This window comes from Castellaniella sp. UC4447_H14 (genome assembly GCF_052978285.1).
Genome location: NZ_CM129666.1, coordinates 2,710,830 through 2,822,041, shown reverse-complemented (window position 1 = coordinate 2,822,041; position 111,212 = coordinate 2,710,830). Strand labels below are relative to the sequence as shown.

General features: G+C 65.0%; 111 protein-coding genes and 1 riboswitch (2 of these 112 cut by a window edge). Of the genes, 64 read left to right on the top strand and 47 right to left on the bottom strand.

The annotated features are described in order from the left end of the window. Positions 1 to 220 carry the final stretch of an ABC transporter ATP-binding protein gene (locus ACVCMJ_RS13610; RefSeq protein ID WP_447081935.1) on the top strand. It extends 569 nt beyond the left edge of the window, so the window shows 220 of its 789 coding nt (coding positions 570–789); the start codon falls outside the window, past its left edge; its stop codon occupies positions 218 to 220. A gap of 43 nt (positions 221 to 263) precedes the next feature. Here the strand turns inward: ACVCMJ_RS13610 and ACVCMJ_RS13605 are convergent, their stop codons facing one another. Further along, entirely contained in the window at positions 264 to 950 is a 687-nt protein-coding gene (locus ACVCMJ_RS13605; protein WP_447082595.1) for a Fe2+-dependent dioxygenase, read from the bottom strand. 304 nt (positions 951 to 1,254) lie between these two features. On the opposite strand from ACVCMJ_RS13605, the gene ACVCMJ_RS13600 reads away from it, so the two are divergent. Beyond that, positions 1,255 to 1,701, top strand: a complete 447-nt coding sequence (locus tag ACVCMJ_RS13600; RefSeq protein ID WP_447081934.1) for an ACP-like domain-containing protein — start codon at positions 1,255 to 1,257, stop codon at positions 1,699 to 1,701. Positions 1,702 to 1,755: 54 nt separating this feature from the next. Here ACVCMJ_RS13600 and ACVCMJ_RS13595 read toward each other — a convergent pair whose 3' ends face one another. From ACVCMJ_RS13595 to panB, 4 genes are all read right to left on the bottom strand, one after another. Beyond that, positions 1,756 to 2,208, bottom strand: a complete 453-nt coding sequence (locus ACVCMJ_RS13595; RefSeq protein WP_447081933.1) for a hypothetical protein — start codon at positions 2,206 to 2,208, stop codon at positions 1,756 to 1,758. Between the two features lie 120 nt (positions 2,209 to 2,328). Beyond that, entirely contained in the window at positions 2,329 to 3,696 is a 1,368-nt protein-coding gene (locus ACVCMJ_RS13590; RefSeq protein WP_447081932.1) for a DNA recombination protein RmuC, read from the bottom strand. A gap of 17 nt (positions 3,697 to 3,713) precedes the next feature. Further along, the gene (locus tag ACVCMJ_RS13585; RefSeq protein ID WP_447081931.1) at positions 3,714 to 4,685 is read right to left on the bottom strand and encodes a LysR family transcriptional regulator; all 972 of its coding nucleotides are present in this window, start codon (positions 4,683 to 4,685) and stop codon (positions 3,714 to 3,716) included. A gap of 105 nt (positions 4,686 to 4,790) precedes the next feature. Further along, the gene (gene panB / locus ACVCMJ_RS13580; RefSeq protein WP_447081930.1) at positions 4,791 to 5,618 is read right to left on the bottom strand and encodes a 3-methyl-2-oxobutanoate hydroxymethyltransferase; all 828 of its coding nucleotides are present in this window, start codon (positions 5,616 to 5,618) and stop codon (positions 4,791 to 4,793) included. A 38-nt stretch (positions 5,619 to 5,656) separates the two neighbouring features. Between panB and ACVCMJ_RS13575 the strand changes: the two genes are divergently transcribed. Beyond that, positions 5,657 to 6,499: an aldo/keto reductase gene (locus ACVCMJ_RS13575; protein ID WP_447081929.1), complete on the top strand. Its 843-nt coding sequence runs from the start codon at positions 5,657 to 5,659 to the stop codon at positions 6,497 to 6,499. A 69-nt stretch (positions 6,500 to 6,568) separates the two neighbouring features. Here ACVCMJ_RS13575 and acnA read toward each other — a convergent pair whose 3' ends face one another. After that, complete coding sequence (acnA, locus tag ACVCMJ_RS13570) at positions 6,569 to 9,244, bottom strand: aconitate hydratase AcnA (protein ID WP_447081928.1); 2,676 nt, start codon at positions 9,242 to 9,244, stop codon at positions 6,569 to 6,571. Between the two features lie 311 nt (positions 9,245 to 9,555). On the opposite strand from acnA, the gene ACVCMJ_RS13565 reads away from it, so the two are divergent. Further along, positions 9,556 to 10,176 carry an FmdE family protein gene (locus tag ACVCMJ_RS13565; protein WP_447081927.1) on the top strand — a complete coding sequence of 207 codons (621 nt, stop codon included), beginning with the start codon at positions 9,556 to 9,558 and terminating at the stop codon, positions 10,174 to 10,176. A gap of 64 nt (positions 10,177 to 10,240) precedes the next feature. Here ACVCMJ_RS13565 and ACVCMJ_RS13560 read toward each other — a convergent pair whose 3' ends face one another. Beyond that, positions 10,241 to 11,773: a diguanylate cyclase domain-containing protein gene (locus tag ACVCMJ_RS13560; RefSeq protein WP_447081926.1), complete on the bottom strand. Its 1,533-nt coding sequence runs from the start codon at positions 11,771 to 11,773 to the stop codon at positions 10,241 to 10,243. Between the two features lie 137 nt (positions 11,774 to 11,910). On the opposite strand from ACVCMJ_RS13560, the gene ACVCMJ_RS13555 reads away from it, so the two are divergent. Then, positions 11,911 to 12,504, top strand: coding sequence for a phosphatase PAP2 family protein (locus tag ACVCMJ_RS13555; protein WP_447081925.1), 594 nt, complete (start codon positions 11,911 to 11,913; stop codon positions 12,502 to 12,504). Here the strand turns inward: ACVCMJ_RS13555 and ACVCMJ_RS13550 are convergent. Next, positions 12,460 to 13,239, bottom strand: coding sequence for an IclR family transcriptional regulator (locus ACVCMJ_RS13550; RefSeq protein ID WP_447081924.1), 780 nt, complete (start codon positions 13,237 to 13,239; stop codon positions 12,460 to 12,462). The two genes, ACVCMJ_RS13555 and ACVCMJ_RS13550, sit on opposite strands and share 45 nt — an antisense overlap. A gap of 96 nt (positions 13,240 to 13,335) precedes the next feature. Between ACVCMJ_RS13550 and hmgA the strand changes: the two genes are divergently transcribed. Next, positions 13,336 to 14,640 carry a homogentisate 1,2-dioxygenase gene (gene hmgA / locus ACVCMJ_RS13545; protein ID WP_447081923.1) on the top strand — a complete coding sequence of 435 codons (1,305 nt, stop codon included), beginning with the start codon at positions 13,336 to 13,338 and terminating at the stop codon, positions 14,638 to 14,640. 119 nt (positions 14,641 to 14,759) lie between these two features. Here hmgA and ACVCMJ_RS13540 read toward each other — a convergent pair whose 3' ends face one another. Next, on the bottom strand, positions 14,760 to 15,509 hold the full coding sequence (locus ACVCMJ_RS13540) for a GntR family transcriptional regulator (protein ID WP_447081922.1): 750 nt from the start codon (positions 15,507 to 15,509) through the stop codon (positions 14,760 to 14,762). 193 nt (positions 15,510 to 15,702) lie between these two features. Between ACVCMJ_RS13540 and ACVCMJ_RS13535 the strand changes: the two genes are divergently transcribed. The 13 genes from ACVCMJ_RS13535 (at position 15,703) to ACVCMJ_RS13475 (ending at position 28,389) form a co-directional block, all read left to right on the top strand. Next, positions 15,703 to 16,482, top strand: coding sequence for an SDR family NAD(P)-dependent oxidoreductase (locus tag ACVCMJ_RS13535; protein ID WP_447081921.1), 780 nt, complete (start codon positions 15,703 to 15,705; stop codon positions 16,480 to 16,482). Between the two features lie 46 nt (positions 16,483 to 16,528). After that, positions 16,529 to 17,749 (top strand): ABC transporter substrate-binding protein, encoded by a 1,221-nt coding sequence (locus tag ACVCMJ_RS13530; protein ID WP_447081920.1) that lies wholly within the window; start codon positions 16,529 to 16,531, stop codon positions 17,747 to 17,749. A 62-nt stretch (positions 17,750 to 17,811) separates the two neighbouring features. After that, positions 17,812 to 18,714, top strand: a complete 903-nt coding sequence (locus ACVCMJ_RS13525; RefSeq protein ID WP_447081919.1) for a branched-chain amino acid ABC transporter permease — start codon at positions 17,812 to 17,814, stop codon at positions 18,712 to 18,714. After that, the gene (locus ACVCMJ_RS13520) at positions 18,711 to 19,688 is read left to right on the top strand and encodes a branched-chain amino acid ABC transporter permease (RefSeq protein ID WP_447081918.1); all 978 of its coding nucleotides are present in this window, start codon (positions 18,711 to 18,713) and stop codon (positions 19,686 to 19,688) included. Before ACVCMJ_RS13525 ends, ACVCMJ_RS13520 begins: the two co-directional genes overlap by 4 nt. After that, entirely contained in the window at positions 19,685 to 20,446 is a 762-nt protein-coding gene (locus ACVCMJ_RS13515; protein WP_447081917.1) for an ABC transporter ATP-binding protein, read from the top strand. The genes ACVCMJ_RS13520 and ACVCMJ_RS13515 overlap by 4 nt, the downstream gene beginning before the upstream one ends. Beyond that, entirely contained in the window at positions 20,439 to 21,158 is a 720-nt protein-coding gene (locus tag ACVCMJ_RS13510; protein ID WP_447081916.1) for an ABC transporter ATP-binding protein, read from the top strand. The genes ACVCMJ_RS13515 and ACVCMJ_RS13510 overlap by 8 nt, the downstream gene beginning before the upstream one ends. Positions 21,159 to 21,175: 17 nt before the next feature. After that, on the top strand, positions 21,176 to 21,928 hold the full coding sequence (locus ACVCMJ_RS13505; RefSeq protein WP_447081915.1) for an SDR family NAD(P)-dependent oxidoreductase: 753 nt from the start codon (positions 21,176 to 21,178) through the stop codon (positions 21,926 to 21,928). Positions 21,929 to 21,942: 14 nt separating this feature from the next. Further along, positions 21,943 to 22,668, top strand: coding sequence for an SDR family NAD(P)-dependent oxidoreductase (locus ACVCMJ_RS13500; RefSeq protein ID WP_447081914.1), 726 nt, complete (start codon positions 21,943 to 21,945; stop codon positions 22,666 to 22,668). Positions 22,669 to 22,673: 5 nt separating this feature from the next. Beyond that, entirely contained in the window at positions 22,674 to 24,383 is a 1,710-nt protein-coding gene (locus ACVCMJ_RS13495; protein WP_447081913.1) for an FAD-dependent oxidoreductase, read from the top strand. A gap of 15 nt (positions 24,384 to 24,398) precedes the next feature. Further along, positions 24,399 to 25,004, top strand: coding sequence for a glutathione S-transferase (locus ACVCMJ_RS13490; RefSeq protein ID WP_447081912.1), 606 nt, complete (start codon positions 24,399 to 24,401; stop codon positions 25,002 to 25,004). A gap of 45 nt (positions 25,005 to 25,049) precedes the next feature. Then, positions 25,050 to 26,069: a fumarylacetoacetate hydrolase family protein gene (locus ACVCMJ_RS13485; protein ID WP_447081911.1), complete on the top strand. Its 1,020-nt coding sequence runs from the start codon at positions 25,050 to 25,052 to the stop codon at positions 26,067 to 26,069. Between the two features lie 5 nt (positions 26,070 to 26,074). Beyond that, positions 26,075 to 26,719, top strand: a complete 645-nt coding sequence (gene maiA, locus ACVCMJ_RS13480; protein WP_447081910.1) for a maleylacetoacetate isomerase — start codon at positions 26,075 to 26,077, stop codon at positions 26,717 to 26,719. A 227-nt stretch (positions 26,720 to 26,946) separates the two neighbouring features. Continuing rightward, positions 26,947 to 28,389 (top strand): DEAD/DEAH box helicase, encoded by a 1,443-nt coding sequence (locus ACVCMJ_RS13475; RefSeq protein WP_447081909.1) that lies wholly within the window; start codon positions 26,947 to 26,949, stop codon positions 28,387 to 28,389. A gap of 60 nt (positions 28,390 to 28,449) precedes the next feature. Here ACVCMJ_RS13475 and argE read toward each other — a convergent pair whose 3' ends face one another. The 4 genes from argE to ACVCMJ_RS13455 all read right to left on the bottom strand — a co-directional run bounded on the left by argE (position 28,450) and on the right by ACVCMJ_RS13455 (position 33,443). After that, positions 28,450 to 29,601 (bottom strand): acetylornithine deacetylase, encoded by a 1,152-nt coding sequence (gene argE, locus ACVCMJ_RS13470; protein WP_447081908.1) that lies wholly within the window; start codon positions 29,599 to 29,601, stop codon positions 28,450 to 28,452. 66 nt (positions 29,602 to 29,667) lie between these two features. Continuing rightward, the gene (locus ACVCMJ_RS13465; protein ID WP_447081907.1) at positions 29,668 to 31,047 is read right to left on the bottom strand and encodes an MFS transporter; all 1,380 of its coding nucleotides are present in this window, start codon (positions 31,045 to 31,047) and stop codon (positions 29,668 to 29,670) included. Between the two features lie 102 nt (positions 31,048 to 31,149). Continuing rightward, positions 31,150 to 31,656 (bottom strand): chemotaxis protein CheW, encoded by a 507-nt coding sequence (locus tag ACVCMJ_RS13460; RefSeq protein WP_447081906.1) that lies wholly within the window; start codon positions 31,654 to 31,656, stop codon positions 31,150 to 31,152. A gap of 71 nt (positions 31,657 to 31,727) precedes the next feature. Beyond that, on the bottom strand, positions 31,728 to 33,443 hold the full coding sequence (locus ACVCMJ_RS13455; protein ID WP_447081905.1) for a SulP family inorganic anion transporter: 1,716 nt from the start codon (positions 33,441 to 33,443) through the stop codon (positions 31,728 to 31,730). A gap of 213 nt (positions 33,444 to 33,656) precedes the next feature. Here ACVCMJ_RS13455 and ACVCMJ_RS13450 point away from each other — a divergent pair, with 213 nt between their 5' ends. Together ACVCMJ_RS13450 and ACVCMJ_RS13445 are read left to right on the top strand one after the other, a co-directional pair. Further along, positions 33,657 to 34,100 carry a CHRD domain-containing protein gene (locus ACVCMJ_RS13450; protein ID WP_447081904.1) on the top strand — a complete coding sequence of 148 codons (444 nt, stop codon included), beginning with the start codon at positions 33,657 to 33,659 and terminating at the stop codon, positions 34,098 to 34,100. Between the two features lie 223 nt (positions 34,101 to 34,323). Beyond that, complete coding sequence (locus ACVCMJ_RS13445; protein ID WP_447081903.1) at positions 34,324 to 35,190, top strand: D-amino acid aminotransferase; 867 nt, start codon at positions 34,324 to 34,326, stop codon at positions 35,188 to 35,190. A gap of 42 nt (positions 35,191 to 35,232) precedes the next feature. On the opposite strand, the gene ACVCMJ_RS13440 is transcribed toward ACVCMJ_RS13445, so the two are convergent. The 8 genes from ACVCMJ_RS13440 to ACVCMJ_RS13405 all read right to left on the bottom strand — a co-directional run bounded on the left by ACVCMJ_RS13440 (position 35,233) and on the right by ACVCMJ_RS13405 (position 43,830). After that, on the bottom strand, positions 35,233 to 36,108 hold the full coding sequence (locus ACVCMJ_RS13440; protein WP_447081902.1) for a MurR/RpiR family transcriptional regulator: 876 nt from the start codon (positions 36,106 to 36,108) through the stop codon (positions 35,233 to 35,235). A gap of 3 nt (positions 36,109 to 36,111) precedes the next feature. Then, positions 36,112 to 38,268, bottom strand: a complete 2,157-nt coding sequence (locus ACVCMJ_RS13435; protein WP_447081901.1) for an acetate--CoA ligase family protein — start codon at positions 38,266 to 38,268, stop codon at positions 36,112 to 36,114. Then, a complete protein-coding gene (locus tag ACVCMJ_RS13430; RefSeq protein WP_447081900.1) occupies positions 38,269 to 39,051 on the bottom strand; it encodes an enoyl-CoA hydratase/isomerase family protein in 783 nt (260 codons plus the stop codon). It lies immediately after the preceding gene. Between the two features lie 69 nt (positions 39,052 to 39,120). Further along, positions 39,121 to 39,909 carry a branched-chain amino acid ABC transporter ATP-binding protein gene (locus ACVCMJ_RS13425; RefSeq protein WP_447081899.1) on the bottom strand — a complete coding sequence of 263 codons (789 nt, stop codon included), beginning with the start codon at positions 39,907 to 39,909 and terminating at the stop codon, positions 39,121 to 39,123. Further along, positions 39,906 to 40,664 (bottom strand): ABC transporter ATP-binding protein, encoded by a 759-nt coding sequence (locus ACVCMJ_RS13420; protein ID WP_447081898.1) that lies wholly within the window; start codon positions 40,662 to 40,664, stop codon positions 39,906 to 39,908. Before ACVCMJ_RS13420 ends, ACVCMJ_RS13425 begins: the two co-directional genes overlap by 4 nt. Next, positions 40,654 to 41,652 carry a branched-chain amino acid ABC transporter permease gene (locus ACVCMJ_RS13415; protein WP_447081897.1) on the bottom strand — a complete coding sequence of 333 codons (999 nt, stop codon included), beginning with the start codon at positions 41,650 to 41,652 and terminating at the stop codon, positions 40,654 to 40,656. The genes ACVCMJ_RS13420 and ACVCMJ_RS13415 overlap by 11 nt, the downstream gene beginning before the upstream one ends. Further along, entirely contained in the window at positions 41,652 to 42,551 is a 900-nt protein-coding gene (locus ACVCMJ_RS13410) for a branched-chain amino acid ABC transporter permease (protein ID WP_447081896.1), read from the bottom strand. The genes ACVCMJ_RS13415 and ACVCMJ_RS13410 overlap by 1 nt, the downstream gene beginning before the upstream one ends. A 64-nt stretch (positions 42,552 to 42,615) precedes the next feature. After that, complete coding sequence (locus ACVCMJ_RS13405) at positions 42,616 to 43,830, bottom strand: ABC transporter substrate-binding protein (RefSeq protein ID WP_447081895.1); 1,215 nt, start codon at positions 43,828 to 43,830, stop codon at positions 42,616 to 42,618. A gap of 314 nt (positions 43,831 to 44,144) precedes the next feature. Between ACVCMJ_RS13405 and ACVCMJ_RS13400 the strand changes: the two genes are divergently transcribed. Continuing rightward, positions 44,145 to 45,185 (top strand): C45 family autoproteolytic acyltransferase/hydolase, encoded by a 1,041-nt coding sequence (locus ACVCMJ_RS13400; protein WP_447081894.1) that lies wholly within the window; start codon positions 44,145 to 44,147, stop codon positions 45,183 to 45,185. 10 nt (positions 45,186 to 45,195) lie between these two features. Here ACVCMJ_RS13400 and ACVCMJ_RS13395 read toward each other — a convergent pair whose 3' ends face one another. Further along, a complete protein-coding gene (locus tag ACVCMJ_RS13395; protein ID WP_447081893.1) occupies positions 45,196 to 46,149 on the bottom strand; it encodes an ornithine cyclodeaminase family protein in 954 nt (317 codons plus the stop codon). A 105-nt stretch (positions 46,150 to 46,254) separates the two neighbouring features. Next, a complete protein-coding gene (yczR, locus tag ACVCMJ_RS13390) occupies positions 46,255 to 47,694 on the bottom strand; it encodes a MocR-like transcription factor YczR (RefSeq protein WP_447081892.1) in 1,440 nt (479 codons plus the stop codon). 62 nt (positions 47,695 to 47,756) lie between these two features. Here yczR and yczE point away from each other — a divergent pair, with 62 nt between their 5' ends. Beyond that, positions 47,757 to 48,410 carry a membrane protein YczE gene (gene yczE, locus ACVCMJ_RS13385; protein ID WP_447081891.1) on the top strand — a complete coding sequence of 218 codons (654 nt, stop codon included), beginning with the start codon at positions 47,757 to 47,759 and terminating at the stop codon, positions 48,408 to 48,410. An 18-nt stretch (positions 48,411 to 48,428) separates the two neighbouring features. Here yczE and glmS read toward each other — a convergent pair whose 3' ends face one another. After that, positions 48,429 to 50,261 carry a glutamine--fructose-6-phosphate transaminase (isomerizing) gene (gene glmS, locus ACVCMJ_RS13380; RefSeq protein ID WP_447081890.1) on the bottom strand — a complete coding sequence of 611 codons (1,833 nt, stop codon included), beginning with the start codon at positions 50,259 to 50,261 and terminating at the stop codon, positions 48,429 to 48,431. Between the two features lie 198 nt (positions 50,262 to 50,459). Between glmS and ACVCMJ_RS13375 the strand changes: the two genes are divergently transcribed. Then, positions 50,460 to 50,963 (top strand): Lrp/AsnC family transcriptional regulator, encoded by a 504-nt coding sequence (locus ACVCMJ_RS13375; protein WP_447081889.1) that lies wholly within the window; start codon positions 50,460 to 50,462, stop codon positions 50,961 to 50,963. Positions 50,964 to 50,978: 15 nt separating this feature from the next. On the opposite strand, the gene ACVCMJ_RS13370 is transcribed toward ACVCMJ_RS13375, so the two are convergent. Then, a complete protein-coding gene (locus ACVCMJ_RS13370) occupies positions 50,979 to 52,016 on the bottom strand; it encodes an HD domain-containing phosphohydrolase (RefSeq protein ID WP_447081888.1) in 1,038 nt (345 codons plus the stop codon). Beyond that, on the bottom strand, positions 52,013 to 55,009 hold the full coding sequence (locus ACVCMJ_RS13365) for an MHYT domain-containing protein (RefSeq protein ID WP_447081887.1): 2,997 nt from the start codon (positions 55,007 to 55,009) through the stop codon (positions 52,013 to 52,015). The genes ACVCMJ_RS13370 and ACVCMJ_RS13365 overlap by 4 nt, the downstream gene beginning before the upstream one ends. A gap of 93 nt (positions 55,010 to 55,102) precedes the next feature. Here ACVCMJ_RS13365 and ACVCMJ_RS13360 point away from each other — a divergent pair, with 93 nt between their 5' ends. After that, positions 55,103 to 56,284 (top strand): class I SAM-dependent methyltransferase, encoded by a 1,182-nt coding sequence (locus ACVCMJ_RS13360; protein ID WP_447081886.1) that lies wholly within the window; start codon positions 55,103 to 55,105, stop codon positions 56,282 to 56,284. On the opposite strand, the gene murI is transcribed toward ACVCMJ_RS13360, so the two are convergent. Genes murI through ACVCMJ_RS13345 form a run of 3 tightly spaced genes read right to left on the bottom strand, consistent with a single transcriptional unit; the run spans position 56,281 to position 60,472 of the window. Continuing rightward, positions 56,281 to 57,159: a glutamate racemase gene (gene murI, locus ACVCMJ_RS13355; RefSeq protein WP_447081885.1), complete on the bottom strand. Its 879-nt coding sequence runs from the start codon at positions 57,157 to 57,159 to the stop codon at positions 56,281 to 56,283. The genes ACVCMJ_RS13360 and murI overlap by 4 nt on opposite strands. A 2-nt stretch (positions 57,160 to 57,161) precedes the next feature. Continuing rightward, entirely contained in the window at positions 57,162 to 58,286 is a 1,125-nt protein-coding gene (locus ACVCMJ_RS13350) for a hypothetical protein (RefSeq protein WP_447081884.1), read from the bottom strand. Next, complete coding sequence (locus ACVCMJ_RS13345; protein WP_447081883.1) at positions 58,283 to 60,472, bottom strand: transglycosylase SLT domain-containing protein; 2,190 nt, start codon at positions 60,470 to 60,472, stop codon at positions 58,283 to 58,285. The genes ACVCMJ_RS13350 and ACVCMJ_RS13345 overlap by 4 nt, the downstream gene beginning before the upstream one ends. Positions 60,473 to 60,496: 24 nt before the next feature. Between ACVCMJ_RS13345 and ACVCMJ_RS13340 the strand changes: the two genes are divergently transcribed. After that, positions 60,497 to 61,126, top strand: coding sequence for a 5-formyltetrahydrofolate cyclo-ligase (locus tag ACVCMJ_RS13340; RefSeq protein WP_447081882.1), 630 nt, complete (start codon positions 60,497 to 60,499; stop codon positions 61,124 to 61,126). Positions 61,127 to 61,180: 54 nt separating this feature from the next. Here the strand turns inward: ACVCMJ_RS13340 and metF are convergent, their stop codons facing one another. The 4 genes from metF to metK all read right to left on the bottom strand — a co-directional run bounded on the left by metF (position 61,181) and on the right by metK (position 65,194). Further along, complete coding sequence (gene metF / locus ACVCMJ_RS13335) at positions 61,181 to 62,017, bottom strand: methylenetetrahydrofolate reductase [NAD(P)H] (protein WP_447081881.1); 837 nt, start codon at positions 62,015 to 62,017, stop codon at positions 61,181 to 61,183. Next, positions 62,014 to 62,352, bottom strand: coding sequence for a phage holin family protein (locus ACVCMJ_RS13330; protein ID WP_447081880.1), 339 nt, complete (start codon positions 62,350 to 62,352; stop codon positions 62,014 to 62,016). The genes metF and ACVCMJ_RS13330 overlap by 4 nt, the downstream gene beginning before the upstream one ends. A gap of 39 nt (positions 62,353 to 62,391) precedes the next feature. After that, positions 62,392 to 63,798, bottom strand: coding sequence for an adenosylhomocysteinase (gene ahcY / locus ACVCMJ_RS13325; protein WP_447081879.1), 1,407 nt, complete (start codon positions 63,796 to 63,798; stop codon positions 62,392 to 62,394). A gap of 59 nt (positions 63,799 to 63,857) precedes the next feature. After that, positions 63,858 to 63,957, bottom strand: a riboswitch (S-adenosyl-L-homocysteine riboswitch). A gap of 73 nt (positions 63,958 to 64,030) precedes the next feature. Beyond that, positions 64,031 to 65,194 carry a methionine adenosyltransferase gene (gene metK, locus ACVCMJ_RS13320; RefSeq protein WP_447081878.1) on the bottom strand — a complete coding sequence of 388 codons (1,164 nt, stop codon included), beginning with the start codon at positions 65,192 to 65,194 and terminating at the stop codon, positions 64,031 to 64,033. A 224-nt stretch (positions 65,195 to 65,418) separates the two neighbouring features. Here metK and ACVCMJ_RS13315 point away from each other — a divergent pair, with 224 nt between their 5' ends. Genes ACVCMJ_RS13315 through dapF form a run of 3 tightly spaced genes read left to right on the top strand, consistent with a single transcriptional unit; the run spans position 65,419 to position 68,065 of the window. Next, the gene (locus ACVCMJ_RS13315) at positions 65,419 to 66,273 is read left to right on the top strand and encodes a lysophospholipid acyltransferase family protein (protein WP_447081877.1); all 855 of its coding nucleotides are present in this window, start codon (positions 65,419 to 65,421) and stop codon (positions 66,271 to 66,273) included. Between the two features lie 10 nt (positions 66,274 to 66,283). Next, positions 66,284 to 67,174: a lysophospholipid acyltransferase family protein gene (locus ACVCMJ_RS13310; protein WP_447081876.1), complete on the top strand. Its 891-nt coding sequence runs from the start codon at positions 66,284 to 66,286 to the stop codon at positions 67,172 to 67,174. A gap of 12 nt (positions 67,175 to 67,186) precedes the next feature. Further along, positions 67,187 to 68,065 (top strand): diaminopimelate epimerase, encoded by an 879-nt coding sequence (dapF, locus tag ACVCMJ_RS13305; RefSeq protein WP_447081875.1) that lies wholly within the window; start codon positions 67,187 to 67,189, stop codon positions 68,063 to 68,065. A gap of 54 nt (positions 68,066 to 68,119) precedes the next feature. Here dapF and bktB read toward each other — a convergent pair whose 3' ends face one another. Then, positions 68,120 to 69,301, bottom strand: a complete 1,182-nt coding sequence (bktB, locus tag ACVCMJ_RS13300) for a beta-ketothiolase BktB (RefSeq protein WP_447081874.1) — start codon at positions 69,299 to 69,301, stop codon at positions 68,120 to 68,122. A gap of 130 nt (positions 69,302 to 69,431) precedes the next feature. Between bktB and ACVCMJ_RS13295 the strand changes: the two genes are divergently transcribed. The 19 genes from ACVCMJ_RS13295 (at position 69,432) to hslU (ending at position 87,322) form a co-directional block, all read left to right on the top strand. After that, positions 69,432 to 70,199, top strand: coding sequence for an SDR family NAD(P)-dependent oxidoreductase (locus ACVCMJ_RS13295; protein ID WP_447081873.1), 768 nt, complete (start codon positions 69,432 to 69,434; stop codon positions 70,197 to 70,199). Positions 70,200 to 70,211: 12 nt separating this feature from the next. Beyond that, positions 70,212 to 71,423: an acyl-CoA dehydrogenase family protein gene (locus ACVCMJ_RS13290; RefSeq protein WP_447081872.1), complete on the top strand. Its 1,212-nt coding sequence runs from the start codon at positions 70,212 to 70,214 to the stop codon at positions 71,421 to 71,423. Further along, the gene (locus ACVCMJ_RS13285; protein ID WP_447081871.1) at positions 71,377 to 72,459 is read left to right on the top strand and encodes a phosphotransferase family protein; all 1,083 of its coding nucleotides are present in this window, start codon (positions 71,377 to 71,379) and stop codon (positions 72,457 to 72,459) included. Before ACVCMJ_RS13290 ends, ACVCMJ_RS13285 begins: the two co-directional genes overlap by 47 nt. After that, positions 72,456 to 72,815 carry a DUF6285 domain-containing protein gene (locus ACVCMJ_RS13280; RefSeq protein WP_447081870.1) on the top strand — a complete coding sequence of 120 codons (360 nt, stop codon included), beginning with the start codon at positions 72,456 to 72,458 and terminating at the stop codon, positions 72,813 to 72,815. The genes ACVCMJ_RS13285 and ACVCMJ_RS13280 overlap by 4 nt, the downstream gene beginning before the upstream one ends. A 23-nt stretch (positions 72,816 to 72,838) precedes the next feature. Beyond that, on the top strand, positions 72,839 to 74,494 hold the full coding sequence (locus ACVCMJ_RS13275) for an AMP-binding protein (RefSeq protein WP_447081869.1): 1,656 nt from the start codon (positions 72,839 to 72,841) through the stop codon (positions 74,492 to 74,494). Position 74,495: 1 nt separating this feature from the next. After that, a complete protein-coding gene (locus tag ACVCMJ_RS13270; RefSeq protein WP_447081868.1) occupies positions 74,496 to 75,188 on the top strand; it encodes a TetR/AcrR family transcriptional regulator in 693 nt (230 codons plus the stop codon). 127 nt (positions 75,189 to 75,315) lie between these two features. After that, positions 75,316 to 76,536, top strand: coding sequence for an ABC transporter substrate-binding protein (locus ACVCMJ_RS13265; protein ID WP_447081867.1), 1,221 nt, complete (start codon positions 75,316 to 75,318; stop codon positions 76,534 to 76,536). 1 nt (position 76,537) lies between these two features. Then, entirely contained in the window at positions 76,538 to 77,410 is an 873-nt protein-coding gene (locus ACVCMJ_RS13260) for a branched-chain amino acid ABC transporter permease (RefSeq protein ID WP_447081866.1), read from the top strand. Then, positions 77,407 to 78,366, top strand: a complete 960-nt coding sequence (locus tag ACVCMJ_RS13255) for a branched-chain amino acid ABC transporter permease (protein WP_447081865.1) — start codon at positions 77,407 to 77,409, stop codon at positions 78,364 to 78,366. Before ACVCMJ_RS13260 ends, ACVCMJ_RS13255 begins: the two co-directional genes overlap by 4 nt. After that, entirely contained in the window at positions 78,363 to 79,142 is a 780-nt protein-coding gene (locus tag ACVCMJ_RS13250) for an ABC transporter ATP-binding protein (protein ID WP_447081864.1), read from the top strand. Before ACVCMJ_RS13255 ends, ACVCMJ_RS13250 begins: the two co-directional genes overlap by 4 nt. Further along, positions 79,139 to 79,840, top strand: a complete 702-nt coding sequence (locus ACVCMJ_RS13245) for an ABC transporter ATP-binding protein (RefSeq protein ID WP_447081863.1) — start codon at positions 79,139 to 79,141, stop codon at positions 79,838 to 79,840. The genes ACVCMJ_RS13250 and ACVCMJ_RS13245 overlap by 4 nt, the downstream gene beginning before the upstream one ends. A gap of 143 nt (positions 79,841 to 79,983) precedes the next feature. Beyond that, on the top strand, positions 79,984 to 80,664 hold the full coding sequence (locus ACVCMJ_RS13240; RefSeq protein WP_447081862.1) for a DUF484 family protein: 681 nt from the start codon (positions 79,984 to 79,986) through the stop codon (positions 80,662 to 80,664). Beyond that, a complete protein-coding gene (gene xerC / locus ACVCMJ_RS13235; RefSeq protein WP_447081861.1) occupies positions 80,664 to 81,704 on the top strand; it encodes a tyrosine recombinase XerC in 1,041 nt (346 codons plus the stop codon). Before ACVCMJ_RS13240 ends, xerC begins: the two co-directional genes overlap by 1 nt. 112 nt (positions 81,705 to 81,816) lie before the next feature. Next, a complete protein-coding gene (locus ACVCMJ_RS13230; protein ID WP_447081860.1) occupies positions 81,817 to 82,521 on the top strand; it encodes a c-type cytochrome in 705 nt (234 codons plus the stop codon). Further along, on the top strand, positions 82,521 to 83,459 hold the full coding sequence (locus tag ACVCMJ_RS13225) for a c-type cytochrome (protein WP_447081859.1): 939 nt from the start codon (positions 82,521 to 82,523) through the stop codon (positions 83,457 to 83,459). The genes ACVCMJ_RS13230 and ACVCMJ_RS13225 overlap by 1 nt, the downstream gene beginning before the upstream one ends. A gap of 263 nt (positions 83,460 to 83,722) precedes the next feature. Further along, a complete protein-coding gene (locus tag ACVCMJ_RS13220; RefSeq protein ID WP_447081858.1) occupies positions 83,723 to 84,820 on the top strand; it encodes a CobW family GTP-binding protein in 1,098 nt (365 codons plus the stop codon). 30 nt (positions 84,821 to 84,850) lie between these two features. Then, entirely contained in the window at positions 84,851 to 85,291 is a 441-nt protein-coding gene (dksA, locus tag ACVCMJ_RS13215) for an RNA polymerase-binding protein DksA (RefSeq protein ID WP_447081857.1), read from the top strand. Between the two features lie 155 nt (positions 85,292 to 85,446). Further along, positions 85,447 to 85,980 (top strand): ATP-dependent protease subunit HslV, encoded by a 534-nt coding sequence (gene hslV, locus ACVCMJ_RS13210; RefSeq protein ID WP_447081856.1) that lies wholly within the window; start codon positions 85,447 to 85,449, stop codon positions 85,978 to 85,980. Positions 85,981 to 85,990: 10 nt separating this feature from the next. Beyond that, positions 85,991 to 87,322 (top strand): ATP-dependent protease ATPase subunit HslU, encoded by a 1,332-nt coding sequence (gene hslU / locus ACVCMJ_RS13205; RefSeq protein ID WP_447081855.1) that lies wholly within the window; start codon positions 85,991 to 85,993, stop codon positions 87,320 to 87,322. A 55-nt stretch (positions 87,323 to 87,377) separates the two neighbouring features. On the opposite strand, the gene ACVCMJ_RS13200 is transcribed toward hslU, so the two are convergent. After that, positions 87,378 to 87,671, bottom strand: a complete 294-nt coding sequence (locus tag ACVCMJ_RS13200; protein WP_447081854.1) for a copper-binding protein — start codon at positions 87,669 to 87,671, stop codon at positions 87,378 to 87,380. 102 nt (positions 87,672 to 87,773) lie between these two features. Between ACVCMJ_RS13200 and ACVCMJ_RS13195 the strand changes: the two genes are divergently transcribed. After that, positions 87,774 to 88,322 carry a cob(I)yrinic acid a,c-diamide adenosyltransferase gene (locus ACVCMJ_RS13195; protein WP_447081853.1) on the top strand — a complete coding sequence of 183 codons (549 nt, stop codon included), beginning with the start codon at positions 87,774 to 87,776 and terminating at the stop codon, positions 88,320 to 88,322. A gap of 4 nt (positions 88,323 to 88,326) precedes the next feature. On the opposite strand, the gene lipB is transcribed toward ACVCMJ_RS13195, so the two are convergent. The 4 genes from lipB to ACVCMJ_RS13175 form a co-directional block, all read right to left on the bottom strand. After that, positions 88,327 to 88,974, bottom strand: coding sequence for a lipoyl(octanoyl) transferase LipB (gene lipB, locus ACVCMJ_RS13190; RefSeq protein WP_447081852.1), 648 nt, complete (start codon positions 88,972 to 88,974; stop codon positions 88,327 to 88,329). Between the two features lie 194 nt (positions 88,975 to 89,168). Continuing rightward, complete coding sequence (locus tag ACVCMJ_RS13185; protein WP_447081851.1) at positions 89,169 to 89,438, bottom strand: HP0495 family protein; 270 nt, start codon at positions 89,436 to 89,438, stop codon at positions 89,169 to 89,171. A gap of 62 nt (positions 89,439 to 89,500) precedes the next feature. After that, positions 89,501 to 90,769 (bottom strand): D-alanyl-D-alanine carboxypeptidase family protein, encoded by a 1,269-nt coding sequence (locus tag ACVCMJ_RS13180; protein WP_447081850.1) that lies wholly within the window; start codon positions 90,767 to 90,769, stop codon positions 89,501 to 89,503. 196 nt (positions 90,770 to 90,965) lie between these two features. Next, on the bottom strand, positions 90,966 to 91,619 hold the full coding sequence (locus ACVCMJ_RS13175; protein ID WP_447081849.1) for an alpha/beta hydrolase: 654 nt from the start codon (positions 91,617 to 91,619) through the stop codon (positions 90,966 to 90,968). 45 nt (positions 91,620 to 91,664) lie between these two features. Between ACVCMJ_RS13175 and ACVCMJ_RS13170 the strand changes: the two genes are divergently transcribed. Genes ACVCMJ_RS13170 through galU form a run of 4 tightly spaced genes read left to right on the top strand, consistent with a single transcriptional unit; the run spans position 91,665 to position 94,412 of the window. Then, positions 91,665 to 92,537 (top strand): biotin--[acetyl-CoA-carboxylase] ligase, encoded by an 873-nt coding sequence (locus tag ACVCMJ_RS13170; protein WP_447081848.1) that lies wholly within the window; start codon positions 91,665 to 91,667, stop codon positions 92,535 to 92,537. Then, positions 92,534 to 93,361 carry a type III pantothenate kinase gene (locus ACVCMJ_RS13165; protein ID WP_447081847.1) on the top strand — a complete coding sequence of 276 codons (828 nt, stop codon included), beginning with the start codon at positions 92,534 to 92,536 and terminating at the stop codon, positions 93,359 to 93,361. Before ACVCMJ_RS13170 ends, ACVCMJ_RS13165 begins: the two co-directional genes overlap by 4 nt. 35 nt (positions 93,362 to 93,396) lie before the next feature. Further along, positions 93,397 to 93,576 carry a hypothetical protein gene (locus ACVCMJ_RS13160; RefSeq protein ID WP_447081846.1) on the top strand — a complete coding sequence of 60 codons (180 nt, stop codon included), beginning with the start codon at positions 93,397 to 93,399 and terminating at the stop codon, positions 93,574 to 93,576. Next, entirely contained in the window at positions 93,573 to 94,412 is an 840-nt protein-coding gene (galU, locus tag ACVCMJ_RS13155; protein ID WP_447081845.1) for a UTP--glucose-1-phosphate uridylyltransferase GalU, read from the top strand. Before ACVCMJ_RS13160 ends, galU begins: the two co-directional genes overlap by 4 nt. Here galU and ACVCMJ_RS13150 read toward each other — a convergent pair. Both ACVCMJ_RS13150 and waaC read right to left on the bottom strand, forming a co-directional pair. After that, positions 94,399 to 95,796 (bottom strand): 3-deoxy-D-manno-octulosonic acid transferase, encoded by a 1,398-nt coding sequence (locus ACVCMJ_RS13150; protein ID WP_447081844.1) that lies wholly within the window; start codon positions 95,794 to 95,796, stop codon positions 94,399 to 94,401. The two genes, galU and ACVCMJ_RS13150, sit on opposite strands and share 14 nt — an antisense overlap. Next, positions 95,756 to 96,742, bottom strand: coding sequence for a lipopolysaccharide heptosyltransferase I (gene waaC, locus ACVCMJ_RS13145; RefSeq protein ID WP_447081843.1), 987 nt, complete (start codon positions 96,740 to 96,742; stop codon positions 95,756 to 95,758). The genes ACVCMJ_RS13150 and waaC overlap by 41 nt, the downstream gene beginning before the upstream one ends. Before the next feature lie 73 nt (positions 96,743 to 96,815). Here waaC and ACVCMJ_RS13140 point away from each other — a divergent pair, with 73 nt between their 5' ends. Further along, a complete protein-coding gene (locus tag ACVCMJ_RS13140) occupies positions 96,816 to 97,337 on the top strand; it encodes a gamma carbonic anhydrase family protein (RefSeq protein WP_447081842.1) in 522 nt (173 codons plus the stop codon). An 84-nt stretch (positions 97,338 to 97,421) separates the two neighbouring features. Here ACVCMJ_RS13140 and ACVCMJ_RS13135 read toward each other — a convergent pair whose 3' ends face one another. The 4 genes from ACVCMJ_RS13135 to ACVCMJ_RS13120 all read right to left on the bottom strand — a co-directional run bounded on the left by ACVCMJ_RS13135 (position 97,422) and on the right by ACVCMJ_RS13120 (position 101,445). After that, the gene (locus ACVCMJ_RS13135) at positions 97,422 to 98,483 is read right to left on the bottom strand and encodes a glycosyltransferase (protein WP_447081841.1); all 1,062 of its coding nucleotides are present in this window, start codon (positions 98,481 to 98,483) and stop codon (positions 97,422 to 97,424) included. Between the two features lie 15 nt (positions 98,484 to 98,498). Continuing rightward, entirely contained in the window at positions 98,499 to 99,869 is a 1,371-nt protein-coding gene (gene glmU / locus ACVCMJ_RS13130) for a bifunctional UDP-N-acetylglucosamine diphosphorylase/glucosamine-1-phosphate N-acetyltransferase GlmU (RefSeq protein WP_447081840.1), read from the bottom strand. A 99-nt stretch (positions 99,870 to 99,968) separates the two neighbouring features. Beyond that, the gene (locus ACVCMJ_RS13125; RefSeq protein WP_447081839.1) at positions 99,969 to 100,562 is read right to left on the bottom strand and encodes a PhaM family polyhydroxyalkanoate granule multifunctional regulatory protein; all 594 of its coding nucleotides are present in this window, start codon (positions 100,560 to 100,562) and stop codon (positions 99,969 to 99,971) included. Positions 100,563 to 100,602: 40 nt separating this feature from the next. Next, positions 100,603 to 101,445, bottom strand: coding sequence for an NUDIX hydrolase (locus ACVCMJ_RS13120; RefSeq protein ID WP_447081838.1), 843 nt, complete (start codon positions 101,443 to 101,445; stop codon positions 100,603 to 100,605). A 258-nt stretch (positions 101,446 to 101,703) separates the two neighbouring features. Here ACVCMJ_RS13120 and coxB point away from each other — a divergent pair, with 258 nt between their 5' ends. The 5 genes from coxB to ACVCMJ_RS13095 all read left to right on the top strand — a co-directional run bounded on the left by coxB (position 101,704) and on the right by ACVCMJ_RS13095 (position 105,797). Next, positions 101,704 to 102,873 (top strand): cytochrome c oxidase subunit II, encoded by a 1,170-nt coding sequence (gene coxB / locus ACVCMJ_RS13115; RefSeq protein ID WP_447081837.1) that lies wholly within the window; start codon positions 101,704 to 101,706, stop codon positions 102,871 to 102,873. Positions 102,874 to 102,947: 74 nt separating this feature from the next. Continuing rightward, a complete protein-coding gene (gene ctaD / locus ACVCMJ_RS13110) occupies positions 102,948 to 104,579 on the top strand; it encodes a cytochrome c oxidase subunit I (RefSeq protein WP_447081836.1) in 1,632 nt (543 codons plus the stop codon). Beyond that, a complete protein-coding gene (locus ACVCMJ_RS13105; RefSeq protein WP_447081835.1) occupies positions 104,579 to 104,707 on the top strand; it encodes a cytochrome oxidase small assembly protein in 129 nt (42 codons plus the stop codon). Before ctaD ends, ACVCMJ_RS13105 begins: the two co-directional genes overlap by 1 nt. After that, a complete protein-coding gene (locus ACVCMJ_RS13100; protein WP_447081834.1) occupies positions 104,704 to 104,895 on the top strand; it encodes a DUF2970 domain-containing protein in 192 nt (63 codons plus the stop codon). Before ACVCMJ_RS13105 ends, ACVCMJ_RS13100 begins: the two co-directional genes overlap by 4 nt. A 26-nt stretch (positions 104,896 to 104,921) precedes the next feature. Next, positions 104,922 to 105,797, top strand: a complete 876-nt coding sequence (locus ACVCMJ_RS13095) for a cytochrome c oxidase subunit 3 (protein ID WP_447081833.1) — start codon at positions 104,922 to 104,924, stop codon at positions 105,795 to 105,797. A gap of 142 nt (positions 105,798 to 105,939) precedes the next feature. On the opposite strand, the gene ACVCMJ_RS13090 is transcribed toward ACVCMJ_RS13095, so the two are convergent. Continuing rightward, complete coding sequence (locus ACVCMJ_RS13090; protein WP_447081832.1) at positions 105,940 to 106,146, bottom strand: twin transmembrane helix small protein; 207 nt, start codon at positions 106,144 to 106,146, stop codon at positions 105,940 to 105,942. Between the two features lie 33 nt (positions 106,147 to 106,179). Here ACVCMJ_RS13090 and ACVCMJ_RS13085 point away from each other — a divergent pair, with 33 nt between their 5' ends. The 5 genes from ACVCMJ_RS13085 to ACVCMJ_RS13065 are packed head-to-tail and all read left to right on the top strand — an operon-like array spanning position 106,180 to position 110,179. Then, entirely contained in the window at positions 106,180 to 106,983 is an 804-nt protein-coding gene (locus tag ACVCMJ_RS13085; RefSeq protein WP_447081831.1) for an SURF1 family protein, read from the top strand. Then, on the top strand, positions 106,980 to 107,591 hold the full coding sequence (locus ACVCMJ_RS13080; protein ID WP_447081830.1) for an SCO family protein: 612 nt from the start codon (positions 106,980 to 106,982) through the stop codon (positions 107,589 to 107,591). Before ACVCMJ_RS13085 ends, ACVCMJ_RS13080 begins: the two co-directional genes overlap by 4 nt. Positions 107,592 to 107,613: 22 nt before the next feature. Next, positions 107,614 to 108,627, top strand: coding sequence for a COX15/CtaA family protein (locus tag ACVCMJ_RS13075; RefSeq protein WP_447082594.1), 1,014 nt, complete (start codon positions 107,614 to 107,616; stop codon positions 108,625 to 108,627). After that, complete coding sequence (gene cyoE, locus ACVCMJ_RS13070; RefSeq protein WP_447081829.1) at positions 108,624 to 109,550, top strand: heme o synthase; 927 nt, start codon at positions 108,624 to 108,626, stop codon at positions 109,548 to 109,550. The genes ACVCMJ_RS13075 and cyoE overlap by 4 nt, the downstream gene beginning before the upstream one ends. Then, positions 109,547 to 110,179, top strand: coding sequence for an SCO family protein (locus ACVCMJ_RS13065; RefSeq protein WP_447081828.1), 633 nt, complete (start codon positions 109,547 to 109,549; stop codon positions 110,177 to 110,179). Before cyoE ends, ACVCMJ_RS13065 begins: the two co-directional genes overlap by 4 nt. Here ACVCMJ_RS13065 and ACVCMJ_RS13060 read toward each other — a convergent pair. Further along, on the bottom strand, positions 110,164 to 111,212 hold the final stretch of the coding sequence (locus ACVCMJ_RS13060) for a cation:proton antiporter (RefSeq protein WP_447081827.1). The gene runs 1,507 nt beyond the window's last position; only the last 1,049 of its 2,556 coding nucleotides appear in the window; its start codon lies beyond the right edge, outside the window — the gene reads right to left on this strand; its stop codon occupies positions 110,164 to 110,166. The genes ACVCMJ_RS13065 and ACVCMJ_RS13060 overlap by 16 nt on opposite strands.

The window sequence follows — 111,212 nt, the reverse complement described above, 5'->3', positions numbered from 1 at the left end:
CGTCGTCCTGCACGATCTGAATATGGCACTGCAACGCAGTGACGAAGTGCTGCTGATCCACGAGGGAAACCTGGTGGCCCATGGCGCGCCCGCAGTCGTGATCACCCCCGGGGTGCTGGCTGACGTCTACCAGATAAAGGCGCGGGTGGAGACTGGTTCGCAGGGATTTCCGCATATCCTCATCGACAGCCTCCTCCCCCGGGAAACAACGGGGAAATGACCCGGGCGCATGCACCGGCGTCAGAGTCCGACCCCGACGAGGCCTACGTCTCGGCCCACACGCGCAGCAAATTGTGATAGCAGCCGACCAGGCTGCGGGTAGCTGCGGTGTCCGCCCCCGTGGCGCCCAGCCGTTGGATCGCTCCGTCCATCTCGAACAGCAGCCGCCGCTGTTCGTCGGAGCGGACCATGCTCTGCACCCACAGGAAACTGGCCAGGCGAGCGCCCCGTGTGACAGGACGCACATGGTGGAGGCTGGTCGCGGGATAGACCACGGCATGGCCGGCCGGCAACTTCACGGGATGGACGCCATAGGTGTCCTCAACCACGAGCTCCCCGCCTTCGTAGTCGTCCGGCGGCGTCAGAAACAGCGTCACCGAGATATCGGTCCGGATGCGCTGGCGGCTCCCCGCCACCAACCGCACAGCCCCATCGATATGGCTGCCGAAATGCTGCCCATCCCCATAGCGATTGAACAGAGGTGGATACGCGTGCAGTGGAAGGGCGGCACTGATGAACAAAGGGTTGCGCTCCAGCGCCTGGAGCACGACATCGCCCAATTCCCGGGCGACAGTGGAGCGCTCGGCAATCTGCTGATTGTGCTTGACCGGCGCCCCGCTGTAGCCCGCCGTCGCGCGGCCGTCGACCCACGCCTCGCCCGCCCGCTCCAGGCGCGCGCATGTCCGGGCCAGCGCCTGAGGGTCCAATACGTCAGGAATGCATACGATCACGCGCCCGTCCTCCGAGCCGCGGCCCCCCGCGGAAACGCCGCGATGGGCAGCCACGTCTCTTTTATGTAAATGATAATCATTATTATATACGGACAAGGCATTCATGGATGGTTACGGCATCCGGCACGGGCGGCGCGGGACGAGCCGCGTGACAACCGCATTCCCCCTCTGGACATGGCCAAACAGCACGCGTCAGCAGCGCGTCGATTGTGAACCTTTGACACACCCGTTCACAGAATTTTCAAACGCCGGTGCTATAAGCTGAAGGCGCGGCTCCTAATTTTTTCCGGGGCCGAGGAGTCCAATGACCATGATCAAACACTATCTGACAGGCGCTGCGGGCGTGGCTCTCTGCGCCACACTGGCAGCATGCTCCACGACTGATAGTCATCCGAATGCCGCGAATCAGCTCGCGCAGAAGACCGTACGCTACGAATGCAGTGCGCAGGGCCAGCGCGGAATAAACCTGGAGGTGCAGTACACGTTCCAGGGTACCGATCCAGTGACGGCGCAGGTAGTCTATGACAATCAGGCCATCGCCATGACCCGCGATACCAACAGCAAGGCCAACCTGGTCGGAGCCACCTTCACGGGCGAAGGCTACACCTGGACGACAGGCCCGTTCACGGTCGACAATGCCGAAAAAGTGAACGGCAACATGCTGACGCGCTCGGACGCAGCGGCCAACGCCGGCGGCCAACACATCAACACGATTCTGGCGCGCAATTGCGCCGTGCGGGGGCAAGGCTAGGCAGTTCCGCAGCCCGTCCGGCTCAACCACCGGACGGGCTGTTCAAAACAGCAGTCACCAATGGAAATTGAGGTCGGTGCTCTTGCGCCCGACACGCACTGAACGGGACAGGCTCTTCCCACCATGGGTGGCCACGACACGGTACTCGCCCGGCGAGAGCTTGACGTACGTGAGGGGCCCCGCTCCGCCGAGCGTAAAGACGGTCTTGCCGCCCTTGCCCGTGATTTTCACTTCGGCATCAGCCACGTAGGCGCCCGCGTCCCCTTCGGAAAAAGTCATGCGCAACGGCCACTTGCGGGCATCACCCCGCATCTGGACCTGCTCGTCATCGCCAATCCCGCCGTTCAGGTAGGACACGCCCGACTGGGACTGAACGGTCAGCACGTCCTGGCTGTCGGCCGAAGAAGCGGCCAGCGCCGGCGAGGCGACAAATGCGCCGCCCAGGATCAGGGCGGAAATCAGGGCAGCGGCGCGCCATGGCGCGAAACGGGGACTGTGTGAATGCATGAGTGGCTCCTCGTTCGGAGCCACGCGGACCGGCGTTCGCCCCGAAGAAACAGGAATGAAAGACCGCAAATTGTGACCCGCGGGCGGCGAAAGAGTTCCGGAGGCGTCACCGGCCGGCCATCACTGCGTATCCGATTCGCCGTCTTTCACGGGGACCACATCGCTCAGTCTATGCACCTCCAGATCCACATGCAACGGGGCCAGGGCGGGCATGGCTTTGTTGGCTTTGGCGGACAGCTCCGAAAACCGCGACACCTTGCCGCTCAGTCCCTGCTGCCCCGCCACCGCGGTCACCACGCTGTTGTATTGCGTGCTGACCGTCTGCAGCGTGCCGCCCAGTTTCTGCAATCGCTCGGCAACCATCGCCACCTGGTTGTACAGATGGCCCGCCATGTCGCTCAACGCACGGGCCTGTTCATTCCCGCGTGCCACCATCCAGAGATTGGCCACGGTGCGCAGGATCGGCATCAGCGTCGTATGGGAGACCAGGATGATATTGTGCTGGCAGCCATGATCGAAAAGCCCCGGGTCGTCGCGCATTGCCTCGATGTAGGCGGGTTCGATCGGCATGAACATCAGGACGAAGCTGGGGCTCTTGATACCCGGCAGGCTGCTGTAGTCCTTGCGCGACAATTCGTCCATATGCCGGCGCACCGCCTGCACATGGGAGGCCAGTGCCGCCTCGCGTTCCGCCGGCGTCGCCGCATCCACCGAACGGGCGTAGTCCACCAGCGAGACCTTGCTGTCGATCACGAGGTGCTTGTCATCAGGCAGATTCACGATGAAGTCCGGCAAACGGCGGTTGCCGGATTCGTCCCGGAAGCTGGCCTGGGCCTGATAGTGGGCGCCTTCGACCAGGCCCGCGAGCTGCAGGCTGCGCTCGAGCTGAACCTCGCCCCAGATTCCGGTCGTCTTCTTGTCGCCTTTAAGAGCGGTGGCCAGATTGTCGGCCTGCGCGCCCATCTTCAGCCCCACATCCAGCACTTGGCGAATCTCGGCTCCCAGGCGGGCCTGGCCGTGCACGGACGCATCGTGGACCTCGTTGACCCGCCTGCGGAAGCTCTCGATCTGGTCACGAAACGGCTGCAGCAGCGTATCCAGCGAGGTCTGGCTGGACTGCGAAAAAACCCGGCTTTTCTCCTCGAGAACCTGGCTGGCGAGACTCTGGAATTCGGTTCTCATGGCCGCCCGCGATTGCTCGAACGTCTGTTGCAACGCCTGGATCGAGGCCAGTTTTTCCTCGTGCGTGATCCGCAGGCGGACGAGTTCCTGATCGAGGGCATCGCGCTGCGCACGCAGCCGTTCGGCGCGCCGGAAAGCCGGCCACCCCCCCAGGCAGACGCCAACGATCACGCACAGGATCGCAAGCATCCACGATTCAGGAGTCATCAGGGACACGATCGACGCCGCAAGGGTTGAAAGCCGTATCTTCGCACAGGCCGTGAGCTCGCGGGCGAGCTCGCCCACCCGCCGAGCCGAAGACGGCATGCGCCCCCAAAAGACGGTCACACGACGCGCACGGTTCCGGGACGCCGAATCTCGCCCAGGGGCAGACCGTTGAAATCGGTATCCACATAGCCGGGAATGGTGTCCAGGACATGGCGATGCACCCCCAGGATGAGGCGATGGGCGTCCTCGGTCAATTCCCGCGACGTCTGGGAGACCACGCCGATCCGGTAGGGAATGTTCGCCACCACCGGGCGCAGGACCACGCCGTCGAGCGGTACGCCCCGCATGGAAAACGGATCCATCAAGGCAACTCCGAGGCCGGCCCGCACCATCGAGAAGGCCGAACGCTGGCTGCCGACTTCGATGTGGCGCCGCGTCTGGCCGGCGGTCGCCCGGGCCAGGCTGTGCGTCAGGTGATAGCGCATCCGGTAGCGGCCCAGCAACGTTATCACGTCGGTATCGCGGACATCATCGAGCTTGATCACCTCCTGGGCGGCCAGCGGATGAAAATTGGGCAGCGCGAGCTGGCAGGGAGCCTGGCCGCACCAATGCACGTGCAGCGCGTCGCCAGCAATCGGCAGGCTGACGAAGGCAAAGTCCGCCCGGCTTTCCAGGACCTCGGCGGCGGTCGTTTCGTGGACGACCTCGTCCACGATCAGACGCTGGCGGAAGACGGGGCCGAAGCGGTTCATGCGCGCCAGCGCCTCCGGCAGGAGGCCGCGCGCCAGATCAGTGGAGGCCAGAATCTGCAAAGGGCGCACATGGCCGCTGCGCATGTCGCGCGCCCGGACTTCCAGTTGTTGCAGGTCCACCAGCACGCTGCGCGCTTCCTGGTAGAACTCGGCCCCATGGGCGGTCAGGGTGATCGTCGGCCGCGTGCGTTCGAATAGCACGAACCCGAGCTCCGCCTCCAGATCGCTGATCTGTCGGCTGACGACCGGTTGAGATCGACCCAGCATACGGCCGGCTGCCGTAACGTTACCGCTGGTCACCACCGCATTGAACGCCTCGAGCTGGCGAATTTCCATACATAACCTGACGCGGCGGCGTCTGCGCGGCGCAGCGCGGAAAATCTGCCCGGCAGCGTCGCGGCAAGGATATCGACGCACACAGAATAAATCAGTGATGAAATATTACTGCGGCCGCTTGACGCCAAAGCACTGATCTAACGTGGGAAACGTCTCTTCCCGCACGGATTGCGCGTAGGCGCGCGCCGCTTCGCGGATGACGGCGGCGGCGTCCCCGAAGCACCTGGCAAACTTTGGTATCCGGTCCCCACTCAGGCCCAGAATGTCCTCGGTGACCAGGATCTGACCGTCACAACGGGGGGACGCCCCGATCCCGATAGTCGGAATCGCGAGCGCCTCGGTGATCCGGCAGGCCAGAGGCTCGCTGATGCCCTCCAGCACTACGCCAAATGCCCCTGCGTCGGCGTGGGCACGCGCATCCTCGAAGATGCGGTCGGCGGCCGCCGGAGTCATGCCCTGCGCCTTGAAGCCTCCCATGACGTTCATGTACTGCGGCATCAGGCCTACATGGGCCAGCACTGGAATGCCTCGGTCCACCAGGAACCGGGTCGTCTCGGCGAGGGCAGCCCCGCCCTCCAGCTTCACGCCGGAGACGCCACTGCCGGCCAGCATGGCGGCCGCATTGGCAAAGGCCTGGGACGGTGACTGCTGATAGCTGCCGAAAGGCATGTCCACGACGACGCAGGCATGATGCGTGACCCGTACCACGGCGGCGGCATGGGCTGTCATCGTGGGGACCGAAATGGACAGCGTATCGGGCAGCGCATAGGCCACCATGGCGGTGGAATCACCCACCAGCACCATGTCCAAAGCGTCATCGAGCAGTCGCGCAATGGGCGCGCTGTAAGCGGTCAATGCCGCGATCTTTTGTGAGTCTTTGCAAGCCATTAGCTGCGGTACGGTGACGCGCTGAGTCCGACTATGTACACTCATTCGATCTACTCCAGAATAACGATGACCACGGGGGCCCCATGTCCACCAACCAACCCTACCTCACCTTCCATGATGGCAACCGTGCGCCACAGTTGGGCTTTGGCACTTGGCAACTCCAGACCACCGAGGCCGTCCCTGCGGTCCTGGCCGCCGTCGAAGCCGGCTACCGGTCGATCGACACGGCCTACATCTACCACAACGAAGCCGAAGTCGGTCAGGGCATCGCGCAATGCGGTGTGCCGCGCGCCGAACTGTTCGTGGCCACCAAAGTCTGGAATGATCGCCACGGGCACGATAGTACGAAGTCCGCCTTCGTGGAAAGCCTGGACCGCATGCATCTGGACTACGTGGATCTGTACCTGATCCACTGGCCGGTCCCCAAACAGAAGCGGTACCTGCAAGCCTGGGAGGCACTCATCCAGCTACGTGATGACGGCCGTGCCAAATCCATCGGGGTCTGCAACTTCCAGATCAGCCATCTGCAGCAGTTGCTGGACGGCACCGGCGTGCTGCCAGTCGTCAATCAAATCGAACTGCATCCCCATTTCCAGCAGCCCGAGCTGCGGGCCTACCACACCGCCCACAACATCCGCACCGAAGCCTGGAGTCCCCTGGGACGCGGCCAGGTCCTGCGGGATCCGGTCATTCTGGAGTTGGCCCATGCCCATCAGGTTACGCCCGCCCAGATCACCCTGCGCTGGCATATTCAGATGGGCCACATGGTGATTCCGAAATCCGCCCACACGGACCGCATCCGGGAAAACTTCCACCTTTGGAATCTGTACCTGACCGATGCCGAGATGGAGCGGATTGCAGGACTCGACGACCCGGACGGGCGCATCGGCCCCGACCCTGAAACCTTCAGCCTGATGGGCGGCTGAGCCTGCGGGGCGCGGCAGCAAAAAGCGGGCCGAAGCCCGCCCGTTGCGGCTGCCGGTAACGCACGCCCCTCAGTTCAGCAGGTTGCGGATCGCATACTGCAGAATCCCGCCATGGCGGAAGTATTCCGCCTCGGTCGGTGTGTCGATGCGCACCAGCGCGTCAAACTCCACATCGCCGGCCTTCACATGAACCGTTTCGGGCATCCGGCCGTCATTGAAGGCTGTCACGCCGGTGATCTCGAAGGTCTCCTCGCCGCGGATGCCCAGGGTCGAGGCATTCTGGTCGTCGGGGAACTGCAACGGCAAAACCCCCATGCCGATCAGATTCGAGCGGTGGATACGTTCATAGGACTCGGCAATAACCGCATGGACGCCCAGCAGGATGGTGCCCTTGGCGGCCCAGTCACGGGACGAACCGGAGCCGTATTCCTTGCCCGCCAGAATGACCAGCGGTGTCCCGGTCTTCAGGTAGTGTTCCGACGCCTCGAAGATGGTGGCGACCGGCGCCCCATCCTGGGTAAAGTCGCGCGTCCAGCCGCCCTCAGTGCCCGGGGCGATCTGGTTGCGCAGGCGGACGTTGGCGAAGGTGCCACGGATCATGATCTCGTGGTTGCCCCGCCGCGAGCCGTAGGAATTGAAGTCCTGAGGCTCTATGCCTTTGTCCTTCAGATACGCAGCGGCCGGCGAATTCTTGGCGATCGTGCCGGCGGGGCTGATGTGGTCCGTGGTGACCGAGTCGCCCAGCAACGCCAGCACGCGCGCCCCCTTGATGTCGGCCACGGGATCCGGGTTGCGGCCCATCCCCGAGAAATAGGGCGGATTGCGGATGTAGGTCGAGGCCGGATCCCAACTGTACAGATTGCCCTCGGGCATGGGCAGCTCTTTCCAGTTGTCGCCCCCGTCGAACACGTTGGAATAACCGCGCTTGAACATGTCCGCCGTGATGGAAGACTGAATGACGTTCTGGATTTCGGCCGAAGTGGGCCAGATGTCGCGCAGATACACGTCCTTGCCGTCGGAACCTATGCCCAACGGGTCCTTGGCCAGGTCCAGATTCATGGATCCCGCCAGGGCGTAGGCAACCACCAGCGGCGGCGACATCAGGTAATTCATCTTCACTTCGGAGTGGATACGGCCCTCGAAGTTCCGATTTCCCGACAGGACCGAGCACACCGCAAGATCATTGGCCCGCACACCGTCCGATACCGCCGGAATCAGCGGCCCCGAATTGCCGATGCACGTCGTGCAGCCGTAGCCCACCAGATTGAAGCCCAACTTGTCCATGTAGGGATTCAGGCCGGCTTTCTCGTAATAGTCGGTGACCACGCGGGATCCGGGCGCCAGGCTGGTCTTGACCCACGGTTTGGTGCGCAGTCCTTTCTCCACGGCGCGCTTGGCCAGCAAGCCGGCGGCGATCATGACGGCTGGATTGGAGGTGTTGGTGCAGGACGTGATGGCTGCGATCACCACGGCACCGTGGTCGATCGAAAAATCCATCCCCGGGTCCATGTGAACCACCTTGGGGTTCGAAGTCGGCGAGCCCGGCAAGGCGGCCAAGGCCTTGGCGAACGCCGGTTTGGCGTCCGCCAGCGCAATCCGGTCCTGCGGGCGTTTGGGCCCGGCGATGGACGGCTGCACCGTCCCCAGGTCCAGTTCCAGCGTGTCCGAATATTCCGGCTCATGGTCCGGATCGTGCCACAGGCCCTGAGCCTTGGCGTAGGCTTCGACCAGATCGACCTGCTCTTCGGGCCGGCCGGTGAAGCGCAGGTAGCCCAGCGTCTCATCGTCGATCGGGAAGATGGAGATCGTCGAACCATATTCGGGACTCATGTTGCCGATCGTGGCGCGGTTGGCCAGCGGCACCGCCGCCACGCCCGGTCCGTAGAACTCCACGAATTTGCCCACCACACCGTGCTTGCGCAGCATCTCCGTGATGGTCAGCACAAGGTCGGTGGCAGTCGTGCCCTCGGGCAGCGATCCATGCAGCTTGAACCCCACCACGCGCGGAATCAGCATGGAAATCGGTTGCCCCAGCATGGCGGCTTCGGCTTCGATGCCGCCCACCCCCCACGCCACGACGCCCAACCCATTGACCATGGGGGTGTGCGAATCGGTCCCCACACAGGTATCCGGGTAGGCTTCGGTCACGCCATCGACCTGGCGCGTGAACACGCCGCGGGCCAGGTGCTCCAGATTCACTTGGTGCACGATACCGGTATCGGGAGGCACGACGCGGAAGTTGTCGAACGCGGTCTGCCCCCAGCGCAGGAACTTGTAGCGTTCGAGGTTGCGCCGGTATTCGATTTCCTGGTTGCGCTTGAAGGAGGCGTTCTGTCCGAAATCCTCGACGATGACCGAGTGGTCGATGACCAGTTCCACAGGGGCCAGCGGATTGATGCGCTCCGGGTCGCCGCCCAACGCCTTCATGGCATCGCGCATGGCGGCGAGGTCGACCACCGCCGGTACGCCCGTGAAGTCCTGAAGGATGACCCGCGCCGGTGTAAAGGCGATCTCGCGGCTGGGCTGGGCCTTGGGATCCCATGAAGCCAACGCCCGGATGTCGTCGGCCGTCACCGACCCGCTGCCCTCGGTCCTGAGCAGGTTTTCCAGCAGCACTTTCAAACCGTAAGGCAGGCGATCCGGGTTCAACCCCTGCCGCTTCAACGCGTCCAGCCGGTAGATGCGGTAGGACTTGCCTCCCACATCCAGGGTTGCGCGCGCCCCAAAACTATTCGCGTGATCCATTGCAAATTCTCCTGGAAGATTCCGGTACTCCGCCAGGTCAATGGTCGCATGCAGCGGCCCGACTGGCTGCTCACCCCGGCGTCGCGAGACGCCGTGCAACTCATCTTACACGCAATGGCACCCGCTGCTCCATCAGTCTTATAGAAGACTGGCGACTCTCCGAACAAGGTCCGCCTCACAGCCGCCGGACCTCACCGCGGCCCGCGCCCCGGGGACGTGACGAACGACCGGACGCCGCCCATGGTTAAGGCTGCAACGGCGCCTCCATGGGCTCTACACTGGGCCATCGCTAGTCTTTCGGAGTCCATGACATGGCATTCCCCGCATTTTTCACCCAAGCCCCCCGCATCGTGCTGCACGACGGCCTGGCGGAGCTGCTGGGCGCCTCTGACGATGGTCTGATGGAATACGGCTACGAAGACGCCGTACGCCTGGCCGGGCACTCCTGCCCCACCGTCGCCGGCGCCTGGCTGATGACGGTCTCCGCCCTCAAGGCGCTGTACCCGGACAGCCACCCGGAACGGGGCGACATCGAGGTGGAATTCGGCGAGGCGGCTGACAGCGGCGTGACCGGCGTCATGGCCAACGTGACCAGCCTGGTGACCGGGGCCACCACCGACAACGGTTTTCATGGACTGGCCGGGCAACACGACCGGCGCAACCTGCTGCACTTCAATGCCGACATCGCCGGAGAAGTCGCCTTCACGCGCAAGGACACCGGCGCCAGCGTCGCGGTCTCCTACAGCGCGCGCGGGGTACCGCCCGCACCCAACACCATGCCGCTGCTGCAAAGGATCCTCGCAGGTCAGGCCAGTGCCGATCAGAAACAGGAATTCACGGCGGCCTGGCAGGACAGGGTTCACCGCATCCTCCAGTCGGCCGACCTGCCGGGCCTGATCAGCCTGAAATGGCAGACCGCCCCGGCCCACTAAAAAGCCGCAAAAGCCTGGCGGGCCGGGCTGAACATATCGCAGCGAGCCATTCGGAGAGCCGCTCCTACTCGGGATGATCTGCGTTGGGCTCGCCCGTGCGGCGGCCGTGCTGCTCGTAATAGCGGCGCTTGTCGTCATACATGGCACGGTCGGCCACCCGCATGGCTTTTTCCAGCGCCTTGGGATCACGGCACACGGCGGTACCGGCCGAGACACTGAGCGGCAGGCCGCTGTAATACTGGTTATTCAGCTCCACCAGAGAATGGATGTTGGCCAGCACGACGTCGATGCCCGCCTCGTCCATGCCGGGAAGCACCACCATGAATTCGTCGCCGCCAATACGCGCCGCAGTCGCGGGGCGATCCACTGCCTTGTTCAGGACCTCGCCAAAACGTCGCAGGAGATCGTCGCCGGCCGCATGGCCGTTGACGTCATTGGCCAGTTTCAGGTTGTTCAGGTCCAACGCGATGAAACCCACCAGCGGCACGCGCTTGTGCATCAGGCGTCCCAACTCGTCCACGAAGAACGACCGGTTTTTCAACTGCGTCAGGACGTCGTGCTGCCCCAGATACTCCAGATAGGCCTCGGCCTTCTTGCGGGCTGTGATGTCGGTCAGCGCCAGCAGCACCATGCTCCAATCGTCCTCGTGACCGTCAAAGACCGACAACTGCAGATGAATGTGCAAAACGTCGCCCTGCAGGGTCCGGTTGCTGACTTCTTTCAGGTGAAACAGCCGGCCTTCCCACAGCTCGATCAGCTGCTCCGCGAAAGTACCGCGCATGTCGTCATGGAAGACTTCCGCGAGCCGCGAGAGGAGTTCGGCCCGCGAATTCGCCTTGTACATCTTCAGGGTGTAGCTGTTCACATCGATGACGCGGATTTCCTCCATGCACCGCTCCACGAATTCCCCATGGACGTTCAGGAACGTGCGGAAATCCACGATACCTTGCAGGCGCAGTTCGTCGAACAGGCGCTTGATCTGGCTGAAGTCCTCCACCCAGAGGGAAACCGGAGCCTGCTCGAAGAACTCGCGCGCGAGCGCCGCGCTGTCCTGTGCCTGGCGGCGCGTATCCTGCAACTCCGTCGTGTCTTCCATCGCCACCAGGATACGGTCCCAGGGGCGGCTGGCATCGGCCAGTATGACGCCCTTCAGGGAAAGATCCAGGCGATTGCCGGACAACGTGTAGTTGAAGGTATTCCCATGGAAGGTGCGCCGGCCCTCCCACATCTGGACCAGCTCTTCGGCAAAGCCTTCCAGCATCTCGTCGCGCAATACGCTCGGCAGCCGCGCCATCAGGTCTTCCTGGGTGGCGGCCTCGTAGAGGTCCAGCGTGCGGCGGTTGACCCGCAGGACTTTCATTAGGTGCGCGCAGTGCTGCACGCGCGCTCGGTCTTCGTGCAGCCAGAGGCGCAGGTCACGGACGCCCTCCGACCGCCATTGCTCGAACTGCGTATACAGTTCGCTATAGTCTTCCAGCCACAACGCCATGGGCATGACCTCGAAAAAATCGAGCATGCCAAACCCTTCACCGGCCACTTCGTGTTGCTGTTCCATGCTGGCGCAGAGCCTCTTCTTGAACACATTTGCTTCCGGCATTATGCCCGCTCCGCATTCATTCAACGAGACGGCGCAGCCGATCGGCCGGTCGACCGACCCGTTCCGATCGCCCCGGTCTGCCTCGCCGGGCGGGGCAAATGCTATGCTGCATACCTCTTTGCCTCCCGTACTGCATCATGGAACATCTGAACCAAGTGTTGTTTCTATGGATCAACGCGACTGACCCTTCCTCGACCAGTCTGCTCATCGGGCGGCTGCTGGCCAACGGCCTGGTCTATCTGTTTCCGCTGTACCTGGTGCTGGGCTGGTTGCGCGCCGACGCAGCGGGGCGCGAGGCGCTCATCCAGGGCGCCCTGTCCGCCGTCATCGCCCTTTTCCTCGCCTGGGCCATCGCAAAGGTCTGGTATGTTCCCCGGCCCTTCGTCGTCGGGCTGGGCCACCAGTATCTGCCGCACGCACCGACTGCGTCCTTTCCCAGCAACCATCTGAGCTTCATCTGGGGACTGTGCGCGGGCTTGTTCCTGCATCCGGCGCGACGTCGCTCAGCCTGGGTCCTGGCGCTCATCGGCCTGCTGGTGGCGTGGGCGCGGATCTACATGGGGATCCACTCGCCGCTTGATATGGCGGGGGCGTTCGTGACCGCAATCGCGGCTGCCACGATCTCAGCTCCGCTGCGTCGGCATGCGATCCCGCACATGCGCCGCAGGATCGAGCCGCTCTACCATCTAGCGTTCGCGTGGGCCATCCGGCGCGGTTGGGTCCGGTCTTGACGACGCAGGCGTAGCCTCCTGCGGCCGACCCATGGAAAGCCGGACACAGGCCGCCACCAGGGCTCGGGCTTGCGGGCCGGCGGCCGAAGTATCCATTGAAGATGAGGGCCCCACCAGCGTCAGGGCCAGCACCAGCCGCCCCTGAGCATCGAAGACAGGGGCGGAAATTGCATTGATTCCCCGGACATGATCGCCTTCGACGGCCGCGAAACCGTCTGCGCGCATGCGTACCCGAATCGGGGCGGGAATGGAGCTCGGGTGGTCTCTCTGCCACACGGAAAAAACCCGGCCGGTGGCCGACGATTCCGCATCCAGAACGGCCCCTTCGGCAATCGAGATGGCCACGACACGAGATGGCTGGAACACCCGGGCAACCGTTGCCCCGCCCGCCCCCCATATCGCCACGAAGCACGTCTCCCCCTGGGCTTCACAGAGTCTGCGCGCCTCGCTCATCGCAAGATTGAGCTCATTCTGGCGAGCCAGCCATTGCAGCGATAAATCACGCACGGCGGGCCCAAGGTCGTACAGGCCGCTTGCAGCGTCCTGCCTGACCCAGCCGAGCCGCTGCAGGCTGACCAGATAACGGTATGCCTTGGCCCTGTGCATGCCGACCCGGCGAGCCAGATCGGACAGGCCGCACGGCCCGCCTTGGCGAGCCAGGCACTCGAACACCATCAGACCGGTCTCCACCGACTGCACGCCTTGAGCCGTTTCCAATTTCGTGATGCTTTCCATGATGAAGGGCCGGATGGCTTGACGCCTTCCCACCGCCACTCTATGCTGTTATGTAAATAATAACATCGTTACGTTTAGGATAACAACGGAGCCACGATGTCTTCGCATTCTCTCAGCCAATCACAGTACATGAGCGGTTTCGGCAACGAATTCGCCACTGAAGCGTTGCCGGGCGCGTTGCCCGTCGGCCGCAACAACCCCCAGAAAGCGCCCTACGGGCTTTACGCCGAGCAGCTTTCGGGTACCGCGTTCACATTGCCCCGGCACCTGAACCGCCGCTCGTGGCTCTATCGGATCCGTCCTGCGGCGATGCATCACCCGTTCGTGGCCAGCCCGGCCGGCGCACGCTGGCTGAACCGCTTCGACGAGATTCCGACGCCACCCAACCAGCTTCGCTGGGACCCGCTACCGCTGCCAGACACCCGGGCATCGGTGGACTTCATCGAGGGGATGACGACCATGGGCGGCAATGCGGGCTGCGGCATCCACCTCTATGCCGCCAACCGTTCCATGCGGGACCGCTACTTCTACAACGCGGACGGAGAACTGTTGATCGTCCCGCAGCAAGGAAGGCTGATCCTCGCCACGGAGCTTGGCGTGCTGGAAGTCGGGCCCCAGCAAATCGCCGTCATTCCCCGCGGGATACGGTTTCAGGTCCGATTGCCGGACGGCGAGGCACGCGGCTATGTCTGCGAGAACTTCGGCGAGTCCTTCAAACTGCCCGATTTGGGCGTCATAGGTTCAAACGGTCTCGCGAACCCCCGAGACTTTCTGACTCCCGTCGCGGCCTACGAAGACAAGGAAGGCGACTTCGAACTGATCGCCAAATTCCAGGGGCGCTTCTGGGCGGCGCGTATCGACCATTCACCGCTGGACGTCGTAGCCTGGCACGGCACCCACGCACCCTACCAATACGACTTACGCCGCTTTTGCGCGATCGGGTCAGTCGGCCATGACCATCCCGACCCATCGATCTTCCTGGTGCTCCACGCGCCCAGCGCCATCCCCGGCTTGGACACCATCGACTTCGCGATCTTCGCCCCGCGCGTGCTCGCCATGCAAGACACCTTCCGCCCGCCTTGGTTCCACCGCAACATCGCGAGCGAATTCATGGGCCTGGTGCACGGGACCTACGACGCCAAGGCCGAAGGCTTCCGGCCGGGCGGCGCTTCACTGCACAACTGCATGATCGGCCACGGGCCGGACGCCGAAACCTTTGAGAAAGCCAGCAACGCCGATACGACGAAGCCCGACTACATCACCGACACCATGGCTATCATGTTCGAGACGCCAGCCGTGATCCACCCCACCCGCTTCGCGCTGGAATCCAGTCTGCTGCAGGACGACTACTATCGCTGCTGGCAGGGGCTGCGGAAACACTTCGATCCGAAGCGTCCCTGAAGCGGTCGGCGTGGTTCAGGCGGCGGGCGCGGCGCGCCTGCGCCGGAACCGCCGCCTGAAAGACGATAGGAACCGGCCCCCGCGCCGCCCGGCTTTGTCGCCCGGGTGGCGCTCACTGCCTACCGCGGGCCGGCAATCGGCGCCTTTTCGGACGCGTTGGTCAGCTCGGGAAGATACGGACCATCAACGTCGGACGGTGCGCCCTTTTTGCTGAGCCGCTCATAATTTTCCTTCAGCAGGATGCCGGCAAAGTAGATGTGTTCGCGCATCAACTGCTCTGCTCGGGCGGCATCGCGCGAGATGACTGCATCGACGATGCGGTGGTGATCGTTGTGCGACCGGTCGATCACGCGATGCTCGTCCCACAGCATGATTCGATCCGAAGCAAAGGGGGCCGCCTGGGCCTGCGTCGTAAATCGGCTCACCCAGGAATTTTCCGCCGCGGACAGCAGCGTCTCGTGCAGTGTGATGTTCATCCGCTGATACGGGTGATGGTCCTCCGGAAGCAGGCGGCCCTTGGCGAGGATCGCATCACCCTGTGCAAGGCAGGCCTTCAACTGGCTGATCACCAGATTCGAAAGGCCCTTCTGGGCTGCCCTTCTGCACGCCAGCCCCTCCAGTACGGCGCGCACCTCGTAGGCCCCGATGATGTCCTCGTACTGGTACACACGCACGGTGTAGCCGCGTTTGGGCTGATGCTCCAGCAATCCCTCGTTGCCGAGATTCGCCAGGGCGGCCCGGATAGGAGTGCGCGATACGCCCAGTTTTTGCGCCAAAGGAATTTCTTCCAGGCGCTCGCCCGGGGCGAGCATTCCCTGCAGTACCCAGCCCCGTAGCGTCTGAGTGATATGGTCGGCCAGCGTATTCATGGCTCAATTGTATACATGAGAACGGACTGTTGGACCATCGCCTTCACTTTTCTCCGTGGCATATCAGGGGAAATCCTAATGAACAGGCACAATCCATGTATGCATAATAGTCCACTCAAACCTGCGTTTCACACCTTTTCGGGCGAAACAGGCTCCAGCAATCACCTCATGTATACAGACGGGACTCCAGAACATGCAGCAACCTTCCTTCGGACTTCCACGATTGGCCCTGGTCACAGGTGCTGGCGGAGGTATGGGCACCCAGATCTGTCAACGCCTGGCCCGCGACGGCTACCGCGTGATTTCATGCGACATTTCGGCCGACCGCGCGCAGGCTGCCGTACAGGGACTCGGCGATGCGCACGACTGGCGCGCTTTCGACGTCAGCAATGAAGTCGAAGTCGACCAGACCTTCGGTGCCATCGAGAACGACCTCGGCCCCATTGCCACCGTGGTGTGCGCGGCAGGACTGTTGCTGTTCCAGCCAGACGGGGAACGCCCGCTCATCAAGACCACCTCGCTGGAATTGTGGGAGCGCAGCATGAACGTGAACGCGCGCGGGGTCTTTCTCTGTGCCCGGGCCTACATCCGCCACCGCGAAGAGCGTCCCGTCGAAAACGGCCGCTTCATCACCTTCAGCTCAGTGGCCGCACAACTCGGAGGCTACCGGTCCAGCGCCTCCTACATCGCCTCAAAGTCCGCCGTTCTAGGCCTGACCAAGGCCATGGCCCGCGAGGTCTCTCACATGGATATCACGGTCAACAACATCGCGCCGGGGCTGATCGACACGGAGATGCTGCGCAGCACCGTCACCAGCAGCGGCGCGCTGCAGGCGGCCGCCCAGGCCATTCCGCTGGGGCGTATCGGCACATCTGACGACGTCGCCGCCGCCGTCGGGTTTTTGGCCTCGCCCGAGGCCGGCTACATCACGGGCAGTGTCATCGATGTCAACGGTGGCTACCGCATGCAATAGGCCTCGCCGAGGCCTCATGCGGAGTTCGAGTCAACGAGGAGCCAACATGAAATTCAGCATCATCCGGAAAGCCGCCCTGGGTGTGGCCGTTGCCACCCTGGGCCTGACCCAGGCCGCGCACGCCGCCGAACCGGGAATCACCGACACCTCCATCAAGATCGGCCTCTTCTCGCCGCTGTCCGGCGCGGGCATGGCCTATGGCTACGACGTCGTCAACGCAGCAAAAATGTACTACGACAAGGTCAACAAGGAAGGCGGGATCAACGGCCGGAAGATCGAACTGGTGGTCGAAGACACCCGCTGCAACGCCAACGACCTGGTCGCCGCCGTGAAAAAGCTGGTCGAGCAGGACCACGTGTTCCTGCTGAACGGGGGCTCCTGTTCCGCCGCCGTGGTGGCCTCCAAGGAGTTCGTCGAGCGCGCGAAGGTGCCCTTCATCATGCTCAATGCCTCGGGAGACGGAGCCCTGTATCCGCCCTCGAAGTACATCTACGGCGCCTTCTCGATCTCTCAGCACGCCGTGGGCGGGTCCATGGTGGAATTCGCCGTGGATCGCCTGAAGGCAAAGAAAATCGGCTACATCAACCACGACGACGCCTACGGCACCTGGAACCTGACCGCCGCCGAATTCCAGGCCAAGCAACACTCCGGCACCACGCTCAGCGTGCAATCCATCAGCCCGAACATCAACGACGTGACCGCGCCCATGCTGAAGGTCCGCGCGGCCAACCCGGACGTCCTGCTGCTGACCACGTATGCCCGGCCGGCCGCGCTGATCATCAAGAAGGCGCACGAACTCGGCTGGACCAAGCCTATCGTGCTCGCCGTCAACGGCACGGCGGACCTGAAGCAGCTCGTGGAAAATGTGGGCGGACCCTCGGCACTGAAGAATTTTTATATCCAGGACGTCGTGGCCGGCCTGCCGGACGACCCCAAGCTGAAGTGGGTCTACGACATGTACAAGCAGTACTACCCCGAACTCGCGGCCAAGCCCGGCTACCCGCAAAGCTACATGCCCTACGGCATTCCGTCTGCCATGACCGTGGTCCAGGCATTGAAGGATGCCGGCCCTCAGCCCACCCGTGAAAAAGTGCTGGCCGCGCTGGAACACCTGAAACTGGACACCGGCATCATGGCGGGACCGATCGAATTCACCCCCACCGATCACGCGGCGCAGAAGGCGGCCATCTACATGAAGTTCGATGGCACGAACAAGGACCTCATCCCCGGTGCCTTCAAGAGCGACTGGACCTACACCGGTAAATAAATGCCTGATGGCATCGACGGGTGCCGCCCCCGGGGACGGCGGCGGCACCCACGGAGCATTTCATGAGTTTTGCCGACATCTGGCTATTCCTGCAGCAGGGAGTCCTCTCCGGGTTGGTCACCGGCAGCATCTACGCGCTGCTGGCGGTTGCAGTCGTCATCGTGTTCAAGGCCACCGACGTGCCCAACTTCGCCCAGGGAGAAATCTTCATGGTGGGCGGCTATGTGGCGCTGTTCCTGATCCTGGTGCTGAACTGGCACTACGCCCTCGTGATCCCGGCGACCCTGCTGATGGTGGCGGTGATCTGCGCCTTCTTCCAGCGCGTCGTCATGGAACGGGTCATCCGCGCCAAGGGGGTGGAAGTCCAGCTCGTCATCGCGACGCTGGGTCTGTCCTATGTCCTGAAGGGCGCCGTCCGTCAGACGGGCCTGGGTGACGCGCCACGGTCCCTGCCCTCGCTGATCCAGCCGGACACTGTCATCATCGGCCAGGCCGTGCTCACGCGCCTGGACCTGATGATCCTGTTCACGGCACTGGCGGTGATGGCAGGGCTGTACTTCCTGTTCAACCACACGCGCATCGGCAAGGCCATGCGCGCGGTGGGCATGAACCCCAAGGCCGCGCAGATCGTGGGGGTGAGCCTGGTGCGCATCCGCATGGCGGTCTGGGCGCTGGCCGGGTTGATTTCCGCGATATCCGCCATCCTGATCACGCCGAAGATCCTCATCACGCCGGACATCGGCCATATTGCCATCCTGGCATTCGCGGCCGCCATCGTGGGCGGGATCACCAGCATTCCGGGGGCCATCGTGGGCGGCTTCATCATCGGCATCGCGGAAAACCTCGTGGGACTTTTCGTATCGACCAACGCGATCGTGGTGGCACCGTTCCTGGCCATCCTGATCGTACTCATCGTGCGCCCCCAGGGCATTCTGGGCGGGAAAGTGCAGGTTAAAAAAGTATGAAGACGAATTTCGACCTCTGGGCCCTGGTGCTCGCGGCGGTGGCGCTGATCGCCCTGCCCTTCCTCGCGAGCGGCTACGTCATCTACATCGTCAACCTGCTGATGATCTATATCGTGCTGGCCCTGGGCCTGCACATCGTCATCGGCGAAACCGGCCAGTTCGCGCTGGCGCATGCCGCCTTCTACGGCATCGGCATCTACGTCGCGGGCATTCTGAACAATACGCTGCATCTGAACTTCGTGATTTCGATCATCGTGGCCGGCATCGTCACCGCCGCCATCGGCTATATCCTCGGGGCGCTGGCCATCCGGATGCGGGACATCTACCTGGCGCTGTCCACCTTCGCCTTCGGCGAAGCCATGCAATGGGTGTTCCTCAACTGGACGGACGTCACCAACGGGTCCAATGGCTACCAGATCTCACCGGCACAATTCTTCGGCTTCCAACTGACGTCCGACCTGCGCGCCTACCCGTTCGTGGTCATCTGCGCGGCGCTGCTGCTGGCGCTTGCGGTATGGCTGTCGCGCTCACAACTGGGTTCCGCATTCCGCGCGGTGCGCGAAAGCGATGTGGCCGCGCAGGCCATGGGCGTCAACGCCAACGTCATCAAGCGGGTTGCCTTCATGCTTTCGGCCGCGTATGCCGGCATGGCGGGAGGCCTGTACACCACGTTCTCATCCTTCATCCACCCCGAGAGCCTGGGTTTCTGGACCACCATCCTCATCCTCATCATGATCGTCGTAGGCGGCATAGGGTCCGTGCGCGGCGCGGTGGTGGGGGCGCTGATCTTCGGCCTGATCTCGGAACTGCTGCGCCAGGTGCTCTCGTTTCAGGAAATCATCTACGGCCTGATCCTGATCGGCTTCATGATGTTCGCGCCACGTGGTCTGTTCAGCGGCCAGCGCCGGCGCCCAAATCCGCCACGCCGGGACGCGCCAGCCTCCGGCCGGACGACTGCAAAGGAGCAGCCATGACCACGCCGCTCCTGAACATCGCGGGCCTGACCGTGCGTTTCGGCGGCCTGACCGCCGTCGACGACCTGTCGTTCCAGGTGCAGTCGGGCCAGATCCACGCCCTGATCGGTCCCAATGGCGCGGGCAAGTCCACCACCTTCAATTGCATCTCGCGCTATTACGACCCGACGGGCGGCTCGATCGCCTTCGCCGGCGAAGACATCACCCACCGGGATGCATCCGAAATGGCTCGCCTGGGCGTGGCCCGCACCTTCCAGAATCTCGAACTCTTCAATGAACTGAACGTGGAAGAGAACGCACTGCTGGGCACCTACTCCTACGGCGCACGCCGGCTGGGCCAACTGCTGCGCCGCCCATCCGCCGAGCACCGGGAACATGCCCACCACCTGCTGGAACGTGTCGGGCTGATCGACTTCCTGGATCACAAGGCGAGCAGCCTGGACTTCGGACGCCAGAAAATGCTGGAACTCGCCCGGGCGCTGGCCATCAAGCCGCGCCTGCTGCTTCTCGACGAGCCGGCGGCCGGACTGCGCAACCGCGAGATCGACAAGCTGGACAAGATCCTGACGGAACTCTCGTCCAAAGAGGGAATGACGGTATTGCTGGTCGAGCACGTCATGCAGCTCGTCATGTCGATTTCGCAATGCATCACCGTCATGTCCTTCGGGCACAAGATCGCCGAAGGCACGCCCGCCGAAATCCGCGCGGACGAGCGCGTCATCGAGGCCTATCTGGGCAAAGGAACCCGCCATGAGTGAACCGTTCCTGTCCGTGGAATCGATCTCCGCATCGTACGGAAACATCGCCGCCTTGCATGAAGTCTCGCTCAGCGTCCCCAAGGGGGAAATCGTGGCGCTGCTGGGCGCCAATGGCGCGGGCAAGTCCACCACCCTGAATGTGATCTCGGGGCTGGTGCGCGCGACGCACGGCGCGGTGCGCCTGGAAGGCAAGCCCATCCACCGAATGGCCGCCGACCACATCGTCCGGCAAGGCATCATCCAGGTCCCCGAAGGACGTGAGATCTTCCGCGACATGAGCGTGCGCGAGAACCTGGAAATGGGCGCCTACACCCGCAAGGACCGCGCTGCCGTCGCGCGCGACCTGGATGCCATGTGCGACATCTTCCCGCGCCTGCGCGAGCGCATTGCGCAGAAGGCGGCGACGCTGTCGGGCGGGGAGCAGCAGATGCTGGCCACGGCCCGCGCCATGATGGCCCGGCCCCGGATGATTCTGATGGACGAACCGTCGATGGGGTTGGCGCCGCTGGTTGTGGAACAGATCTTCGACACCGTCCGCACGCTGAACCGGGAGCAAGGCATCACCATCCTGCTCGTCGAACAGAACGCCAAGCTGGCGCTGTCCGTGTCCAGCCACGCCTACATCCTGGAGAACGGCGAACTGGCGCTGCAAGGTCCCTCGGCCCAGCTCATCAGCGACGAAGCCGTGCAGCGCGCCTACCTGGGCGCATGAGTCCGCAGGAGACAACCATGAAATTGCTGGAAAACAAGCTGGCGCTGGTCACCGGCGCCTCGGGCGGACTCGGCTCCGCCATCGCGCTGGGTTTTGCTCGCCACGGCGCGCGCGTCGTCGCCGCGGATCTCGATCACGCGGGCGCCGAGACCATCGCCCGGGAGATCCGCGACCAGGGCGGCGAGGCCTGGGCCGAAACCATCAACGTCACCGAACGGGCCGCCGTGCGGTCATGGGCGGACGACCTCCACAATCGCATCGGCCCCATCGACATCCTGGTCAACAACGCCGGGATCTCGGGCCGGGCGCGCTTCGACGATCCGCAGTCGGCCGAGGTCTGGGATCGCATCCTTTCGGTCAACCTGGAAGGCGTCTTCAATGTCACCCACGCCTTCGTCGAACAGCTCAAGGCGACGCGCGGCAGCATCATCAGCCTGTCCTCCATCGTCGCCTTCGTCAGCGGACCCTCGACCGCCGCATACATCGCCTCCAAGGGGGCCGTGCGGTCTCTGACGCAGGCGCTGGCCCGAGACCTGGCTCCTCATGGGGTCCGGGTGAACGCCGTAGCGCCGGGATTCATGCTGACCGACATGGTCAAGCCTCAGCTCGCTACCCCGGGTGGAACCGACTGGTTCATGAAACGCGCCCCTATGGGACGAGGCGGTGAACCGGACGAAATCGTGGGCCCCATCGTCTTCCTGGCGTCCGAGCTGGCCACTTATGTGACGGGTGTGGTGCTGCCAGTGGACGGCGGCTTTCTGTCAGCCTGACAAAGGAAATACACATGAATGCAGTGGCATTGGTCACCGGCGCCGCCGGCGGCATGGGACGCGTCATCGTCCGGCGCCTCGCCCAGGACGGATTTTCCGTCGTGGCTGCGGACCGGGCCGACGACCCGCTGACCAAACTGGAACAACAGCTCAAAAAGGAAGGCCTGGACATCCAGACCCGCGTGGTGGACCTGGCCCAGGAAGCCGCCATCGCGGCGCTGCTCGATGGACTGCCCGCGCTATCGGCGCTGGTCAATAGCGCCGGCCTGTTCGACGAACGCGACTTCTTCAAATTGACGCAAGAAGACTTTCGCCGCATGTACGAACTGAACCTGATTGCCGCCGCCACGCTGACCCAGGGTGCCGCCGCGAGAATGAGTGCGGGCGGCAAGATCGTCAACATCGCCTCGCGCGCCTACCTGGGCGCGCGCCACCACGCCCACTACGTCGCCTCCAAGGCAGCCCTGGTCGGATACACGCGCGCCAGCGCCATGGAGCTGGCCCCCAGGGGCATCCTGGTCAACGCCATCGCGCCGGGGCTCATCGACACCCCGATGCTGCGCGCCCTCACTCCGGAACGACTGGCGGCACAGCTCGCCTTGCAGCCCACAGGCAAGGCCGGCACCCCGGAGGACATCGCCAATGCGGTGTCCTTCCTGGCCGCCCCCGGCATGTCCTTCATTACCGGCCAGGTGCTGTTCGTGGACGGGGGCAAATCGCTGGGCGGATCGGGAGCGTGACCATCATGGAAAACATCGAATGGAACCAGACAGTCGACGTGGTCGTGGCAGGTTCGGGCGCGGGCGGAATGTCGGCGGCGCTCACCGGCCATTTGGAAGGGCTGGATGTCCTGCTGGTCGAGAAGACCGACCGTATCGGCGGTTCGACGGCCGTCTCGGGAGGCGCCATCTGGATCCCGTTGAATCCGGGGGCGACCGCCGCCGGGCATGGTGACGATAGCTATGAAAAGGTCTGGGAGTACCTGCAGCAGATCGTGGGCCGCGCATCCCCGGATGATCTGAAGGAAGCCTATCTCCGGAACGGCCCCGAAATGCTGGACTACATGAGGGCGCACCAAGTCCTGGACGTGGCGACGCGCACCTATTCCCCGGACTACTATCCCGACAGTCCGGGCGCCGCGCTCGGGGGCCGGGTGGTGGATCCGACCCCGTTCGATGGCAAACGGCTGGGCGCCCACTTCAAGGAGCTGCGCGATCCCCTGAAAGAATTCGTGGTCCTGGGTGGCATGATGGTGACCGTCACCGACGTCTACCAACTGCTTGCCGCCACACGGTCCCCGAAGTCCTTCTGGTATTCGGGCAAGCTGGTGCTGGCATTCTGGCTGGACCGCCTGCGCGGTTACCACCGCGGCACCCGGCTGCTGCTGGGCAATGCACTGGCGGGGCAGCTTTTCCTCGCCGTCCTGAAGCACAAGATCCCCTATCGGCTCGGCACCGCGGCACGCCGGCTGCATCGCGACGAAAGCGGACGAGTCATCGGCATCACCGTCGATCACAATGGCACGGAACATCATATCCGGACGCGCAAGGGCGTTGTCGTCGCCACCGGGGGCTTCCCGTGGAACGCCCAGCTTCGCGCCGAATACTTTCCCAAGCCCACCGGGCCCTGGTCCATGTCGCCCGAGGGCGACAGCGGCGACGGCATTGTCATGATGCGGGACGCTGGCGCGGTCATGGGGACCGGTCACGTGGCTCCCGCGTCCTGGGCACCCGTCTCGCTATGGAAAAAGCCGGACGGCACCATGACCCGATATCCGCACCTGGTGTGGGAACGGGCCAAGCCCGGCCTGATCGCCGTCAACCAGAACGGCGAGCGTTTCGTCAACGAATCCACGTCGTATCACGAATTCGTGAAGGCCATGTACGCGTCCGGAGAGAAGCCCGACATTCCGGCGTGGCTGATCTGCGACCGGCAATTCATCGATACCTGGGGGCTGGGGCTGGCGCTGCCCGGGGGTCGGCCACGCCAGCACCTGATCCGGGACAGGTACCTGATCGAAGCGCCCTCGCTGGCGGCACTGGCCGGGAAGATCGGCGTGGACGCACAGCGCCTGCAGGCCACCGTCGCACGCTACAACCAGTTTGCCGCCAAGGCCGAAGACCCGGACTTCGGCAAGGGTTCCACCGCATACAACCGCAATCTGGGCGATCCCTCGCACAAGCCCAACCCCTGCCTGCGGACGATTGGCGATGGTCCCTACTATGCGGTACAAGTGGTGGCGGGCGACATCGGGACGTCCTGCGGCATCCACACCGATCCGGGAGCGCGCGCGCTCGACGCCGAAGGGCAGGCCATCCCGGGACTTTTCGTCGCCGGCAACGACATGCAATCCGTCTTTGGCGGCACCTACCCGGGCTCGGGCATCACCCTGGGCCCGGCACTGACCTTCGGCTGGATGGCGGGCCGCGCATTGGCCGCGATGAACAACGGATAACTGAAAGGAAAATCGATGAAGCTGTACTACTCCACCACATCTCCTTACGTTCGCAAATGCCTGATCGCCGCGCGCGAGCTCGGTCTCATGGACCGTATCCAGATTGCCCCGGTCGTGACCATGCCCACTCAGCACAACGCAGAGCTCATGCAGCGGAATCCCCTCTGCAAGCTGCCGACCCTGGTTCTGGAAAACGGGTCGGTGCTCTACGACAGCCGCGTGATCTGCGAATACCTGAATACGCTGGCAAGCGGTTCCCTGATCCCCGAAGGAGACGCACGCTGGGACACGCTGGTGCGCCAGTCGCTTGCCGACGGGCTGCTGGATGCGGCGCTGCTGATGCGCTACGAAGCAGTCCTGCGCCCGAAGGAATTCCAATGGTCGGACTGGCAACAGACCCAGGAAGACAAAGTACGCAGCGCACTGCGCGAACTGGAGTCGACCGCCGCGACCTGGGTCGATCGCCTGGACCTGGGCACGATCGCGGCCGCAAGCGCCCTGAGCTACCTGGATCTGCGATTCCCCGAACTGGACTGGCGGGCCGCTGCGCCAACGCTCAAATCGTGGTTTGCCGCCTTCAGCGAGCGTCCCTCCATGCGTGGGACCGCGTTCAAGGCCTGACCATGGCCGCAGCGCGCCGAACTTGAATCTCTACCCGGATTCCTCATGAAACTAGCCACCCTCAAATCCGGCGCCCGCGACGGCCGGCTCGTCGTTGTCGCCCGCGATCTGGCGCGCTGCGTCGCCGTGCCGCAGATCGCCGCGACGCTGCAGGCCGCGCTTGATGACTGGTCGAGTTGCGAGCCCCGGCTTCGCGCCGTCTACGATCAGTTGAACGCCGGACAGGCCGCGCACGCACAACCCTTCGACGCCGCCGCCTGCCATTCACCGCTGCCGCGGGCCTACCAGTGGGCGGATGGCTCGGCCTACCTGAATCACGTGGAACTGGTCCGCCGCGCCCGCAACAGCCAGGTCCCGGAATCCTTTTTCACCGACCCGCTGATGTACCAGGGAGGCTCGGACTCTTTCATCGGACCGCGCGATCCCATCGTCGCCGACAGCGAAGACTGGGGCATCGACATGGAGGCCGAGGTCGCGGTGGTGACGGACGATGTTCCCATGGGCACATCGCCTGACGACGCCATCACAAAGATCCGCCTGGTGATGCTGGTCAACGACGTGTCGCTGCGCGGCCTGATTCCCGGCGAGCTCGCCAAGGGATTCGGCTTCTTCCAGTCCAAGCCCGCCAGCGCATTTTCACCCGTCGCCGTGACGCCCGACGAACTGGGGGACGCCTGGGCCGGCGGGAAGGCCCACCTGCCCATTCGGGTGGACTTGAACGGCGAGCCGTTCGGGTGCCCCGACGCCGGCCAGGACATGACGTTCCATTTCGGACAGCTCATCGCCCACGCCTCGCGCACGCGAGAGCTGGAAGCCGGGAGCATCATCGGCTCCGGGACCATTTCCAACAAGCAGGGCGGGCTCAACGGCTCCAGCATCCGCAACGGCGGCGTGGGCTACTGCTGCATCGCCGAAGTCCGCATGTACGAGACCATCGAAACCGGCCAGCCGGCAACGCCGTTCATGCGTTTCGGCGACCGGGTGCGCATCCACATGGAAGACGCGCAGGGCCGGAATATCTTCGGCACCATCGATCAAGTCATCACTCGCCGCGCGGAGGCGTGAAAGTCATGTACGAGCTGTATTCCTACTTCCGCAGTTCAGCGGCGTACCGGGTCCGCATTGCGCTGGGTCTCAAGGGCCTGGACTTCAAACTGACCCCGGTGCATCTGCTCAAGCACGGCGGGGAACAGCACTCCGCCGAATATCGGCGCATCAACCCCGAAGGCCTGGTGCCGACGCTGGTAGACGGCGAGACGGTGCTGACGCAGTCCCTGGCCATCATCGAATACCTGGACGAAATGCATGGTCCGCGCACGCTGCTGCCCGACGATCCATTGTCCCGCGCCCGCGTGCGCGCCCTCGCCTTGCAGGTCGCCTGCGATATCCACCCGCTGAACAACCTGCGGGTACTGCGTTGGCTGGCCCATGAGATGCAGGTGGAAAAGGACATGCGCGATACCTGGTACCGGCACTGGATCGCGGTGGGCTTCGATGCGCTGGAGGCCAGCTTGCAGTCGCTGCAGACCGGCCTGTGCTGCCACGGTGATGCGCCCGGCCTGGCCGATTGCTGCCTGATCCCCCAGGTCTACAACGCCAGCCGCTACGAGATGGAGCTGTCGGCGTGGCCCACGATTGCCCGCATCGCCGAGCACTGCAATTCGCTGCCGGCATTCCGGGCGGCCAAGCCGGAGGCACAGCCGGACGCTGAATAGATTGAGCTCTGACGGAACGGCCGATTGACATAGGGTTTTCACTCATGCCATAATCGCTGATTGCCTGTTTTCTGACCTTCTGACCTTGGCGCTTCCTGCGTGCCATCCAGGTTGATTCGGTCGACGCACGCGACTGACCGCTGCAGCAGACTTCTGCGGCGCCAACCTGGCGGGATTCCAATTCCTTCCCGCAGCACACCGCCCACCCATACGGGCACAGGGAACTCATGTCTTTCGAAACACTGGGGTTGTGCCCCGAACTCGTCTCTGCCTTGCACGAACAAGGCATCACCACCCCCACCACCGTCCAATCGACGGCCATCCCGGAGGCACTGGCTGGACACGACCTCATCGTATCGTCGCAGACCGGCAGCGGAAAGACCGCCGCCTTCATGCTGCCGGCGCTGGAGCGGCTGAGCCGCCACAGCGGCACGGGCGGGCGCGGCGTTCAGGTCCTGGTGCTGGCTCCGACGCGCGAACTCGCCATGCAAGTGGCCGACGCCACGCGCGACTACAGCAAGCACCTCAAGCAGCTGCGCATCGCCACCGTCGTGGGCGGCATGCCCTACGGTGCCCAGATCAAATCGCTGGCGCGGCGCGTGGACGTGCTGGTGGCGACCCCAGGCCGACTGATCGACCATCTTCAGGCGCGGCGCGTGAATCTGTCGACCGTTCAGGCCCTGGTGCTGGACGAGGCCGACCGCATGCTGGACATGGGCTTCATCGAGGACATAGAGGCCATCGTCAGCCGCACCCCCGATGCCCGTCAGACGCTGCTGTTTTCCGCCACGCTGGACGGCAAGGTGGGCCAGCTCGCGGCGAACCTGCTGCATGACCCGCAGCGCATCGAGATCTCTCCCGAGCGAAAGGACCACTCGAACATCCAGCAACACCTGCTGTACGCCGATGACGGATCACACAAGCGATCATTGCTCGACCACTTGCTGCGCGATACCGACGTGGACCAGGCGATCGTCTTTACGGCGACCAAGCACGGTGCCGATGAGTTGGCGGACCATTTGTCCGACCAGGGATTTCCCGTGGCCGCGCTGCACGGCGACATGAACCAGCGCCAGCGCACCCGCACACTGGGGCTCGTGCAGAGCGGTCGCGTACGGGTGCTGGTGGCCACGGACGTCGCCGCCCGCGGCATCGACGTACAGGCAATCAGCCACGTGGTGAACTTCGATCTGCCGATGCAGGCCGAAGACTACGTCCACCGGATTGGCCGTACCGGCCGCGCCGGGCGGTCCGGGCAGGCATTCACGCTGGCCGTACCGGCCGAGCGGCACAAGATCCGCCGGATCGAACACTTCATCGGTCACGCCATCCCCGCCGAAACCATTCCGGGACTGGAGCCCAAGCGCGCGGTACGGCCCACCTACAAGGATCATCCTCGAAAGGCGCGGCCTCAGGGTGGCAAGCCGGGCAGCAAGACTTCCTGGCATAAGGATGGAAATACAGCGGGAAGCAAGTCGCCCTGGCACAGGGACGCCGCAGCCCCCGCCGCCAAGTCCCCGTGGCACAAGGATGCCGGCCCGGCTGGCGCCAAAAAGCGCCCCGCTTCCGCCTCCCGGCCCGGAAAGCCAAACGCCAAGCGTGGCCCCGCCCCCCAGCCGCGCGGCGACCGCCGCAGCTCGAACCGCCAAGCGCGGACAGCGACCTATTGAGGGGAGGCCGGTGATCCTGCGTTCGACAACGCGGAGATCGCCGCACCAAAACTGCCCCGGTCAGCGCGCGAGGTCCGCCATCATGCGGTCCAGGAACGACTCGCAGGCTTGGACCTGGGACACCTCGATGTATTCGTTGGGCTGGTGCGCCTGATCGATGGATCCAGGGCCGCAAACCACGACGGAAAATCCGCGCCCCTGAAACTGGCCGCCCTCGGTGGCATAAGGCACCACGCCGCAGCGCGCGTGGCCCGATAGCCGCATGGCGATCCGCTGCGCGGCATCGTCCCCGTCACCGGCCAGTGGTGGCGCGTCTGCACGAATCTCGGTCGTGATGGACGCCGCGGGGGCAATCGCCCGCATCGCCGGCAACAGTTCGTCGCAATAGCTTCGAAAGCGGCTCACGATGCGCTCCACGCTGTCCCCCGGCAAAGGACGCACGTCCCAGGTAAAGGAACATTCGCGAGAAATGATGTTGACCGCGGTACCGCCCTTGACCACGCCGACGTGGATGGTGGAATACGGCGGCACGAAAGCACACGCCGGATCGGCATTGGCCTTGTTCTCGGCCATCAGGTCACCCAGGAAGGCAATGAGCCGGCCCGCCGTCATGACGGCGCTGACGCCGCGCTGCATCTGGCTGGAATGCGCCTCATGCCCGATGATGGTCGTATGGGCCAGCGCCAGTCCCTTGTGAGCCATGATGGGAGCCATGTCGCTGGGTTCTCCCACGATCACGGCGCTGGGCTTCGGGATCTCGCGCACCAGGCGGTCGATCAAGGCGGGAGCCCCCGCACAGCCGACCTCCTCGTCATAACTGAGCGCAAAGTGCACGGGCCGCTTCAGCCCCGCCTGCAACATCCGCGGCACACGGGCCAGCCCCACCGCAATGAAGCCCTTCATGTCGCACGTGCCGCGGCCATACAGGCGGCCGGAGTGCTCAGTCACGACGAACGGATCAGTGTCCCAGGGCTGGCCGTCCACAGGCACCACGTCGGTATGCCCCGACAGCACGATGCCGCCTTCCGTGGCCGGCCCTACTGTGGCAAAAAGACTGGCCTTGCGCCCGTCCGGACTTCGCACCAGGTGACTGTCCACGCCCAATCCCGACAGGTAATCGCGGACATAGTCGATGAGTGCCAGGTTGGAGTTGCGCGAAACAGTATCAAAGCCGACCAGCTTTGTAATCATGTCCAGCGATTGCCGATCCATGGAAATTCCTCCGAGCCATGACTGATTTCATTCAAAAGCCGGACCGAAACATTCCGGCGCCCTTCTCTACCACGCCCCCCGCTGCTCGGGAACATATTTCACGAGCATGATCGCCAGCAGCCGGATGAGCGCCACAGCCACGTAAACCCACGCCAGAATAGCGCCCGGATTGCTTTGGTAGGCCAGAAAGGCTGCCACCACCGAGATCGTGGCGATCGACCCGGTCTGCAGGGACAGCGTCCGCAACGCCGCCAGCATGGAAGAGGACTCCGGCGCGAGCTGCAAGCCGGCATTGCGCATGGCCGGGTTGATGGCGCCATTGCCGGCGCCCACCAGGAAAGCGGAAAACGCCAGCCAGACGTAGGGCGAGCCCGCCAGCGGCGGCAAGGCCAACCCCACCAGGCCCACAATGCTGACGGCGCTGCCCACATAAAGCGGCAGATGGTAGCCCGTGCGGCGCAGCAGCACCACAGCGGTCAGCGAGCAGATCATGGCCGCCGCGCCTTGCGCGGTGAGCAGCGTCCCGGAACCCACGGCGTCGATGCCATATCGGCTCGTGGCATACAGCGGGACCAACGCCATGGCGCCCACCACGAAGCCGCTGAAAATCATGTTCACCAGGTTCACGGCGCCAAAGTTGTGTCCATAGATCAGCCGGGGCGCAATGAACGGCGAATCCGTGCGGCGGATATGGCGAAAGAACAGGGCCAGGGATGCGATCGCCACCAGCAGGAACCCGAGGAATCCGGCCACGCTTACGCCACCCTGACGTTCGCCCAGGAGGGTCGCCGCGAGCATGCCCGACAGCAGGCTGACACCCAACAGAACGATCCCCAGGACGTCCATCTTTCGACCCCCGCGGCCCTCCACGACGGGATCGTGCGGGATGAAGCGCAGGGCCAGCAGGAAAATGACCAGACCGATCGGCACATTGACGTAGAACACGTCCCGCCAGGACGAATAGGCGACGAAATAACCGCCGAAGATGGGGCCTATCATCGCCCCCACCGGAAAAATGCTGCCAAAGAGACTGACGTACCGGTCTCGCGTCTTCCCGAAATGGTCGACGATGATGCCGGTGGCCGTGGGCGTAAATCCGGCCCCGCCCGCCGCTTGCACGGCGCGCAGCACGATCAGTACATAGATGTTGTCGGCCATCCCGCAGCCAAACGACGCAAGCGTGAATGCCAGCGTCGAGCCGATGAAGACTTTGCGGCGGCCGAAGCGCTCGGCCAGCTTGCCGCTGACCGGCAGCATGAGCACGAACCCGAAGGAATAGGCCGTGATGGTCCAGCTCGTCAGGTTGATGGATGTGTTCAACCCCTGCTGGATCGAATGGAGTGCCGTCGCGACGATGGTCGAATCGATCGACATCATGAGCAGCGCCATGGCGATGATGGCAAAGACCGTCTTGCGGCGCACCGGCGCCGTGGAGGCATGGGTCATACTGGACGTATCCGAATCGTAGGGTCAGGGATGAACCGACACAGGCCATCGTCAGCCTCTATCCGGCAAATCCGGGCTTTCGACAGCATACGCCAGACGGATTCAGATCACCGAAGCGCGAGCCCTCGTCGCCGCCATTTCCTCACCGGTGAAGAGCTTCGCCACGTCCACCAGCACGATCGGATCGGCTCCCACCTGCCCCAGGCCCAGGAGCGCCGACGCCGGCACGATGGGGTCGGAGGTCGGCGCCTCACCGATGCGATCCGACTGCTGAATCGTGACGCCACGAATGCTGTCGACCACCAGCCCGACCGGCTCGCCGCGAATCGTTGCAAACACGATCCCCGACAGAGCCGTCGGCTGCATGGGCGCGGCACCGAGCTTGGCGCCCAGATCGATCAGCGGGACCTGCACGCCCGAAAGGTAGCCGCTGCCCTTGACGAAGGCGGGGGCACCTTCGACGCCGTCCACGGCTCCAGGGTCGAAGTGACGGAGTTCCGCCACCAGCGAATAATCCATTCCATAGGGGTATCCCCCGAGGCTGAACACGAGGAAGTCCTCGCCGAGAATCTCCAACGGTTCACCGTTCCTGTCGTATACCGGCTTCATGATGATTTCCCACGCTACGGTCACACGCTTAGTATTGAACGAATGGCGTCGCGTGGATTACAGCCGGTGGTTTACTGTTGACTCACATCAATGTCAGTGCCGATCGAATCCTGCTTCCGGGCTGTGGGGCAACGGTGCCCGCGCCCGTCTCTTTGCTGGCGATCGATGTAGCGCAGCGCCTGCCCCAGGCTGGAGGGTATTGCCTCTTCGCCCGCTGCCTCGACGAAACCCGCCCGATGCAGTTTGCGGCTCACGCGCTCATTCGCGCCACAGAGCAGCAGCTGCACGCCTTGACTGCGCAGCCCTTTGGTCAGCCGGTTCAAGGCATGCAGCGCCGTGATGTCCGCGAAGGGCACCCAACTGAGTCTGAGAACCAGAAACCGGATACGGCTGTCGACCGGCAGCCTCTCCAGATGATCGGCCATGGCGAAGAAAAGCGGGCCGTGCACCTCGCAGACCTGCACGCCCGAGGGGCTGCCGGCGAGACCGGCATCCCGCCATTCGGCGTCCAGATGCGGTCCGTCGAGGGCAATGACCTCGACGGAGTGCGCCATGCGGCGCAAGAAATGCAGCACCGAAAGCACCATGCCAATGTTGACAGCCACCACCAGGTCGCTGAAAACGGTGAGCAGGAAAGTCGCCCACAGTATCACCACATCGGCGCGCGGCGCACGGCGGATGAGCCCTACGAAACGGGGTGCCTCGCTCATGTCCCAGGCCACCACAAAAAGCACTGCCGCGAGCGTGGTCAGCGGGATATGGACGGCAAGCGGTGCAAGCAGCACCAGAATGAGCGCGAGGGTCAGCGCATGCACGATGCCCGCAAGCGGGCTATTGCCGCCGTTACGGATATTGGTCGCGGTCCGCGCGATTGCGCCCGTTGCCGCAATCCCGCCGAAAAGGGGAGAAAAAATATTGGCCAGGCCCTGGCCGATCAGCTCGGCGTTCGAATCGTGGCGTGTCCCCGCCATGCCGTCGGCCACGACAGCCGAAAGCAGCGATTCGATCGCCCCGAGCATCGCAATAGCGAAGGCCGGAGCCAGAAGCGTGATGGCCTGATCGAACGTCCAGGAAGGCCAGACAAATGAGGGCAGACCGCGGGGAATGCTCCCGAAGGCGCTGCCTATCGTGGCGACGTGCGAAAAATGAAATACGCCTTGCATGGGCGTCGCCACGATAAGCGCCAATAGCGGTCCTGGCACACGGGAAAGCGCGGGTATCCAGCGCGGCAGCAGGATAAGCACCAGTGAGCCCAATCCAAACAGCGTGGTCGTCGTATCGAGCAGGGTAAGGTGGCCCAGGAGCCACGAGAACTTTTCGTGAAAATAGTGGCCAGGCACCGGCGGCAAGCCGAAAAAATCCCGCCATTGGCCCACGAAAATGATGACGCCGATTCCGGCCGTGAAACCGATGATGACCGGCACCGGAATGTAGCGGATGACCGCGCCCATGCGAGCCATCCCCAAGCCGCACAGAATGAGCCCCGCCATGAGGGTGGCGAGCTGCAGGCCATCGATTCCGTACTGCGCCACGATGCCCGAAAGAATGACGATGAAGGCTCCGGTGGGGCCCGCGATCTGTACGCGGCTGCCCCCGCACACGGACACGAACAGCCCTGCGATGATGGCGGTATAGAGGCCCTGTTCCGGTTTGACGCCCGAGGCAATGGCAAAGGCCATCGCCAGCGGCAAGGCGACCACGCCCACGATCACGCCGGCCACGACGTTCGGCAGCCAGTTGCGCGATGCGAAGAGCCCGGCGCGCTGCGCCTCGATGAACGCAATCATGAATCGGTACCGCCCATCGTTCTCCCTCAGGGTGACATGGCCGTCAGTAAGGCGAAGTAGTCAGTAAGGCGAAGTAATTGGTCCTTCCAGATGTCAACGCCATGACAATCGCCATGGCACGAAACGCCATTGACGGGCACACTATATTTCGCCTCTGGCGGATGATCAATTCCTGCGATCGTCGCCGGCGGCCTTACATCAAGGAGAATCTCCATGAGCTACCATCCGATTTTCTCGAAATCTCGTCTTGCGGCCCTCATGGGCAGCATCGTGCTCGCGGGACTGGCCACCGGCGGCAGCGTCGCCATGGCCGCCCAGAACAAGGTCATGCTAAGCGGCAGCCAAGAGGTTCCTGCCGTCACGACGTCAGCCAAGGGCGAAGGCACCATCACCGTCAATTCCGACAAGACGGTCAGCGGCAGCGTGATGACTTCCGGTGTGGACGGCACCATGGCCCACATCCACCAGGCGGCGGCGGGCAAGAACGGGCCGATCATCATCCCGCTGGAAAAGAAGGGGAACAATGAATGGATGGTACCGGCAAATGCCAAGCTGACCGACGAGCAGTACAAGGCGTACGAAGCGGGCGATCTTTACGTCAATGTGCATAGCGACGCGCACAAGGGCGGCGAGATCCGGGATCAGCTCAAACCCTGATACGCGCCCAATATTGATTGGATGTCGGCAGGGCACCACGCCCCGCCTCATCGGCGAGCGGATGATGGAACCCATGGCGTCCCCGCCAGAGACACGGCCGCTTGGTAGACTATGTCATGGCTCTTCGTAATGGGCTGGGCCCATTTCGCCATTTGCCGCGCCCCTGCAAGTCGGGGGCGCCTTCAAAATCACCGTCTCAATGACCGCATCAAGAGGCTCGCAGATGATTCCGAATGTCGATAACGACAGTCTCGTTTACCTGAATGGCGACCTCGTGCGCCTGGGCGACGCCAAGATCTCCGTGCTGGACCGGGGATTCATTTTCGGCGACGGCATCTACGAAGTCGTCCCGGCGTACCGGGGCAAGCCTTTCCGCATTCATGAACATCTCGCGCGCCTGAATCGCAGCCTGAAAAAGGTCCGGATCGATACCGGCAAGTCCGACGCGGAGTGGGAGCATCTGCTGCGCAGCATGCTCCAGCGCTCGGGGCTCGCCGATTGCATGGCCTATCTGCAGGTCACGCGCGGCGTGGCGAAACGCGACCACGGCTTCCCGGACGAACCTTGCGAACCCACCATTTTCTGCATGGTGTCCCCCTTTGCCCGTCCCGATGCCCACAAGCGCGAACACGGCATGTCAGTCGTGAGCATGCCGGACCTCCGCTGGCTGCATTGCGACATCAAATCCGTCTCGCTGCTGGGCAATGTGCTCGCCAAGCAGTTCGCCACCGACGAGGGGGTGGACGATGTGGTCCAGTTCCGGGATGAACGCCTGTCCGAAGGCTCGTCCTGCAACATCTGGATGGTGAAGGACGGTGTGCTGTGCGCACCCTTGCGCGACGAATTCATCCTGGAAGGCATCCGCTACGCCTTCATCCAGGAACTGGCCGAAGAGGCTGGCATTCCATTCGAGGCGCGCACCATCCTGCGGGATGAAGTCGAACATGCCGATGAGCTGATGCTGTCGTCCGCCACCAAAGAAATTCTGCCCATCACCCAATACGATGGCCGTGCCGTCGGTTCCGGCACGCCCGGACCTGTCTACGCCCGCTTGCGCGCGGGCTACGACGCCGCGATCGCGGCCCTCTGACGCACTCGTCGAATTCGATGAAGGCTTCCGCGGCCGCCGCGGCTAGCGGTTGTCGAGATAGGCCTTGGTCGTCCGCAGGCGTGATTCCGTGCGTGCCAGCTGGTCCACCGCGCCCTTTCCCCCCGACACCAGCAATTGCTGCGCCAGCATCTCCACGAGGGCGTGCAATGCGACAGTGGTAGGAAAAAAGGAATTCCCGTGAGTGTGGAAGAGCAACAGGGTGTCGGCGCGTAGCGCAATCGGCGCCACCGCGCTGTCACTGAGAACAATGATGTGGCAGCCTTCCGCGCGGGCCGCATCGGCAACCACCAGGACCTCGGCCGAATAGGGCGCGTAGCTCATCAGGACCACCGTATCGCTGCCGCGCAGATGGTGCAGATCCAGGTCCATCGTGCCGCCGGTATTGTGCAGCACGTGCACGTCCGACCGGAACAGGTTGCACAGGTACCCCAGGCTGAATGCAGCCGGATAGCAGGAACGGAAGCCCGCAATCAGGATGCGGGTGGCCCCCTGCAACTGGTTGACCGCCTGGGCCATGGCCGCCTGGTTCGTGGGTCCCAGCAGGCTCAGATTGCGGCCATGTTGCGCCGTCGCCGTCTCCCAGGCCGTCTGGACGGACTTGGGATGCTGCACCAATGATTGCGCGCGCGCGGTGTAGCTTTCCGGCAAGGGATGGAAGTCGCGCACGAATACCGCCTTCATCGCGTCCCAACCGGGATATCCCAGATGCTGCGCCAGCCGGACCAGCGTGGCGGGCTGAACCCGTGCGAGGCTTGCCAGCTTGCGCGCGGAAAGCGTCGATACCTGGATGGGGTGATCGATCAGGTAGCGCGCGCCGACCTTGAATTGCGGAGTCAGGCCCGGAAAGCGGGACTGGATGTGACCGACCAGTTCTTCAAGCGTATTGGGCGCAGGCATGATTCAACGGTGAGACCCGTCAAGGACGATCCGCGCATCCAGCACATGAACACCGCCCGGCGCGGCCCATACGGGGTTCAGATCCAGCTCAGCGATTTCAGGGTGTGCGGTACACAAGCGGGATACGCCAAGCATCAGCTGGACCAGGGCGCCGCGATCCACCGCGGCAGCGCCTCGTACGCCCTTCAGAATGGCATGCGCCTGGATGCCGTCCATCATCGAACAAGCGTCTTGTTCACTGATGGGCAAGGCGCGGAAGACAACGTCATGCAGAACCTCAACGAGAATCCCACCCAACCCGAACATCAGGACGGGGCCGTAGCTGGGATCGCCGACGACGCCAATGACGACCTCCAGGCCGTCCGGCGCATCCGCCATGGGCGTGACCAGCACGCCCCGGACGTCCGCGCCCGGAACGGTTCGGCGAACGCCCGAGACAATAGCATGGAACGCGCGTTCTACGCCCGCGTCATCATGGAGACCCAGCCGGACGCCCCCGGCCTCCGTTTTGTGAACGATATCCGGAGAAACGACCTTCATCGCAACGGGTGAAGCCAGCGCGTGAAACGCAGCGAGAGCCTCGTCGCCCGTCCCGGCAAGATAGGCGGGCGGCATGGCGACCCCCGCAGCGCTCAGCAGGGCTCGCGCCTCGTGCTCCAGCATCAGCGTGCGGCCGTCGGCATGTACCTCGTCGATCAGTGCCTGCACGGGCGGCAACGGCTCGGCCACCGCAGTGCGCCGGGGCCGCCGCGCACGAGCCTCGCCGAAATCGGCCAACGCCGCCAGGCAGCGGACCGTGCGCTCCACGGACCCCAGGACCGGGATTCCATTTTCTCGAAGAGCGGTGAGCGCCGTCGGTCTGGCAGGGCCGGTCAAATAGGCATACAGACTGTGCACGAGAATGGGCTTGCCCAGGCTGGCGCACAGGTGGGCCAATGTGTGGGATGTCTCGATCTCCACGCCTTCGAGCGTCGCCGAAAAACGCAGGGCATAGCCCCCGTACAGGCCGGTGATGAGGAGCGAGTCCACATTGGCATCCCGCAGCAGGATTCGTGCGCAAGTGGCAAAGACGCCAGGATCGGCGTCGGTTCCGCCCGCGACGTCGACTGGGTTGGCCAGCGAAGCGGAGGGAGGCAGAATCGCGGCCAATGCGTCGCGCGTTTTCTGCTCCAGGTTCGCCAGTTCCAGTCCCTGCTCCACCAGGCTGTCCGTGGCGATCGTGGCATGGCCGCCGCCGTCCGCCAGCACGGCCACACGCCGCGACCTGGGCGGTGATAGCAGCGACAGCGTCTCGGCCACCGGCAGGATATCGTCCGAGCGACGGACCAGGATGGCGCCCGCCTGCGACAGGACGCCGGCACTGACGGCAAAATCACCCGCCAGCGCCCCGGTGTGGGACAGAGCGGACCGCTTGCCGGCGCTGCTGCGTCCCGACTTGTACACGACCACAGGCTTTTGCCGCCCCACGCGATCGAGCGCGGCCAGGAATGCGCCGCCGTTCTTGATTCCTTCGATGTAGGCAATGACGACGCGCGTGTCCGGATCCTGCTCGAAGTAATCCAGGTATTCGTGAAACTGAAGATCGGCTTCGTTTCCAACGCCGATATAGGTGCTGAGGCCGATCTGCGCCCCGGCCTGAGCCTCGGTCACGAGCGCCAGCGCCATATTGCCGGACTGCGACAGGAGGCCGATGCTGCCGGGTCTCAGATCCGAAAATCCCACCAGATTGCAGGCGCAATGCGTGTTGAAGATCCCTGAAGTGTTCGGGCCGATAACGCGGACATGGGCCGATCTCGCCGCGTTGACAAGTTCGATCTCCAGTTGCCGCCCCGACGCACCGGTCTCGCCAAAGCCGCCCGCCAGTACGACGGCCCCCTTGACCCCGACCCGGCCACATTGGGCCAGAACCTGCGGCACCGATTTCGCCGGTGTGCAGATCAGCGCCAGGTCGGCCACAACGGGGCATGCCAACAGGTCCGGGTAACAGCGGAGGCCCAGGATCTCCGTCTCCCTTGGGTTGACGGGCAGGATCGTGCCAGCGTATCCGTCGTCGATCAGCTTCTGGATGGAGCGGAACCCCCGCTTGTGAGGATCCCTGGATGCCCCCACGATCGCGATGGATTGCGGCGACAGGATGGTGTTCAGAATGGACGCGGCCATCTACAGTCCCCTGAAAACCGGCGAGCGCTTTGCGGCGAAGGCATCGATCCCTTCCTGCCAATCCTGCGTGGTCGAGCAGAACATCATTCCCTCGAGTTCCGCCGTCAGTGTCGCATCCAGCGGCCGATCGCTGGCCGTATTCAGTTGTTCCTTTGCCAGCCGCATCGAGAAGGGGGCCTTCCGGGCGATTTGCAAGGCAAACTGTCTGCAATGACCGGCGAACCCATCGTCCGGGAACACGCGCGCCGCGAGACCCATCGCCACGGCCTCGTCCGCCGGAATCCTCTCACCCAGGAACACCAGTTCCCGGGCCTTCGCCAGGCCCACCAGCCGTGGCAGCAAGGCCGTCACTCCACCGCCCAGAAAATTTCCCAGGCTTATTTCAGGAAAGCCGATCCGGGCCGTCTGCGCCATCAGCATGAAATCGGAAGCCACCGCCATTTCCGCCCCCGCGCCCAGCGCATATCCGTGGACGGCCGCCACGACGGGTTTGCCCAGCAGCAGCAGACGCCGGCAGACGGACTGCTCGCCCCGCAGGTACTCGCGGCGCTCGAATGCGGTCCGGCCGGCTTTGTGGGCCTTGAGATCGGCACCCACGCAGAAAGCGCGGCCGGCGCCCGACAAGAGCACGACACGCACTGCCGGATCCTGTTCGGCTGTATCCAGCGCAGCGTTCAGCTCGTCGTAGAGCTGCTGCACGACGGCATTCAACCGCTGAGGCCGGTTGAGCCGAATCTCCGCGATGCCCTCGCGTGCCTCGTACAAGATTGTTTCCCACGACATGACGGATCCCGATGTTGATTTCGACGAGGGTGAATGAGCGGGTCGCCGTGCCCGAAGCGCCAGCCACCCTCATTCGCCGCTGGCATAGAGCCACCGCGCCACCAGCGCGTCGGTGTCCCCTCCGAACTCCTCCCGCGGCCCGCTGGCGACCACGGAACCGGTCTTGACGACATACACGTAGTCCGTGATGTCCAATGCACTGCGAATGTCCTGGTCCACCAGCAACACCGCCTTGTCCAGTTCATGTGCCAGCCCTTCCACGATCTCGTAGATGGATTCGCTGGTCTGCGGGTCGATCCCGGCCGTCGGCTCATCGATCAGATACACCGACGGTTCCGCCATGAGGCTGCGGGCAATCTCCACCTGGCGCTGCTGCCCGCCCGACAGTTGCCCCGCAGGCTGCCGGCGCTTGTTTTCGACAACCGGAAACCGGGCGTAGACGCGGTCCAATCGGCTCTGGATCTCCGACTTCTTCAGACGCGCATGCCAGAGTCCCAGGCGAAGGTTGGATTCCACCGTCAGGTACGGAAACAGGCTGGGACGCTGCGGCAGGTAGGCCACCCCAAGGCTCAACATCCGATGCGGCGGACTGCCCGTGATGTCCTGCCCATCAAGCAGCACCTGGCCGGCGCTGGGATGCAGGAATCCGAACATGGCCTTGAGAAGGGTCGATTTTCCGGTTCCGTTGGGGCCTACCACACACGAAATCCTGCCCTTCCAGATCCGTGCGGTCAGCCCGCGCAGAATATCGATGTCCTGGGTATAGCCCGCGACCAGGGCTTCCCCGGAGAAATGGGGAGCCGTTTCGAAATAGGAGTCCGAGGAGGCCGATCGCGTGCCGCCCGCCATAGCCGTCATGATGCCGCCCTCCCATTCGCCTTGCGTGAACCGGTATACGCGTGGATCACCGCGGGATCCCGGAGCACGTCATCCACGGAGCCATCGGCAATCTTTCGACCCTGTGCCATGACTGCGGCGCGGCGGACGACCGACCGGATCGCATCCAGATTGTGATCGACCAGCACGATCGTCATGCCGCGCTCGTTGAGCGCCTTGATGTGTTCGATGATCTGATTGAGCAAGCGGGGATGCACGCCGGCGAATGGCTCGTCCAGCAGGATGAGCTTCGGATCCAGCATGAGCGCACGCCCCAGTTCCAGAAGTTTCTGCTGTCCGCCGGAAAGCGAGCGTGCGTAATCCTGGCCGAGGTGGGCCAGCCGCAGGAATTCGAGTATCTCGCCGGCCTTTCGTTCGGCCTCGGTGCGCTTGGCGCGCATGTCGGAAAGCGCCGGCACGATCAGGTTTTCCAGCACACTCATGCGTCGGAACAGCCGGGGAACCTGGAAGGTCCGGGCCACGCCGTGGCGCGCGAAGAAATGGGCGGCCATGCCGGTCAGATCGGAGCCATCCAGCAGGATCTGCCCGCCGTCGGAGTACAGGGCGCCACACAGCATGCTGATGGTGGTGGTCTTGCCGGAGCCATTGGGGCCGATCAGACCCACAATTTCGCCGGGGGCGATGTCCAGGGACATCTCGGCCACCGCCTGGATGCCGCCGAAATGCTTGGAAAGGCGTCGCGCCGTAAAGAAAGGCCCGGAGGAGTCAGTTGCCATGTGGTTTCTCCGATGTGCCGCCCGGCGCGGAGAGCCGCGAGGACACCGCCGCCGGCCGGCGCCCGATGCGGTCGATCAGCGGCAGGAGCCCATTGCGCGCGAACCGTTGAACGAGAACCAGGGCAAGGCCAAGCAACACAAAACGCAGCTCGCCGTAATCGCGCAGCAGCTCGGACAAAAGGTAGACGATGGCCGCGCCCACGACGGCGCCCGGAAGGCTCTCGATCCCGCCGATGACCGCCATGGCGATGACGATGCCCATTTCCGGAAGAATCATCATGTTGGGGGTGAGGATCCCGATGAAGTGCGCATAGTAGATCCCCGCGATGGCCGCAATGCCACTCGTGACGACGAATACCAGGATCTTGTAATGAGTCGTGTTGACGCCGCTCGCCTGGGTGGCCCCCTCATCTTCACGGATTGCGCGCAAGAACAAGCCGACACGCGTATGCAACAGGAACCCCATCAGCAGCATGGATCCGATCAGCAATGCCAGGCCGAGGTAGTAGTACGGAACGTCCGAGTCGCCCTTGAAGAATCTGGGCACCTGCAGCCCGAGGCTGCCGCGGGTCACCTGCTCCTCGGCGATCAGTATCATGCGGAAGACCTCGGAGATGGCGAGCGTGAACAGCGCCAGATAGGGTCCGGACAGCCGCAGCACCATGAAGCCGATCAGTGCCCCGACCACGATGGCGAGGACGAGACCGATGAAGATCGCCAATGGAAAATAGGCCGTGCCCATGTGCAGCACGATCAGCGCCGAGGCGTACCCGCCCAGCGCGGCGAACATGAGATGGGCAAAAGAGAACTGCCCGGCAAACCCCGCCAGCAGGGTCCAGCTCGACGCCAGGATGGCGTAGTACCAGAGGATGGCGCCCACGTGGATCCAGTAGGCGCCCCCGAAAAGCGGCACGGCCAGCGCCACGACCAGCAAAATCACCTGAAGGATCGCGGATGCGGACGGACGTTGCGTGTACCCGTTTGCCATCACTCGAGCCTCAGGTGGACGCGCCCGAACAGGCCTGTAGGTCTGAACAGCAACGTGACGATGAGCAGCACGGCACCGAACGCCTGGGTATAGGCCAATGCCCGATTCGGATCGGGCAAATAACCCACGCCCCAGCTTTGCGCCAGCCCCAGCAGAATGCCGCCGGCAATGCTGCCGCCGACCGACCCCATGCCGCCGATCACAATGATGATGAAGGCCTGCACGACCGGGAGATCGCCCATGCTGGGCGACAGGGCAAAGATCGGCGCAATCAGCGCGCCGGCCCCGCCGGCCAGCGCCGAGCCCAGGCCAAAGGCAATGGTGTACATGCGGCGCGGATTGATGCCGATGACGGCCGCCGATTCGCGGTTCTGGCTGACCGCATCCAGCGCCTGTCCCAGTGTGGTGCGCGCGAGAAACCAGGTCGTGGCGCACAACAGCGCAATGGCGACCAGAGCGGCAATCAGACGGTCGTAGGGCAGGATGATGGGTCCCAGAATCAGCGTGCCGGCCATGAACGGAGGCGGTGACTTGCTGAACGGCCCAAAGACCACGATGGCCAGGTTGGACAGGAGGATGGTCATGCCGAACGTCACGATGATGGCGTACTCGTCCTTGCGCTCAACCTCGTCGGTGTAGACCGGGCGCATGACCAGGATCTCGAACAGGACGCCAAAAAGAAACAATGCGGCCATGGCCACGACCACCCCGCCAACCGGGGGCAGGCCCAGAGAGCGGATCGCGTAATAGGAAACGTAGCCACCGACCATGTAGAAGGCGCCGTGCCCGAAATTCACGACGCGCAAGACGGAAAAGATCAGGGTCAGGCCCGCCGCCGTCAAGGCGTAGATCAGCCCTATCACCAGCCCGTTGACGGTCAGTAAAGAAAAATAGCTCACGCTGCGCTCCCGCTCGTTGCACGTCGTCCGCGCACCGGCCCGCGGGCCGATGCGCGGATCCGCTTCATTTCACCGGCAAGATCTTGTCGGTGGTTGCCCACTCTTTCGGGTAGACGATGGCGGCATCCTCCGGGGCCTGGTTCATTTGCGTGTACTGGATGACCGTGAAGGGAACATCCATGAACTGGTGATAGGCCCAGGCAGGGGTCTTGTCGGTCGAGAACGAATACGTTGCGTTCACACCGGTGTAGTGAACGTTCTCGAGCCCTTTGATCACGGCCTTCGGATCGCTGGACTTGGCCTGTTCGATCCCCGCGACGACCACTCCGAGCGTGTCATAGGCTTCCATCGCCACCCCGGTGGGCGGGCGGTTATAGCGCTGCTGGAAAGCCTTGACGAACCCTTTCGCCTTGTCGTTCCACTGCGACTTGGGTCGCGCCACATTGACGATCAGCAAGTGGTTGGCGCATTCGCCGTCCACCTCCCAGACATCCTTCTGCAACAGACCCGATGAACCGATCATCTTCGTGTCGGCATTGGGGGCGAATCCGAGCTGGCAGGCCTGCTTGACGATCTGGTACTGGGCCTGGCCCGCCACGATCATCTGCAGCAGGTCGGGCTTGGGCTTCTGGCTCATCAGGCGGATCAGGGAGGGCGTGAAATCCTGCTGATTCAGGTCGATGGTGGCCGGCGTATCCGCAACACCTTTCTTCTTCAGGGTGTCCTGCACCACCTTGGCGCCGCCCTGGCCGAAGTCCGTGTTTTCGGCAACGGTTGCCACGTGCTTGAATCCCTGTTCGGCGATCCAGTCGGCGATCTTCACGTAAATCAGCGAATTGGCGGGCGCCAGGCGGAAGACTTCCGGATACTGCTTGGCCGTGATGTCATCGGACCAGACGTCCGTCCCCACCCAGGGAACGCCGTACTGGTGCGCCACATCGATCTCGGCAAGCGCGACGGAGCTATGGAATTCGCCAAAGATGGCCGATACCTTGTTCTTCGTGATCAGGCGCACCGCGGCCGCGCTGCCTTCGGAAGGCTGGCCCTTGGTGTCCTCGTAGAAGATCTTCAGCGGCCGGCCCAGCACTCCGCCCGCCTTGTTGATCTCGTCGACCCCAAGCTCGACCGCCCAGCGCATTTCCTGCCCGCTGGAATAGTTGCCGGGCGCCGATAGAGGCCCAACCCACCCTAAATTGACCGGTTCTGCGGCGGGCGCTGCGGCGGACGCCATGGACAGCACTGCGGCTGCCACGACTCCAATACCTCGAGAAAATTTCATGATGGTGTCCTCAGGTGAAGTCCGCGACATGACAGGCTCGACAACGAAGACGTCAACCAACCACCCGGCGTAGCAATGAGTGCGATGACATCACCAACATTCGCGGCCAAACGGTTCTGCAAAACATGTTGCAATTCAATCCTAATACGAAACATATGTTTTATCACCCCCTCGATTTCCCTATACACTGGGCCACACGGCTGACGTACCATGGCCTACTTCCATTGGCTTTTTGCCCTCTTCCAACGCTGCGGGCCATGCCTGCGCGGCTGCCGGGACCAACCGACCGCGCATGAAAGGTCCAGGAGAATGAAATGCCAGCGCTGTCGCATCTCAAAATTTCCGGATCCGCTTTCGCCGCAGGCTTGCAACTGGGACAGTTCGGCGCCGCGGCGCTGCGTCAGCACCTGCTGGGGACCCGGGTGTGGGCGGAAATCATGGCGTGGCGCGGCAGCGCGCGCGTCGCGATCATGGCGCAACTCGTTCGCGAACGATTCCCGCTGATCTGGTCCGAGCTCGAAGGATTGGCGACCGGGCTCGAACTTCCGATGGACGATGTATTCCTGTGGAATTGCCGGGGCGACCTGTGGGCCTTCGCGCCAGACGGCTGCACCACGGTCCTGCTGCCCGGCGACGGCACCGCTCGAATCGTTCATAACGAAGATGGGTACCCGGGGTTCGCCGGGCACTGTGCCGTCGTCGAATACCAGGTCGATGACCAGCCGCGCATGGCGAGCTTCGTCTACCCGGGATCCATTCCCGGGCATACGTTCGCCGTGACAAGCAGCGGGTTGGCCATCACCGTCAACAACATCCGCGGGAAACAGGCCGCCCCGGGCGTACCGCGCATGGTGCTCTCACGTGCTGCCCTGAATGCGGGAAGCGCGAAAGAGGCCGTCAAAATGCTGCAGGACAACCCGCGGGCCGGAAGCTTCCATCTGGCCATCGGCGAAGCTGCGAACGGAGGACTGCTGAGCGTGGAATATGGGGCGTTTGCGTGTTCCGTACAGGCCGTCGCCGCGCCCTCGGCGCATGCCAACCATGCCATCCATGCAGCGACGCGCGACTTGCCCCAGCTGATCACGGCCTCTTCGGGATTCCGACAGATCCGTGCGGAGCAGATGCTGTCGCAGTATTCGATGCAGAACCAGCCGGTGGACGCTTTGGCTATCCTGTCGGACGCCGAAAACGCCGACTACCCCATCGTCCGGATCGACGCAGCCGACAGCGACGACGAAAACACCATGGCCACCGCCGACATCCGCCTGGGCGGAGGCGGCATCGCCTGGCAGGTGCGCGAATCCCCCGCGAGCGGCGTGCGGTTCGACTTCGAGGGTACGGCGCTTCGAACCTGAACCGGACGCATCACCCCACCAACCGGTGTTTGTAGGCCATCTCTGCCGCGACGAGGTCGGCCAGCGCAGATCCCACCGTCTTGAAGACCGTGACTTCCTGATTCGACTGCCGCGCGGGGTCCGCGGCGACGCAGAGACTGGCCATCGTCCCTTTGATGTCGTGCGCCGTGAACAAGCCCGCCTTGACGGGAAACAGGAGATCGCCAGAGGTTTTCACCGCTGTTGAAATGTCGACGTACACCGATGCCTCTGCAATGAGCGCATTGTCCGACTCACGCATGACTGGCGTAAATGAGCCGATCAGATCGACGTGCGTGCCCGGACGCACCCACTCACCCTGGATCAGCGGCTCCGTCGACAGGGTGGCGGTGCTGATGATGTCCGCACGTCGAACGGCCCATTCCAGATCCTCGGCTACGCGCGCATTCATGCCCGCACGGGTCAGTCGGGCAACCAGAGCATCGGACGCCTCGCGCCGGATGTCCCATATCAGAATCTCGTCGATGGTCCTCACGGCACGATAGGCCTCCGGCAGTAGGCTGCCCACGTGCCCAGCCCCCACCACCAGCAATCGGTGCGCGTCTTCACGCGAGAGCAAGCTCGCAGCCAGCGCGGCGGTCGCTACGGTCCGGCGCGCGGTGATCGTGTTCCCGTCGATGATCGCAAGCGCGGAGCCCGTGGCGCCGTCGAACAATACATACACGGATTCCAGGCCGGGCAGATGCCTCGCCATGTTTCCCGGAAACACCGTCACGAGCTTGACGCCCAGGAACGACGGTGTCTTTGTCCCGATGCTCCAGGCCGGCATGGTGAGCAGTGAGGCGTCCGGCTCGTCAGCCATGACGATGTTGTGGTGTTGCCGTTCCGGGACGTGGCAACCGGCTGCAAAGCCTGCCTGCAGGGCGTCGATCAACCCATGCAAAGGAAGGGCGTCGGCGGCGTCCGCCGCATTCACAATTTTCATGGAGCTCCTCTCACTGAAAACCTAAAGCAGCGGCCCGACGGCCGACGAACCCGCATCGATGGAACATGAGACGGCGCCCCGACCCGCATACCGCATCAGGCACACTCAGGCCACAATAACACGAGGGTAAGCACTGCTTCGAGCCCCGGTGCGCTCGCGGTCTCCGATGCGGCGCCACGCGGCGGCGATGCACCCGACGGCGTCCCGCAGCTCGGCGGCGGAGCGTGTCCAGGGCAGCCGCACAAACGAATCCAGCCCGCCGCTGGGAGAGAACACCGGGCCCGGGGAGATGACGACATTGCTCTCCGCCACGGCGGCGGCCAAGGCTGTCGCTCCCCGGCGAGGAAGCTCGCACCATAGCATCAGTCCGCCGGTGGGCCGCACGAAGCGCCAGTCGGGCAGATGAGTCTTTACCGCATTGATCAAGGCATCGCGCTGCACGCGCAAGCGCTCGAGATGCCCGCGTGAAACCGGCCCCTGGCGCAGCAGATGGGCGGCCGCAAGCTGTTCCACGACTGGCACACCGAGATCGATCGACACGCGCGCCCGGCCCACCCGATCCAGGAGTGCGCGCGGGGCGCGAATCCATCCAACCCGCAATCCTCCCCAGAACACCTTGCTCATGCTGCCCAGCGTGAGGGTGTCGGCATGGAAGGCGGCGAACGGCGGAGGCATCCGCTGGCCGTCGAGGGCCAACGCATGGTGGGTTTCGTCCACGATGGCGAATGTCCCATGCGCCGACAGGCAGGCCGCCAGGCGCTGCCGTTGCGCTGCGGTCATGACGGCTCCCGTGGGATTCTGGAAATCGGGAATGAGATAGGCGAAATCCGGCCGCACCTGCTCCACCGTGTCGATCATGCTTGCAATATCCCAACCGTTCGCGCCCAGCGGCGCCTCATGCAGCCGGATGGCAGACGCCCTCAGCATTTCAGCTGCGTTGGGATAGGTGGGGGACTCGACCAGCGCATGCCCTCGGTCCAGCGCGAGTGCGCGCACGGCCACGCCCGAGGCGATCAACGCACCCGCGGTCACCACGATCTGATCCGGACCGGTGGGCAATCCGCGGGCCTCATACGTTGCCGCGATGGCTTCCTGCAGGACCGGCAGGCCGGACGGGAAATATCCGTGTCCGCCCAGATAGGCCGGCAGGTCCGATAACGCCGCCGCATAGGCCGCCATCACGTCCGAAGGCGCGGAGTCCGCGGCACAGGTAAGGTCGATCCTGCCTCCGGCGGCATCCCGCGGGACCAGAACGTGGTCGTGGGCCCGTTCACGTCCGCCGGGTATCGCGGCGAACGTCCCCGAGCCCTGTACCGCGCGCGCGTAGCCATTGTCGCGCAACGTCGCGTAGGCACGAGCGACGGTGGTGCGCGACAACCCCAGGACGGCGGTCAGGTCCCTTTCGCTGGGCAAACGCACGCCAAACGGGATGCGCCCGTCGCCAATGAGGAGCGTGAGCGCACCGGACAGGCCTGCGTAGGCGGGGCCGGCCGGAAGATGGCCGATGAGCTCATGGACACGGCGGGCGGAAATGGCTTCTCTCATGCGGTCCACTTTCTCATAAGTGGCTATTTTCAGCAATGCCAATCCCAGGCAATATTCTGGACATGGATACTTCTGTCGAACTGGCCCAGCTCGGGCCCCTGGAACAGCTCCGCGCCGGGAAAATGGTCCGTCGGTTCGTGCAACTGATGATCGGCTTGTCCCTTTTTGGGATCTCGATGGCGCTGATGATTCGCGGCAACCTCGGGCTGGCTCCCTGGGACGCGCTGCATTTGGGCGTGACTCACCGTCTCTCGATGGACTTCGGCTGGGTCGTCATCGGCATTTCGTTCCTGGTGTTGCTGCTGTGGATTCCTCTGCATGAAATGCCGGGCCTCGGAACCCTCGTCAACGCCGTCACCATCGGCGCCTTTGCCGATCTCGCGCTGCGGGTGCTGGGGACGCCGGCCCCGGTCTGGGAGCGTCTCGCCTTCACCGGTGGTGGTGTGCTCCTGTGCGGACTGGGCTCGGCGCTCTACATCGGCGCGCAACTGGGCCGCGGTCCCCGCGACGGCCTGATGACCGGACTGCAGCGCGTGACGGGCCTATCGTTGCGGCTGGTGCGCACCGGTCTCGAAGTGACGGTGCTGCTGGCAGGGCTCGCGCTCGGCGGTTGGGGGCTTTTCGGCATCGGAACGGTGCTGTTCGCCCTGTGCATCGGCCCGCTGACACAGGCCTTCCTGCCGTGGATGCTCGTCGCCCTGGACTCCGACGCCTAGGCTCCCTCTACCCCGCGGCTACTCCACGGTCACGCTCTTGGCCAGATTCCGCGGCTTGTCCACATCCGTCCCGCGCGCGCACGCGGTGTGGTAAGCCAGCAGTTGCAGCGGCACCACGTGCAGGATCGGCGACAGCTTCCCATAGTGTTCGGGCATGCGGATGACGTGCATGCCCGTCGCGGGAGTGATCTGCGAATCGGCATCCGCAAAGACATACAGCTCACCGCCTCGGGCGCGAACCTCCTGCATGTTGGATTTCAGCTTCTCCAGCAACTCGTCGTGCGGAGCAATGGTGATCACCGGCATGGCATCGGTCACCAGAGCCAAAGGTCCGTGCTTGAGTTCGCCCGCGGGGTACGCCTCCGCGTGGATATAGCTGATTTCCTTCAGTTTCAGGGCGCCTTCCAGTGCGATCGGGTAATGCATGCCGCGCCCCAGGAAGAGCGCATTTTCCTTGCTGGCAAAACGCTCCGCCCAGGCGATGATCTGCGGCTCCAGCGCCAGCACGGCGGAAATGGCCGCCGGCAGGTGGCGCAGGGATTTCAGCGCCTGGTCTTCGGCGTCCGCATCGAGGCGCCCGTGGGCTTGCGCCAGACACAGAGCCAGCAGGTACAGCGCCGTCAGTTGCGTCGTGAACGCCTTGGTCGAGGCCACGCCGATCTCCACGCCCGCACGCGTGATGAAGGACAGCTTGCATTCCCGCACCATGGCGCTGGAGGCCACGTTGCAGATGGTGAGCGTCTGCTGCATGCCCAGGCTGCGGGCGTGCTTGAGCGCAGCCAGCGTATCGGCCGTCTCGCCCGATTGGGAGATGGTGACCACCAGGGTGCGCGGATCGGGGACGCTGGTCCGATAGCGGTACTCGCTGGCGATCTCCACATTGACCGGGATGCCGGCCACCGATTCGATCCAGTAGCGCGCCGTCAGGCCGGCGTAAAAGCTGGTGCCGCACGCCAGAATCAGAACGCGATCGATATCCTGGAACACCGCATGCGCGCCGTCTCCGAACAGCTCCGGCATGACGGCTTCGATGCCGCGCAGCGTATCGCCGACCGCGCGCGGTTGCTCGAAGATTTCCTTTTGCATGAAGTGGCGATACGGGCCCAGATCAGCCTCGCCCGTATGGATCTGGACGGTATGCACCTCGCGGTCCACCGGACGGCCTTGCGCGTCAGTCACCCATACGCGTGAAAGCTGCAGGTCCACAACGTCCCCGTCCTCCAGATAGATGATCTGGTCGGTGGTGCCGGCCAGCGCCAACGCATCCGAGGCCAGATAGTTGCCTTCGGTGCCGCAGCCAACGACCAGCGGCGAGCCTTGGCGGGCGCCAACGACCCGGTGCGGCTCCGCAGAGCAGAAGACGGCAATGGCATAGGCGCCGTCGAGCCGGCGGATGGCCTGCTGGACGGCCGCGAGCAGATCACCGTCGTACAGGTGATCGACCAGGTGGGCGATGACCTCGGTATCGGTCTGGCTCTGGAAGACATATCCGGCCGCCTGGAGCTCCGCCCGAAGCACGTCGTGGTTTTCAATGATGCCGTTATGCACCAGCGCGATGCGCGGCGCGGCCGGGTCCAGCCCGGAGAAGTGAGGATGGGCGTTATGCGTCACCGGCGCGCCATGGGTGGCCCAGCGCGTATGGGCGATCCCGGTCAGGCCCTGGACGCCGTCCTGCTGGGCCTGTGCGGCGAGCTCTGCCACGCGACGCGTGCTGCGCACCCGCTGCAGACCAGTCCCGGTATGCACGGCCACGCCACAAGAGTCGTAGCCGCGATACTCCAGCCGGCGCAGGCCCTCGAGCAGGATGGGGACGACGTCACGTTGCGCCACAGCGCCTACGATGCCACACATGGAGCACACTCCTTCGTTTGAACAATTGCGCTATTGTGGGCAAAGGGTTCAGAAATATGATTTCCTTTTATACCGTGAAATGAACATAAATTTCATTAAATGCTAATGTAGAAATTTTATTTCATATAATACAAAAATATGAAATATTCAATGAAAATATAGGATCGCCTCATCTCTTTTACAAGGCAGATACATATCATGGCCCCCACCCTGCTGGATGATCTTGACCGCCGTATCCTCGAACAGCTTCAACGGGACTGTGCGCTCACGAACCAGGATCTGGCGGATAAGGTACACGCCTCTCCGCCCACCTGTCTGCGCCGCGTCCGGCGCCTGACACAGACTGGCCTGATCAGCCAACGGGTCGCGATTCTGGATCCTGCATTGATGGGTGCCGCGCTCACGGCGATCATCGAGGTCACGCTGGACACCCAGGCAGCGGCGCAGGCCGATGCGCTGGAAGCCGAGCTCGTCGCGGAGCCCGCCATTCAGCAGTGTTACCGCGTCAGCAGCGGTCCGGATTTCATCCTGATCGCCATGGTGGCCGACATGCGGGCCTACCAGGCGCTGGCCCAACGATGTCTGACCAGCGATCCGCGGATTCGCAACGTGCGCAGCTTCTTTGCCACCTCACGCAGCAAATTCACCACCCTCATCCCCATCGCCGCGTCAGCCAGGCCGCCTATTGGCGCGTCGGGGTGACTCGTTCGGGAACCCCTAGCGCGCCTGCTCGATCACGGCCTCGGCTTCTTCGGTGTCGCGCTCGTCGGACCAGCGTACCCGGATCTCCAGGATGTCGGGCACGCACCGCATGAAAGCCTCGACCAGCGCCGGGTCGAAATGCCGGCCGCTCTGCTCACGGATGTATTTCAGCGCCCGCTCGATCGGCCACGCGGGCTTGTAGGGCCGCACACTGGTCAGCGCATCGAACACATCCACCAGCGCCACAATGCGCGCTTCGTGCGGAATGGCCTCGCCCGCGAGGCCCTGGGGGTAGCCGGTACCATCCCACTTCTCGTGGTGGCACTGTGCAATGATGGCCGCCGTCTTCAGCAACCCCGAGGGATGTTCCCCGATGATCTGCGCCCCTATGGTGGGATGCTGGCGCATGACGGCCCATTCCTCGGGATCCAGCTTCCCGGGCTTGAGAAGGATGGCATCGGGAATACCGATCTTGCCGACATCATGCATGGGTGCCGCGTGCAACAGTTCGTCGGCCGCCTCCTCGCCGTAGCCGATTTCCAGCGCCAGGCGCCGCGCGTAGTGGCTGATGCGCACAATATGCATGCCGGTCTCGTTGTCACGATATTCGGCGGCAGCGCCCAGGCAGCGAATGATCTGCAGCCGGGTTTCGAACACCTCCTGCGCCCGCACCAGCGACAGATGGTTGCGGACCCGCACCTGCACAATGGAAGGATTCAGCGGCTTGGTGATGTAGTCCACGGCGCCCAGTTGGAGTCCCTTGTACTCATCGTCGGCTTCACTCAGGGCCGTGACGAAAATGATGGGAATGGCGCGGGTATCCGGCTGACGCTTCAGTGCCGCGCAGACTTCGTAGCCCGACATGCCCGGCATCATGATGTCCAGCAGGATCAGATCGGGCCTGTCCTTGTGCGTCAGCTCCAGCGCGGTGGCGCCATCCTTGGCGAACAACAGCCGGTAAGTCGCCTGCAATGTATGTCGCAGCACTTGCAGATTGGTGGACTCGTCGTCCACCAGCAACAGCGTGCGTCGGGTATCCCTTCTGAAACTCATGGCGTATCTACGGAAGCAATCATGGCGTCAGGCTCGGACTGGACGGCCTCAGCCAACCATTGACGCAACAGCGCGCAAGCGCGGGTAAAGTCGAAGCGATCGAGGGCGACTCGCAGGATCTGGACATGATCGCGACGGCCGGCCGCGATCAGCCGGGCGCAGACCTGCGCGAGCGCGGCATCATCCAGTTCGTTGCGCTCCAGTATCGGCAACAACGTTTCCAGTGCGGTCGTCAGCTCCAACATCGACACGGAACCGCCCGGCGGAGCGTCCGGCGCGGCCACCGCGGGGGTCGGTTCCTCGTCCGGGTCGGCAGGCCGGGCCGTAGCCGCTTCATGACGGGCGGCGAGCAACAGCGCCGAAAGGTCATCCAGCCGGGACAGGACTTCGTCCACTCGATCCTCGCGACACAGACCTTCCAGTTCGCCTGCCAGCCGGGAAGCCGCCATCAGCGCCAGGTTGCCGGCCGCGCCACGAATCCCATGCAGGCTGAACACCAGCGCCGTACCGTCCACCTCCCGTTGTTCAGGATCGGGCAAAGGATAGTTTTCGCCCACGCTGTCCAGGAACGTCACAATCCGCGCCGCCAGGCTGGCCCTGTCCCCCCAGAGCGCCACCCCCCGGTTCCAATCCACCGCCACGGAGGTCGGTGCCGCACTCGCGGCCTCCACTACCGACGGCGCGGTGCGATCATTCAGCACCCGCGCTATCTCCTGGAACAGGTGCGCGACCTCGAGCGGCTTCACCGCAAAGCCGTCCATTCCCGCCCGACGCGCCTCGCAGCGGTCGGTCGCCATGACGCTGGCCGTCAGCGCGATGACCGGCGTGTAAGGCCGTCCTTCTGTGCGCTCGTACTGGCGAATGAGCCGTGTAGCCTGGCGTCCGTCGGTTCCCGGCATGTGCACGTCCATCAGCACCACATCGAAACGGCCCGTCCGATATCGGTTGAACGCCTCGTCGCCATCCGCTGCGCTCACGACACGATGGCCCCGCTTCTCCAGCGTCAGGCGCAGGAGTTCCAGATTCTGGGTGACGTCGTCCGCAACCAGGATATCCAGCGCGGGCAGCGGCGTATGACCCCCGTCCTGTTCCGGCGCAGCCGGCTCGGTGCCCGGCGGCAGCGGCAGCCAGACGTGGAACACGCTGCCCTGCCCGAGGACGCTTTCGGCCCCGATATGCCCGCCCATGGTCTCGGCCAGCTGCCGCGCGATGGTGGTACCCAGCCCGGTGCCGCCGAAGCGGCGGCTGATCGAGGCATCGGCCTGCATGAAGGGATCGAAGATCGTGCGAACCTGCTCGGGCGTCATGCCGATGCCGGTATCGCGGACCGCGATATGGACCTGTCCGGCCTCGTAGGCGAAGTCCACGCTCACCGAACCGGACTCGGTGAATTTGATGGCGTTGCCCACCAGATTGGTCAGGATCTGCAGCAGCCGCAATTGGTCGCCCCTGAAGAATTCCGGCATGCCTTCGGGATAATGAGTCGTCAGATCGAGGTTCTTGGCGTGGGCCCCCAGGCGCAAGGACGATTCGATCTGGAACGCCAGGCCTTTCAGCGAGAAATACGAGTCTTCCAGTTCCAGCCGCCCACTCTCCATCTTGGTCGTATCCAGGATGTCGTTGATGAGCCGCAACAACGACCGGGACGACTGGCGGATGGTGTTCAGGTGCGTGCGCTGTGACGGCGACAGGTTGGTCTGAAGGACCAGATCCGTGAATCCGATGACGGAATTCATGGGCGTGCGGATTTCGTGGCTCATGTTGGCCAGGAAATTGCTCTTGGCCGCCGCCGCCTGTTCCGCGTGGCGCAGCGAATCGCGCAAGGTCGCCTCCAGCGCCTTGCGCTCGCTGATGTCGGTGACGAGGCCCACGAACAGCATCCCTCCCGACAGCAGGTCCACTCGGCCGACCGCAAGCCGGATCGGGACTTCGCTGCCGTCCTTGCGCCGGCCGACGACCTCGCGGCCGGTCCCGACGATGTGCGGCACACGCGTGTCGCGATAGGCCTTCAGGTAGCCATCATGCGCCGACCGGAACGGCTCGGGCATCAGCATCTTGATGTTCCGTCCCACGACCTCTGCCGCCGCGTAACCGAACAGCCGTTCCGCCGAACGGCTGAATTCCTGCACGATGCCGTACGGGTCGATGGTGATGATCGCATCCACGGCGGTATCAAAGATCGCCTGCAGGCGCGACTTGGCGGTCTCGACCTCGCGATAGAGCGCCCGCGAACGCACCAGGCCGTTGAGGGCCGCCACCATGATGGCCATCGTCAGGGTCAGCGACGACAGCGCCAGCGCCACATAGGTCGAATTCAGCCGGATCCCGTCCTGGATGGGGCTGGCGGCGCCCAGAAACCGCACCGACGCCATGCCGGTATAGTGCATGCCGGCAATCGCCACCCCCATGACCAGTCCGCTGGCGAGAAAGCGGACGCGCTCATCGAATGCGCGCAGGCCGGAATAAATCCACAACGCCAGCATCGCCAGCACGACCGCAACGACGATGGACAGCGCGAACATTTCGGGGTCATAGCGCATGTCCAGCGGCGTCACCATGGCCATCATGCCCGTATAGTGCATGGCGCCGATTCCGGCCCCCAGCACCACGCCGCTGGCAACGAGCTGGGCCGCGGAAAACCGGCGCAACGACAGCATGTGGAGGGTGACCAGAGCGCCCATCCAGCCCGGCACCAGCGACAGCAGCGTGAGCGTAGTCTCATAGTAGACCGGTGCGGGCAACTTGAACGCCAGCATGCCGATGAAGTGCATGGTCCAGATACCGCCGCCCAGCGCCACCGAGCCTGTGGCAATGGCGATGCGTCTGTGCATCGCACTTGTGGTCTGCCGGGCGATGTGCGCGGTCTGCAAAGCCATGAGCGAGAGCACCACGGCGACGAATACGGACAGGAATACCAGCCCGGGCTGGTAGGCGCCATGGACGAAATTCGCGCCATCGCCAAGGCTCAGGAAAAAATGATCAGAGTGCGTCATACTGACTGCCCCGTAAAGCCATACGAAACCATCGCTACGGTTATCGGCCGGAATTCGGAAATATTTAGCCCCTGCCTGCTATGCTTGGGCCCTATGATGACTCTGCCCTCCGTCCACCTGCCCGCAGGCCTGCCGCCCCTGGATGATGCCGTCCGCGAACACGGCCACCACGTGCGCGACATGCTTGCGCAACGGATCACTGCCGCCGGCGGCTGGCTCCCGTTCGAACATTGGATGCAGGCGGCGCTCTACGAACCCGGCCTGGGGTACTACAGCGCCGGCAGCACCAAGCTGCACCAGGGCGGCGACTTCACCACCGCGCCTGAAACCAGCCCCCTGTTCGGCCAGGCGCTGGCGCGCCAGATCGCGGAAATCCTGGCGGCCGCCCGGTCCTCGACAGTGCTGGAATTCGGCGCGGGGTCGGGCACGCTCGCCGCAGCCGTGATGCCGGCGCTACGGGATCTGGGCATAGACGCGAACTACCGCATCCTCGAGCTGTCCGCCGACCTGCGCGCACGCCAACAGGCGCGCCTGGCCTCGTGGGGCAACCGGGTCCAATGGCTGGATGCCCTGCCCCACGCATTCACCGGCTGCGTCGTCGCCAACGAGGTGCTGGATGCCATGCCCGCGATCCTGTTTCAATGGACCGAGGCCGGCACACCGGCGCTGCTCGGTGTGGCGATGGATGCGCGTCCCGACGCGTCGGCCCCGTTTCGCTGGATGCTGCGCGACGCCCCGCCTGCCACATCGGCCGCCATCGCAGACCGCATGCCGCCGCTGCCTGGCTACCGGTCGGAACTCAATCCGCAGGCCGAAGCCTGGGTCCGCAATCTGGGCCTGTGGCTGGAAAAGGGCGCCGCACTGCTCATCGACTACGGGTTTCCGCGCCGGGAGTACTATCACCCGCAACGCACGCAAGGCACGCTGATGTGCCACTTCCGCCACCACGCGCACGATCAGCCGCTGGTGCTGGCCGGCCTGCAGGACATCACGGCGCACGTGGATTTCACGGCCATGGCCGACGCAGCCCTGGACGGCGGCCTCGACGTGCTGGGCTATACCTCGCAGGCACGCTTTCTGATGAATGCGGGCCTGACGGATCTGATCCGCGCGCCCGGTGACGCCCCGGCACTGCGCGCGCGCCAGCTCACGGCATTGAACACGCTGCTGTCCGAAGCCGAGATGGGCGAGCTGTTCAAGGTGCTGGCGGTGGGCCGGGGCATCACCCCGCCCCTGCTGGGCTTCACGCGCGGCGACCGGAGGGACCGCCTTTAGGGTTCCGTTCGAGCCGGAAGAGACGCTGAAGCGGGGGCCAACCGGACCTCCGGCCCAAATCCGTCGGATTCCGCCACGCGCAGGCCGAAGCTGTTCATGAGCCGCCGCGTTGCGAAATCGGGCGCGCCGCCGGTGAAGAACGCGGCGTCATTGTCGGCCGGGTGCCGTGCATCGGGCCGGCGCAGCAACAGACTGCGCGCACGGCGCGCAATGGCCTCGGCCGGGTCCAGCCAGTCCACCGGCCACGGCGCCAGCCGCCGGAAGACGTTGGTCATGAAGGGGTAGTGCGTGCATCCCAGCACCACGATGTCGGTGCGCCGGTCCGCGCGCTGCACGAAGCAGGCGCCGATCTCGGCGCGCACGGCCGCGTCGCCCACGCTATCGCCGCGCACGTAGGCCTCGGCCATGCCGGCCAACTTGGTCGAGCCCACCAGATTGACCTCGCAACGCGAGGCAAAGGACTGGATGAGCGCACGCGTATATTCGCGGCAGACGGTACCCGGCGTGGCCAGCACGGATACCAGACCCGATCGGGTGCGCTCGGCCGCCGGCTTGATGGCCGGAACGGTTCCTACGAACGTCATTTCCGGAAAGGCGGCACGCAGGTCGGCGCCAGCCAGCGTGAAGGCCGTGTTGCAGGCCACGATGCACAGGGCTGGATGGTGCTCTTGCAGCAGCTCACCGAAGAGATCGATCAGCCGCGCGCGCAGACCCCTCTCGTCCCAGTCCCCGTAGGGGAAGCCGGCATCATCGGCCACGTACACGAAGCGGCGTTCGGGCATCAGCAGCCTCGCTTCGCGCAGTACCGTCAGTCCTCCGATCCCCGAATCGAAGACCAGCACGGGCTGCGCGGCCTCCGCCTGAATCCTGTCCATGGTCAAACCAGTTTCTCCAGCGCGAGCGTCCGCGCGGTTCTGAGCTTGTCGCGGATGCGCTGCGGGTCGCCGCCCGCGGATCGTGCAATCGCGCCGGCATCGATCGACCGCACGGTCGCCAGCCGGGCCAGCCAGACATCGGCTCGCACGTCCCGGCGCACACAGGCGGCCGCACCCAATAGCGCCTCGAACCGATCGGGACGACGCAGCGCATCGCAGGATTCCAGCACGTCCAGCCATTCCGCCGGGCGGCCGGCCTCGCCGCCCGATGCGTCCGGTGCAAGCTCTGACAGACGCAGCACCAGGCCAGGCAGGAGCCGGGCAAGATCGCGGCAAGCGGACGGCGCGCGCAGGTGTTCCTGCAAGCTGGCATCGGAACTGCGGCACAGCAGCGCATAGCGTTGCGCCAGCCCCAGGCCGCGCTCCGCGGCGCGGTCGAGCTCGGCAGCCGTTTCGGAAGTCCAGAGCAGACCGGGCGCTACCCGTTCGAGCGCGCCGCAAGAGGCCAGCACTTCCATCATGCGCGACGGGTGCGCCGTCGTCAGGCCCTTGGCCAATTCCTGCCAGACCCGCTCCGGCACCAGCGCATCGACTTCGCCGTCGCGCACCAGCGTACGGCACAGCGCCAGCGTCTCGGGGGCAATGGAGAAATCATGGAACCGGGCCGCAAAGCGCGCCAGACGCAGCAAGCGTACGGGGTCTTCGACGAACGCGGCCCCCACGTGGCGCAGCACGCGGGCACGGATATCGGCCACGCCGCCCAGCGGATCGACCAGCGTGCCGTCAGCCGCCCGCGCAATGGCGTTGATCGTCAGGTCGCGGCGGCACAGGTCGTCAGCCAGGGTGACATCCTGCCCCGCATGGAACGTGAAGCCATGGTATCCCCGGCCGGACTTGCGTTCCGTGCGGGCCAGCGCGTATTCCTCGTGGGTGCACGGATGCAGGAATACCGGGAAGTCGCCGCCCACCGGGGTAAACCCGCGTGCTGCCATGGCTTCGGGCGTGGACCCTACCACCACCCAGTCGCGGTCTCCTGCCGGGAGCCCGAGCAAATCGTCGCGCACCGCACCGCCCACGATGTAGACATCCAGACCCAGTGTGGCCTTGTCCGAGGCAGCCGCTGTCACGGCAATGCCGTCCGTGTATCGGCCAAGGGGCTGATCGTGCCAAGACGGGCCTTCAGCGAATGCGGCTCCCCCGAAAACAGGGTGGCATAGTAGACCGCGTTGGACAGGACGTTCTTGACATAGAGCCGGGTTTCCGTGAATGGAATGGTCTCGGCGAAAATGGCGCCTTCCACGGGCGCCTGAAGCGCTGCGCGCCAGCGTTTGGGCCGGCCCGGCCCCGCGTTGTAACCGGCGGTCGCCAACAACTGCGAGCCGCCCAGGTCCTGCAGGACCATGTTCAGATAGTGGGTGCCCAGCACCGTGTTGGTGTCGAAGTCATTGACCTGGGACGGCTGGAAGCTCGTCATGCCGATCTTGCGCGCCACCCAGCGCGCCGTCGCCGGCATGAGCTGCATGAGTCCGGAGGCCCCCACATGCGAGCGCGCATCGGTGATGAAACGCGACTCCTGGCGGATCAGGCCGTAGACCCAGGCGGGATCCAGGTTGATCAGTTGGGCCTTGGCGGCCACCTGGCCCTCGAAGGGCGCGATGAATCGCTGGCTGAAATCCACCACGTGCTTGGTGAGCAGGGAGGTGTTGACCACGCGGTCATAGATCTGCTGCTGGCGGGCGAACTCGGCCGCGCCCCGCAGCTGCGCATCACCCATTCCGCGCAGGGCGTGGTTCCATTCAGGGACCGCCTGGCGGCGCCACCCCAATTCGAACAGCGCCACCGCCCGCTCGAGTCCAGGGTTATGACGGGCCTGCGACACCCAGCCTGGCGCTACCGGAGCAGGTTGAGGAGGCATATACAAGGGCTTGCCGAGCGCCTCTGACGCAAGCTGCCCGTAGAAACCCAAGTCCGTGGAGATGGACTGGAAGTACTGGCGCGCCGCCTTCTGGTTGCCCTGGGCCGCCAGCGCCCGCCCGTACCAATAGCGCCAGACCGGCTCATCGGCCTGGCGGGCCGTCATCTTGCGGATCGCCACTGCCACCCTGTCCCAATGGATGGGCGAGGATCGCAGTTCGGCCCGGACTTCCCAGGCGTGATTGAAATCGGTCATGGGGACGTAGCCCGAATCGCGGTACCAGCGCGCAGCGTCAGGATCCACGTTCAAAGCCGCGGCCAGGCCAAACTGGCCCCAGATCCATTGCATGTCGGCAGCCGGTATCCAGCGAGCCCAATGATCCCGGATGTACTGCCCCGCCTCGGCACGATCGTCGCCGCGCGCCAGGCGTGCCAGCGCAATCTCGGCCAGCTCGAAGTCAGTGGCGGTGTGCGGCTGGGCGCGCGATTCCAGCCAGCGGCGCGGGTTCTTCATGAGCGACACGAACTGAACCATGCTCTCGTCGTCGAACACCGCAGCCGCCACCCGGTTGATCTGGGCCGCCTTGCCGGCCTCCAGCGTGTCGCGCAACAGTCCGTTGAGCTCCTTGCGGCTCAGCACATGGCTTGCCGCGAGCTGGTCCAGCAGGTCCCAGCAATCAGTATTGGGCTGATAGGCGCTCAGGAAGTCGGCGGCGCGGATCTTCTGGCCGGTGAGATGGCGCGACAGCAACTGCGCGCACTGCACGCGCGACGATGGATCCGGCCCGGGATTCAGGCGCAGGGCCTGGGCATATTCGCCGCTGCGCGCCGCTGCGATGATCCACTGGTCGCGGAGCTGGCTGGCGAGATAGGTGCCCGGATAATCCGCCAGGAACTGCTGCATGGCGGCCTGCGGGATGGGCGCGGTGCCCAATTGGAGCTGATGCTGCAGCGACCAGTAGCGCGGATACATACCCAGGACCGGGTCCGCGGTGGCGGCCGGCACCAGCGCATCCACGTCGGACCAGCGGTTCTTCTGCACGGCATCGTACGCGTCCCGGACGGCCTGGCGTGCCGCAGGCGGAACGACGGGGGGCACATAGGGCGTGACCGGCGGAACGGTGGGTGGAGCGGGCACCGCCGCAGGCGCGGCAGGCACCACCCCCGTCGCAGGCGCGACCGGAACGACCGCCGCCACCGTTGGCGCCGTGTCGGCCGCGCGAGGGGCCTCGCCGGCCTGCTGCTCGGCGGCGGTGGGCGCTTGCGCGCCCGCGCAGCCCGTCAGGCCAAGCGTCAGCACCAGCAAGCTCCAGATCAATGTGTGCCGGCGCACCTTCGGGGCCGCCGACGGGGTCGGACCGGAAACCTCGCAATCCCTTAGAATGTCCAGAAACCCCATACAGATACTCGCAAACGGCCCACCATGATTCAGAACGCACAGGATACCGCACTCCCCCTGAGAGAGCGACTGAAAAAGCTGCGCCGCCAGATGCCCCCCCAGGAGCGGGAACGCGGCGGGCTGCTCATCCGGGGCCGGCTCTACACGTGGCTGGCCTCCAACCGCACACGCCTGCGCGAATCCGGCCGCCCCGATGTCCGGCACATCGCCGCGTTCTGGTCCATGGCCGAGGAACCCGAGCTGCAGCCGCTGCTGGCGCAATGGGCCATGGACGAAACCCTGACCGTTTCCCTTCCCATCGTGACGGGCAAGGGCGAACCGCTTGCGTTCGGACGTTGGGATCTGGACACGCCCATGCGCCCCGGCCCCTACGGGGTCCAGGAGCCGGACGGCCCCGAGGCAGATGCCCCGGACATCATCCTGGTTCCCACCCTGGGCTACACACGCCAGGGCGACCGCGTGGGATACGGCGGCGGCTACTATGACCGCACCCTGGCGGCACTGAAGGCCGCGGGCCATTCATTCATCACGCTGGGCGTTGCCTGGGCCTGCGGAGACCTGGCCGATCAATCCTACGCGCCCGCACCGCATGATGTCCGGCTGGATTCCATCCTGACGGACAAGGGCTGGGCGGTACCGGCGCGCGAACTGTAAGCCGCCGTCCGCGTGGCGGCCACCATGCCGCCGTGCTGGCGGTGCGGCTGCCGCTTACCGCACACCCAGATTGGCGCAGATCTGCGCGACGGCATCCGCATGGTTCAGCGTATAGAAATGCACGCCCGGGGCGCCCCCCTCCAGCAGATGCGCCACCAGCCGCGTCACCATGTCCACGCCAAAGGCGCGAATCGAGGCCTTGTCGTCACCGAAACCCTGGAGACGCAAACGCATCCAGCGCGGGATCTCCGCGCCGCACATCTCGGAGAACCGCGCCAACTGTGTGTAGTTGGTCACGGGCATGATGCCGGGAGTGATCGGAACATCCAGACCCCGGGCCCGCACCCGATCGACGAAATGGAAGTAGGCGTCCGGATTGTAGAAATACTGGGTGATCGCGCCGTTCGCCCCCGCGTTGACCTTGTCCACGAAACGCTGCAGGTCATGCTCGCTGCTCTGCGCCTGGGGGTGCATTTCCGGATAGGCCGCGACTTCGATGTGAAAATGGTCGCCATAGTGCTCGCGCACGAAGGCAACCAGTTCGCTGGCGTGGTGCAGATCACCCGTATCCCCGCCCATGCCGGAGGGCATGTCCCCGCGCAGGGCCACCAGGCGGTGGATGCCGCGCGCGCGGTAGTCGTCCAGAATGGTCCGGAGATCCGCGCGGCTGGCCCCCATGCAGGACAGGTGGGGCGCGACCTCGGCCCCCAGCGTCTGCAGCATCTGCACCGTATCCACAGTGCCGGCGCGCGTGGAGCCGCCCGCGCCGAAGGTCACGCTGACGTAGGCGGGATTCAGCGCGGACAGGCGCTTGGCGGATCGCACCAGGCGCTCCTGCGCGGCGATGTCGCGCGGCGGATAGTATTCCAGGCTGATCATCGAGGGTGTCATGAAACCAGCAACCCCGTCAGCGCCGTGGACACGATGCTGTAGACGATGGCACCGATCACGGCCCACCAGAAGCCGTCCACCTGAAAACCGCGCAGGATGGAGCCGGCCAGCCAGAACACGAGCGCATTGAGCACGAACAGGAACAACCCCAGCGTGACCACCGTAAGCGGCAGCGTGAGCAGGACCAGCACCGGCTTGACGACCGCATTGAGCAGCCCCAGCACCAACGCCGCGATCAGCGCGGAGCCGAAGGACGACACGGTGATTCCGGGAAGGATGTAGGCCACGATCAACAGGGCCACGGCATTCAGGATCCAGACGAGTAGCAGCATCATGGACGGCTCCAGTAGAACAGCGGGTGTGCCACCGAACGATCAATAACGATACATGTCGGACTTGTACGGGCCTTCGACCGGGACGCCGATGTAATCGGCCTGCTTCTGCGTCATGGTCGTCAGGCGCGCGCCCAGCTTCTTCAGATGCAGGCGGGCAACCTTCTCATCCAGATGTTTGGGCAGCACGTAGACCTGGCCCGTGGTGTAGTGCCCGCCGCGCGTGAACAGCTCGATCTGCGCCATGGTCTGGTTGGTGAAAGACGCCGACATCACGAAGGACGGATGGCCCGTGGCGCAACCCAGGTTCACCAGCCGGCCCTTGGCCAGCAGGATGACGCGCTTGCCGTCCGGGAAAATGATGTGATCGACCTGGGGCTTGATTTCCTCCCACTGCAGGTCTTCGACCGAGGCCACGTCGATCTCGCTGTCGAAGTGCCCGATGTTGCAGACGATGGCCTGGTCTTTCATGCGATACAGATGATCCCGCCCGATCACGTGGAAGTTGCCGGTGGCAGTGACGAAGATGTCAGCCTGCTCGACCACGCCGGCGTCGCTCAGATCCACGACGCGATAGCCTTCCATCGCGGCCTGCAAGGCGCAGATGGGGTCGGCCTCAGTGACCCAGACCTGGGCCCGCAAAGCCGCCAGTGCCTGTGCGCAGCCCTTGCCCACGTCGCCGAAGCCGCAGACCACCGCGATCTTGCCGGCCACCATCACATCGGTGGCGCGCTTGATGCCGTCCACCAGCGATTCGCGGCAGCCGTACAGGTTGTCGAACTTGGACTTGGTGACCGAATCGTTGACGTTGATCGCGGGGATCTTGAGCTCGCCCCGCTTGGACATCTGGTACAGGCGATGCACGCCCGTGGTGGTTTCCTCGGTCACGCCCTTGATGTGCGACAGGCGGCTGGAATACCACTTCGCGTCCTTGGCCAGGTGCGCCTTGATGGCGGCGAAGAGCACGCGTTCTTCTTCGCTGGTCGGGTGGGCGAGCACCGAAATATCAGTCTCGGCGCGCGCGCCCAGGTGCAGCAGCAAGGTCGCATCGCCACCGTCGTCCAGGATCATGTTGGCGGGTTCACCCGGCCATTCGAAGAGGCGGTGCGTGTACTGCCAGTAGTCTTCCAGCGATTCACCCTTCACGGCGAACACGGGGGAGCCGCCCGCGGCGATCGCGGCGGCTGCGTGGTCCTGTGTGGAGAAGATGTTGCAGGAAGCCCAGCGGACCTCGGCGCCCAGCGCCTTCAGCGTCTCGATCAGGACCGCCGTCTGGATGGTCATGTGAATGCTGCCCGCAATGCGCGCGCCCTTCAGCGGCTGCTGCGCGGCGTATTCCTCGCGGGTGGCCATCAGGCCGGGCATTTCGGTTTCCGCGATGGCGATCTCGCGGCGGCCCCAATCGGCCAGCGTGATGTCGGCAACGGCGTAATCGTGTGCAGTGCTCATGTCGTTCCTGTAGAGCCCGCGCCGGATATGATGAACAACCCCATCACGCCCGCGCAGGGCAATGATGGGCGCCGTTCATGAAGAAGGTTCCTGAGCCTGGCGGCCCGCTGCAGCGCCCGGAAAACGGGCGGCGGGGCCGGTGCAGCGCCCCTCAGGAAAAGACGGACATTATAAACGAAGCGGCGGGCCAGCCCACAAGCTGCCCCGCCGCGATGGGCCTGGAACCGGTGGATCAGGCGGCAGCCTTCAGCACCTGGATCTTGTCGGTCGCTTCCCAGCTGAATTCCGGCTCATTGCGGCCGAAATGACCGTAGGCGGCGGACTTGGCGTAGATGGGGCGCAGCAGGTCGAGCATCTCAATGATGCCGCGCGGCCGCAGGTCGAAGTGCTCGCGCACCAGACGCGCAATCTGGTCGTCGGGGATCACGCCCGTGCCTTCGGTGTAGACCGTGATGTTGATGGGCTCGGCCACACCGATCGCATAGCTGATCTGGATCTGGCACTGGCGCGCCAGACCGGCCGCCACGACGTTCTTTGCCACATAGCGGGCGGCATAGGCGGCCGAGCGGTCGACCTTTGAGGGGTCCTTGCCGGAGAATGCGCCACCGCCGTGCGGGCAAGCGCCGCCGTAGGTATCCACAATGATCTTGCGGCCGGTGAGGCCGCAGTCGCCCTGAGGTCCGCCCACCACGAACTTGCCCGTGGGGTTGACCAGGAATTTCGTACGGTCGGTCAGCAGCCCGGCGGGAAACACGGGGCGGATGATGTGCTCGATCACCGCATCGCGGATTTCGGGCTGGGAAATGTCGGGATGGTGCTGGGTGGACAGCACGACCGTGTCGACCTCGGCCGGCTTGCCGTTGAGGTAGCGGAAAGTGACCTGGGATTTGGCGTCCGGGCGCAACCACGGCAGGCGGCCGTCCTTGCGCAATTCGGACTGCCGCTGCACGATCCGGTGGGCGTACCAGATGGGCGCGGGCATCAGGTCGGGCGTCTCGTCGCAGGCATAGCCGAACATGAGGCCCTGGTCGCCGGCACCCTGGTTCAGGATTTCCTCGGGGGTGCGGTCCACACCCTGGGCGATGTCGGGGGACTGCTTGTCATAGGCCACCAGCACCGCGCAGCCCTTGTAGTCAATGCCGTAGTCGGTATTGTCGTAGCCGATGCGGCGGATGGTGTCACGCGCGACCTGGATGTAATCGACGTTGGCGCGGGTGGTAATTTCACCGGCCAGCACGACCAGCCCGGTATTGCAGAGCGTCTCGGCGGCAACCCGGGAATTGGGGTCCTGTTCGAGCAACGCGTCGAGAATGGCGTCGGAGATCTGGTCAGCGACCTTGTCGGGGTGACCTTCGGAGACTGATTCGGAGGTGAAGAGAAAATCGTTGTTTGCCACAGCGATGCGTCCTTTAGATGCACCGGGCCGCCCGGTGCGAGGTTGAACGATTCGCGTTGCACCTCGGATGGGGCGCGACGCTTTAGCGGATTTTTTGGCGTACCGATGCCGGTACGGAGATCGCTCCGCAAGTTGTCGGTTAACTCAGCGATCCCGCTCATTTTAAGCGAAAATGGCGGCTCCATGGTGAAACCATCTTGACAGACAGGGATTTTCCGCACCCCATGTTGTTGCTTCTCGCGCGCTCATTGGCCTTCCTGCCGCTCTCCTGGCTCCAGTCCCTGGGGCGGTGCATCGGGCGCTTCGTCTATGTGTTTCCGGGCCGCTATCGCCGCCGTTTGCAACAGAACGCACGTCAGGCGGGATACGACAGCCCGGCCTTCGCCCGCCGCGCCGCGGCCGAATCGGGAGCCATGATCCTGGAGATTCCCAAGGTCTGGTGGCGCACCCCCATGTGCCTGGCGCGCACGCGCAGCGAGGAGGAATCGATCGTACGGGACGCCGTTGCGGAAAAGCGTGGCGTGCTCTACCTGACTCCGCACCTGGGGTGCTTCGAGATCACGGCCCGGCACCTGACCCGATACGGGCCGCTCACCGTGATGTTCCGGCCCTCGCGCAGCCCTCGGCTGGACCCCATCGTGGAATCCGCCCGCGACATGCACAATTTGCGAGCCGTTCCCGCCAATCGCCAGGGCGTGCGCGACTTCGTGCGCGCACTCAAGCGCGGCGAAGCGGTCGGCATGCTGCCCGACCAGGTCCCGCGCGAAGGCGACGGCCTCTGGCTGCCATTCTTCGGGCGTCCCGCGCTGACCATGATCCTGGCCGCCCGCCTGGCGCTGCAAACCGGCGTGGCCGTGATCCTGACAGCCGGCGAGCGCCTGCCGCACGGACGCGGCTGGCGGATGCATTACCTGCGGCTGCCCGAGCCATTGCCGCCCACGACGGAAGCAGTGGCGGCCGCCATCAATCACGCCATGGAAACGCTGATCCGGCGTTTTCCGGAACAATATCTGTGGAGCTATAACCGCTACAAGCGGCCGGACGATGCACCGCCCCACCCGGACGAGACGAGACCTTAAAATCTCCGCCATGGCCTTTGACAAGAAACCGTTGCTGCGCGCCGTGCTGGGCTATTTCGGACGCTGCCCGGACCGCACCCGCCTGCGCTGGGGCCGCATGCTGGGATGGCTCACGCCCCGGCTGCTGCGGTCACGCGCCCACATCGTGCGGGTCAATCTGGATCGCTGCTTCCCCGACCGAACGCCCGAGGAACGCGACGCCATGGCACGACGGCACTTCCGGCTGCTCGCCCAGTCGTTCGTCGATCGGGGGCTGTGCTGGTTCGGCGCGCGCACGCGAATCATGGGCACCGTGGCACTGCACGGCGAACAGCTCCTCCAGGACCTGCTGGACCAGCAGCGGCCCATCCTGATGTTCGCGCCGCACTTCATCGCGCTGGACGCCGCCGCAACGCGGCTCACGCTGTTTCTGAAGGAATCCGCCACGCTCTATACGAAGCAAAGCGATGCCGACGTGGATGAAATCGTGCGACTGGGGCGCGGGCGCTTCAACGAGGTCCACCTGGTCAGCCGCCACGCGGGGGTGCGAGGACTCATCCGCCATCTGCGCAAGGGAACGCCGGTGTACTACCTGCCCGACATGGACTTCGGCCGCCAGGGCAGCGCGTTCATTCCGTTTTTCGGGGTGCCCGCCGCCACGCTGCTGTCGGCCGCGCAAATCGCCAAGGCCTGGGGCGCTGTCGTGGTCCCTATCATCAGCCGGCTGGACCCCGACACCGGCCGCTATCGGGTGGACATCGGGCCAGCCGTCGACAACTTCCCGGGAAACGACACCCCCGAAGCCGCCACGGCCCGGCTCAATGTCCTGATCGAACAGGAGGTGCGCCGCGATCCCGCCCAGTATTATTGGGTACACCGCCGGTTCAAGACCCGGCCGGAAGGGGAAGCGGGATTTTATTGAGGATATCAATCCATGATCTGGAAGTTCACCAAGATGCACGGAGCGGGCAATGACTTCGTCATGCTCGATGGTGTGCGGCAATCGATAGATCTGACCCCTGAACGCGCCCGCGCATTGGCTGACCGGCACTTCGGCGTCGGTGCCGACCAGATCCTGCTGGTGGAACCGGCGACCCGCCCCGATACCGACTTCCGCTACCGCATCTTCAATGCGGACGGCGGCGAGGTGGAGCACTGCGGCAACGGCGCGCGATGCTTCGTGCGCTTCGTGCACGAGCAGGGCTTGTCACCGCGCAATCCGCTGCGTGCCGAGATTGCCACCGGGACCATTGTGCTGAGCGAATCCGACGACGGCGAGGTGTCGGTCGACATGGGGCGCACCGGGTTCACCCCCGACCGTGTGGCGTTCGACCCGCAGGGCCTGCCCACCCGCGCCCGTGGCGAGGATACGCAATACGGACTCGACGTGGACGGCGAGCCGGCCCCCATCTGGTGCTCGCTGGTGGCGATCTCCAATCCCCACGCCGTCATCCAGGTCGAGGACACCGAGGCCTACCCGGTTGGTCGCATCGGGCCGCTCATCGAAAGTCATCGGCGTTTCGCGCACCGGATCAACGCGGGGTTCATGCAGGTGCTGGACCGGCACCATATCCGTCTGCGGGTCTATGAACGCGGCGCCGGCGAAACCCTGGCCTGCGGCACGGGAGCCTGTGCTGCTACGGCTGCGGGCATCCGTTGCGGGCTGCTGGACAGCCCGGTGCGCGTGGACACCCACGGCGGCACGCTGAGGATCGAATGGGACGGCGAAACCCTGCGCCTGCAGGGCCCCGCCACGACGGTGTTCCAGGGCCAGATCGACGTGGACGCGCTAGTGTCCCGTTCGGGACACTAGGGATCCCCTGATCCAACGGAGGATCCCAAGGCGGCCGGGCCTGAACCCGGCCGATCAAAGCCGCTCGTAAACCGCCGCGATTCCCTGGCCGCCGCCGATGCACATGGTGACCAGCGCATAGCGCCCCTGAGTGCGCTGCAGCTCGTACAGCGCCTTGACCGTCAGGATGGCACCCGTGGCGCCGATCGGATGGCCCAGACTGATGCCGCTCCCGTTCGGATTGACCTTTGCGGGGTCGAAGCCCAGTTCGCGGGCCACGGCGCAGGCCTGCGCGGCGAAGGCTTCATTGGCTTCGATCACGTCCATTTGATCCAGCGACAACCCCGCCCGCTTGAGCGCCGTGCGGCTGGCCGGGACCGGGCCGATCCCCATGTACTTCGGATCGACCCCCGCATGGCCGTACGACACCAGGCGCGCCATGGGCTTCACGCCACGCGCCTTGGCGGCGTCCGCCGTCATCAGCAAGACCGCGGCCGCCGCATCGTTGATGCCCGACGCGTTCCCGGCCGTTACGGTCCCGCCCTCCTTCTGGAACACAGGCTTGAGCTTGCTGAAGCTGCTTTCGTCGGCATCGGACCGTACATGTTCGTCGCGATTGAACACCACGTCGCCCTTGCGGGTCTGGCGCACCACCGGGACGATCTGCTCCTTGAAGTAACCCTGCTCGATGGCATGGGCGGCGCGGCGATGGGACTCCAGCGCCAGCGCGTCCTGGTCCTCGCGGCTGATGCCGTATTTTTTGGCCACGTTTTCGGCCGTGACGCCCATGTGGCAATGATCGAACGGGTCGGACAGCGCGCCCGTCATCATGTCGATGAGGCGCGCATCGCCCATGCGCGACCCCCAGCGCTGCCCCACGGCCGCGTAAGGCGCCCGGCTCATGTTCTCGGCTCCGGCGCCGATCGCGACCTCCGCGTCCCCCAGCATCAGGCACTGGGCCGCCGACACGATGGCTTGCAAGCCGGAGCCGCACAGCCGATCCACGTTGAACGCCGGCACGTTGTCGGGAATGCCGGCGTTCAAGGCTGCCACGCGCGACAGATACATGTCGCGAGGTTCCGTGTTGATGACGTGGCCGAAGACGACGTGGCCCACAGCGGCCGCCGGCACGCCCGTACGTTCGAGCACGGCGCGCACCACCGTTTCGCCCAGTTCGCACGGGGGCACGTCTTTCAGGCCTCCACCGAAATCCCCGACGGCCGTGCGGCACGCCCCTACGATGACGATGTCTTGCATGATGATGCTCCTATGGCAGGCGCCGCTTGGCGCGACGCCGATTGAAGCCCATAGTAGCGCATTGATGCGCCCTGAAATTGAGAAAATCGAACGATCGCTCTACACTCAATCCAGGAGAGAGGGTCAGTGTATGGACGACAGATTCAGCCTGGCAGGCAGGACCGCGCTGGTGACCGGTGCTTCGGGCGGCCTTGGGACGCGTTTCGCCCGCACGCTGGGGCTGGCGGGAGCAACCGTCATCCTTGCGGGGCGCCACCGCGAGGCGCTGGTGCGGCTCGCCGAAGACCTGGCGGCACTGCGCATCACGGCGCTGGCGCAACCCATGGACGTGGCCGACGCCGACAGCATCCGCCGGGGGCTGGACGAGGCGCAGACACACGCGGGCGTGATCGACATCGCCGTATGCGCAGCCGGCATCGCGACTCATAAACCCGCGTTGGACGTGTCCGCGGAAGAATGGGACCGCGTCCTTGCCGTCAATCTGAAGGGTTGCTGGCTCACGGTCAGCGAGGTGGCGCACCGGCTCGTCGCCGCCCAACGTCCAGGCTCGCTCATTCTGGTGTCCTCGATCCTCGGCCATCGCGTGGCCGGAAACGTGCTCCCGTACACGGTATCCAAAGCCGGGCTGGAACAGATGACGCGCGCGCTGGCCCTGGAATGGGCGCGCCACGGCATCCGCGTCAACGCATTGGCTCCCGGCTACATCGAAACGGATCTGAACCGCGAGTTCTTCGCCACGGACGCCGGCCGGACACTGATGCGCCGCATCCCGCAGCGGCACCTGGGCCGACCGCAGGATCTGGACGGGCCCCTGTTGCTGCTCGCCTCGGACGCGTCGGCCTACATGACCGGCACTTCGCTCGTGGTCGATGGCGGCCATCTGCAATCCACGCTGTAAGGGACACACGACATGGATTTCACTCTCTCTGACGCCGCCCAGGATTTCAGCACCCGGATCCGACAGTTCGTCGACACCGAGCTCATCCCACTGGAAGCGGATCCCCAGTCTTACGACGCGCACGAAAACCTGGACCCCGTCCGCCTCCACGCTCTGAGAGCAAAAGCCCGCGCCGATCACCTGTGGTGCCTGCAAATGCCGCCGGAACGCGGCGGACAGGGCCTGTCCATGGCGGACATGGCGGCCTGCTACGAGGAAATGAACCGGTCCATCTTCGGACCGGTGGTGTTCAATTCCGCGGCGCCAGACGACGGCAACATGATGGTGCTGAACAAGATCGCCACGCCGGCCCAGAAGGACCGCTGGCTGCAACCCATCATCGATGGCACGGTGCGGTCGTCGTTTGCCATGACGGAACCGGCGCCGGGCTCCGGATCGGATCCCGCCATGATGCAGACCCGCGCCACGCGCGAGGGCGATCACTGGCGTGTCCACGGCACCAAACACTTCATCACCGGCGCGGGCGTGGCGGAGCACTTCATCCTGGTCGCACGCACTTCGGACGACGCCCGCAAAGGCTTGACGGCCTTTCTGTTCCACAGGGACGACCCGGGTTGGGAGGTGGTGCGCCGCATCCCCATCATGGGGCCGGAAGAACACGGCGGGCACTGCGAACTGCGCTTCGACGGGTTGTGCATCCCGGACGAAAACCGCCTCATGGGGATCGGCGACGGGTTGAAGGTCACCCAGATCCGACTGGGACCGGCACGGTTGACGCACTGCATGCGCTGGCTGGGCCTCGCGCGCCGGTCGTTGGAAATCGCGGGGACCTACGTCACGCAACGGCAGGCCTTCGGTCAAGCGCTGGCCGACCACGAGGGCGTGCAATGGATGCTGGGCGAGGCCGCGCTGCAGATCCGTACCGGTCGCCTGCTGACCATGCATGCCGCCTGGAAGCTCGACCAGGGGGACTTCGCACGGGCCGAGGTCTCCATGGCCAAGGTCGCCGTGGCCGACGCCCTGCACAAGGCCGTCGATACCGCCATCCAGCTCTGCGGCGCGCGCGGCTATTCGCGCGACACGCCGCTGGAATGGATTTACCGCTACGCCCGCCAGGCGCGGCTGGTCGACGGCGCCTCCGAGGTCCACAAGATGGTCCTGGCGCAGCGGCTGCTGCATGACGACGACTTCTGGCATTGGGGGGTGGGCCATGGCCGCCCCTGAGGCCGCGCTGGCCGATTATCTTCGGCGCGAATGCCGCGCGCAGTCCGTCGATGTCCTGGAATTCTCGCGGCTGACCGGCGGCGCCATCCAGGACAACCATGGCCTGACCGTACGCATGACGGGCGGCACCCATCCGGGCGAGCACCATTTCGTGGTGCGCAGCGATGCCCCTTCGCGCATCGCCGCGAGTCTGGATCGAAGCCAGGAATTCCAGGTCCTGAAAGCGGCCCACGAAGCGGGGCTCACGGTTCCGCAGCCGCTCTGGCTGTGCACGGACCCCGGCGTGCTGGGGCGCACGTTCTTCATCATGCAGCGGGCCGAAGGCAGCAGCGCGCCCGCCTCATTCTTGAAGGCGGCGCTGGATCCCGGCCAGGCCAGGGCGCTCACACACCGCCTGGGTGGAGAACTGGCGCGCCTGCATCGCGTCAAGCCGCCGCGCGCCGATCTGGAATTCCTCACACGCCCCCCGGAACCGGCTGCGTTGCACCGCGTGCGCAGCTATCAGCACGCCCTGGACCAGATCGATGAGCCTCATCCCGTGCTGGACTGGGCGCTGGTGTGGCTGGCCGACCACCTGCCGGCTGCCCACGACCTCGTGCTGTGCCATTGCGATTTCCGGACCGGCAATTACATGGTGCGCGACGGCCAGCTCAGCGCCGTGCTCGACTGGGAATTCGCCGCGTGGAGCGATCCGTATGAAGACCTGGGATGGCTGTGCTGCCGAAGCTGGCGCTTCGGCGCCCGGGAACGCGAGGTGGGCGGACTGGGCGACAAGACCGACCTGTTCGCCGGCTACTCGGCCGTCTCGGGCCACCCGGTGGACGGCCCCGCCGTCGAATATTGGGAGATCATGGGTCTGGTGCGCTGGTCCGTCATCGCGCTGCAGCAGGCCCAGCGTCATCTGTCGGGCGAGGAACCCTCGCTGGAATTGGCACTGACCGGACGCATGCTGCCCGAAATGGAATTCGACCTGCTGGAGCAGATCGGGCACCTCACCGCGGCATCGACGCACCGGCAACCGGAGGCCCCCTCATGATCAACCAGCCCGACGGCGCTGCCCTGCTCGACGTGGCCCGGCGCACGCTCATGGAGCGGCTGCTGCCGGCGCTCCCGCCCGATGAGGCCTACGCGGCCCGCATGGTGGCCCGCGCCATGGGCATCGCAGCGCGCGAGTTGCAGCGGGCCCCGGCAGGGGATGCCGACGACGCGGCCGCCATCGCCCGGTTCCTGGAACAGGCCGGCAAGGGCGATCTGGCCGCCGACGAGCGGACGCTCAGCCGCCTGATCCGCGAACGGCAACTGCCCGAGCCGGCCCAGCCTGCGCTGGTCGAATTGCTCATGACGTTGACACGGCGCAAGCTCGCGCTCAGCAATCCCAGATTCCCATCGTGATGCCCTCCAAGGAGGCGATTTTCATGGCCACCCACAAATTCGACACTGATCTGGACCGGCAGGTCGCCAATTATTCGCCGCTCACGCCGCTGAGCTTCCTGAAGCGCTCGGCCTGGGTCTTTCCGCACAAGATCGCGGTCAAGGACGACGACGGCGCATTCACCTATGCCCAGCTCTACGATCGCTGCCGACGGATGGCCAGCGCGCTGCAATCGCTGGGCATAGGGCGCAATGACACCGTGTCGGTGCTGTGCTTCAACAGCCACGAACTGCTGGAGAGCCACTATTCCGTCCCCATGGCCGGCGCGGTGCTGAACGCGCTCAACACCCGGCTGGACGCCGCCTCCATCCGCTTCATCCTGCAGCACGGCGAGGCTCGCGCACTGCTTTACGATACCGAATTCGAGCCTTTGGTGGCTGAGGCGGTGAAGGCACTGGAAAACCCGCCGCTGCGCATCGCCATCGCGCACCAGCGGGCCGCAACGCCGGGCCTGGCGGCCTACGACTATGAATCCCTGATCGCGTCGGGAGACCCGGACTTCGACTGGCGGAAGCCGCGCGACGAATGGGACGCCATCTCGCTGTGCTACACCTCGGGCACCACGGGCGACCCCAAGGGCGTGGTCTACCACCATCGCGGGGCCTACCTGTCCGGAATGGGCAACGCCATGGCCTTCAACATGACGCCGGACACCGTGTACCTGTGGACCCTGCCCATGTTCCATTGCAACGGCTGGTGCTACACATGGGCCATCACGGCCGTGGGCGGCACGCACGTATGCCTGCGCAAGGTCCAGTCGCAGGCAGTGCTGGAACGGATCCGCGAGGACCACGTCACGCACATGTGTGGTGCACCTGTGGTCCTGAACCTGCTGGTCAACGATTTCAGCGAGGCCGGCATCAAGCTGCCCGAAAAGGTCCAGTTCGCCGTCGGCGGCGCGGCACCGCCGAACGTCATCATCGCCAAGGCCGGTCCGGTCGGATTCCAGATCACCCACCTGTACGGCCTGACGGAAAGCTACGGTCCCTCCACGGTATGCGTCTGGCAACCCGACTGGGAGGGGCTGGAGCTGGACGACCTGGCCGCGAAGATGGCGCGCCAGGGCGTGGGGCTCTACGCCATGGACGACGTCCAGGTGCTGTCCCGGGAAACGGGAGACCCCGTCCCGGCCGACGGACAGACACTGGGCGAGCTGGCGCACCGGGGGAATACCTTGATGAAGGGCTACCTGAAGAACCCCGCCAGCACCGGGAAGGCCTTCCAGAACGGCTGGTTCCGCACCGGCGATCTGGCGGTGATGCACTCCGACGGCTACGTGGAGGTCAAGGACCGCGCCAAGGACATCATCATCTCGGGTGGTGAAAACATCTCCAGCAAGGAAGTCGAGGACGTCCTCTACCGCCATCCGCGGGTTCTGGAAGCCGCCGTGGTCGCGCGCCCCGACGAACGCTGGGGCGAAGTCCCCTGCGCCTTCGTTTGCCTGAAGGACGGTGGGCCGGCCGTGAGCGAACAGGACATCGTGGACTTCTGCCGCACCGGGATGGCGTCGTACAAGATCCCCAAACAGGTCGTCTTCGGACCGCTGCCCAAGACGTCCACGGGAAAGATCCGCAAGAACATCCTGCGTGATCAGGCGCGTTCACCAACCCGGTCGCCCGACAGCGGCGCGGAGTCCTGACGTGCCCGACGATTTCGAAGGCTTCAAGGCGGGATTGAGCCTGTCCAGGGACGACATCTACAAAGCGCTCCTGCAGGAAAATCATCACCACATCCGCATCAAGAAACCAGCGGTCGCCATTCACGGTCTGGCCAGCATCGTGGAAGCCACGCTGCGCCTGGCGGGTTCCAAGGGTTTTCACGCCATGTCGCTGCGCGACCTGTGCGCCGAGTCGGGGTTCAGCATCGGCGGCATCTATGCCTACATCAAAAACAAGGACGACCTGATTCACCTCATTCAGGACTACGGCTTCCTGCTCACCCGCAAGACCCTGCACACCCGCACGCAGCAAGCGGCGCCCGGCGTGGAAAGGCTGCGGGCCGCCATACGCACGCACCTGTTCCTGAGCGAAATGATGCCGGACTGGTTCAGCTTCTCCTTCATGGAAGCGCGCCATCTGCCGCCCGCCGAAAGACAGAAGGCCGTGCAGGCGGCACGAGAGATCGAGGACATCTTCTTCGACATCTTGCAGGAGGGCATGGCCATCGGCGCCTTCCGCGCCGTCGACGCAAGGATGGTCGCTTCGCTCACCAAGGCACTGATGCAGGACTGGTATCTCAAACGCAGCAAATACCGCCGCCAGGAGATCGACGTGAATACCTACGCACGCTCCGTCTGCGACCTGCTGGAGTCCTATCTGCAGGGCCCGCCTTGAATCTTTGACTTTACCGAACAAGTGTTTTACATTTTTCCCACAACATGAGGCCGTGTCCATAGCGGCCCCCCTTTCACGGCCCGGCGGGCACACGCCGGCCGCCAGTGCAAAGTCCGAGGAGACAATCATGAAGAAGCTTTCACCGACCAAGGTGCTGGGTGCGCTCGCCATCGCAGGTCTGCTGGCCAGCTCCCCCGCCCAAGCCCAGGATCCTATCCGTATCGGCGGCATCTACCTGATGTCCGGCAGCGCGGCCACCTACGGCGAATTCGCCAAGCAGGGCGCGACGCTCGCCATCGACGAGGTCAACGCCAAGGGCGGCGTGCTGGGCCGCCAGCTGCACCTGCAGCTCGAAGACGGCCAGGGCAAGGCGGCCACGGCCATCCAGGTCGCACGCAAGATGGTCTACCAGGACAAGGTCGACCTGATGATGGGGCTGGACAGCTCGGGCGTGGCCCAGGGCCTGGTGCCGGTGCTGCCGGAGCTCGGCAAACCCTTCATCATCACGCACGCCGCCACGCCGGACGTGACCGGCAAGCTCTGCAACAAATACACCTTCCGCGACAGCGTGAACGTTGCGCAGATGATGGCGGGCGGCGCGGAAATCGCCGCCCAGACCGGAGCGGTCAAATGGACCACCATCGGGCCGGACTACGCCTTCGGCCACCAGTCCTGGGAGTATTTCAGCACCAACCTGAAAGCCCACAATCCCAAGGTCGTGCTCATGAGCGACCAGCTTGCCTTCCCGCGCTTTGGCGCCGAGGACTACACGCCCTTCATCAGCAGCGTCGTGCAAAGCAAACCCGACGGCGTGCTGATTTCACTCTGGGGCGGCGATCTGGTGAATTTCGTGCGCCAGGCCAACGAACGAGGCTTCTTCAAGCAAGGCTACAAGATCTTCATGAACGTGGGCGCCGCGACCGAGGTCCTGACGGCCCTCGGCGACCAGATGCCCGAGAATGTCTGGCTGGGCACGCGCTACTGGTATGCGTCGTGGGATACCCCGATGAACAAGCATTTCGTCGAAGCCTACAAGAAAGCCTACAACCACCCGCCCAGCTATAACGCCGAAGGCGCCTACACCGCGATCTATGCATTCAAGGCCGCCCTCGAAAAGGCCGGATCCGTGGACAGCGACAAGATCATCAACGCACTGTCCGGGATGACCATGCAGGCCCCCACGGGCGACCTGACCTTCCGCAAGGAAGACCATCAGGCGCTCATTGGACCGACGTGGGGTTTGACCGGCGCCATGAACACCGCCGACAAGATCCGCTCGCTCACGCAGATCCACAACTTCGACGGCACAAAGGTCACGCCTCCCGTCGATCCCGCCTGCAAGCTCTGACATGGGCGGCCTCGGCCTGGCGCTGCTGAACAGCCTGGACATAGGCCTGCTGCTTTTCATCATCGCAGTGGGCCTGAACATCGTCTTCGGCGTGCTCAACGTCATCAACTTCGCGCACGGCTCGCTCTACATGCTGGGCGCGTACCTGGCGTACGCCAGCATCGTCGGCCTGGGGATGCCCTTCTGGCTGACGCTGCTGCTCGCGCCGCTGGTGGTGGCTGTCCTGGCGGTGGCCATCGACCGGGGCATGCTGCGCTTCATCTACCAGCGTGAAGTCACCGACAGCCTGCTGCTGACCTTCGCCCTGTTGCTGATCCTGAACGAGTCCACCCGGCTCATCTGGGGGCCGGGCATTCACATCATCGATCCGCCCGCGCTGCTGCAAGGCGCCATTCATCTGGGCGGCGAACTCAGCTATCCGCGCTACAGCGCGTTCGTACTGGCCATGGGAGCGCTGACGCTGCTGGGTCTGTGGCTGCTGTTCAACCGAACCCGCATCGGCAAGATCATGCGCGCGGCCGCGCTGGACCGCGAAATGGCCCAGGTGCTATGCATCAACACGCGTCTGGTCATCACCGGCGCTTTCGCCTTCGGCGCCTGGCTCGCCGCCGTGGGCGGCGTGGTGGCGGCGCCCATGCGCGCCATCGACCCGGGCATGGGCGACAAGATCATCATCGAAAGCTTCATCGTGGTGGTGATCGGCGGCCTGGGCAGCTTTCCCGGCGCGCTGCTGGGCGCCATCGTCCTGGGTCTCATTCACGGCCTGGGCGGGCGCTACCTGCCGGAAATCAATCTGGTGCTGCCGTTCATCGGCATGGCGCTGGTGCTGCTCATCAAGCCTTACGGTCTGCTCGGCCCCAGGAGATCGGCATGAACACGCTCACCGGGCGGACAGGGCTCGCGATCCTGCTGGCGGCGCTGATCGCGCTGCCGTGGATCGCCCCGTTCTTCTACATCTTCATCGCCACCCAGATCCTGATCCTGGGGCTGCTCGCGGCCAGTTTCAACCTGATCTTCGGCTACACGGGGATGCTGAGCTTCGGGCACGCCGCGTTCTATGGCATCGGCGCCTATGCGACTGCCATGCTGCTGCAGTCGCTGCACTGGCCGCTGCTGGCGTGCCTGCTGGTGTCATTCCTGGCCGGCACGATTCTCGCGCTGGTCATCGGCTTTTTCTGCGTGCGCCTGGATCAGGTGTACTTTGCCATGCTGACCCTGGCCTTCGGCATGATGGTGTTCGGCGTCGTGCACCAGTGGCGCTCCGTCACCAACGGCAGCGACGGGATCTCGGGCTTCACGGTGGGCTCGCTGGGGCTGGGAATCAAAGTCACATTGGGCAATCCCGCCGTGTATTACCACGTGGTGCTCGCCATCGTGGTGATTGCCGGCCTCGTCCTGTACCGGATCTGCGGTTCGTCCTTCGGCATGATCCTGCGCGCCATTCGCCAGAATCCGGAACGGGTGGCATTCTGCGGGCTCAATGTCCGCCGCTACCGGCTGGCGGCGTTCACGATCGCGGGCGGATTCGCGGGCCTGGCGGGCGGGCTGATGGCCCCCTTCCTGCGCATCGCCAGCCCGGAGCTCGCCCACTGGAGCATGTCGGCCGAGCCCGTGCTGATGACGATCCTGGGCGGCAGCGGCTACTTTCTCGGGCCGTTCCTGGGCGCCGGGATCTTCGTCCTGCTGGAAACCTGGATCACCAGCCTCACCCAGGCCTGGATGCTGTTCCTGGGGATCATCCTCGCCCTCATGGTGATGTTCTTCCGCGGAGGCGTCCTCGGCACCCTCATCAGCGCCCTGCCGACGCGCCACCGCAGGGCTGAGCCATGACATCCGATTGCATCCTGCGCGTCCAGGGCCTGAACAAGCACTTTGGCGGCGTCAAGGCCGTGACCGGCATCGACCTGGACGTCCGCACCGGCGAGACCCTGGCCATCATCGGCCCCAACGGCGCCGGCAAGACCACTTTCTACAATCTGCTTTCCGGGCGCCTGGTACCCAGCAGCGGCAGCATCCAGTTCAAGGGCCGCGACATCACCGGCCTGCCGCCGCACGTCATCAGCCGGCTGGGGATTTCACGGTCCTTCCAGATCAACAACATCTTCACGGAAATGACCGTGCGCGAGAATGTGGAAGTCGCCGTCACCGCGCAACGCCGCGAAAGCTGGCGCTGGGCCAATCGGGCAGCGGTGAACGCGGCCGTCCAGGAGGACGCGGACGCACTGCTCGCGGAACTGTCGCTGGCCCATCTGTCCGAACGCGTGGCGGGCACCATCAGCTACGGCGACAAGCGCCTGGTGGAAATTGCCATGGTGCTGGCCACCCGCCCGGAGCTCGTGCTGCTGGACGAGCCCACTGCCGGGATGACCCCCGACGAAACGGGCCGGGTCGTGGAACTGGTCCGCACTCTGGCCCGCACCGATCACTACACCTTCCTGGTCACGGAACACGACATGCGAGTGGTGTTCGACCTGGCCGACCGCATCCTCGTCATGCACCACGGCAGCCGCCTGATCCTGGACGCGCCGGCCGCCGTGCGCGCCGATCCCGAAGTGCGCCGCGCCTACCTGGGCGACGAAGCCGCCGACATGATGGAGGCGGCATGATCCTGGACGTCCGGAACATCCACACCTACTACGGTGAAAGTCACGCCCTGCAGGGCGTCTCCCTGTCCCTGGCAGCCGGCGAAACCGTCTGCCTGCTGGGGCGCAACGGCGCCGGCAAGAGCACGACGCTGCGCAGCATCATGGGACTCACCCCTCCGCGCGAAGGTCAGGTTCTGTTCGACGGCCAGGATATCGCCGGTCAGCCCACCTGGCGCATTGCCCGCCTGGGCATCGGGCTGGTGCCTGAAGACCGGCGCATCTTCCCCACGCTCACCGTGCGCGAGAACCTGGAGATCAGCGAATACCACCGGCCCGGCGCACCCCGCGCCTGGACCGTGGAACGCATCTTCGACCGCTATCCCATGCTCGCGGAACTGGCCAACCGGGACGGCGGCCATCTGTCGGGCGGCCAGCAGCAGATGCTGGCCGTGGCGCGCTCACTCATGAGCGAGCCGCGGGTGCTGCTGCTGGACGAACCCAACGAGGGCCTGGCACCCGTCATCGTTCAGCAAATCGGCCGACTGATCGACGAACTGTCCAAGACCACGACCATCCTGTTCACTGATCAAAGCGTGCACTTCGCGCTGCGCCATGCCCGGCGCGCCTACATTCTGGAAAAGGGCCGCATCGTTCACACGGCCGACAGCGAGGACCTGTTGCGGGATACGGAGACGCAGCACCGGTATCTCTCGGTGTAGCGGCCCCTGAATGACGAACAAGGCCGCCGCGTTCGCCATCTCTGGCTCCGCTTCGCGCTTTGCCCGATAATTCCTCCACCAGCCCGCATACGGCCGGGTGCAGCACCCATGACCGGTGCCCTCTTTTCTCGAACGGAAGCCTCATGACCCATGATGACCTGACCGCCCAGACCATCGCAGACTATCTGACCCAGAACCCCGACTTCTTCGAGGCGCATGCCGACGTGTTCGCCAACTTGAGCGTGCCGCACCCCAATCAGGCGCGCGCCATCTCGCTGGGCGAGCGCCAGATCCTGACGCTGCGGACCCGGCTGCGTGAACACGAACTGCGGCTGAAGCAGCTGCTGCAGAACGCCGGCAGCAACGAACGCATCAACCTGGACCTCATGCAATGGTGCGCGCGCATGCTGGCGGAACCCGACGCCGGCCAGATTCCGGCACACATCATCCGGAGTCTGAGCGACCAATTCGACCTGACCGCAATCGCGCTGAGGCTATGGGACCTGCCCGGGCTCGCGCACAGCGAATTCACCGAGGATGTCACCCCCACGATCCGCGCGTTCGCCAAGGAACTCCAGCAGCCTTACTGCGGCCCGCACCAGCAGCAGGAAGCCGCCACATGGCTGGGCTCGGGGCCCGCCTCACTGGCCATCCTGCCGCTGCGCACCGCGTCCGGCGCGGACCCCGTCGGACTCCTGGTCATGGGGTCGGACGACGCACAACGATTCACCCCGGACATGGGCACCACGTTCCTGGAGCTGATCGGCACACTGGCGGGCGCCGCACTGGGCAGGCTCGCCGCGCCCGTCCCCGAGGCCGCCTAGTGTCCACGCCGGAAAACCCGCGCGAAGATCGGTCCGACGCCCCGGGAGCCGCGAGTGCCGGCCGATCCCCGGGGGCTGCCGGCACTCCATCCGACGCCGGGCTCGTGGAATCGTGGCTCAGGGAGCTCGGTGCACAGCAACGCTACTCGGAACACACCGTGGCGGCCTACCGGCGCGATCTGCACGCACTGCAAACCTGCTTTCCGGAACAATCGCTGGACTCGCTGGGCGAGCTGAACATTCGCCAAGCCCTGGCCCGCCTGCATGCGCAAGGCCACGAGCCGCGCAGCCTGGCGCGGGCGCTGTCGGCCTGGCGCAGTTTCTTCGAGTGGCGGGCGCCCGCCGCCGGGCTGTCCCGCAACCCGGCCCACGGCATACGCGCCCCCAAGATCCCGCGCAGCCTGCCCAAGGCGTTGTCGGTCGACCAGGCTCAGGCATTGCTGGACCGCACTCAACTCCCTCCCGCCAACACGCCGGTCGAGCGGCGCGACATGGCCATGTTCGAGGTGCTGTACTCCAGCGGGCTGCGCCTGTCGGAACTGGTCAGCCTGGACTGGCGGCCCGTGCACGAATCGGGGTACACGTCACAGAGCTGGATCCAGATCCCCGAGGCCGAGGCCACCGTGCTGGGCAAGGGCCACAAGACCCGAACCGTGCCGCTGGGGCGCCACGCCATCGCCGCGATCCAGCAGTGGCTCGACGTCCGCGACCGACTGCTGCGGCCCGAGCCGGATGCCGACACGCGGGCCGCGCTGTTCCTGGGTGCCCGCGGGCGGCGCATCAGCCCGCGCGTGGTCGAACTCCAGCTCCAGGCTCTGGCCCGGAAGGTGGGCCTGCCGCTGCACGTGCATCCCCACAGCCTCCGCCACAGTTTCGCCAGCCATCTGCTGCAATCGGCCCACGACCTGCGCGCCGTCCAGGAACTGCTGGGCCACGCCAACATTTCCACGACCCAGATCTACACCCGGCTGGATTTCCAGCACCTGGCCGCCACCTACGACCAGGCTCACCCGCGCGCGCATCGCACCAGCAAGGACTGAGCGACAAACCCGGTAACCTTTTCGGGCCGCTGCTGGAACCCGCGCGTGTGATGGTGCCCCGCCACTTGTCCGATAATGGCTTCACCACGAGACGAACCGGGAGACGCGCGACATGATTTCCTCAAACCGATGCCGACGCAGACTCCTGGGCTCTCTGATGGCCGGCGGCGCGCTGCTGGTCGCGGGGCTGGCTCAGGCGGCATCACCGGCCGTCGACGCCGGCAAGCAGATCTACACCCAGGGCGCGACCGGCGTCACGGCCTGCATCACCTGCCACGGCGCACAGGGCGAAGGCATGGCGGCAGCCAATTTCCCGTTCCTGGCCGGCCAGGGTGCGGACTATCTGTCGGCCCAGCTTCAGGCATTCGCCGACGGATCACGCGTCAATCCCATCATGAAACCCATCGCCACCGCGCTGACATCCGCGCAGCGCGCCGCCGTGGTCGCCTACATCCGCACGCTGCCCGCCCCTTGGGATGCGGACAAGCTCGCGGCACAAGTCAACACACAGCCGAATGCACAGGATGCCGGCGCCTGGATCGCCAACCGGGGGGACTGGGCGCAACAGATTCCGGCCTGTATCCAGTGCCATGCGCCCGGTGGCATCGGAGTCGGGCCGCACTTTCCCGCCCTCGCGGGACTGAGCAAGACCTATATCGTGGAACAGTTCACGCAATGGCGGGCCGGGCAACGCCCCGGCGGACCCCAGGGCCTGATGAGCGGCATCGCCAAGCGCATGAACGACGCACAGATCGCCGCAGTGGCGGACTATTTCTCCGCCCTGCCCCAGGCGGCATCCGGCAAAGGAGCGAAATAATGGCTACACGACTCATTGCGGCCGCGCTCGCCACCGGGACGCTGGCGCTGGCCCTGGGAACGACGGGCACCGCCCAGGCCGCATCGGACGCGCCCGCGTTCACCCCACCCGCGGCCGACGCGATTCCGAGCGGGGCCTTCGGCGATGCGGTACGCCACGGCCAGGACATTTTCCTGAATCCGAAAAAATTCGCCGGACAATACGTGGGCAACTCCATGAATTGCGCGAGCTGTCACCTGGATGCGGGCCGCAAGGCCGGTTCAGCGCCGCTGTGGGCGGCCTACGTGCTCTACCCGGCTTACCGGTCGAAGAACGGCCACGTCAACACGCTGGCTGAACGGCTTCAGGGCTGTTTCCTCTACAGCATGAACGGCCGCATGCCGCCGGCCGACAGCAGAACCATCATGTCGCTCGAGAGCTACATGTACTGGATGGCCAAAGGCGCCCCCACCGGGGTCAAGCTGGCCGGCCAGGGATTCCCGGAACTGGCGAAACCCGCGCAGCCGGCGGATTACGTGCGCGGCCAGAAGGTCTATACCCAGCATTGCGCGCTGTGCCACGACGCCGAGGGCAAGGGCCAGCAGGACGCTTCCGGACACACGGTATTCCCGGCATTGTGGGGCGACGACTCCTACAATTGGGGTGCCGGCATGCATTCCATCAAGACGGCGGCCGCCTTCATCCATGCCAACATGCCGCTCAGCCAGGGAGGCACCCTGAGCGAACAGGAAGCCTGGGACGTGGCCTACTTCATCAACGCACACGACCGGCCGCAAGATCCGCGCTTCGCCGGCAACCTCCAGGCCACCACCAAGGCGCACCACGGGGGCCCGGACGATCTCTACGGCCAGACCGTGAACGGCGTGACGCTGGGGGCGCATTCCAAACCCTCGACCAGTACGCTGCCCGATCGGGCGGAACAGCAGGTCGGGAACTGACGAGGCCTGCGCATCACTCCGCCCATAAGGCCCCCCGTTCCGATGCCATGAGCCGGCATGGCGGTCCGGCAGGGCCCATGGCCGGTCCACGCGGACAGGCGCAGGCGGCGCGTGCCGCAGGCCCCGCCGAGCCGTCAAACAGGCATGAACGTGCAGCAAGTTTGCCCAAACCCCCAGGCTATGATGTAATCATCTGCTAGCTTTTATCGCGCCGGATGGCTTCGGTCGAAGCCATCTTCGTGGGCGCGACGCAGAGATCCTTCATGAACGCCGCAAATCCATCCCCTTCCGTTGACACATTGATTCCCGTGACTGTCCTCACGGGCTTTCTGGGCGCAGGCAAGACCACGCTGCTGCGCCGCATTCTCACCGAATATCACGGCCAGCGCATCGCCGTGATCGAAAACGAATTCGGCGAGGAAAACATCGACAACGATGTCCTGGTGCAGGACAGCGAAGAACAGATCGTGCAACTGAGCAATGGCTGCGTCTGCTGCACGGTTCGGGGGGATCTGGTGCGGGCCTTGAACGACCTGGCCGTACAACGGGAAGCCGGGGCGCTGCGCTTTGACCGCGTCATCATCGAAACCACCGGCATGGCGAACCCCGGGCCGGTGTGCCAGACGTTCTTCATGGACGACGACATCGCCGAAACCTACAGGCTGGATGCCGTCATTACAGTCGTGGACGCCAAGCATGGCATGGCCACGCTGGACCGCCAGGAAGAAGCCCAAAGCCAGGTCGGCTTCGCCGACCGCATCCTGATCTCGAAACGGGATCTGGTCAACGAGGCCGACTACGAAGCACTGCGGGCACGACTCATGCACATCAACCCGCGGGCCAGCATTGCCCCCGTGCATTTCGGCGAAACGGATCTGCGGACGCTGCTGGACGTCAGCGGGTTCAACATCGACGACATCCTGAACATCGACCCGGAGTTCCTGAACGAACAAGACCACGACCACGACCACGAGCACCATCACCACGATCATGAACACGACGACGAAGACGGCCACGAGTGCGGACCGAACTGCAACCACGACCATCATCACGCGCATCACGATGACGCGATCGGGTCGTTCCTGTTTCGTTCGGACCGCGCCTTCGACCCCGAGCGGCTGGAAGACTTCCTGTCCGGCATCGTCCAGGTCTACGGCACCGATCTGCTGCGCTACAAAGGCATTCTCTACATCAAGGGCGTCAAGAGGCGCATGGTATTCCAGGGCGTGCACATGCTCATGGGCGCCGAACCCGGCAAGGCTTGGCAAGCCAGTGAAAAACCGAATACACGCATGGTCTTCATCGGCCGTAAACTGCCCCGGGACATCTTCACCCAGGGACTCGAACAATGCCTGGCTTGAATGAGCCAGGCAAACCAAGAGGGACGCAACATGGCTAGCAAATCCAGCACAAAATCTCCGGTCCGGGTGCTGACCGAAAAGGAACTGTTGGCGATGCCGGAAAAGGACTACATGAACGAAGCCCAGCTCGCGTTCTTCCGGGAACGACTGCACCAGCTCGAACACGAAATCCTCACCAATGCAGGCGCCACGACCGAAAACCTGCGCGAAACCCAATATGTGCCGGATCCCGCCGACCGCGCGACGATCGAAGAAGAGCACGCGCTGGAACTGCGCACGCGAGACCGCGAACGCAAACTGCTGAAAAAGGTCCAGCAGTCCATCTCGCGCATCGACGCGGGCGAATACGGCTATTGCGAGGAAACCGGCGAACCCATCGGCATTGCCCGCCTGCTGGCGCGGCCGACGGCCACCTTGTCGCTCGAAGCCCAGGAACGCCGCGAAATGCGCCAGAAGCTCTACGGCGACTGACGGCCGACACAGGTCATCCGGCGGCCCCCAGGACCGCCGCGTTCCGCAACGTCGATCCGCCCCATCGCGGGCGGATGACGACACGCGCCATCTCCGCGCTCTCTTGAATTCCCCCCGCCCGTCTCCATATGATGTTCTCAATACTCGAGAGCCCTATGGAACAATTTCACGCCACCACGATCGTCTCCGTACGCCGTGGAGACACGGTCGCCCTGGGGGGCGATGGCCAGGTCACGCTCGGCAATATCGTCATCAAAGGCACGGCCCGCAAGATCCGCCGCCTCTATCACGACAAGGTGCTCGCCGGCTTCGCCGGGGCCACCGCCGATGCCTTCACCCTGCAGGAGCGCTTCGAAGCCAAGCTCGAAAAACACCAGGGGCACCTGATGCGCGCCGCTGTGGAGCTGACCCGCGACTGGCGCACGGATCGCGTGCTGCGCCGGCTTGAAGCCATGCTCATCGTGGCCGACCAGGAACACACGCTGATCCTGAGCGGCAACGGCGACGTGCTGGAACCCGAGCACGGCATCGCCGCCATCGGATCAGGCGGCGCCTACGCGCAGTCCGCGGCCCGGGCCCTGCTCGAGCACACCGAGATGCCCCCCGCCGAGATCGTGAAAAAGTCTCTGGAAATCGCGGGCGACCTGTGCATCTACACCAACCAGAATCACATCGTCGAAACCCTATAGGCCGCAGCACATGTCCGCCACCAATATGACCCCCAAGGAAATCGTCTCGGAACTGGACAAGCACATCGTCGGCCAGGACCGGGCAAAACGTTCCGTCGCCGTGGCGCTGCGCAACCGCTGGCGCCGCCAGCAGGTCGCCGAGCCTCTGCGCCACGAGATCGTGCCCAAGAACATCCTGATGATAGGCCCCACCGGGGTGGGCAAGACCGAGATTGCCCGCCGGCTGGCGCGGCTGGCCAATGCACCGTTCATCAAGATCGAGGCCACCAAGTTCACCGAGGTGGGGTACGTGGGCCGCGACGTGGACACCATCGTCCGCGACCTGATCGAGGTGGCCGTCAAGCAGACGCGCGAAAGCGCCACGCGCCAGGTGCGCACCCAGGCCGAGGACGCCGCGGAGGATCGTATCCTGGACGCCCTGCTGCCCCCGCCGCGCAACACCCGCGGCGAACCCGAACGGGAAGAGAACAACACCCGCCAGGTCTTTCGCAAGCGGCTGCGCGAGGGCAAGCTCGACGACACCGAGGTCGACGTCGAAGTCGCACAGACTGCACCGCACATGGAGATCATGGCCCCCCCGGGCATGGAGGAAATGACGGAGCAGTTGCGCGGCATGTTCGCCGGCCTGTCCCAGGGCAAGACCAAATCGCGCAGGATCACCGTCAAGGAAGCCTTCCGCCTGATCACCGAGGAAGAAGCGGCGCGCCGCATCAACGAAGAAGAGCTGCGCACGCAGGCAATCACGTTGGCGGAGCAGCACGGCATCGTGTTCCTGGACGAGATCGACAAAATCGCCGCCCGCCAGGAACATGGGGGCGCGGATGTGTCACGCCAGGGCGTGCAACGGGACCTGCTGCCCCTGGTGGAGGGCACGACCGTCAACACCAAGTACGGCACGGTGAAGACCGACCATATTCTGTTCATCGCATCGGGCGCCTTCCACCTGTCGCGGCCCTCCGACCTGATCCCGGAACTGCAGGGGCGATTTCCCATCCGGGTGGAGCTGGACTCGCTGACGGCCGAGGACTTCGTGCGCATCCTGAGCGCCACCGACGCGTCGCTCACCAAGCAATACGCCGCGTTGATGGCGACGGAAGACGTGACGCTGGACTTTCACGAAGACGGCGTGCGGCGCCTGGCGGAGCTCGCGTTCGACGTCAACGAGACCACCGAAAACATCGGTGCGCGGCGCCTGTATACCGTGATGGAGAAATTGCTGGAGGATCTGTCGTTCGAGGCGGCCAGCCCTGGTGAACAGACCGTGGTGATCGACGCCGCGTACGTGGACGCAAAGCTGTCGGAGACCGCAAGCCGGCAGGATCTGGCCCGCTACGTGCTGTAGACCGAAGCCCGCGCCTTCGCTATCGGCGGACGGGGGCAGGCGCCATGCGCATGCCCTATTTCGAGAGTTCGAGGATGCGATACTGGCCGTCGGCCCGCTCGGCCGTGAAGCTGACGTGATCGCCGGCGGCGATGCCCTTCAGCAGCGCGGACGGGGCGTGATAGACCAACGTCATGGCGGGCAGATCCAGCCTCGGTATCGCACCGTGCCGGATCGCGATCTTGCCCTGGGCGGCATTGACGCGTACGACGGTCCCGTCGGCTTGCGCCTGGACGGGCTGCGCGGCCGCTGCTACGGCGGGTGCTCCTGCAACAGCCACCGCCAGCATGCCTATGAATGAAGAATGCATGGACTAAACTCCTTGACTGGTTCAAGCATAACGCGGTTTGCGCCACGAACATGCGCCGCCACAACCGGCGACGCGTGACCGCCACCCACCGGAAATCCCGCCATGTCGATACGCGTCTCCATCGTCAGCACCCGAACCGGGGATGACGGCACCACGAGCCTGGGCGACAAGACCCGGGTGGCCAAGGACGCTGCGCGCATCGTCGCTCTGGGCGAAGTGGACGAGCTCAACAGCGCCATCGGTCTATGGCGCACTCACCCGCTGCCACCCGACACGGACGCGCTGCTCGATCAGATTCAGCAGGACCTGTTCGATCTGGGCGGCGAATTATGCATTCCCGGGACACAGGTGATGCAGGCTTCCCAAGTCGCCCGCCTGGACCAGGCACTGAAGCATTACAACGCCACGCTGCCCCCGCTGGCCGAATTCATTTTGCCCGGGGGCTGCCCCGCCGCTGCCCATGCCCATATGGCGCGCACCATCGCGCGCCGCGCCGAACGTTCCGTGGTGACCCTGGGGCGCGGCGAGACCGTCAACGCCTGCGTCCTGCATTACCTGAACAGGCTCTCGGACCTGTTTTTCGTTCTGGCGCGTGTCCTGAACCGCGAAGCCGGAAGCCCCGACGTGCTCTGGCGCGGGCCGCGGCGCTAGCCTCCTACGGGCGCGCCGACCAGGCTGCCGCAAATTCCCGCGCCAGCGCCTCACCGGTCGCGGCCAGATCAGCCGCCACTCCGCAGGATCGCATGTCCACGGTCTGCAGACCAGCATAGCCGCATGGGTTGATTCCCAGAAACGGCGCCAGATCCATGTCCACGTTCAGCGCCACACCATGGTAGGCGCAGCCCCGGCGCACCTTCACGCCGAGAGCGGCGATCTTGGCGAGCGCATCGCCATGGCCCTCGGCCAGCGCCGTCTGCGGCACGTAGACCCCGGGCGCTCCGGGCTTGCGGCAGGGATCCCGCACGCCGGCCCGCGCCAGCACTTCCAGCACCGAGGATTCCAGCAACCGGACAAAATCCTTGACGAACACGCCCCGCCGGCGCAGATCCACCAGCGTGTACAGCACGACCTGCCCGGGGCCGTGGTAGGTGACCTGGCCCCCCCGGTTGCAATGCACCACCGGGATACCGTGCGGATTCAGGACGTGCGACTCGAGCCCCGCCTGGCCCAGCGTGTACACGGGCGCGTGCTCCACCAGCCAAAGCTCGTCGGGCGTGTCGGCCGTGCGCTGCTCGGTGAAATCCTGCATGGCCTGCCAGACCGGGACATAGGGTGCCGGCCGATCCCACCAGCGGACGCGCATGGCAGGGGTTCCATTTTCTTGAAGGTGGGACACTAGTGTCCCGCTCGGTTGGTTTGTGTCCTTGAATTCGGATGCATGCGCCATCCAGACAAGGCGCGAACCGCAGTGATAGCAAGGGCTATCACGAGGATTTGCAACGCAGTATGGGGGGCACAGGCGCCGAATTCAAACATCAGGATCAACCGAACGGGACACTAGAGCACCACGGACACCATCTTGTGACCATGCAGGGCACGGTACAGATCGTCGAGCTGGGCGCGGGAGTGCACGCGCACCGTCAGGGTGAGCCCGAGATACTTGCCGCCGGAACTCGGGCGGACCTCGACGGAGTCCGGATCGAACCCCGGATCGAACTCGCGCACGACCCGCACAATGGCTTCCCGGAAGCCATCCTGGGCGAGGCCCATGACCTTGATGGGGAAATCGCAGGGATAGACGATCAGGGATTCGGATGAAATCGGCATGGCGCAATCAGACGGGACCGCACCGGCCGCCGCCGACGGCGTGCGGCCGGTGAACTCCGTCATCATTTGAACAACAGGTGGACCTTGTCGATCATACGACCAAAGAAACCCGCCTGTCCCACCGTCTGCTCCACGATCAGCGGCTCCTGGCGCAAGACTTTGTCGCCCAGGGTCACGACCAGCGCGCCCGCGCGGCTGCCCTGGGTGAGCGGCGCCATCAGCGGCTGCGTGTAACGCGCCTCGGTCTTGATGTCGTCCGCCTTGCCGCGCGGCACGGTGACCCACAGCGCTTTGGAGACGCCCAGATTCACGGTCTCGGACGTACCTTCCCAGACACGCGCCGACACGGCAGGCTTGGTCTTGTCCAGCAGCTTCACCGTGTCGAAGTTCTTGAAGCTCCAGTTCAGCAGCTTGAGGCTGCTTTCAGTGCGGGCCGCGTCGCTGGCCGTACCTACCACCACTGACACGACGCGACGTCCATCGCGCAGCGCGGTCGAGATCAGGCAATAGCCCGCGGCCTGGGTATGGCCGGTCTTCAGGCCGTCCACCGTCTGGTCCGCCCACAGCAGCCGGTTCCGGTTGCTCTGCTTGATGTTGTTCCAGGTGAATTCCTTCTGGCTGAAGTAATGCATGTATTGCGGAAACCGCTGTACCAGCGCACGGGCCAGGATTGCCAGGTCCTGCACGGTGGTGACGTGGTTGGGATCCGGCAAGCCCGTGGAATTGACGTAGTGGGTATGCGTCATCCCCAGCTTCCGCGCCTCCTCGTTCATCAGGGCGGCAAATGCCGACTCGCTGCCGGCGACCGCTTCGGCAAGCGCCACGGTGGCGTCATTGCCGGATTGCACGATCATGCCCTGCAGCAGGTCATCCACCACCACGTCCGTGTTGGGCTTGATGAACATGCGCGAACCTTCAGTCTTCCAGGCCTTCTCCGAAATATGGACTTGCTGGTCAAGCTTCAGCCGGCCGCTATCCAGGGCAATGAAGATGACATAGTCCGACATGAGCTTGGTCAGCGATGCCGGTTCGATGGCTTCCTGAGGATTCTGGGCGGCGATGATCTGTCCGCTGGTGGCGTCCAGCGTGAGCCACGCCTTGGCGCCCAGCGTAGGCGCCGGGATGTTCGACAGCGCACTCACCATATCCAGATCGGGTTCTGCCGTCTGCGGGGCGGCGGGCTGGGTGCCCGCTGCCGGAGCCGCCGCGCCCGACGCGGCGGGAGCTGCCTGCGACCAGGCGGCCCCCGGCATCGCGAAGGCAGTGCTCAAGGCGAGCGCCACGGCGCAAAGTCGGCGACGGAACAACAGGGCGGGAGAATTCGATGTCATGAGCGGGGACTCAAGGAAGGCGGGCGGAAAGCGGTCATTATAGGCAGCCACAAAATTCTAATCGGAAGCCATCGCGACCAAATCGCGACAAAACGCAAGCAACTGAAACCATATACCGGAACCTTCCTTTGCCGGCGCGGCTCGCCGCCCCGTCAGGGATGAGCCCTGATCCGCTTCAGCGCTTGTGCCAGCGGGCTCAGGGACACGCAAGCCCTGACAGCGAATCTTCGATGATCTGACGCAGGATGAGCAGCTTGCCATGGAAAAAGTGGCCGGCATCCGGCACGATCGTCAGCGGCAACTGATGGGCCCGCGCAAAGTCCATACCTTCGGACAGGGGCACGACCTCGTCGGTTTCGCCGTGAATCACCAGCGTCCGCCGCGGCATCTCCAGCGGCCGATAGCGAAAACGCTCCACCGCGCAGCCGATCAGCGCCAGACGCGCCGGCAACGGCAGATCCCGATCGGCCAGCTCGGCATAGAGCTGTGCAGCCACCGCCGAGCCAAACGAAAACCCCGCCAGCACCCAGGGCCCCGTCGCCGCATTCGGCCAGGTCGCACGAATCTGCTCGACGCAGCTCACCATATCGGCAGTCTCGCCCACAGCCCCGTCGAACGTTCCCTGGGATGAGCCCACGCCGCGAAAATTCGGACGCACGCACAGCAGCCCCTGCTGGACGCAGGCACGGCCGAGGGTGGTCACGACCTTGTTGTCGCGCGTGCCGCCATAGAGCGGGTGCGGGTGCAGCACCAGCGCCCAGCCCACGGGGTCGCGCTCGGGATGGTCCACGATGCACTCGATGCTCCCGGCCAACCCCTGGCAGACCCACTGTTCTGTACGTAAACTCATGGCTGCGATCATTTCGAAGCTCGACAGGCTACATTCTACCCACCCATGCCCGACTCCTTCTTCGATCCGGCCCGGCTCATGCCCCCGCCCGAAACGATGACCCGTACCCTGAGGGACGCGCTGCCCCGTTTCGCGCAGGTCGCCTGGGTCGCACAGACGGGGTCCACCAATGGGGACCTGCTCGCCCGTGCCCGGGACCCCATGGGACCCATGACGCGTCCCTGGCTGCTGGGGGCTCATATGCAGACGCGGGGGCGCGGCCGGATGGGCCGCACCTGGCAGAACCGCGCCGGCGCGACCCTGATGTTTTCCTGCGCATTCGACGTGTTTCTCCCCGGCCGGCAGTTGCCCACGCTGGCTCCGCTGATCGGGATGGCCACCTGCGAGGCGCTGCGCAGCCGGATCGGCGAGCGCGTGGGGGGACGACTGACGATGAAGTGGCCCAACGACTTGCTGTGGGATCAGGCCAAGCTCGCCGGCATCCTGATCGAAAGTACCCGGTCGGGAACGGCCCAGGCGGCCGACCATCACCTGATCATCATCGGCATGGGAATGAATCTGCTGGACGGCCGTGACCTCTCCGACTCGCTGCACCGCCGCATCGCCGACTGGGCCGAGATCGCGGGCCAGGACTCCAGGGCGGCTGCCATGGCTCCCGACGAGCTCGTCGCCAGCACCGCCATGGCATGGTTCGAGGCCCTGAACGAGGCGACAGCGCGCGGCTTCGGGGATCTGCCGCAGCGCTACGCGCAGGTCGATGGGCTGACCGGCCAGATGCTGGACGTGCTCGACGATGGCCGCCTGCTGAAAACCGGGGCCGCCTGCGGCATTGACGCCCAGGGTCGGCTGCTGGTGCGCAACGCGAGCGGCCTGCACGAAATATCCATGGGCGAAATCTCGGTTCGGGTCCGTCCATGATCCTGCTGATCGACGCCGGCAACACGCGCGCAAAGTTCGCCTGGCTGGACAACGGCCCGAACGGGCACCGCACACCTTCCCAGCCGCTGGACTACTCCGATCCATCAGGCCTGATCCACAGCTTTTCGGAGCCTCCCCAGCGCATCCTGGGCTCCAACGTCGCCGGCGCGGATCTCACCGCCCCCCTGGAAGAGGCCTGCCGCGAGCATTGGGGCCTTGCCATCGAATGGAAGGACGCCCGCGACGGCACGGGCCTGCTGCACAATCCGTATGCCCAGCCGGCGCGTCTGGGAGCGGACCGCTGGCTGGCCCTGCTGGGGCTGCTGCGGCGCATCGCGCGCCAATCCGACTGGACAGCGGACACCCCTTACATCCTGGCGAGCTTCGGGACCGCCACAACGGTCGATACGCTGCGGCGGGCCACGGGCCAGCAGCCGCCGGCGGCCTTTCTGGGCGGCCTGATCCTGCCCGGCGTGACACTGATGGCACACAGCCTGGCCGACGGCACAGCGCAGCTTCCCCTGGCCGGAGGCCCTTGCCGCGATTTCCCGGCCGACACCCACAGCGCCATCGCCAGCGGCATTGCAGCCGCCCAGGGCGGAGCCCTGCTGCGCCAGTGGCAGCTCGCCCGGCGCACGTCCCAGCGGCCCCCTCGGGTGTATGTGACGGGCGGCGGCTGGCCCACCGTGGGCGACGACGTCAGCCGGGTACTGGCGGATGCCCAGGCCGATGCGGGGCAACCCCGCCAGCCCCCTGAGTGGCTGGACGCACCCGTGCTGGACGGACTCGCCTGGCTGCACCAACAGGCTCCTCGCAGGGGTTGATATACTCAACGCATCGTTCCACCCATTTTCCGGCCATGCGATTCCTGATCAGCCTTGCCGTCGTTGCCAACGTAGCGCTCCTCGCCTACGGACAGGGCTTCTTCGGCCCACCGCCCGCCGAACAAGGCCGTGAGCCCCGCCCGCTGTCGCAACGCAACCAGCAGGCCCTGACGCTGGGTACGCCGTTGCCGCCCGAAATCACCACCCAACGATGAAACCAATCCGCAAAGCCGTTTTCCCGGTGGCCGGCATGGGCACCCGATTCTTGCCCGCCACCAAAGCCATGCCCAAGGAAATGTTGCCCATCGTGGATCGGCCGCTCATCCAGTACGCCGTCGAAGAAGCGCTGGCTGCGGGCATCACGGAACTGATCTTCGTCACGGGGCGCAACAAGCGCGCCATCGAGGATCACTTCGACCGCGCGCCGGAGTTGGAGGCCGACCTCGAAGCCAAAGGCAAGCACGCACTGCTGGCCGCCGTGCGCGGCGTGCTGCCCAGCCACGTCAACTGCATCTACACCCGGCAATCCCAGCCGTTGGGCCTGGGACACGCCGTATTGTGCGCAGCACCCATCGTGGGCAACGAACCCTTTGCCGTCCTGCTGGCCGATGACCTGCTGGATGCCGACACCGCCGTGACGCGCCAGCTCGTCGATGCCGCTCACCAGCACGATGGCAGCGTGCTCGCCATCCAGACCATCGACATCAAGGATTCCCGGAAATACGGGATGGTGGCCGGGACGCCGGTGGACGGGCGCAACACCCGTGTGGAAAGCATCATCGAAAAACCCGCCCCCGAAGATGCCCCTTCGAACATGGCGGTCGTGGGCCGCTACGTTCTCGAGCCGGAAATCTTCGACGTCCTGCGCCGCACGCGGGCCGGCGTGGGCCGGGAAATCCAGCTCACCGACGCGATCTCCGCACTGCTGAACCATCGCCCGGTGTTTGCGCACCGCTACGTCGGCGACCGCTATGACTGCGGCAGCAAAGAAGGGTTTTTCCGCGCCACCGTGGCCTTCGGGCGCAAATACCACAATCTCAGCCTGGACTGACCTCCCGCTCGCGGATCAGTGCCTCCACGCCGGCCACCACGCGGGCCACTGCCCCGGTGTGCTGGCCAATCCAGCGCAAGGCCGCCTCGCCCATGCGGGCCCGCAGCGCATCGTCGTCCAGCCAATGCAGGGCGCACTGCAACGCCTCCTCGGGCGTCTGCGCCTGGCGCACGGCGCCGGCCTGCAGCGCGTCCTTCGCCGCCTGCTCGAAATTGGCCACATGAGGCCCGACCAGCACCGGGCACCCGAGCGCACTGGCTTCAATGAAATTCTGCCCGCCCAGCGGGGCGAAGCTGCCTCCCACGATCGCCACCAGGGCGCACCCGTAGTACCACGGCATTTCTCCCAGGGTATCGCCCAGCATCACTTCATGCGCGCGGCATGCCTGCACTGCGGCATCGGATGCGTCCGATGCATCTTCCAGATCCACCAGCCGGGTGCGCCGCACGAACGACAGGCCAGCCGACTCCAGCAGGCCGGCCGCCTCGTCAAAGCGCTGCGGATGCCGGGGGATCAGGATGAAGAGAGGCCGGTTTTCAACGGCCACGTCCTGAGCCCGCCACCGCTCCGCCCACGAGCGCATCGCGGCCACGAACGCGGCATCTTCGCTCTCGCGCGTGCTGGCAATCACGACGACGGGGCGCGACAAGCGTGCCGCAAAGTCACGGCCGCGCGCCACGCGCTCAGCATCCACACGAAGATCGAACTTGAAATTGCCCGAGATGCTGACAGCGGCTGCCCCCACCTGTTCCAGACGCTGCGCGTCGGCCCCTGACTGCGCATAAGTCCGGCTCAGGGTCGCATAGGTCGGGCGCATGAGCCAGCCCAGGCGAAGATTCTGGCGCAGCGAAGCCGCCGACATGCGCGCGCTGGCCAGCACCAACGGAATACTCTCGGCCGCCGCGGCGTGCACCAGATTGGGCCAGAGTTCGCGCTCGATCAGTATCCCCACGGCCGGACGATGGCAACGCATGAAGCGCCGGGTCGCACCGGGGAAATCATAGGGCAGCCAGACTTGCCGCAAGCGCCCGGCTGCGATGTCGCGGGCGTAGGCGCGCCCGCCCTCTGCGCGCCCGGTCGCCGTCAGGTGGGTAAGCAGTACGCAATGGCCGCGATCCAGCAGCATCCGGATGAACGGTTGCGCCGCGCGGGTCTCGCCCAGACTGACGGCATGCACCCAGACAGCACCCGCGGGCACTGCCGGGCCATCCGCATATCCGCCAAAACGCTCGCGTCCCAGGACCTCCCAGTCGCCCCCCGCGCGGCGCGCCCGCAGCGCCATCCCGGCCAGCAACAGCGGTGAGGCCAGCACCAGCAGAATGGAATAGAGCCAGCGAATCACTTCACCCGACCGCCTGGCGCGCGGCGCCGTCTCTGGCATCATCCAGCGCCTCGGCGATGGCGGCGCGCACTCGGGCCGCGTCGGGCGCCTGGCCACGCTCGCCCAGACTGGCAACATAGGCAGGTCCCTGCAGGGGGGTGCGTACAGGGGTGGACGCGCGGTAGATGCCTATCGTGGGGCGGCCCAGACCCGCGCTCAGATGCGTGAGACCACTGTCCAGGCCCACCATGATCCGCGCCCGCGCCAGGTGCTCCGCGACAGAACGCAGGCCCATGCGCGGCAGGACCTCGGCCCCGCTGCGCCCGCGGATCAGCGCCTGCGCCCGCGCCTGCTCTGTGTCGTTGCCGGCCAGCAGCCGCAGCGCCAGACCGCGGCCCTGCAGGTCATCGAACACCTGCTGCCAGTCCGCGTCCGGCCACAGCTTGTCGTCGCGGCTGGCCGAGGGCATGATCAGCGCCGTCGGTTCGACCGCCACGCCCTCGGTGAGCGCCCGCAGGCCGAAATCGGCGGGCCCCTCGATGGCATAGCCGAAGGTGGCCGCCGCCAGCGTGCGCTGGCGAATAATGGCCGGTTGCCAGAATTCCACCCGATGGCGCACGTCGTAGAACAGGGAGGCCAGCGGCTCGCGCGCCGACTTCCAGTCCAGGCCGTGGCGTACGCCCCGGGTCTGCCGGACCAGCCAGACCGATTTCATCAGCGCCTGCATGTCCAGCACCACGTCGTACGGGTGCGATCCCAGGCGCTCGCGCAAGGCCGCGCGCTCGCGCCGGGTTTGCGGCGCCCACCAGTGCCTGCGCCACCGGCGATGTGCCACAGGGATGACCTCATGCACGGCAGGGTGCCACCCGGGAATCTCGGCGAAGCTTTCCTCGGCGACCCAGTCGATGCGGGCATCCGTCACGTGGGCGGCAATATCGCTCACGGCAGGCAGCAGATGTACCAGATCGCCCAGCGAGGACGTACGTACGATGAGGATGCGGGTCGTCATGGCGCGATTATAGGCATGCTACGATCAAAATCCCCTTCTGTCCCGGGGATCCCTCACCTTCGGAGACCGTACCATGACCTGCTATTCGCTGGACGACATCGAACCCAGCATCGACCCTTCCGCTTTCGTGGCTCCCGAGGCCACACTCATCGGGGCCGTCACCTTGGAGGCGGGCAGCAGCATCTGGCCCGGCGCCGTCATACGGGCCGACAACGAGCCCATCAACATCGGCGAAGGCAGCAATGTGCAGGAAAACGCGGTGCTGCACGTGGATCGGGGCTGGCCCCTGCGCGTCGGGCGCAACGTGACGATCGGGCACCAGGCCATGCTGCACGGCTGCACCATCCAGGACGGATCGCTCATCGGCATCCAGGCCGTGGTGCTCAACGGCGCCGTGATCGGCCGCCACTGCCTGGTGGGGGCGGGCGCGCTGGTCACCGAGGGCAAGACGTTCCCGGAGCGTTCCCTGATCCTGGGCGCGCCCGCCAGGGTCGCCCGCATACTCACCGATGAAGAGGTGGCTGCGCTGGAACACAGCGCGGAGAGCTATTCGGCTCGCGCCACCCATTACCGCAAGGCGCTGAAGGCGCTCTAGCGGGCCGCCCGGCGCCCGAAACAGCGCTCGGGGCGCCGCAAACCGCCGACCCGAAAGCGGGCGCCGCGAAGCTTTCCGAGGCTGCTAGCGCCGCCCGCGCAACAGCGCGGCATACAGTTCCTGATAGCTGGCCACCATCGCCGGCACCGAATAGGCGTCGGCCACGTAGGCTTGCGCGCGTTGCGCCATGGCCTGCGCGACATCACGATGTGTCAGCACCCAGAGCATCTTGCGCGCCAGGGCGGCGGCATCCCCAGCCGGCACCAGCAGGCCGCGATCCGGCGCCAGCGTCTCGCGGTGGCCGCCCACGTCGGTCGCCACCACCGGCAAACCGGCCAGACAGGCGTCCAGCACACTGGTACCCAGCGCCTCATGGCGGGAACTGCTGACGTAGAGTTCCGCAACGGCCAGAAAATCCGCCACATGCGGCTGAAATCCGACGAAGCGATAGTGATCCCGCAGGCCGAGGGCCATGGCCCGCTCGCGCGCTGACGCGGCCGCCGCGCCGTCCGCCCCGCAATGCAGACACAGAACATCCGGAACCGATTCGCGCACGCGGGCCACGGCCTCGATCAGGGTCAGTGGATCCTTTTCGGGGCTGAGCGCCGCCGCAGTGACCACGATACGCCGGCCTTCCAGGGAGAAAGCCGCCCGCAGGGCCTCGACGCGGGCCGGGTCCGGCAGCGTCGCCTCCACGGCGCTCGGGATCACGCGCACGGGCAAGCCCAGCTCGTGAGGCGCCTGCGCGGCCGCCTGGCTGATGGCGACCAGGGCATCGGCGCGCGACCATTTCCAGCGCCGGCGGCGATCGCCACCGCGCGCGGCAAAGGCCGTGCGCCGGGTGAAGACCACGGGAACCCCCAGCAACGGCCGCCATGCGGCCAGAATGCTCATGGCCTGTGCCGTCTGCGCATGCCACAGATCATAGCGACGGCCAGCGACCAGCAGGAAGCGCGACATCCCCAGGCTGCCCTGGCATGCATGCACCGGGATCCCGCACGCCACCGCGCGCTCGGCCAGCGCGCCGCCCGAACGCGCCAGCAACTCGGCCTCGTGGCCGGCAGCCCTTAGACCCTGCAAGGTCAATAGCGTCTGGCGTTCCCCGCCCCGCCAGCCGCGTTCCAGATTGATCTGCAGGACGCGCATCCGCCCGATGTTCCCTCAGGACTTGCGCACGGGGCGTTTCCAGCCCGGGATGGACACCTGCTTCGCCCGCGACAATGTCAGCTCGCCCTCAGGCGCATTCCGCGTGAGCGTCGTGCCCGCGCCCAACGTCGCCCCGCGCCCCACCCGCACCGGCGCCACGAGCTGCGTATCGGACCCGATGAAGGCGTCGTCCTCGATCACGGTCTGGAATTTGTTGACACCATCGTAATTGCACGTGATGGTGCCGGCGCCGATGTTGACCCGCTCGCCAATCACCGAATCGCCGAGATAGCTGAGGTGGTTGGCCTTGGAGCCGCGGCCCAGCGCGGTTTTCTTGAGTTCCACGAAATTGCCCACGTGCGCCTCCGGACCGACGTCGGCCCCCGGGCGCAGGCGGGCATAAGGGCCGATACGCGCGTCCGCGCCCACCTGGGCGCCCTCGACGTGGGTGAAGGCGGCGAGCGTGGCGCCCGGACCGACGTCGGCATCGCTCACGACGCAGTGCGGCCCGATCCGCACGCCGTCCGCCAGCCGCACCCGGCCCTCGAACACGCATCCCACGTCAATGAACACATCGCGCCCGCAGACGAGGTCGCCCCGCACATCGAAGCGCGCCGGATCCGCCAGCGTCACGCCCTGCTCCAGCAGGCGGCGCGCCTGTTCGCCTTGCCAGATGCGCTCGAGCTGCGCCTGCTGGATGCGGCTGTTGACGCCCAGCGTCTCCCAGGGCGCCGACGGCTGCGCATGGGCCACCGGCACGCCGTCGCGGACGGCCAGCCCAACGATGTCGGTCAGATAGTACTCGCCCTGGGCGTTGCGATTGTCGATCTGCGCGAGCCAGCGGCGCAGTGCCGCCGTGGGGGCCGCCAGAATGCCGGTATTGACCTCGTTGACGGCGCGCTCCCCGGCGGAAGCGTCCTTGTGCTCCACGATGCGCGTGATGCGCCGTTCCGCATCCCTGAGGATGCGGCCATACCCGGTCGGATCGGCCAGCGTCTCGGTGAGCAGCGCGAGGCCCGCGCCGCGCGCCTGCAGCAGGGCGCGCAGAGTCGCCGGCTGCACCAGAGGAACGTCGCCATACAGCACCAGGCACGCATCGTCATCGCGGTCGCCGCCGACCAGATAGGGCAGGGCCTGCATCACGGCATGGCCAGTACCCTGTTGGGGCTGCTGCAGGGCGAAGGCCACATCGGCGCCCGCGAAAGTGGTCTGGACGCGCGCGGCTCCATGGCCCACCACGACCACGATGCGCTCGGGCGTCAGGGCGCGGGCCGTTTCCAGAACGTGCCCCAGCATGGGCTTGCCGGCAATCGGATGCAGGACCTTCGGCAGATCGGACTGCATGCGCTTGCCCAGACCCGCGGCCAGAATGATGATGTTCAGCATGAAAATTTGTCCACACAAAAGAGTGGCGGCGAGACACCGCCCATGCGGGCCACCCGGCAACCGCATGGACGGCACCCGTGTCCCCACGGGGCACGGGAATCAGTGGCGAGGCTTGCGCGAGCCGCGGGCGGTTCCCCGGGCCGTCGCCGCGCCCGATGCGGACTTGCGGTCGGTGGAGGTCTTGCGCGCGGCGGCAGCCTTTTTGGGCGCCGCCGCCGAAGCGGTCTTGGCCGCGTCGGCCACCCCCTGAAAGCTGGCCGTCGTAGCCGCCGCCAGACCATCGAACTGCTGGCGAAGGAGATTCCACCAGTCTTCGGCGGCCTGGGTGTAGGCCGGCCCGCCGGCATGGGCGGAAGCCTCCGCCACCGCCGCAGCGCCCGCCCGGCCCTGGTCAGCCAGTGATTTCAACGTCGCCACCGTGCTGCGCTGGATTTCCAGGCCCTGGATGGTGCTGGCCAGCATGGTCGCATTGAGCTGCAGCCAGTTCTGCACCGTCTGCAGCTCACGGATGCGGCGCTCGAGATCTTCGAGCGACATCGGCGGCATCATGGCCGCATTCAACCCCCCCGCGCCCGCCATGGTCTGCCAGGTCTGGCGCATCATCTCCAGGCCGGCGAAAAGCGGATTCTGGGCGGCATCACCCTGCTGGCCAAAGCCGGGCAATACAAACGGATTGGTTTTGTCTTGTGCCATGGGAGCACCTCCGCCGGCACCATGCCGGCACAGTAAAAGTCTAGTGGGAAATGGCCACCAGTGGATCCTGAAGCCGATGACGCAACGAATCCAGGACGCAGAGTTCCGCTTCCAGGGAGAAGGCACCCTGCGCGAGCAGGTCCTGAAGCGGGCCGGCCGCCACACACCTGAATTCCATGACCTCGCCATCGAGGTTTCTCGGGACGGCGCCGGCATCCAGCACGCAATCGCTGACGAGCACGTTTTCGACCTGGTAGCCATCGGGCAACCGCCGGTGCATGCGCACGACCGTGCGCAGCGGCGCGTGATCGGCGAGCGCCACGGCCGGCAGGCCGGCTTCTTCGTAGGTCTCGCGCAACAGCGCCGTTTCCAGCTCTTCGCCGGCTGAAACCAGCCCGCCGGAAAGTGTGTCCCACAACCCCGGATCTGTCGGTTTGCTCAGCGAACGACGGGCCACCCACAACCGCCCGTCCGGCGTCCAGGCATTCAGATGCACGGCCTGCGTGAGCAGTCCCAGCGGCCGCGTGGCGCCGCGTTCGATGCGGGAAAAGCAGCGGCCTTCGGCCACCACGTCCACCTGTTCGTCGCGCCAGGCGCGAATGCAGCCGGCCGCCTGCAGCGTTTGCGCCACACCGCGCAGCACGGACTCCAGGCCCAGGCCGCCCGTCGAAGCCGCGCGGATATGGACCGCTTCGTCTTCGACATCCACGCCCGGCAAGGCGCGGATGGACTCCAGCGCACGCGGTGCGATCCAGCCTCCGACGCGGCCTGAAATCGTCACGGGCCGGGCGCCTGCCGGAGGGAGCTGCTGCGCGCGGCGCACCAGGCGTGCGCTGCGTGACAGCACGTCGTCCAAGGCAAATACGGCGGTGGTTGAATCCATCCGCAGATTGTAGTGGAAGGCCGCAAGGGATTGGTAAAAACCCCGAACAGCCGGAAAATAGGCCCTGGGCCGGCCTGTACAAGGCGGGTCCCTTCGCTATAATCCCCTCTGCTTATAAGGAAATCTCAGGCACGGGCGCCAGCGCCCGCTCGAATGCCTGATGATCCGATGATGTGTGCTCGGGGCTCGTCGCCCTTTCGCCGCTGTCTGACGAAAGACAACCTGCCTCTGTAAACACACTCCAACCAGAGGGACAGCATGAAGATGGTCAGAGGGTTGTTGGGCATGGTCGCACTGTCATGGGCGGCCCTTGCCGGCGCGGAAGTGAAGGACATGCCGGGTGGGCCGGGGGTCGATCAACTCAATCTCCCCTTCGGGGTCACGCCGATCTCGCACGATATCTATGATCTCAATTGGATGATCATGATCATCTGTACGATCATCTTCATCGGCGTCTTCGGCACGATGCTGTATTCCATCGTCATGCACCGCAAGTCGCGAGGCCACAAGGCCGCCAAGTTCGATGAAAACATGGCGGTGGAGCTGACCTGGACCATCGTGCCTTTCCTCATCATCGTCAGCATGGCCATCCCGTCGACGCGTACCGTGGTGGCCATGAAAGACACCAGCAGCGCGGACCTGACCGTCAAGGTCACCGGCTACCAATGGAAGTGGGGCTACGACTACCTGGACGGTCCCGCGGCAGGCGTGCATTTCCTGTCCAACCTGTCCACGCCCGTGGCGCAGATCAACAACCAGGAGCCCAAGAGCAACACCTACCTGATGGAAGTCGACCATCCGCTGGTGGTGCCGGTCAACAAGAAAGTGCGCATCGTGCTCACGGCCGAAGACGTGATCCACTCCTGGGCCGTCCCCGACTTCGGCGTCAAGCAGGACGCGATCCCCGGATATCTGCGCGACACCTGGTTCCGCGCGGAGAAGACGGGTACCTACCGGGGCCAATGCTCGGAACTTTGCGGCAAGAACCACGCCTACATGCCCGTCGTCGTCGAGGTGAAGTCCGCGGAAGACTACGCGCAATGGGCCAAGCAGCAAAAGACGGCCATGGCCGCCTCAGCCGAGGACCCCAACAAGACCTGGACCAAGGACGAACTCATCGCCCAGGGCAAGGAAGTCTTCACCACCACCTGTGTGGCATGCCACCAGGCCAACGGCCAGGGCATTCCGGGCACATTCCCGGCCCTGAACGGCGACACCAAATTCGTGCTGGCCCCCATGAAGGGTCAAATCCTCACCGAACTCAACGGCCACCCGGGTACCGCAATGCCGGCATTCCGCGACCAACTGTCCGATACGCAGCTGGCAGCCGTCATTACGTACACCCGCAACGCCTGGGACAACGCCGGCAAGGGCCCAGACCCTGTCGTGCAGCCCAAAGACGTCCAGGCCTTGCGCGGATCGAAGTGATCCCGCGATCCGGAACCCAACACGATATTTCCTGGCACCGGCCCCAGCCGGTACGCCCCAGGTAGGAGGCATCCATGAGCAGCGCCACAATTGACCACATTCCCCCTCACGTGGGGCACGAAGAGCACGCCCACCCCATCCCGCACGGATGGCGGCGGTGGGTGTTTGCCACGAACCACAAAGACATCGGGACCATGTACCTGATCTTTTCGTTCTGCATGTTGCTCGAAGGTGGCACGCTGGCACTCATGCTGCGGACGGAGTTGTTCGAGCCCGGCATCCAGTTCTTCCAGCCGCAATTCTTCAATCAGCTCACCACCATGCACGGGCTGATCATGATCTTCGGGGCCATCATGCCGGCCTTCGTGGGCTTCGCCAACTGGATGATCCCGCTGCAGATCGGCGCCTCCGACATGGCGTTCGCGCGCATGAACAACTTCAGCTTCTGGCTGCTGCCGGTCGGGGCGATCCTGATGACCGCCTCGTTCTTCGTGCCGGGCGGCGCCAACGCGGCGGGGTGGACGATGTACGCGCCTCTGTCGTTGCAGATGGGCCCGGGCATGGACTTCGCCATCTTTGCCGTCCACATCCTGGGGGCGTCCTCCATCATGGGGGCCATCAACATCATCGTCACCATCCTCAACATGCGCACCCCCAAGATGTCGCTGATGAAGATGCCGCTGTTCTGCTGGGGCTGGCTGGTCACGGCCTATCTGCTGCTGGCCGTCATGCCGGTGCTGGCCGCCGCCGTCACGATGCTGCTGACGGACCGCCACTTCGGCACGCACTTCTTCAACGCCGCCGCCGGTGGCGACCCGGTGCTGTACCAGCACATATTCTGGTTCTTCGGACACCCCGAGGTCTACATCATGATCCTGCCGGCGTTCGGGATCGTTTCTCACGTGATACCAGCCTTCGCTCGCAAGAAGCTCTTTGGCTACACCTCCATGGTGTATGCCATCTGCGCCATCGGCATTCTCTCGTTCCTCGTGTGGGCTCACCACATGTTCGCGACAGGCATGCCTGTGACGGCACAGCTCTTCTTCATGTACGGCACCATGCTGATTTCCATCCCCACCGGGGTAAAGGTCTTCAACTGGACGGCCACCATCTGGCGGGGCTCGCTCACCTTTGAAACGCCCATGCTGTTTGCCATCGGCTTCATCTTCGTGTTCGTCATCGGCGGCTTCACAGGCTTGATCGTGGCGTCCGCCCCCATCGACATCCAGGCGCAGGACACCTACTATGTGGTGGCGCACTTCCACTACGTCATGGTGGCCGGCTCGCTGTTCGGTATGTTCGCGGCGGCCTACTACTGGATGCCGAAGTGGACTGGCACCATGTATGACGAACGCCTGGGCAAGCTGCACTTCTGGTCCAGCATGATCTCCTTCAACATCGCGTTCTTCCCCATGCACTTCCTGGGGCTGGCCGGCATGCCGCGTCGCTATGCCGACTATGCGGCTCAGTTCACCACCTTCCACCAGGTGGCCACCATCGGCGCCTTCTGGTTCGGGCTGTCGCAGCTCGTGCTCATTTATGTGGTCGTGAAGGCCGTGCGCGGCCAGGGCGCCAAGGCTCCCGCCTGCCCCTGGGAAGGCGCGGAAGGCCTGGAATGGACCGTGCCGTCTCCCGCGCCCTACCACACCTTCGTCACGCCGCCTGACCTGGACGGTACGCCGCTGGTGATCGAGGGCGCCCACTGATGGACCTCAAGCAGACTCCCGAACAGCGTCGGCGCAACCGTCGTACCGGATGGATCCTGGTGATCTTTGTAGTGGCTATCCTGGTATGGACGTTCGTACGCGCCAACCTGTGGGGAATCGGTTCTTGAAGGGGTCGAGCCCGTTTCTACGCTCGATCCGGACGGCGGCCTGGGCATTCCTGGGATTGCGCAAACGGTCCGGCAACGAAGAGGATCTGGCACATATCCGCCCGGTCCACATCATCGGCGCAGGGCTGCTGCTGGGGTTGATTTTCGTATTGTTGTTGATGTTGGCTGTGCACCTGGTGACGGCCTAGCGCTGGATACTGATGAGGAGAACACTATGACCACGGGCCAGATGGCACACGCCGCAGAGGCGCCCTACTATTACGTCCCGCCCCACTCCGTCTACCCGATCCGGGGCAGCCTGAGCATGCTGGCGACGCTCTTCGGGGCGGCTCTCTGGGTCAACGACTATGCCGTGGGGACCTATCTGTGCATCGCGGGCATCGTCTGCATGCTGCTGACGCTGTACGGATGGTTCGGGGATGCCATCCATGAATCCGAGGGCGGCCTGAACAGCAAGCGCATCGACGTCTCCTACCGCTGGAGCATGACCTGGTTCATTTTCTCCGAGGTCATGTTCTTCTCCGCGTTTTTTGGCGCACTCTGGTACGCCCGCGAAGTCTCCACTCCCTGGCTCAGCACGCTGGACTCCCAGACCCTGTTGTGGCCGGGTTTCGCGGGCACGTGGCCCAACCTCGGACCGGCCGGCACCATCGCGCCGTTCAAGACCGTCAGTCCCTTCTGGCTGCCTACGATCAACACCGCCCTGCTGCTGTCCTCGGCGGCCGCTGTTACCGTCGCCCACCACGCCCTGCGCGGCGCCAATCGCTCGCGCACCATTTTCTGGCTGGGTGTCGGAATCGTGCTGGGCTTTGCCTTCGTAGCCTGCCAGGCCTACGAATACCATGAAGCCTATACCGAGCTGAACCTGCGCTTCACTTCCGGCGTGTTCGGCGCGCTGTTCTTCATGCTGACGGGCTTTCACGGTTTCCACGTCATCATCGGCGCCACCGTGCTGTCGGTCATCTGGTGGCGGCTCGTACGTGGGGACTTCACGTCCACCCACCACTTCGGCTTCGAGGGTGCCGCCTGGTACTGGCACTTCGTGGACGTCGTATGGCTGGGCCTGTACGTCTTCGTCTACTGGATGTGAATTCGCTCCATGTGGGGACCGAGCTGCAAATCCTTCCGCCGCGACAGCCTGACTGCCGCGGCGGTGTGCGCCTCGCTCGGGCCACGCATTCCGCTGGACCCGGACGCCTGCCCGGTGGCAGGTCCTGGGGTGCCCGCGATGCCTAACGCACCGGCAACCCTGTAGAATCAATCCATCCCAGGCTGTGCGCCACCAACAGGAACAGCACGAGCAGGACGGACAATCCGATCCGCCAGGTCAGCGCCCAAGCCATGCGATCGCGGGTGCCATGGTCTTCCATCAGGAACACCAACGCGGAAGCCAGGCTGGCCACCACTCCCAGAAACATGACGATAATCAGGATTTTCACGGACTTTTCCTGGAAATCTATTCGCAGACCCACATGACCACATCTCTGAACCGCTCGCACATCAAGGCCCTGGTGGCCATTGTGCTGCTGATCCTGCTGGGGGCCATCTGCCTCCAGGCGGGACGCTGGCAGTTGCGGCGCGCGGGTGAGCGCGAGGCCCTGTCGGCTGCCATGGCGGCGGGGCGAGTCGCACCCCGCATCACGCTCGATGCGGAGCATCCTCAAGGCCCGGACTGGCACCCGGCGGTCGCCAGCGGCCATTGGCTCAATCAATTCACTGTACTCCTGGACAACCGCAATCTCCAGGGGATGCCGGGGTTCTGGGTGGCCACGCCGCTGGCGCTCACGGCTGCGCCACACACCGCCCTGCTGGTGCTGCGCGGCTGGGTAGCCCGGCAAGAAGCTCCAGCCCCGATGCCCGATCTGCGAGCGGCCAGCGGACCGGTCACCGTCCAGGGCACCATGCTCAGTCACGTGCCGCGCATGTTCGATATAGGCAGCCTCACGGGTCACCTCGACACGGCGCTGCCCTCTGTCTGGCCGCCCGCCGGCGGGCAGCCCCCGCGCGTCCAGAATCTGGCATTATCGGACCTTCAGCGCGCCACCGGGCTGACTCTGCTTCCCGTCGTACTGGAGCAGGACCCTGCCCATGACGCGGGACTCACCCAGGAATGGCCGGGCCCATCGATCAACGCCGGCCAGAACTACAACTACGCGGGACAATGGCTCAGCTTCGCCACCCTTGCATGGGCGGCGGCCGTCTACATGGCCTGGCGCATCTGGCGGCCGCGCCGCCCTTCGTCCCCTGCAGACCCTACAGACATTACGACTCCATGACCCCAGCAGCACCCCGTCGACGCTCCCGCGGCCCCGTCTTTGCCATCCTGGCCATTTGCCTGGCGCCGGTGATCATGTCGCTCCTCGCCTACTACGTGCCGTCGCTGGGACTGCGCTCGGCCGTCCAGACCCATTATGGCCAGCTCATCGAGCCGCAACGCCCCATTCCGGCCAATCTGAATGCGCGCGACGAGCAAGGGCACATCTATGACCTGAACCAGCTCAAGGGCAAATGGCTGCTCATCAGCACCGGGCCCGGCGCCTGTCCCGAGACTTGCATCAAGGGCCTGTTCGTGCTGCGCAACTCGCACGCGAGCCAAGGCAAGGAAGTCCTGCGCCTGGAGCGCATCTGGTTCGTGACGGATGACGCGCCCATCTCGCCGGTCGTCCCGCACGCCTACGTCGGCACCCGCATCCTGCGCGCCGACCCGAAGGTGCTCGCCGCATGGCTGGCACCCGACGCGACGGACCCGACCGCAGCCTTGGCCCAGCGGATGTGGATCGTGGACCCGCTTGGTCACCTGATGATGCAGTTCCCGGACGCCAGCAATCCCGAAGGCGTCCGCGACGACATTCGCACCCTTCTGAAAAGTTCATCGATAGGATAGGGCCGTGCCGCGTTTCATGAGTATGTCCCGCCCTGTGCCCCGCTACCGGAAACTGGTCTTCCTGACCTGGTTCCTGACGCTCGACCTGATCATGTTCGGCGCCTTCGTCCGCCTGACCGATTCCGGCCTGGGATGTCCGGACTGGCCGGGCTGCTACGGGCACTTCAGCCCGCTGGGCGCAGGCGATCACATCCGGCAGGCGCTGCACGCCATGCCCTATGGGCCGGTCAGCGTCTTCCAGGCCTGGATGGAGATGATCCACCGCTACGCGGGTGCGACCCTGGGGACGCTCATCATCCTGATCACGGTGCTGGCCTGGCGCTACCGGCGCACTCTGGCACACGGGCCGGCCCTGGCCACCACGCTGCTTGCGATGGTCTGCCTGCAGGGGGCCTTCGGCGCCTGGACGGTCACGCACAAGCTCATGCCGCTGGTGGTCAGCACGCACCTGGTGCTGGGCATCGGGCTGCTGGCCCTGATGACGTGGCTCGCGGCCCGCGAAAAGCCGCACGACCCGGTTCCGGCATCCGCCGGACAGGGCCGCGCCTGGATGATCCTGGGGCTGGCCGTACTCTTTCTGCAGATCGCCCTGGGCGGCTGGGTGAGCACCAACTACGCGGCGCTCGCCTGCATGGACTTCCCGACTTGCCACGGCCAGTGGCTGCCGCCCATGGACTTCGCCGACGGGTTCGCGCTGCTGCGCGGCCTGGGTAAACTGTCTTCGGGCGCCATCATTTCGCAGGACGCGCTCACGGCCATCCACTGGACGCACCGCAACTTCGCCCTGGTGGTCATCGTGCTCCTGGGCAGCATCGGCTGGCACTGGCGCCACACTCCCGGGCTGGCGGGGCCGGCACGCCTGCTGTTGGCCCTGCTCGCCCTGCAGCTCGCCACGGGGCTGACCACCATCTTCTTCCAGTGGCCGCTCCTCATCGCCGTCATGCACAATGGCGGAGCCGCAGGCCTGGTCCTGGTCAGCGTCACCTTGCTGTGGCGCCTGTCACAAGCCGGAAAACCCACTGGAGCCGTCCCATGACGAGCACGACCGCCACTCGCAGTCCTTCCCTGCTGCACCAGTACCTGGTGCTGACCAAGCCACGCGTGACGCAGCTTGCGGTGTTCTGCGCCGTGATCGGGATGTTTCTGGCCACGCCGGGTCTGCCGGGCATGTGGCGCGTGGCGACGGCCACGCTGGGCATCTGGCTGCTGGCCGCAGCGGCCTTTTCCATCAACTGCCTCATCGAGCGCGAGTCGGACGCCCGCATGGCGCGCACGGCGCGCCGTGCCACGGCATCAGGCCAGATCACGCCACCCCAGGTGCTGCTCATGGCGGGCATCCTGGGCGGGGCCGGCATGTGGATCCTCTACGTCTGGGTGAATGCGCTCACCATGTGGCTGACCTTTGCCACCTTCGTGGGATATGCGCTGATCTACACCGCCATCCTCAAGCCGCTCACGCCGCAGAACATCGTGATCGGGGGCTTGTCGGGGGCGATGCCGCCGGCGCTGGGGTGGGCCGCCATGGCCAACGCCGTACCGGCGGAAGCGTGGCTCCTGGTGCTCATCATCTTCATCTGGACGCCGCCGCATTTCTGGGCGCTGGCGCTCTACCGCCACCATGAATACGAGAAATCCGGCCTGCCCATGCTGCCCGTCACCCACGGCATGAACTTCACCCAGCTCCATGTACTGCTCTACTCTATCCTGCTGTTCGCGGCGTCCGTCCTGCCGTACATCGCGCGCATGAGCGGCCCCGCCTACCTGGCGGCCGCCTGTCTGCTGAGCGGCCGCTTTGTGTGGCAGGCATGGGTGCTGTATCGTGACTACAGCGATGCGCGCGCGCGCAAGCTGTTCTTCTATTCCATTCTTTACCTGGCGCTGCTCTTTGCCGCGCTGTTGCTGGACCACTGGGTCGGCCTGATACTGAGCGGCCCGGGGTTCCCGTCAGGACTCGCATGATCGTACTACGCCGCACGGCGGCTTCATTTTCCCGCACCCGCAGGACCGTCCTGGCCGCCGCCATCGCCGCCGTCCCGTTCGCGCTGTCAGGCTGCGGCAAGGCCTCCGACGGGCCGCTGGCTTTCGAAGCCGGCAACGACATCAGCGGCACCGACCTGGGCAGCGGCCTGGACATGACTGATACCGCCGGCCGTCGCCGCACGCTGGCCGACTTCAAGGGCAAGGTCCTGCTGGTGTTCTTCGGCTATACCCAATGCCCCGACGTCTGCCCCACGTCCATGGCCATGGCGGCGCAGGCCATGCAGTTGCTGGGCGCGAAGGCACACGACGTGCAGGTGATCTTCATCACCGTGGATCCCGAGCGCGACACCCCGACGATCCTGAGCACCTACGTCCAAACCTTTGATCCAGCGTTCATGGGCCTGACCGGGACGGCGGACCAGCTCGCCCGCACGGCGCGCTCCTTTCGGGCTTCGTATTCGAAGGAGCCGGGCCCGACCCCGCAGCAATATGCGATGAATCACTCGTCGGCGTTCTATCTGATGGACCGCAAGGGTCAAGCCCGCGGGCTCATCAACGCCAACACCACGCCACAAGCCATGGCGCACGACATTCAACTGCTGCTCTGAGGCTCCGGGTCCGGTCGCAACGGCGGCAGCGGTTCGTGCTGCCGCTCCCCCGACTGAAACTGCTGCCAGACCTCGACCGCCCGCAAACGCTGGGCGACGATGGCGTCGATCTTCTCACGCAGCGCCGGCAAATTCTGCAGCAGGCGCTTGAAATCCCGCTCGTGCAGCATGAGCAGCCTGCTGTAGCCCAGGGACCGTACCCGCGGCTGGAAATCCCGCCCCAGGACCAGCGCCATTTCCCCGAAAATCTGACCGCTGCCCAGCTCCGCCGTCGTCCCGTCGGGCAGGTCCAGCACCACAGCACCCGACGCCACGAAATACATGGCATGGCTGCGCCCGAACTTGGTGTGGATCTCCTGGCCCGGCACCGCCAGCCGGGGCTTCAGCACCTGCTGGATGGCCTGCAGCGTGGTCTCGTCCACCCCTTCGAACAGCGGCACCCGCTGGATCAGGGCTTGTGCGGTCAGCGTGATGTCCAAAGCCCCCTGATTTTCCAGGTAGCGCCAGCGCATGTCGACCTGGTGGATCAGATCGGCGTAGGTCTCGCCGCTGATCAGGTTCTGCGCCAGCATGTCGCGGTACCGCATGCGCTCCATGGAGCGCGCCATGCGCGCCAGATAGGCTTCCTGGAGATACTGCGCGTAGCCGGGATATTGCAGCGCCAGGGCCTGCAGCGCCCCCTCGAGCAGCGCCAGCCGCCGCTGATGTGCTGCGATGATGATCTCGGTGACTTCCGCCCCCAGCAGCGGCTGCACGTCGCTGCGGGCAAAGCGGATCAGGCGCCGGGCCACGGCCCACTTGCACATCAGGTTCGTGAAGCGTTGCGTCAGTTCGCGCCCGAGCCAAAATTGCCATCCGGTGAGATAGTGCAGCCACAGCGCTGCCCGCAGGCCGGGCGAATAGCGCAGGTCCCGTTCGATGGCGGCCTCGAAGCCCGGAAGGCCGCCGGCGCGCACCACGTCCCCCAGGCGCTCGGCGCGCGCCAGCAGCGATTCCGCGGTGCGCCAGTCCACCACCTGCGCCTTGAGCGTCT

Coding starts and splice junctions, on each gene's coding strand:
- ACVCMJ_RS13185 (WP_447081851.1), bottom strand. CDS start 89,438: ATGCCGATTTCATCCGAATCCCTGATCGTCTATCCCTGCGATTTCCCC.
- ACVCMJ_RS13260 (WP_447081866.1), top strand. CDS start 76,538: ATGGGCGGCCTCGGCCTGGCGCTGCTGAACAGCCTGGACATAGGCCTG.
- metF (WP_447081881.1), bottom strand. CDS start 62,017: ATGACACCCTCGATGATCAGCCTGGAATACTATCCGCCGCGCGACATC.
- ACVCMJ_RS13195 (WP_447081853.1), top strand. CDS start 87,774: ATGTCGATACGCGTCTCCATCGTCAGCACCCGAACCGGGGATGACGGC.
- ACVCMJ_RS13290 (WP_447081872.1), top strand. CDS start 70,212: ATGGATTTCACTCTCTCTGACGCCGCCCAGGATTTCAGCACCCGGATC.
- ACVCMJ_RS13420 (WP_447081898.1), bottom strand. CDS start 40,664: ATGGCAACTGACTCCTCCGGGCCTTTCTTTACGGCGCGACGCCTTTCC.
- ACVCMJ_RS13120 (WP_447081838.1), bottom strand. CDS start 101,445: ATGGATTCAACCACCGCCGTATTTGCCTTGGACGACGTGCTGTCACGC.
- acnA (WP_447081928.1), bottom strand. CDS start 9,244: ATGGATCACGCGAATAGTTTTGGGGCGCGCGCAACCCTGGATGTGGGA.
- ACVCMJ_RS13360 (WP_447081886.1), top strand. CDS start 55,103: ATGATGACTCTGCCCTCCGTCCACCTGCCCGCAGGCCTGCCGCCCCTG.
- ACVCMJ_RS13140 (WP_447081842.1), top strand. CDS start 96,816: ATGACCTGCTATTCGCTGGACGACATCGAACCCAGCATCGACCCTTCC.
- ACVCMJ_RS13330 (WP_447081880.1), bottom strand. CDS start 62,352: ATGATGCTGCTACTCGTCTGGATCCTGAATGCCGTGGCCCTGTTGATC.
- ACVCMJ_RS13585 (WP_447081931.1), bottom strand. CDS start 4,685: ATGGAAATTCGCCAGCTCGAGGCGTTCAATGCGGTGGTGACCAGCGGT.
- ACVCMJ_RS13595 (WP_447081933.1), bottom strand. CDS start 2,208: ATGCATTCACACAGTCCCCGTTTCGCGCCATGGCGCGCCGCTGCCCTG.
- ACVCMJ_RS13550 (WP_447081924.1), bottom strand. CDS start 13,239: ATGGAAAGCATCACGAAATTGGAAACGGCTCAAGGCGTGCAGTCGGTG.
- ACVCMJ_RS13425 (WP_447081899.1), bottom strand. CDS start 39,909: ATGACGGCTATGGCGGGCGGCACGCGATCGGCCTCCTCGGACTCCTAT.
- glmS (WP_447081890.1), bottom strand. CDS start 50,261: ATGTGTGGCATCGTAGGCGCTGTGGCGCAACGTGACGTCGTCCCCATC.
- ahcY (WP_447081879.1), bottom strand. CDS start 63,798: ATGAGCACTGCACACGATTACGCCGTTGCCGACATCACGCTGGCCGAT.
- ACVCMJ_RS13515 (WP_447081917.1), top strand. CDS start 19,685: ATGACCACGCCGCTCCTGAACATCGCGGGCCTGACCGTGCGTTTCGGC.
- ACVCMJ_RS13170 (WP_447081848.1), top strand. CDS start 91,665: ATGCCCGACTCCTTCTTCGATCCGGCCCGGCTCATGCCCCCGCCCGAA.
- ACVCMJ_RS13165 (WP_447081847.1), top strand. CDS start 92,534: ATGATCCTGCTGATCGACGCCGGCAACACGCGCGCAAAGTTCGCCTGG.
- ctaD (WP_447081836.1), top strand. CDS start 102,948: ATGAGCAGCGCCACAATTGACCACATTCCCCCTCACGTGGGGCACGAA.
- ACVCMJ_RS13370 (WP_447081888.1), bottom strand. CDS start 52,016: ATGAGTTTCAGAAGGGATACCCGACGCACGCTGTTGCTGGTGGACGAC.
- ACVCMJ_RS13540 (WP_447081922.1), bottom strand. CDS start 15,509: ATGAATACGCTGGCCGACCATATCACTCAGACGCTACGGGGCTGGGTA.
- ACVCMJ_RS13560 (WP_447081926.1), bottom strand. CDS start 11,773: ATGCCGGAAGCAAATGTGTTCAAGAAGAGGCTCTGCGCCAGCATGGAA.
- ACVCMJ_RS13075 (WP_447082594.1), top strand. CDS start 107,614: ATGTCCCGCCCTGTGCCCCGCTACCGGAAACTGGTCTTCCTGACCTGG.
- ACVCMJ_RS13395 (WP_447081893.1), bottom strand. CDS start 46,149: ATGAAAATTGTGAATGCGGCGGACGCCGCCGACGCCCTTCCTTTGCAT.
- galU (WP_447081845.1), top strand. CDS start 93,573: ATGAAACCAATCCGCAAAGCCGTTTTCCCGGTGGCCGGCATGGGCACC.
- ACVCMJ_RS13225 (WP_447081859.1), top strand. CDS start 82,521: ATGGCTACACGACTCATTGCGGCCGCGCTCGCCACCGGGACGCTGGCG.
- hslU (WP_447081855.1), top strand. CDS start 85,991: ATGTCCGCCACCAATATGACCCCCAAGGAAATCGTCTCGGAACTGGAC.
- ACVCMJ_RS13565 (WP_447081927.1), top strand. CDS start 9,556: ATGGCATTCCCCGCATTTTTCACCCAAGCCCCCCGCATCGTGCTGCAC.
- ACVCMJ_RS13285 (WP_447081871.1), top strand. CDS start 71,377: ATGACGACGACTTCTGGCATTGGGGGGTGGGCCATGGCCGCCCCTGAG.
- ACVCMJ_RS13105 (WP_447081835.1), top strand. CDS start 104,579: ATGGACCTCAAGCAGACTCCCGAACAGCGTCGGCGCAACCGTCGTACC.
- ACVCMJ_RS13275 (WP_447081869.1), top strand. CDS start 72,839: ATGGCCACCCACAAATTCGACACTGATCTGGACCGGCAGGTCGCCAAT.
- lipB (WP_447081852.1), bottom strand. CDS start 88,974: ATGCGCGTCCGCTGGTGGGATCGGCCGGCACCCTATGTCCCGGTCTGG.
- ACVCMJ_RS13365 (WP_447081887.1), bottom strand. CDS start 55,009: ATGACGCACTCTGATCATTTTTTCCTGAGCCTTGGCGATGGCGCGAAT.
- yczE (WP_447081891.1), top strand. CDS start 47,757: ATGGATACTTCTGTCGAACTGGCCCAGCTCGGGCCCCTGGAACAGCTC.
- ACVCMJ_RS13080 (WP_447081830.1), top strand. CDS start 106,980: ATGACCCCAGCAGCACCCCGTCGACGCTCCCGCGGCCCCGTCTTTGCC.
- ACVCMJ_RS13315 (WP_447081877.1), top strand. CDS start 65,419: ATGTTGTTGCTTCTCGCGCGCTCATTGGCCTTCCTGCCGCTCTCCTGG.
- ACVCMJ_RS13135 (WP_447081841.1), bottom strand. CDS start 98,483: ATGCGCGTCCTGCAGATCAATCTGGAACGCGGCTGGCGGGGCGGGGAA.
- bktB (WP_447081874.1), bottom strand. CDS start 69,301: ATGCAAGACATCGTCATCGTAGGGGCGTGCCGCACGGCCGTCGGGGAT.
- ACVCMJ_RS13500 (WP_447081914.1), top strand. CDS start 21,943: ATGAATGCAGTGGCATTGGTCACCGGCGCCGCCGGCGGCATGGGACGC.
- dapF (WP_447081875.1), top strand. CDS start 67,187: ATGATCTGGAAGTTCACCAAGATGCACGGAGCGGGCAATGACTTCGTC.
- ACVCMJ_RS13460 (WP_447081906.1), bottom strand. CDS start 31,656: ATGAAGCCGGTATACGACAGGAACGGTGAACCGTTGGAGATTCTCGGC.
- ACVCMJ_RS13490 (WP_447081912.1), top strand. CDS start 24,399: ATGAAGCTGTACTACTCCACCACATCTCCTTACGTTCGCAAATGCCTG.
- ACVCMJ_RS13520 (WP_447081918.1), top strand. CDS start 18,711: ATGAAGACGAATTTCGACCTCTGGGCCCTGGTGCTCGCGGCGGTGGCG.
- ACVCMJ_RS13435 (WP_447081901.1), bottom strand. CDS start 38,268: ATGGCCGCGTCCATTCTGAACACCATCCTGTCGCCGCAATCCATCGCG.
- ACVCMJ_RS13375 (WP_447081889.1), top strand. CDS start 50,460: ATGGCCCCCACCCTGCTGGATGATCTTGACCGCCGTATCCTCGAACAG.
- ACVCMJ_RS13245 (WP_447081863.1), top strand. CDS start 79,139: ATGATCCTGGACGTCCGGAACATCCACACCTACTACGGTGAAAGTCAC.
- hslV (WP_447081856.1), top strand. CDS start 85,447: ATGGAACAATTTCACGCCACCACGATCGTCTCCGTACGCCGTGGAGAC.
- ACVCMJ_RS13555 (WP_447081925.1), top strand. CDS start 11,911: ATGGAACATCTGAACCAAGTGTTGTTTCTATGGATCAACGCGACTGAC.
- cyoE (WP_447081829.1), top strand. CDS start 108,624: ATGACGAGCACGACCGCCACTCGCAGTCCTTCCCTGCTGCACCAGTAC.
- ACVCMJ_RS13495 (WP_447081913.1), top strand. CDS start 22,674: ATGGAAAACATCGAATGGAACCAGACAGTCGACGTGGTCGTGGCAGGT.
- yczR (WP_447081892.1), bottom strand. CDS start 47,694: ATGAGAGAAGCCATTTCCGCCCGCCGTGTCCATGAGCTCATCGGCCAT.
- ACVCMJ_RS13505 (WP_447081915.1), top strand. CDS start 21,176: ATGAAATTGCTGGAAAACAAGCTGGCGCTGGTCACCGGCGCCTCGGGC.
- ACVCMJ_RS13310 (WP_447081876.1), top strand. CDS start 66,284: ATGGCCTTTGACAAGAAACCGTTGCTGCGCGCCGTGCTGGGCTATTTC.
- ACVCMJ_RS13525 (WP_447081919.1), top strand. CDS start 17,812: ATGAGTTTTGCCGACATCTGGCTATTCCTGCAGCAGGGAGTCCTCTCC.
- murI (WP_447081885.1), bottom strand. CDS start 57,159: ATGGACAGGATTCAGGCGGAGGCCGCGCAGCCCGTGCTGGTCTTCGAT.
- ACVCMJ_RS13065 (WP_447081828.1), top strand. CDS start 109,547: ATGATCGTACTACGCCGCACGGCGGCTTCATTTTCCCGCACCCGCAGG.
- ACVCMJ_RS13200 (WP_447081854.1), bottom strand. CDS start 87,671: ATGCATTCTTCATTCATAGGCATGCTGGCGGTGGCTGTTGCAGGAGCA.
- ACVCMJ_RS13450 (WP_447081904.1), top strand. CDS start 33,657: ATGAGCTACCATCCGATTTTCTCGAAATCTCGTCTTGCGGCCCTCATG.
- argE (WP_447081908.1), bottom strand. CDS start 29,601: ATGGATCGGCAATCGCTGGACATGATTACAAAGCTGGTCGGCTTTGAT.
- ACVCMJ_RS13345 (WP_447081883.1), bottom strand. CDS start 60,472: ATGGGGTTTCTGGACATTCTAAGGGATTGCGAGGTTTCCGGTCCGACC.
- ACVCMJ_RS13230 (WP_447081860.1), top strand. CDS start 81,817: ATGATTTCCTCAAACCGATGCCGACGCAGACTCCTGGGCTCTCTGATG.
- ACVCMJ_RS13265 (WP_447081867.1), top strand. CDS start 75,316: ATGAAGAAGCTTTCACCGACCAAGGTGCTGGGTGCGCTCGCCATCGCA.
- ACVCMJ_RS13440 (WP_447081902.1), bottom strand. CDS start 36,108: ATGCCTGCGCCCAATACGCTTGAAGAACTGGTCGGTCACATCCAGTCC.
- ACVCMJ_RS13405 (WP_447081895.1), bottom strand. CDS start 43,830: ATGAAATTTTCTCGAGGTATTGGAGTCGTGGCAGCCGCAGTGCTGTCC.
- maiA (WP_447081910.1), top strand. CDS start 26,075: ATGTACGAGCTGTATTCCTACTTCCGCAGTTCAGCGGCGTACCGGGTC.
- ACVCMJ_RS13455 (WP_447081905.1), bottom strand. CDS start 33,443: ATGATTGCGTTCATCGAGGCGCAGCGCGCCGGGCTCTTCGCATCGCGC.
- ACVCMJ_RS13590 (WP_447081932.1), bottom strand. CDS start 3,696: ATGCCGTCTTCGGCTCGGCGGGTGGGCGAGCTCGCCCGCGAGCTCACG.
- hmgA (WP_447081923.1), top strand. CDS start 13,336: ATGTCTTCGCATTCTCTCAGCCAATCACAGTACATGAGCGGTTTCGGC.
- ACVCMJ_RS13295 (WP_447081873.1), top strand. CDS start 69,432: ATGGACGACAGATTCAGCCTGGCAGGCAGGACCGCGCTGGTGACCGGT.
- dksA (WP_447081857.1), top strand. CDS start 84,851: ATGGCTAGCAAATCCAGCACAAAATCTCCGGTCCGGGTGCTGACCGAA.
- ACVCMJ_RS13445 (WP_447081903.1), top strand. CDS start 34,324: ATGATTCCGAATGTCGATAACGACAGTCTCGTTTACCTGAATGGCGAC.
- ACVCMJ_RS13250 (WP_447081864.1), top strand. CDS start 78,363: ATGACATCCGATTGCATCCTGCGCGTCCAGGGCCTGAACAAGCACTTT.
- ACVCMJ_RS13255 (WP_447081865.1), top strand. CDS start 77,407: ATGAACACGCTCACCGGGCGGACAGGGCTCGCGATCCTGCTGGCGGCG.
- ACVCMJ_RS13575 (WP_447081929.1), top strand. CDS start 5,657: ATGTCCACCAACCAACCCTACCTCACCTTCCATGATGGCAACCGTGCG.
- ACVCMJ_RS13415 (WP_447081897.1), bottom strand. CDS start 41,652: ATGGCAAACGGGTACACGCAACGTCCGTCCGCATCCGCGATCCTTCAG.
- ACVCMJ_RS13150 (WP_447081844.1), bottom strand. CDS start 95,796: ATGATGCCAGAGACGGCGCCGCGCGCCAGGCGGTCGGGTGAAGTGATT.
- waaC (WP_447081843.1), bottom strand. CDS start 96,742: ATGACGACCCGCATCCTCATCGTACGTACGTCCTCGCTGGGCGATCTG.
- ACVCMJ_RS13475 (WP_447081909.1), top strand. CDS start 26,947: ATGTCTTTCGAAACACTGGGGTTGTGCCCCGAACTCGTCTCTGCCTTG.
- ACVCMJ_RS13530 (WP_447081920.1), top strand. CDS start 16,529: ATGAAATTCAGCATCATCCGGAAAGCCGCCCTGGGTGTGGCCGTTGCC.
- ACVCMJ_RS13280 (WP_447081870.1), top strand. CDS start 72,456: ATGATCAACCAGCCCGACGGCGCTGCCCTGCTCGACGTGGCCCGGCGC.
- ACVCMJ_RS13240 (WP_447081862.1), top strand. CDS start 79,984: ATGACCCATGATGACCTGACCGCCCAGACCATCGCAGACTATCTGACC.
- ACVCMJ_RS13175 (WP_447081849.1), bottom strand. CDS start 91,619: ATGAGTTTACGTACAGAACAGTGGGTCTGCCAGGGGTTGGCCGGGAGC.
- ACVCMJ_RS13430 (WP_447081900.1), bottom strand. CDS start 39,051: ATGTCGTGGGAAACAATCTTGTACGAGGCACGCGAGGGCATCGCGGAG.
- ACVCMJ_RS13095 (WP_447081833.1), top strand. CDS start 104,922: ATGACCACGGGCCAGATGGCACACGCCGCAGAGGCGCCCTACTATTAC.
- ACVCMJ_RS13340 (WP_447081882.1), top strand. CDS start 60,497: ATGATTCAGAACGCACAGGATACCGCACTCCCCCTGAGAGAGCGACTG.
- ACVCMJ_RS13180 (WP_447081850.1), bottom strand. CDS start 90,769: ATGACATCGAATTCTCCCGCCCTGTTGTTCCGTCGCCGACTTTGCGCC.
- ACVCMJ_RS13400 (WP_447081894.1), top strand. CDS start 44,145: ATGCCAGCGCTGTCGCATCTCAAAATTTCCGGATCCGCTTTCGCCGCA.
- panB (WP_447081930.1), bottom strand. CDS start 5,618: ATGAGTGTACATAGTCGGACTCAGCGCGTCACCGTACCGCAGCTAATG.
- ACVCMJ_RS13160 (WP_447081846.1), top strand. CDS start 93,397: ATGCGATTCCTGATCAGCCTTGCCGTCGTTGCCAACGTAGCGCTCCTC.
- ACVCMJ_RS13485 (WP_447081911.1), top strand. CDS start 25,050: ATGAAACTAGCCACCCTCAAATCCGGCGCCCGCGACGGCCGGCTCGTC.
- ACVCMJ_RS13220 (WP_447081858.1), top strand. CDS start 83,723: ATGAACGCCGCAAATCCATCCCCTTCCGTTGACACATTGATTCCCGTG.
- ACVCMJ_RS13125 (WP_447081839.1), bottom strand. CDS start 100,562: ATGGCACAAGACAAAACCAATCCGTTTGTATTGCCCGGCTTTGGCCAG.
- ACVCMJ_RS13535 (WP_447081921.1), top strand. CDS start 15,703: ATGCAGCAACCTTCCTTCGGACTTCCACGATTGGCCCTGGTCACAGGT.
- ACVCMJ_RS13465 (WP_447081907.1), bottom strand. CDS start 31,047: ATGACCCATGCCTCCACGGCGCCGGTGCGCCGCAAGACGGTCTTTGCC.
- ACVCMJ_RS13600 (WP_447081934.1), top strand. CDS start 1,255: ATGACCATGATCAAACACTATCTGACAGGCGCTGCGGGCGTGGCTCTC.
- ACVCMJ_RS13510 (WP_447081916.1), top strand. CDS start 20,439: ATGAGTGAACCGTTCCTGTCCGTGGAATCGATCTCCGCATCGTACGGA.
- coxB (WP_447081837.1), top strand. CDS start 101,704: ATGAAGATGGTCAGAGGGTTGTTGGGCATGGTCGCACTGTCATGGGCG.
- ACVCMJ_RS13085 (WP_447081831.1), top strand. CDS start 106,180: ATGACCACATCTCTGAACCGCTCGCACATCAAGGCCCTGGTGGCCATT.
- glmU (WP_447081840.1), bottom strand. CDS start 99,869: ATGCTGAACATCATCATTCTGGCCGCGGGTCTGGGCAAGCGCATGCAG.